100 protein-coding genes and 4 pseudogenes (1 of these 104 cut by a window edge) are annotated in these 113575 nt (G+C 65.0%); 60 read left to right on the top strand and 44 right to left on the bottom strand.

All coding sequences use genetic code 11. The annotated features are described in order from the left end of the window. Nucleotides 1-368: the 5' portion of an FMN reductase gene (gene msuE, locus B2790_RS18370; RefSeq protein WP_025338724.1), read on the bottom strand. The gene continues 193 nt to the left of window position 1, outside the view; 368 of the gene's 561 nt are visible here — the first part of the coding sequence; the start codon lies at nucleotides 366-368; its stop codon lies off the left edge, out of view. 398 nt (nucleotides 369-766) lie between these two features. Continuing rightward, a complete protein-coding gene (mrdA, locus tag B2790_RS18365; RefSeq protein ID WP_085599199.1) occupies nucleotides 767-2662 on the bottom strand; it encodes a penicillin-binding protein 2 in 1896 nt (631 codons plus the stop codon). A 346-nt stretch (nucleotides 2663-3008) separates the two neighbouring features. On the opposite strand from mrdA, the gene B2790_RS18360 reads away from it, so the two are divergent. The 3 genes from B2790_RS18360 to B2790_RS18350 are packed head-to-tail and all read left to right on the top strand — an operon-like array spanning nucleotide 3009 to nucleotide 7181. Then, nucleotides 3009-3677: an ABC transporter ATP-binding protein gene (locus tag B2790_RS18360; RefSeq protein WP_286919422.1), complete on the top strand. Its 669-nt coding sequence runs from the start codon at nucleotides 3009-3011 to the stop codon at nucleotides 3675-3677. After that, nucleotides 3674-6136, top strand: coding sequence for an ABC transporter permease (locus B2790_RS18355; RefSeq protein WP_286919421.1), 2463 nt, complete (start codon nucleotides 3674-3676; stop codon nucleotides 6134-6136). The genes B2790_RS18360 and B2790_RS18355 overlap by 4 nt, the downstream gene beginning before the upstream one ends. Beyond that, nucleotides 6126-7181 (top strand): lipocalin-like domain-containing protein, encoded by a 1056-nt coding sequence (locus tag B2790_RS18350; RefSeq protein WP_286919420.1) that lies wholly within the window; start codon nucleotides 6126-6128, stop codon nucleotides 7179-7181. The genes B2790_RS18355 and B2790_RS18350 overlap by 11 nt, the downstream gene beginning before the upstream one ends. A gap of 185 nt (nucleotides 7182-7366) precedes the next feature. Here B2790_RS18350 and B2790_RS18345 read toward each other — a convergent pair whose 3' ends face one another. After that, the gene (locus tag B2790_RS18345; RefSeq protein ID WP_286919419.1) at nucleotides 7367-8113 is read right to left on the bottom strand and encodes an enoyl-CoA hydratase; all 747 of its coding nucleotides are present in this window, start codon (nucleotides 8111-8113) and stop codon (nucleotides 7367-7369) included. Between the two features lie 102 nt (nucleotides 8114-8215). Between B2790_RS18345 and B2790_RS18340 the strand changes: the two genes are divergently transcribed. From B2790_RS18340 to B2790_RS18265, 16 genes are all read left to right on the top strand, one after another. After that, complete coding sequence (locus tag B2790_RS18340) at nucleotides 8216-8860, top strand: TetR family transcriptional regulator C-terminal domain-containing protein (protein ID WP_015270774.1); 645 nt, start codon at nucleotides 8216-8218, stop codon at nucleotides 8858-8860. 74 nt (nucleotides 8861-8934) lie between these two features. Beyond that, nucleotides 8935-9651, top strand: a complete 717-nt coding sequence (locus B2790_RS18335; protein ID WP_012271826.1) for a response regulator — start codon at nucleotides 8935-8937, stop codon at nucleotides 9649-9651. Further along, nucleotides 9648-10424 (top strand): substrate-binding periplasmic protein, encoded by a 777-nt coding sequence (locus tag B2790_RS18330; protein WP_137163662.1) that lies wholly within the window; start codon nucleotides 9648-9650, stop codon nucleotides 10422-10424. Before B2790_RS18335 ends, B2790_RS18330 begins: the two co-directional genes overlap by 4 nt. Then, nucleotides 10421-12673, top strand: coding sequence for an ATP-binding protein (locus B2790_RS18325; RefSeq protein ID WP_286919418.1), 2253 nt, complete (start codon nucleotides 10421-10423; stop codon nucleotides 12671-12673). The genes B2790_RS18330 and B2790_RS18325 overlap by 4 nt, the downstream gene beginning before the upstream one ends. A gap of 217 nt (nucleotides 12674-12890) precedes the next feature. Next, the gene (locus tag B2790_RS18320; RefSeq protein WP_286919417.1) at nucleotides 12891-14297 is read left to right on the top strand and encodes an amino acid permease; all 1407 of its coding nucleotides are present in this window, start codon (nucleotides 12891-12893) and stop codon (nucleotides 14295-14297) included. A gap of 340 nt (nucleotides 14298-14637) precedes the next feature. Further along, nucleotides 14638-15432 carry an enoyl-CoA hydratase/isomerase family protein gene (locus B2790_RS18315; protein WP_286919416.1) on the top strand — a complete coding sequence of 265 codons (795 nt, stop codon included), beginning with the start codon at nucleotides 14638-14640 and terminating at the stop codon, nucleotides 15430-15432. Between the two features lie 33 nt (nucleotides 15433-15465). Continuing rightward, the gene (locus B2790_RS18310; RefSeq protein WP_015270769.1) at nucleotides 15466-16626 is read left to right on the top strand and encodes an acyl-CoA dehydrogenase family protein; all 1161 of its coding nucleotides are present in this window, start codon (nucleotides 15466-15468) and stop codon (nucleotides 16624-16626) included. 17 nt (nucleotides 16627-16643) lie between these two features. Beyond that, nucleotides 16644-18761 carry an acetate--CoA ligase family protein gene (locus B2790_RS18305; protein WP_286919415.1) on the top strand — a complete coding sequence of 706 codons (2118 nt, stop codon included), beginning with the start codon at nucleotides 16644-16646 and terminating at the stop codon, nucleotides 18759-18761. Then, entirely contained in the window at nucleotides 18754-20361 is a 1608-nt protein-coding gene (locus tag B2790_RS18300) for a 5-guanidino-2-oxopentanoate decarboxylase (RefSeq protein WP_274120768.1), read from the top strand. The genes B2790_RS18305 and B2790_RS18300 overlap by 8 nt, the downstream gene beginning before the upstream one ends. Nucleotides 20362-20395: 34 nt before the next feature. Then, nucleotides 20396-21625, top strand: a complete 1230-nt coding sequence (alr, locus tag B2790_RS18295) for an alanine racemase (protein ID WP_238066490.1) — start codon at nucleotides 20396-20398, stop codon at nucleotides 21623-21625. Between the two features lie 24 nt (nucleotides 21626-21649). After that, a complete protein-coding gene (locus B2790_RS18290) occupies nucleotides 21650-22840 on the top strand; it encodes a pyridoxal phosphate-dependent aminotransferase (protein ID WP_286919414.1) in 1191 nt (396 codons plus the stop codon). Further along, complete coding sequence (locus B2790_RS18285) at nucleotides 22833-24248, top strand: aldehyde dehydrogenase family protein (protein ID WP_286919413.1); 1416 nt, start codon at nucleotides 22833-22835, stop codon at nucleotides 24246-24248. The genes B2790_RS18290 and B2790_RS18285 overlap by 8 nt, the downstream gene beginning before the upstream one ends. Nucleotides 24249-24291: 43 nt before the next feature. Continuing rightward, complete coding sequence (locus tag B2790_RS18280; protein WP_025338748.1) at nucleotides 24292-24993, top strand: NAD(P)H-dependent oxidoreductase; 702 nt, start codon at nucleotides 24292-24294, stop codon at nucleotides 24991-24993. Nucleotides 24994-25229: 236 nt separating this feature from the next. Beyond that, on the top strand, nucleotides 25230-26333 hold the full coding sequence (locus B2790_RS18275; protein WP_286919412.1) for a polyamine ABC transporter substrate-binding protein: 1104 nt from the start codon (nucleotides 25230-25232) through the stop codon (nucleotides 26331-26333). Between the two features lie 34 nt (nucleotides 26334-26367). After that, nucleotides 26368-27780, top strand: coding sequence for an aminotransferase (locus B2790_RS18270; RefSeq protein WP_286919411.1), 1413 nt, complete (start codon nucleotides 26368-26370; stop codon nucleotides 27778-27780). Nucleotides 27781-27833: 53 nt separating this feature from the next. After that, nucleotides 27834-28667, top strand: a complete 834-nt coding sequence (locus B2790_RS18265; RefSeq protein ID WP_286919410.1) for a LuxR C-terminal-related transcriptional regulator — start codon at nucleotides 27834-27836, stop codon at nucleotides 28665-28667. Nucleotides 28668-28822: 155 nt separating this feature from the next. Here B2790_RS18265 and B2790_RS18260 read toward each other — a convergent pair whose 3' ends face one another. Continuing rightward, nucleotides 28823-30157 (bottom strand): D-serine ammonia-lyase, encoded by a 1335-nt coding sequence (locus tag B2790_RS18260; protein WP_286919409.1) that lies wholly within the window; start codon nucleotides 30155-30157, stop codon nucleotides 28823-28825. A gap of 202 nt (nucleotides 30158-30359) precedes the next feature. Next, nucleotides 30360-31232 carry an HTH-type transcriptional regulator CatR gene (catR, locus tag B2790_RS18255; RefSeq protein WP_085593094.1) on the bottom strand — a complete coding sequence of 291 codons (873 nt, stop codon included), beginning with the start codon at nucleotides 31230-31232 and terminating at the stop codon, nucleotides 30360-30362. A 135-nt stretch (nucleotides 31233-31367) separates the two neighbouring features. Here catR and B2790_RS18250 point away from each other — a divergent pair, with 135 nt between their 5' ends. The 5 genes from B2790_RS18250 to B2790_RS18230 all read left to right on the top strand — a co-directional run bounded on the left by B2790_RS18250 (nucleotide 31368) and on the right by B2790_RS18230 (nucleotide 36850). Beyond that, nucleotides 31368-32489 (top strand): muconate cycloisomerase family protein, encoded by a 1122-nt coding sequence (locus B2790_RS18250; RefSeq protein ID WP_286919408.1) that lies wholly within the window; start codon nucleotides 31368-31370, stop codon nucleotides 32487-32489. A 150-nt stretch (nucleotides 32490-32639) separates the two neighbouring features. Continuing rightward, the gene (gene catC, locus B2790_RS18245) at nucleotides 32640-32930 is read left to right on the top strand and encodes a muconolactone Delta-isomerase (RefSeq protein WP_013973066.1); all 291 of its coding nucleotides are present in this window, start codon (nucleotides 32640-32642) and stop codon (nucleotides 32928-32930) included. A 43-nt stretch (nucleotides 32931-32973) separates the two neighbouring features. Then, on the top strand, nucleotides 32974-33909 hold the full coding sequence (gene catA / locus B2790_RS18240) for a catechol 1,2-dioxygenase (protein ID WP_286919407.1): 936 nt from the start codon (nucleotides 32974-32976) through the stop codon (nucleotides 33907-33909). Between the two features lie 222 nt (nucleotides 33910-34131). Further along, nucleotides 34132-34626, top strand: coding sequence for a GNAT family N-acetyltransferase (locus B2790_RS18235; protein ID WP_286919406.1), 495 nt, complete (start codon nucleotides 34132-34134; stop codon nucleotides 34624-34626). Between the two features lie 127 nt (nucleotides 34627-34753). Next, on the top strand, nucleotides 34754-36850 hold the full coding sequence (locus B2790_RS18230; protein WP_286919405.1) for a putative bifunctional diguanylate cyclase/phosphodiesterase: 2097 nt from the start codon (nucleotides 34754-34756) through the stop codon (nucleotides 36848-36850). A 169-nt stretch (nucleotides 36851-37019) separates the two neighbouring features. On the opposite strand, the gene B2790_RS18225 is transcribed toward B2790_RS18230, so the two are convergent. Next, a complete protein-coding gene (locus B2790_RS18225; protein WP_286919403.1) occupies nucleotides 37020-37844 on the bottom strand; it encodes an aldo/keto reductase in 825 nt (274 codons plus the stop codon). A gap of 247 nt (nucleotides 37845-38091) precedes the next feature. Between B2790_RS18225 and B2790_RS18220 the strand changes: the two genes are divergently transcribed. Further along, nucleotides 38092-38970, top strand: a complete 879-nt coding sequence (locus B2790_RS18220; RefSeq protein WP_015270753.1) for a DMT family transporter — start codon at nucleotides 38092-38094, stop codon at nucleotides 38968-38970. 44 nt (nucleotides 38971-39014) lie between these two features. Here the strand turns inward: B2790_RS18220 and B2790_RS18215 are convergent, their stop codons facing one another. Both B2790_RS18215 and B2790_RS18210 read right to left on the bottom strand, forming a co-directional pair. Beyond that, entirely contained in the window at nucleotides 39015-39611 is a 597-nt protein-coding gene (locus B2790_RS18215; protein ID WP_286919401.1) for an ATPase, read from the bottom strand. 99 nt (nucleotides 39612-39710) lie between these two features. After that, nucleotides 39711-40616 (bottom strand): LysR family transcriptional regulator, encoded by a 906-nt coding sequence (locus B2790_RS18210; protein ID WP_025338767.1) that lies wholly within the window; start codon nucleotides 40614-40616, stop codon nucleotides 39711-39713. Between the two features lie 451 nt (nucleotides 40617-41067). On the opposite strand from B2790_RS18210, the gene katG reads away from it, so the two are divergent. Both katG and pssA read left to right on the top strand, forming a co-directional pair. Then, nucleotides 41068-43326, top strand: coding sequence for a catalase/peroxidase HPI (gene katG, locus B2790_RS18205; protein ID WP_286919400.1), 2259 nt, complete (start codon nucleotides 41068-41070; stop codon nucleotides 43324-43326). 213 nt (nucleotides 43327-43539) lie between these two features. After that, a complete protein-coding gene (gene pssA / locus B2790_RS18200) occupies nucleotides 43540-44868 on the top strand; it encodes a CDP-diacylglycerol--serine O-phosphatidyltransferase (RefSeq protein ID WP_286919399.1) in 1329 nt (442 codons plus the stop codon). Nucleotides 44869-45202: 334 nt separating this feature from the next. Here the strand turns inward: pssA and B2790_RS18195 are convergent, their stop codons facing one another. Together B2790_RS18195 and B2790_RS18190 are read right to left on the bottom strand one after the other, a co-directional pair. Continuing rightward, nucleotides 45203-45358, bottom strand: a complete 156-nt coding sequence (locus B2790_RS18195) for a hypothetical protein (RefSeq protein WP_237140985.1) — start codon at nucleotides 45356-45358, stop codon at nucleotides 45203-45205. Nucleotides 45359-45382: 24 nt separating this feature from the next. Next, complete coding sequence (locus B2790_RS18190; protein ID WP_286919398.1) at nucleotides 45383-45730, bottom strand: hypothetical protein; 348 nt, start codon at nucleotides 45728-45730, stop codon at nucleotides 45383-45385. On the opposite strand from B2790_RS18190, the gene B2790_RS18185 reads away from it, so the two are divergent. Together B2790_RS18185 and B2790_RS18180 are read left to right on the top strand one after the other, a co-directional pair. Further along, nucleotides 45729-45872 (top strand): hypothetical protein, encoded by a 144-nt coding sequence (locus B2790_RS18185; protein ID WP_157896955.1) that lies wholly within the window; start codon nucleotides 45729-45731, stop codon nucleotides 45870-45872. The genes B2790_RS18190 and B2790_RS18185 overlap by 2 nt on opposite strands. Before the next feature lie 165 nt (nucleotides 45873-46037). Further along, nucleotides 46038-47183, top strand: coding sequence for a GGDEF domain-containing protein (locus B2790_RS18180; RefSeq protein WP_286919397.1), 1146 nt, complete (start codon nucleotides 46038-46040; stop codon nucleotides 47181-47183). Between the two features lie 85 nt (nucleotides 47184-47268). Here the strand turns inward: B2790_RS18180 and ppnN are convergent, their stop codons facing one another. After that, nucleotides 47269-48642 carry a nucleotide 5'-monophosphate nucleosidase PpnN gene (gene ppnN / locus B2790_RS18175; protein WP_025338773.1) on the bottom strand — a complete coding sequence of 458 codons (1374 nt, stop codon included), beginning with the start codon at nucleotides 48640-48642 and terminating at the stop codon, nucleotides 47269-47271. Nucleotides 48643-48867: 225 nt separating this feature from the next. Next, nucleotides 48868-49929, bottom strand: a complete 1062-nt coding sequence (locus tag B2790_RS18170; RefSeq protein WP_286919396.1) for a YeiH family protein — start codon at nucleotides 49927-49929, stop codon at nucleotides 48868-48870. Between the two features lie 111 nt (nucleotides 49930-50040). Between B2790_RS18170 and B2790_RS18165 the strand changes: the two genes are divergently transcribed. Further along, nucleotides 50041-50928: a LysR family transcriptional regulator gene (locus tag B2790_RS18165; RefSeq protein ID WP_286919395.1), complete on the top strand. Its 888-nt coding sequence runs from the start codon at nucleotides 50041-50043 to the stop codon at nucleotides 50926-50928. Between the two features lie 114 nt (nucleotides 50929-51042). Here the strand turns inward: B2790_RS18165 and pncB are convergent, their stop codons facing one another. Both pncB and B2790_RS18155 read right to left on the bottom strand, forming a co-directional pair. Then, on the bottom strand, nucleotides 51043-52242 hold the full coding sequence (pncB, locus tag B2790_RS18160) for a nicotinate phosphoribosyltransferase (RefSeq protein WP_286919394.1): 1200 nt from the start codon (nucleotides 52240-52242) through the stop codon (nucleotides 51043-51045). After that, nucleotides 52239-52889 carry an isochorismatase family protein gene (locus tag B2790_RS18155; RefSeq protein ID WP_286919393.1) on the bottom strand — a complete coding sequence of 217 codons (651 nt, stop codon included), beginning with the start codon at nucleotides 52887-52889 and terminating at the stop codon, nucleotides 52239-52241. The genes pncB and B2790_RS18155 overlap by 4 nt, the downstream gene beginning before the upstream one ends. A 138-nt stretch (nucleotides 52890-53027) precedes the next feature. Here B2790_RS18155 and B2790_RS18150 point away from each other — a divergent pair, with 138 nt between their 5' ends. Continuing rightward, nucleotides 53028-53732 carry an NUDIX hydrolase gene (locus B2790_RS18150; RefSeq protein ID WP_137163685.1) on the top strand — a complete coding sequence of 235 codons (705 nt, stop codon included), beginning with the start codon at nucleotides 53028-53030 and terminating at the stop codon, nucleotides 53730-53732. A 63-nt stretch (nucleotides 53733-53795) separates the two neighbouring features. On the opposite strand, the gene B2790_RS18145 is transcribed toward B2790_RS18150, so the two are convergent. Next, nucleotides 53796-54389 (bottom strand): helix-turn-helix domain-containing protein, encoded by a 594-nt coding sequence (locus tag B2790_RS18145; RefSeq protein WP_025338781.1) that lies wholly within the window; start codon nucleotides 54387-54389, stop codon nucleotides 53796-53798. 314 nt (nucleotides 54390-54703) lie between these two features. Between B2790_RS18145 and glnT the strand changes: the two genes are divergently transcribed. The 5 genes from glnT to B2790_RS18120 all read left to right on the top strand — a co-directional run bounded on the left by glnT (nucleotide 54704) and on the right by B2790_RS18120 (nucleotide 60511). Beyond that, nucleotides 54704-56038 (top strand): type III glutamate--ammonia ligase, encoded by a 1335-nt coding sequence (gene glnT, locus B2790_RS18140; RefSeq protein ID WP_286919392.1) that lies wholly within the window; start codon nucleotides 54704-54706, stop codon nucleotides 56036-56038. A 66-nt stretch (nucleotides 56039-56104) separates the two neighbouring features. Further along, the gene (locus B2790_RS18135) at nucleotides 56105-57010 is read left to right on the top strand and encodes a class II glutamine amidotransferase (protein ID WP_025338782.1); all 906 of its coding nucleotides are present in this window, start codon (nucleotides 56105-56107) and stop codon (nucleotides 57008-57010) included. A gap of 27 nt (nucleotides 57011-57037) precedes the next feature. After that, nucleotides 57038-57712: a protein glxC gene (locus B2790_RS18130; protein WP_025338783.1), complete on the top strand. Its 675-nt coding sequence runs from the start codon at nucleotides 57038-57040 to the stop codon at nucleotides 57710-57712. Between the two features lie 15 nt (nucleotides 57713-57727). Next, the gene (locus tag B2790_RS18125) at nucleotides 57728-59053 is read left to right on the top strand and encodes an FMN-binding glutamate synthase family protein (RefSeq protein WP_013973039.1); all 1326 of its coding nucleotides are present in this window, start codon (nucleotides 57728-57730) and stop codon (nucleotides 59051-59053) included. Between the two features lie 153 nt (nucleotides 59054-59206). Beyond that, the gene (locus B2790_RS18120; protein WP_274079129.1) at nucleotides 59207-60511 is read left to right on the top strand and encodes an ammonium transporter; all 1305 of its coding nucleotides are present in this window, start codon (nucleotides 59207-59209) and stop codon (nucleotides 60509-60511) included. Nucleotides 60512-60637: 126 nt separating this feature from the next. Here B2790_RS18120 and B2790_RS18115 read toward each other — a convergent pair. Next, nucleotides 60638-62050: pseudogene (locus B2790_RS18115) on the bottom strand (purine-cytosine permease family protein). A gap of 394 nt (nucleotides 62051-62444) precedes the next feature. After that, nucleotides 62445-62897, bottom strand: coding sequence for an Lrp/AsnC family transcriptional regulator (locus tag B2790_RS18110; RefSeq protein ID WP_015270735.1), 453 nt, complete (start codon nucleotides 62895-62897; stop codon nucleotides 62445-62447). Nucleotides 62898-63009: 112 nt separating this feature from the next. Here B2790_RS18110 and B2790_RS18105 point away from each other — a divergent pair, with 112 nt between their 5' ends. Both B2790_RS18105 and B2790_RS18100 read left to right on the top strand, forming a co-directional pair. Beyond that, the gene (locus tag B2790_RS18105) at nucleotides 63010-63624 is read left to right on the top strand and encodes a LysE family translocator (protein ID WP_015270734.1); all 615 of its coding nucleotides are present in this window, start codon (nucleotides 63010-63012) and stop codon (nucleotides 63622-63624) included. A gap of 168 nt (nucleotides 63625-63792) precedes the next feature. Continuing rightward, nucleotides 63793-64425, top strand: a complete 633-nt coding sequence (locus B2790_RS18100; protein ID WP_023660833.1) for a LysE family translocator — start codon at nucleotides 63793-63795, stop codon at nucleotides 64423-64425. 3 nt (nucleotides 64426-64428) lie between these two features. Here the strand turns inward: B2790_RS18100 and B2790_RS18095 are convergent. The 10 genes and pseudogenes from B2790_RS18095 to B2790_RS18050 form a co-directional block, all read right to left on the bottom strand. After that, a pseudogene (locus tag B2790_RS18095) lies at nucleotides 64429-66210 on the bottom strand (ATP-binding protein). Nucleotides 66211-66392: 182 nt separating this feature from the next. Further along, nucleotides 66393-66956, bottom strand: coding sequence for an NUDIX hydrolase (locus B2790_RS18090; protein ID WP_274120790.1), 564 nt, complete (start codon nucleotides 66954-66956; stop codon nucleotides 66393-66395). Nucleotides 66957-66977: 21 nt separating this feature from the next. Continuing rightward, on the bottom strand, nucleotides 66978-67724 hold the full coding sequence (locus B2790_RS18085; RefSeq protein WP_013973031.1) for a GntR family transcriptional regulator: 747 nt from the start codon (nucleotides 67722-67724) through the stop codon (nucleotides 66978-66980). Between the two features lie 90 nt (nucleotides 67725-67814). After that, on the bottom strand, nucleotides 67815-68204 hold the full coding sequence (locus B2790_RS18080) for a carboxymuconolactone decarboxylase family protein (protein WP_008100863.1): 390 nt from the start codon (nucleotides 68202-68204) through the stop codon (nucleotides 67815-67817). A gap of 142 nt (nucleotides 68205-68346) precedes the next feature. Next, nucleotides 68347-68832, bottom strand: a complete 486-nt coding sequence (locus B2790_RS18075; protein WP_003258675.1) for a flavin reductase family protein — start codon at nucleotides 68830-68832, stop codon at nucleotides 68347-68349. Between the two features lie 13 nt (nucleotides 68833-68845). Continuing rightward, nucleotides 68846-70327, bottom strand: a complete 1482-nt coding sequence (locus tag B2790_RS18070) for an aldehyde dehydrogenase (protein ID WP_085617093.1) — start codon at nucleotides 70325-70327, stop codon at nucleotides 68846-68848. Further along, nucleotides 70324-71157: an alpha/beta fold hydrolase gene (locus B2790_RS18065; protein WP_013973028.1), complete on the bottom strand. Its 834-nt coding sequence runs from the start codon at nucleotides 71155-71157 to the stop codon at nucleotides 70324-70326. The genes B2790_RS18070 and B2790_RS18065 overlap by 4 nt, the downstream gene beginning before the upstream one ends. 68 nt (nucleotides 71158-71225) lie before the next feature. Then, entirely contained in the window at nucleotides 71226-71822 is a 597-nt protein-coding gene (locus B2790_RS18060) for an amino acid synthesis family protein (protein ID WP_003258678.1), read from the bottom strand. 283 nt (nucleotides 71823-72105) lie between these two features. Next, entirely contained in the window at nucleotides 72106-73146 is a 1041-nt protein-coding gene (locus B2790_RS18055; protein ID WP_025338791.1) for an LLM class flavin-dependent oxidoreductase, read from the bottom strand. Nucleotides 73147-73221: 75 nt separating this feature from the next. Next, on the bottom strand, nucleotides 73222-73707 hold the full coding sequence (locus B2790_RS18050) for a flavin reductase family protein (RefSeq protein WP_003259250.1): 486 nt from the start codon (nucleotides 73705-73707) through the stop codon (nucleotides 73222-73224). A gap of 317 nt (nucleotides 73708-74024) precedes the next feature. Here B2790_RS18050 and B2790_RS18045 point away from each other — a divergent pair, with 317 nt between their 5' ends. Next, nucleotides 74025-75431, top strand: a complete 1407-nt coding sequence (locus B2790_RS18045; RefSeq protein ID WP_025338792.1) for a purine-cytosine permease family protein — start codon at nucleotides 74025-74027, stop codon at nucleotides 75429-75431. Nucleotides 75432-75565: 134 nt separating this feature from the next. Here the strand turns inward: B2790_RS18045 and B2790_RS18040 are convergent, their stop codons facing one another. Both B2790_RS18040 and B2790_RS18035 read right to left on the bottom strand, forming a co-directional pair. After that, nucleotides 75566-77191 (bottom strand): methyl-accepting chemotaxis protein, encoded by a 1626-nt coding sequence (locus tag B2790_RS18040; RefSeq protein ID WP_286919390.1) that lies wholly within the window; start codon nucleotides 77189-77191, stop codon nucleotides 75566-75568. A gap of 234 nt (nucleotides 77192-77425) precedes the next feature. Then, on the bottom strand, nucleotides 77426-78628 hold the full coding sequence (locus tag B2790_RS18035; protein ID WP_286919389.1) for an NAD(P)/FAD-dependent oxidoreductase: 1203 nt from the start codon (nucleotides 78626-78628) through the stop codon (nucleotides 77426-77428). Nucleotides 78629-78886: 258 nt separating this feature from the next. Between B2790_RS18035 and B2790_RS18030 the strand changes: the two genes are divergently transcribed. Next, on the top strand, nucleotides 78887-79426 hold the full coding sequence (locus B2790_RS18030; protein ID WP_003259245.1) for an RrF2 family transcriptional regulator: 540 nt from the start codon (nucleotides 78887-78889) through the stop codon (nucleotides 79424-79426). A 128-nt stretch (nucleotides 79427-79554) separates the two neighbouring features. Here the strand turns inward: B2790_RS18030 and B2790_RS18025 are convergent, their stop codons facing one another. After that, complete coding sequence (locus B2790_RS18025; protein ID WP_286919388.1) at nucleotides 79555-80466, bottom strand: AraC family transcriptional regulator; 912 nt, start codon at nucleotides 80464-80466, stop codon at nucleotides 79555-79557. Nucleotides 80467-80568: 102 nt separating this feature from the next. Here B2790_RS18025 and B2790_RS18020 point away from each other — a divergent pair, with 102 nt between their 5' ends. The 5 genes from B2790_RS18020 (at nucleotide 80569) to B2790_RS18000 (ending at nucleotide 85058) form a co-directional block, all read left to right on the top strand. Further along, nucleotides 80569-81129 (top strand): carboxymuconolactone decarboxylase family protein, encoded by a 561-nt coding sequence (locus B2790_RS18020; protein WP_003259243.1) that lies wholly within the window; start codon nucleotides 80569-80571, stop codon nucleotides 81127-81129. A 99-nt stretch (nucleotides 81130-81228) separates the two neighbouring features. Continuing rightward, the gene (locus tag B2790_RS18015; protein WP_286919387.1) at nucleotides 81229-82293 is read left to right on the top strand and encodes an acyl-CoA dehydrogenase family protein; all 1065 of its coding nucleotides are present in this window, start codon (nucleotides 81229-81231) and stop codon (nucleotides 82291-82293) included. Further along, nucleotides 82290-83111 carry an ABC transporter ATP-binding protein gene (locus tag B2790_RS18010; RefSeq protein WP_025338798.1) on the top strand — a complete coding sequence of 274 codons (822 nt, stop codon included), beginning with the start codon at nucleotides 82290-82292 and terminating at the stop codon, nucleotides 83109-83111. Before B2790_RS18015 ends, B2790_RS18010 begins: the two co-directional genes overlap by 4 nt. Next, the gene (locus B2790_RS18005; protein WP_085591593.1) at nucleotides 83098-84303 is read left to right on the top strand and encodes an ABC transporter substrate-binding protein; all 1206 of its coding nucleotides are present in this window, start codon (nucleotides 83098-83100) and stop codon (nucleotides 84301-84303) included. Before B2790_RS18010 ends, B2790_RS18005 begins: the two co-directional genes overlap by 14 nt. After that, nucleotides 84303-85058 (top strand): ABC transporter permease, encoded by a 756-nt coding sequence (locus B2790_RS18000; protein WP_286919386.1) that lies wholly within the window; start codon nucleotides 84303-84305, stop codon nucleotides 85056-85058. Before B2790_RS18005 ends, B2790_RS18000 begins: the two co-directional genes overlap by 1 nt. A 111-nt stretch (nucleotides 85059-85169) precedes the next feature. On the opposite strand, the gene B2790_RS17995 is transcribed toward B2790_RS18000, so the two are convergent. Further along, a complete protein-coding gene (locus B2790_RS17995) occupies nucleotides 85170-85856 on the bottom strand; it encodes a GNAT family N-acetyltransferase (RefSeq protein WP_025338801.1) in 687 nt (228 codons plus the stop codon). Between the two features lie 79 nt (nucleotides 85857-85935). Next, nucleotides 85936-86877 carry an N-acetyl-gamma-glutamyl-phosphate reductase gene (gene argC, locus B2790_RS17990; protein ID WP_286919385.1) on the bottom strand — a complete coding sequence of 314 codons (942 nt, stop codon included), beginning with the start codon at nucleotides 86875-86877 and terminating at the stop codon, nucleotides 85936-85938. 108 nt (nucleotides 86878-86985) lie between these two features. Here argC and B2790_RS17985 point away from each other — a divergent pair. Beyond that, nucleotides 86986-87849, top strand: a pseudogene (locus B2790_RS17985) (LysR family transcriptional regulator); the annotation flags it as partial. Nucleotides 87850-87872: 23 nt separating this feature from the next. Here B2790_RS17985 and B2790_RS17980 read toward each other — a convergent pair. Continuing rightward, on the bottom strand, nucleotides 87873-88079 hold the full coding sequence (locus tag B2790_RS17980; protein WP_025338803.1) for a tautomerase family protein: 207 nt from the start codon (nucleotides 88077-88079) through the stop codon (nucleotides 87873-87875). Nucleotides 88080-88095: 16 nt separating this feature from the next. Next, nucleotides 88096-88830, bottom strand: coding sequence for an SDR family NAD(P)-dependent oxidoreductase (locus B2790_RS17975; RefSeq protein ID WP_025338804.1), 735 nt, complete (start codon nucleotides 88828-88830; stop codon nucleotides 88096-88098). 124 nt (nucleotides 88831-88954) lie between these two features. On the opposite strand from B2790_RS17975, the gene B2790_RS17970 reads away from it, so the two are divergent. After that, a complete protein-coding gene (locus B2790_RS17970) occupies nucleotides 88955-89863 on the top strand; it encodes a LysR family transcriptional regulator (protein ID WP_003259239.1) in 909 nt (302 codons plus the stop codon). Nucleotides 89864-89969: 106 nt separating this feature from the next. Further along, nucleotides 89970-90242 (top strand): hypothetical protein, encoded by a 273-nt coding sequence (locus B2790_RS17965; RefSeq protein WP_046615461.1) that lies wholly within the window; start codon nucleotides 89970-89972, stop codon nucleotides 90240-90242. A gap of 120 nt (nucleotides 90243-90362) precedes the next feature. Here the strand turns inward: B2790_RS17965 and B2790_RS17960 are convergent, their stop codons facing one another. Then, nucleotides 90363-91013, bottom strand: a complete 651-nt coding sequence (locus B2790_RS17960) for a TIGR04211 family SH3 domain-containing protein (protein WP_085692793.1) — start codon at nucleotides 91011-91013, stop codon at nucleotides 90363-90365. Between the two features lie 271 nt (nucleotides 91014-91284). On the opposite strand from B2790_RS17960, the gene B2790_RS17955 reads away from it, so the two are divergent. Both B2790_RS17955 and B2790_RS17950 read left to right on the top strand, forming a co-directional pair. After that, nucleotides 91285-91764, top strand: a complete 480-nt coding sequence (locus tag B2790_RS17955) for a VOC family protein (RefSeq protein WP_085591580.1) — start codon at nucleotides 91285-91287, stop codon at nucleotides 91762-91764. A gap of 80 nt (nucleotides 91765-91844) precedes the next feature. Beyond that, nucleotides 91845-91985: a hypothetical protein gene (locus B2790_RS17950; RefSeq protein WP_286919384.1), complete on the top strand. Its 141-nt coding sequence runs from the start codon at nucleotides 91845-91847 to the stop codon at nucleotides 91983-91985. Between the two features lie 92 nt (nucleotides 91986-92077). Here B2790_RS17950 and B2790_RS17945 read toward each other — a convergent pair whose 3' ends face one another. Next, nucleotides 92078-93826, bottom strand: coding sequence for a BCCT family transporter (locus B2790_RS17945; protein WP_286919383.1), 1749 nt, complete (start codon nucleotides 93824-93826; stop codon nucleotides 92078-92080). Nucleotides 93827-94143: 317 nt separating this feature from the next. Between B2790_RS17945 and B2790_RS17940 the strand changes: the two genes are divergently transcribed. From B2790_RS17940 to B2790_RS17925, 4 genes are all read left to right on the top strand, one after another. Continuing rightward, nucleotides 94144-94461, top strand: coding sequence for a hypothetical protein (locus B2790_RS17940; protein WP_286101737.1), 318 nt, complete (start codon nucleotides 94144-94146; stop codon nucleotides 94459-94461). 8 nt (nucleotides 94462-94469) lie between these two features. After that, nucleotides 94470-94670, top strand: coding sequence for a DUF1289 domain-containing protein (locus tag B2790_RS17935; protein WP_012271937.1), 201 nt, complete (start codon nucleotides 94470-94472; stop codon nucleotides 94668-94670). Nucleotides 94671-94720: 50 nt separating this feature from the next. Next, nucleotides 94721-95362, top strand: a complete 642-nt coding sequence (locus B2790_RS17930) for a LysE family translocator (RefSeq protein WP_025338811.1) — start codon at nucleotides 94721-94723, stop codon at nucleotides 95360-95362. Nucleotides 95363-95528: 166 nt separating this feature from the next. Then, nucleotides 95529-96317 carry a substrate-binding periplasmic protein gene (locus B2790_RS17925; RefSeq protein ID WP_085665657.1) on the top strand — a complete coding sequence of 263 codons (789 nt, stop codon included), beginning with the start codon at nucleotides 95529-95531 and terminating at the stop codon, nucleotides 96315-96317. 21 nt (nucleotides 96318-96338) lie between these two features. On the opposite strand, the gene B2790_RS17920 is transcribed toward B2790_RS17925, so the two are convergent. The 4 genes from B2790_RS17920 to B2790_RS17905 form a co-directional block, all read right to left on the bottom strand. Continuing rightward, nucleotides 96339-97358 (bottom strand): XdhC family protein, encoded by a 1020-nt coding sequence (locus B2790_RS17920; protein WP_286919381.1) that lies wholly within the window; start codon nucleotides 97356-97358, stop codon nucleotides 96339-96341. A 146-nt stretch (nucleotides 97359-97504) separates the two neighbouring features. After that, nucleotides 97505-98848: a c-type cytochrome gene (locus tag B2790_RS17915; protein ID WP_286919380.1), complete on the bottom strand. Its 1344-nt coding sequence runs from the start codon at nucleotides 98846-98848 to the stop codon at nucleotides 97505-97507. 17 nt (nucleotides 98849-98865) lie between these two features. Beyond that, nucleotides 98866-101115, bottom strand: coding sequence for a xanthine dehydrogenase family protein molybdopterin-binding subunit (locus B2790_RS17910; protein ID WP_286919379.1), 2250 nt, complete (start codon nucleotides 101113-101115; stop codon nucleotides 98866-98868). Further along, nucleotides 101115-101570, bottom strand: a complete 456-nt coding sequence (locus B2790_RS17905) for a (2Fe-2S)-binding protein (RefSeq protein ID WP_003259224.1) — start codon at nucleotides 101568-101570, stop codon at nucleotides 101115-101117. Before B2790_RS17905 ends, B2790_RS17910 begins: the two co-directional genes overlap by 1 nt. Nucleotides 101571-101917: 347 nt before the next feature. On the opposite strand from B2790_RS17905, the gene B2790_RS17900 reads away from it, so the two are divergent. Further along, a complete protein-coding gene (locus B2790_RS17900; protein ID WP_286919378.1) occupies nucleotides 101918-104104 on the top strand; it encodes an OsmC domain/YcaO domain-containing protein in 2187 nt (728 codons plus the stop codon). Nucleotides 104105-104455: 351 nt separating this feature from the next. Further along, nucleotides 104456-105267: pseudogene (locus B2790_RS17895) on the top strand (class I SAM-dependent methyltransferase). A 17-nt stretch (nucleotides 105268-105284) separates the two neighbouring features. Here B2790_RS17895 and B2790_RS17890 read toward each other — a convergent pair. Further along, entirely contained in the window at nucleotides 105285-105584 is a 300-nt protein-coding gene (locus B2790_RS17890) for a hypothetical protein (RefSeq protein WP_286919377.1), read from the bottom strand. A 387-nt stretch (nucleotides 105585-105971) separates the two neighbouring features. Continuing rightward, nucleotides 105972-108104 (bottom strand): TonB-dependent receptor, encoded by a 2133-nt coding sequence (locus tag B2790_RS17885; protein WP_178080890.1) that lies wholly within the window; start codon nucleotides 108102-108104, stop codon nucleotides 105972-105974. 225 nt (nucleotides 108105-108329) lie between these two features. On the opposite strand from B2790_RS17885, the gene B2790_RS17880 reads away from it, so the two are divergent. Continuing rightward, nucleotides 108330-108911: a hypothetical protein gene (locus B2790_RS17880; protein ID WP_286919376.1), complete on the top strand. Its 582-nt coding sequence runs from the start codon at nucleotides 108330-108332 to the stop codon at nucleotides 108909-108911. A gap of 4 nt (nucleotides 108912-108915) precedes the next feature. Here the strand turns inward: B2790_RS17880 and B2790_RS17875 are convergent, their stop codons facing one another. Continuing rightward, nucleotides 108916-109680 carry a hypothetical protein gene (locus B2790_RS17875; protein WP_286919375.1) on the bottom strand — a complete coding sequence of 255 codons (765 nt, stop codon included), beginning with the start codon at nucleotides 109678-109680 and terminating at the stop codon, nucleotides 108916-108918. A gap of 202 nt (nucleotides 109681-109882) precedes the next feature. On the opposite strand from B2790_RS17875, the gene B2790_RS17870 reads away from it, so the two are divergent. After that, nucleotides 109883-110401: a DMT family transporter gene (locus B2790_RS17870; protein ID WP_286919374.1), complete on the top strand. Its 519-nt coding sequence runs from the start codon at nucleotides 109883-109885 to the stop codon at nucleotides 110399-110401. Here the strand turns inward: B2790_RS17870 and B2790_RS17865 are convergent, their stop codons facing one another. Continuing rightward, nucleotides 110402-111310, bottom strand: coding sequence for a LysR family transcriptional regulator (locus B2790_RS17865; RefSeq protein WP_286919373.1), 909 nt, complete (start codon nucleotides 111308-111310; stop codon nucleotides 110402-110404). Nucleotides 111311-111596: 286 nt separating this feature from the next. Between B2790_RS17865 and B2790_RS17860 the strand changes: the two genes are divergently transcribed. Continuing rightward, nucleotides 111597-112571 carry a quinone oxidoreductase family protein gene (locus tag B2790_RS17860; protein WP_286919372.1) on the top strand — a complete coding sequence of 325 codons (975 nt, stop codon included), beginning with the start codon at nucleotides 111597-111599 and terminating at the stop codon, nucleotides 112569-112571. Between the two features lie 41 nt (nucleotides 112572-112612). Further along, a complete protein-coding gene (locus tag B2790_RS17855) occupies nucleotides 112613-113533 on the top strand; it encodes a LysR family transcriptional regulator (RefSeq protein ID WP_286919371.1) in 921 nt (306 codons plus the stop codon). Nucleotides 113534-113575: the final 42 nt, after the last annotated feature.

The following is a 113575-nucleotide window of genomic DNA, read 5'->3' as shown; positions in this document are numbered from 1 at the left end:
ACCAGCGCGTGGCGCTCGCTGCCGCCGGTGGCGGCGAGCAGCACCGGGGTGTCGACCAGGGCGTCCTGGCCGATCAGGTCGAACAGGTGCTTGAAGTGGCCGGTGAAGCTGCCGCGGTACACCGGCGTGGTCACCACCAGCAGGTCGGCTTTTTCCACCAGGCGCAGTTGCTGTTCAACGGCCTCGGGCAGTTCGCTGCGCCACAGGGCGCTGCCCAGCGGGCGGGCGATCTCGCCCAGTTCGATCAGGTGCGGCTTGATGTGCAGGTGCTGGGCCAGTTCGGCGAGGATCGCCTCGGTCAGGGCCAGGGTGCGCGAAGGGCGGGCAGTGCCGCCGGACAGGGCTACGACGTTCAGTGGGGTGCTCATGGGCAGGTCTCCGGTTCGGGTTGAGCGGGGGACTTTGCTTGAGCAATCGTCGTGCCGAGTTTGAATATTCTTTTATTTCAACTGGTTAGCGCTTTTCTGATGGTTGCGGCGCTGTTGCCGTGCGGGCGTTGCCTGTTGATCGTGTGTTGCGCTGCAGACAGTTGGCCAAGTGTTGGCGGCTGTGCAGTTGGGGGATTTATAGAGGATTAGGGAATGATGAAAAAGGAATAAGATTTTATATTCTTATTCCTTATTTTGATTTTCATGTGCTGGGGCCGCTTCGCGCCCCATCGCGACACAAGGCCGCTCCCACAGGATTTGCGCTGCCTGTGACGCAACACTGAACTTGTGGGAGCGGCCTTGCGTCGCGAAAGGGCTGCGATGCGGCCCCAGAAGTCTCAAGTGTGCGGCACGCTGCGAGGCACTACCCCACCCGCATACTGCGGCTTCAGATGCCCCTGCTCATCCAGCAGATAGGCATCCATCACCTCCCGCACCACCGGCCCTGCCACCCGCCCGCCGGCTTCACCGTTCTCGATCATCACCGCCACCACCACACTCGGGTGATCAGCCGGGGCAAAGCCGACGAACAGGGCATTGTCGCGGTGCCGCTCCAGGGTCTTGTCGCGGTTGTAGCGTTCGCCCTGCTTGATCGCCACCACCTGCGCGGTGCCGCTCTTGCCGGCAATCCGGTATTGCGCACCGGCCGCGGCAGCGCGGGCGATGCCGCGCGGGTCGTGCATGACCATCTGCATGCCCTGGCTGACCTGGTCCCAGGCGTGCCTGTCGTGCAGCACGATATTGGGCATCGGGTTGGGGTCTACCGGCGCATCGCCACCCACGGTCATGGCCAGGTGCGGGCGGTGCCACACACCCTTGCTCGCCAGCAGGCTGGTGGCCTGGGCCAGCTGCAGCGGGGTGACCTGCATGTAGCCCTGGCCGATGCCCAGGATCAGCGTCTCGCCCGGGAACCAGGCCTGGCGCCGGGTGGCGCGCTTCCACTCGGCCGACGGCATCAGCCCGGACGCCTCCTCGAACATGTCCAGCGAGACCTTCTGGCCCAGGCCGAACTCGGCCATGTAGTCGTGCAGGCGGTCGATGCCCAGCTTGTGCGCCAGGTCGTAGAAGTAGGTGTCGTTGGAACGCATGATGGCGGTGTACATATCCACCCAGCCATCACCGCTGCGGTTCCAGTTGCGGTACTTGTGGTCGTAGTTGGGCAGCTCGTAGTAGCCCGGGTCGAACACCCGGCTGCCCGGGGTGATCACGCCGCTGTCGAGGCCGGCGATGGCCACCTCCGGCTTCACCGTCGAACCGGGCGCATACAGGCCGCGCAGCACGCGGTTGAACAGCGGGCGGTCGATGGAATCGCGCAGGGCGGCGTACTGTTTGAAGCTGATGCCCTTGACGAACAGGTTGGGGTCGAAGCTGGGGTTGCTGACCATCGCCAGCACGTCGCCATTGGCCGGGTCGAGCACCACCACCGAGCCACGGCGGTCGCCCAGGGCCTTTTCCGCGGCCAGTTGCAGGTGGGCGTCCAGGGTCAGGACGATGTCCTGGCCCGGGGTCGGGGCCTTGTGGTTGAGCACACGCATCACCCGGCCCTGGGCGTTGGTCTCGACCTCCTCGTAGCCCACGTGGCCATGCAGCTGGCTTTCGTAGAAGTGCTCGATGCCCGTCTTGCCGATCGACTGGGTGCCCCGGTATTCGGTGCTGTCGAGGGTCTTGGCCTCTTTCTCGTTGATGCGCCCCACATAGCCCACCGAGTGGGCGAAATGCTCGGCCAGCGGGTACTCGCGGATGAACTGTGGTTCCACCTCCAGGCCTGGCAGGCGGAACTGGTTCACCGCCACCAGGGCGATCTGCTCTTCGCTCAGGCCGACCATCAGGGTCACCGGCTCGAACGGCTTGCGGCCACGGCGCAGGTCCTTGTCGAACTGCTTGCGGTCGTCGTCGGTCAGGCTCAGCACCTGGGCCAGGGTATCGAGGACCTTGGCCGTGTCACCGCCGGCCCGCTCGCGGGTCATGGTGAGGTCGAAGCTGGGCTTGTTGTCGGCCAGCACCACGCCGTTGCGGTCGTAGATCAGCCCGCGCTCGGGGGCGATGGGCAGCACGTGCACGCGGTTGTTTTCCGATACGGCGGTCTGCTGGTCGTGCTGCAGCACCTGCAGCACATAGAGCCGGCCCACCAGGACGGCGACCAGGCTGAAGACCAGGGCGGCGCAGGCCAGAAGCCGGCGGTTGACCAGGTGCTTTTCCTTTTCGTGGTCCTTGAGGGGTATGGGTTGCGGCATCGGGGTTCTGTCTGCTGATGGTGTGGCTGGGTGAGATGTGAGCGCTTTGGGCACGCGCCTGTGGGAGCGGGCGTGCCCGCGAATGGGCCGCGCAGCGGCCCCGGGGGGCGGTGATGCTACGCAAGGTAGTGAGCCCCCTCAAGGTGAAGGCCTGCGGCTGCAGGCGCGAAGATGGCTGTCATGTCCGCAATCAGGGGCTTGCCGACAAAATGAAGATTTGTTCATTGGCGACGGTACGGTGATCGAATTTGCCAATGGCACCATGCACGTCTTGTCCAGGAGCACACCCACGCCGCGATGAACCTGCTATTCCTAAGAAGACCCCTGAACCCACCAAGGCCCGTCGATGCTGGTCATCGAGCAACTGCACAAATCATTCCCCACCCCCCAGGGCCCGCTCCCCGTGCTGCAGGGCGTCGACCTGCGCCTGGCGCGCGGCAGCAGCCTGGCGCTGATGGGCGAGTCGGGCAGCGGCAAGAGTACCTTGCTGCACCTGGTGGCCGGCCTGGACCGTGCCGACAGTGGCCGCATCCTGATCGACGACACCCCGCTCGACAGCCGTTCCGAGGCGTCGCTGGCGTTGTGGCGGCGGGAGGGCATAGGCCTGGTGTTCCAGCAGTACAACCTGATCAGCAGCCTGGACGTGGGGGCCAATCTTGCGTTCCAGGCCCGGCTGGCCGGTCGGCATGATCCCGATTGGCTGGCCTACCTGGCGCAGCGCCTGGGTTTGGCGGATTTGCTGGCGCGTTACCCGGAGCAATTGTCTGGCGGCCAGCAACAGCGGGTTGCCATCGGCCGCGCCCTGGCCGGGCGCCCGGCCTGGTTGCTGGCCGACGAACCCACCGGCAGCCTCGATGAAACCAGCAGCGATGAGGTGTTGAGCCTGCTGTTGCAACTGGTCTCCGAGGCTGGCAGTGGGGTGCTGATGGTGACCCACAGCCCGCGGCTGGCGGCGCGCTTGCAGCAGCGTTGTTACCTGCAGGCCGGCCGCGTGCGGCCCGAGCAGGGCGGATGAGGCTTCTATCGCTGGCCCTGCTGGCGCTGCTCAGCCACTGGCGGCGCCATCGCGTGCAGTTTTTCAGCATCTTCACCGGCCTGTGGCTGGCCACGGCGCTGTGGACCGGCGTGCAGGCGCTGAACAGCCAGGCACGCAGCGACTATGCCCGGGCCAGCGCGGTGCTGGCCGTGCCGTTGCAGGCGCAACTGGTGCCGCGCCGTGGCGAGCGCTTTGACCAGGCACTGTACGTGCAGTTGCGCAGGCTGGGCTGGGCGGTGACGCCGGTACTGGAAGGGCGCTTGCGCTTTGCTGGTGAGCCGGCGCGTAGCGTGCGGTTGATCGGCATCGAGCCGTTGAGCCTGCCGCCGGCCAGTAGCATCGCCGGTGTGCAGCCCGGAACGTTCGATCTGCAGGCCTTTGTCGGCAAGCCCGGGCGAGCCTGGGTCGGGCCGGACACCTTGCGCCAGCTGCATGCAGATCCCGGTGCTTCAGTACGCGATAGCGAAGGGCAGCTGCTGCCGCCGTTGGTTCTACAGCCAGCGCTGGCCCCAGGGGTGATCGTGGTCGATATCGGCCACGCCCAGGCGTTGCTGCATGCACCCGGGCAGTTGTCGCGCTTGCTGGTGGCTGCCTCGCCGGGGCCGTTGCCGGCGGATATCGCGCCTTACCTTGAGCTGCAACCCCGGCAGGACGATGGCGGCTTGCAGCGGCTGACCGACAGCTTCCACCTCAACCTGACCGCCCTTGGCCTGCTGGCGTTCGTCGTCGGCCTGTTCATTGCCCATGCCGCAATCGGTTTGGCACTGGAACAGCGGCGCGGCCTGGTTCGCAACCTGCGCGCCTGTGGCATCAGCCTGCAAACCTTGCTGTGCGCCTTGGTGCTGGAGCTGGGGCTGTTCGCGGTGCTGGGCGGTCTGGCCGGCGTGGCCAGTGGTTACGGGCTGGCCGCGTGGTTGCTGCCCGATGTGGCCGCCAGCTTGCGCGGCCTGTATGGCGCCCAGGTCGCCGGGGCGCTGAGCCTGCCCGCCGGGTGGTGGCTGATGGGCGTGCTGGTGAGCGTGCTGGGGGCGCTGCTGGCGGGTTTGGGCAGTGTACTGCGTGCGGCGCAGTTGCCGTTGCTGACGCTGGCCCAACCTCAGGCATGGCGGTTGGCCCAGGGGCCTTGGTTGCGGCGCCAGGCCCTGGTGGCGGGCCTGTTGCTTTTGCTGGCCCTGGGCTGTGGCGTGCTGGGCGACAGCCTGCCCAGCGCGTTCGGCCTGCTGGCAGGCTTGCTGCTGGCGGCGGCGCTGCTGCTGCCGGCCTTGCTCGACCGGGTGCTGGCCTGGCTGGCGCGCCATTGCCGGCGGCCTTTGGCGCAATGGTTCGTCGCGGACAGCCGCCAGCAATTGCCGGCCTTGAGCCTGGCATTGATGGCACTGTTGCTGGCGCTGGCGGCCAGTGTCGGGGTGGGCAGCATGACCGAGGGCTTTCGCAAGACCTTTGTCGGCTGGCTTGACCTGCGCCTGTCCGCCGACTTGTATGTCACCCCAAGGGACACCGCCCAGGGCTTGCAGATAGCTGAGTGGCTAGGGCAGCAGCCTTCGGTGGAGGTGGTATTGCCCGGCTGGCGTGTGGAAACGCAGCTGCAGGGCTGGCCGGTGCAGGTCCAGGGCATCGTCGATCATCCCGTCTATCGCACACGCTGGCCATTGCTGGCGCAGCAAAAGCAGGCCTGGCAACAACTGGCCGCCGGGCAGGCCGTGATGCTCAGTGAACAGCTGGCCAGGCGACTGAAGCTGCAGCTGGGTGATCGCCTGAGGCTGCCCGCAGACACTTCGCCAGCCCTGAGCGTTGTGGGCATCTATGCCGATTACGGCAACCCCAAAGGGCATATGCTGGTCAATGCCGGCTGGCTGCGCGGGCACTGGCCACAGGCAACCCTGACCGGGTTGAGTGTCGATCTGGTGGGCGATCAGGTGTCGGCATTCGAGACCGAATTGCAACAGCGCTTCGCCCTGGACGACAGCCGCGTGGTCGAGCAGAGGCGGCTCAAACGCTGGTCGACCGACGTATTCAACCGCACCTTCGCTGCCACCGCCGCGCTCAACAGCCTTACCCTTGGCGTGGCAGGCGTGGCGCTGTTCATCAACCTGCTGACCCTGGGCCAAACCCGCCTGGGCCAGCTTGCGCCGCTGTGGGCACTGGGCGTGCGGCGCACGCACCTGGTGTGGCTGAGCCTCGGGCAGACACTGTTGCTGAGCAGCCTTACCGTGCTGCTGGCGATTCCGCTGGGCATCCTGCTGGCCTGGTGCCTGGTCGCGGTGGTGAACGTGCAGGCATTCGGCTGGCGTTTGCCGCTCTACGTGTTCCCTGCGCAACTTCTGCATCTGGCCGTGCTGGGCATGCTTACCAGCCTGTTGGCCAGCGCCTGGCCACTGTGGCAGCTGGCGCGTCGCCAGCCGCGCGAACTGTTGAGGCTGTTTGCCGATGAAACGTAGCGCCTGGCTGTTGCTGTGTGGGTTGCTGGGCGGCTGTGACCAGCCCGCCGAGCAGAGCTATGCCGGGCTCGGGCAGCAGGCGGGTGAATTCAGCCAGGTAAGCCGCGGCCATCGCCTGGAATTTCCGCGTGACCACGGGGCACATGATGGCTTCCGCATCGAATGGTGGTATGTCACCGCCAACCTCCAGGACTTCCAGGGGCGGGACTGGGGTGCGCAGTGGACGCTGTTTCGCTCGGCCCTGCGCCCAGGCCCCGAGACTGCTGGCTGGAACAGCCCGAACCTGTGGATGGGGCACGCGGCGTTGACCGGTCCCGGTGGTCATCAGTCTGGCGAAACCTTGGCGCGTGGGGGTATCGGCCAGGCTGGCGTGCAGGCCCAGCCGTTCCGGGCGTGGATCAATGACTGGTCGTTGCAGGGCAGCAGTGGCATCGAAAATCTGCAAATGGTCGCCGGTGGTGACGGCTTTCGCTACGACCTGCAACTGCATAGCGATCGGCCCTTGGTGCTGCACGGGGACCAGGGCTACAGCGAGAAGTCCGGCAAGGGGCAGGCTTCGTACTATTACAGTCAGCCGTTCTACCGGGTGAGTGGGGAAGTGCAGCGTGACGGCCAGTGCATTGCAGTTACCGGCCAGGCCTGGCTGGACCGGGAATGGAGCAGCCAGCCGCTGGCTGCCGGGCAGACGGGGTGGGACTGGTTTTCCCTGCACCTGGACAGTGGCGCCAGGCTGATGCTGTTCCAGGTGCGCGAGGTGCAAGGGGAGGCGTATCGCGCCGGGACCTGGGTCGGCCCGCAGGGTGAGGTGGTGGTGCTGCAGGGTGCGCAGATCCAGCTGCAGGTGCTGGCCTGGGCTCGGCAGAAGAACGGCAAGCAGGTGCCGACGCGATGGCGGGTGCAGGTGCCGGGGCATGGCGTGGATGTGCAGGTCGAGGCTGTGGAGTCGCAGGCCTGGATGGAGACACGGTTCCCGTATTGGGAGGGGCCAGTGCGCTTGACCGGGAGTGCGGGTGGGCGAGGGTATCTGGAGATGACCGGCTACTAGCACCTCATATCCCGGCCATGAGCCCAGCCCTTTGGGCTGCGCTGTCGCGCAGAGAACTCAGTGCGCAAGCGTTCCGCGTACCGTGTGGGAGNNGCGCGCCCGCTCCCACAGAGCCACGCTAAATCAATGAGTTATGTGTTGTTCTATGAGAGCGGGCGTGCCCGCCGCAACGCGGCCCCTGGGTTTCAATCTTTGATCAACCCTCGCAACACCGCTCGCGCTTCTTCAGTGCGCAAGCACTCGATGAACAACCGGCTTTCCCGCGCCACTGTCGCCTCAAGCTCGGCTCGTTGGCCGTCCTTGAGCAGCCGCTTGCTGATGCGCAGCGCCGCCTGCGGGTAGCCTTGCAGCTGCCGCGCCAGGCGCCGGGCAGCTGCAAGGCACTGCTCACCGTCTTCATGCAGTTCATTGGCCAACCCCCAGGCCACCATCCGTTCGCCATCAAGCAACTCGTTTGCCAGCAGCAGGCGAGCCGCCCGGGCATGGCCAAGCAAGCGCGGCAGCAGCAGGCTGGAACCAAACTCCGGGCACACGCCCAACGGCGCGAAAGGGATGCGCAGCTTGGTCGTACGGCTGACCAGCACCTGGTCGCAATGCAACAGCAAGGTGGCACCAATACCGATCGCCGCACCACTGACCGCGGCAATCAGCGGTTTGTCCAGGCCCATCACCACCCGCATCAGGCGGAACACCGGGCTGTCCAGGTCGCCGGGCGGGTTGTCGAGGAAGTCGCGCAAGTCATTGCCGGCGGTAAAGCAGTGCGGCCCACCGGTGATGATGATGGTTTCGACATCAGGGTCTTCACCTGCCGCCAGCAGCAGGTCGCCCAGCTGTTGGTACATGGCGGTGTTCAAGGCATTGAGCTTGTCGGGGCGGTTGAAGGCCAGGGTCAGCAGGCCCTGGTTCAGGTCACGTGTGATCAGGTCGTTCATGGCAGCCGCTTTTGTTGTTGTGGGCATCGGTGCCAAGGGTTTATCACGCAGTCCGGCTTGTTGTACAGTCGTTCAGTCCAGCCCCTAGCCCGAGAGCCGCCGATGAACCAGGAAGCCCGCTACCACCGCATGCTGCCGGAATTGCGCAAAGCCAACCTGGTCGAGGCGACCTTGGTATGCCTCAAGCGACATGGCTTCCAGGGCGCGTCGATCCGCAAGATTTCGGCCGAGGCCGGGGTCTCGGTCGGGTTGATCAGCCATCACTACGCCGGCAAGGATGAGCTGGTGGCCGAAGCCTACATGGCGGTCACCGGCCGGGTGATGGGCCTGCTGCGCGAGGCCATGGCCCAGGCCGCGCCCAATGCCCGCGAGCGGTTGTCGGCGTTCTTCCGCGCCTCGTTCTGCGCCGAGCTGCTCGACCCGCAATTGCTCGACGCCTGGCTGGCGTTCTGGGGCGCGGTGAAGACCGCCGATGCGATCAACCAGGTGCATGACCATTCCTATGGCGAATACCGCAATGAACTGAGCGGGCTGCTGGCCACGCTGGCCGGGGAGGAGGGCTGGCAGGGCTTCGATGCCGACCTGGCGGCCATCAGCCTGAGCGCCTTGCTCGATGGCCTGTGGCTGGAGTCGGGGCTCAATCCCGGTACCTTCACCCCCGAGCAGGGCGTGCTGATCTGTGAGGCCTGGGTCGATGGCCTGCAGGCCGGTGGCCGACGCCGCTTCAGCCTGCCGGAGGGCTGTTGATCGCCTGTTCAGTAACGAGTACGCTGCTGTCGCGAGTGTGTAGAACAAACCAATAAAAAAAGAGACGACACGCAATGACGCCTCGGGTATTGATCGTCGATGACGATCCGCTTATTCGTGACTTGCTGCAGGCCTATCTGTCCCAGGAAGGCTATGACGTGCACTGCGCCGACACCGCGGAAAAGGCCGAAGCCCTGCTTGGCAGCCAGGATGTCGACCTGGTGCTGCTGGACATCCGCCTGCCCGGCAAGGACGGCCTCACCCTGACCCGCGAGCTGCGGGTACGCTCGGAGGTCGGCATCATCCTCATCACCGGCCGCAACGACGACATCGACCGTATCGTCGGCCTGGAATGCGGCGCCGACGACTACGTGATCAAGCCGCTCAACCCCCGCGAACTGGTATCCCGCGCCAAGAACCTGATCCGCCGCGTGCGCCATGCCCGCGAGGTGCACCCGGCGCCGGCCTGCGCGCAATCGCTGAAACAGTTCGCCGACTGGGCGCTGGACACCGACCGCCGGCGCCTGATCGACGCCCGTGGCGGGCAAACCCTGCTGACCCATGGCGAATTCCAGTTGCTCAGCGTGTTCCTGCGCAACAGCGGCCACACCCTCAGCCGTGACCAGTTGATGGACCAGATCCGCAACCGCGAGTGGGTGCCCAACGACCGCTCCATCGACGTGCTGGTCGGCCGCCTGCGGCGCAAGCTGCACGACGACCCGGCCGAGCCCCAGCTGATCATCACCATCCACGGCACCGGCTACCTGTTCACCGCCAGCGTGGCGGCATGACCCGCAGCGCCTGGGTGCTGGCCTTGGCATTGTTCGCCGTGCAGGCCAGTGCAAGGCAGCCGGTGCGCTATTGCGACTACCCGGTGTACCCGCCGATTTCCTGGAGTGACGGCCACCAGGTGCGTGGCCTGGCCCCCACCGTGGTGCGAGAGCTGTTCGCGCGCATGGGCTACGAAGTGCAGACCGTGGTGCTGGGCAACTGGAAGCGCTGCCTGATGGACGCTGCCGCCGGGCGGGTGGACGTGGTGCTGGCCTACAACAGCGACCAGCGTGACCAACGCATGCGCTTTTCCACGGTGCCGGTGGTGCGTGAGGAAGTGGCGGTGTTCTACAACCGCCTGCGGCCAGTGCAGTTCCAGCGCCTGGAGGACTTGGCCAGCTACCGTGGCGGCCTGCTGTACGGCGAAAGCTACGGCGCCGATTTCGACCGCTTCGTCGCCCGCCACCAGAACATCGAACGGGTGTCGTCCAGCCAGCAGAACTTCGGCAAGCTGATCCGTGGGCGCATCGACTATGTGATCCAGGAGCGGCGCACCGGCCAGCTGTTCATCGAGAACCTGCCTGGGGCGCAGGACATCCGCGTATTGCCCACGGCCCTGAGCGTGGACTACCTGCGCGTTGCGATATCACGGCAATCGCCCTTGAGCCAGCATATGGACGAAATCGACGCGCAGTTGCAGCGCATGAACCAGGCCGGCGAGATCGAGCGCTGGCTGGAGCAGAGCGAAGTGACCTACCGCGACATGGTCAACCTGCCGGCGGACTCCCGATGATCCGCCTGCGCACCGATGGCTTGCTGCGCCGCCTGCTGCTGTTCATCCTGCTGTTCAGCCTGTGCTTCACCGTGCTGGCCAGCTCGGTGCAGCTGTATTTCGAGTACCGCCGCGAGATGCGCGATATCGAGGCGCGCATGGCGTTGATCCGCGCCGGTTACCTGGCCAGCGTGGAGCGCAGCCTGTGGGACCTGGACGAGGCACAGCTGGACACACAACTGCGCGGCCTGGTGGACTTTTCCGATGTCGCCCGGGTGCGCCTGGTCAGCGACGATTTCCAGCTGTTGCGTGGCGCCGCCGAGCCCAAGGGACCGCTGCGTATCGAACGCTTCCCCCTCGATTACCAGCCGCCCTCGGGGCCGGCCAGGCACCTGGGCGAGCTGGAAGTGAGCATCGACCTGGGCGCGGTGCACAGTCGGCTGTATGCCACTGGCCTTGCCAGCCTGCTGTGGATGGGCGTGTTCCTGTGTGGCCTGGCGGTGGCGCTGTCGGGGCTGTTCTACCGCCTGGTCACCCGCCACCTGCAAGTGATGGCCGAGTTCGCCCGGCGTATTGGCGCCGGCCAGTGGCAGGAACCGTTGCGCCTGGGGCGCCGGCCGTCGACGCGCCCGGACGAGATCGACACCGTGGCCAATGCCCTGGATGACATGCGCCGCGCCATCCTCAGTGACATCGAGCGCCGCGAACGCGACCGCCTGGCGTTGCAGGACAAGCGCGACGAACTGCAGGCCATGGTCGAGCGGCGCACCGCCAGCCTGGCCCGGGCCAAGGACGAGGCCGAAGCCGCCAACCTGGCCAAGTCACGCTTCCTGGCGACCATGAGCCATGAACTGCGCACACCGCTCAACGGCATTCTCGGCATGGCCGAGCTGCTGCGCGGCGGCCGGCTGGAGGCGGCCGACCGCCAGCGCGTCGAGGCCTTGTACAAGGCTGGCGAGGGGCTGCTGGCGATTCTCAACGAGGTGCTGTATTTCGCCCGCCTCGAGGAGGGCGAAAGCCGCGCCGAGCTGGTCGGTTTTTCGCTACGCCAGTTGTGCCAGGAAGTGCTGGCGCTGCTCGAACCCATGGCCCGGGACAATGGCGACGCCCTGCAACTGGACATCGACGAGCAATTGGCCGAGTACCAGCACGGTGCCGAACAGTACCTGCGCCAGGTGCTCAGCAACCTGCTGGCCAACGCCATCAAGTTCACCGAACACGGCCAGGTGCAGCTTGCGGTGCAGGTACTGGCCAGTGACCAGGGCTCGCAGCGCGTGCGGGTGTCGGTCAGCGACAATGGCATCGGCATCGAGCCGGCTGTGCAGGCCAGGGTCTTCGACCGCTTCGTCCAGGCCAGCGAGGCGGTGGCCCGGCGCTACGGCGGCACCGGCCTGGGCCTGGCGATCTGCAAGCACCTGGTGGAAAAACTGGGGGGCTGCATTGGCCTGGACAGCGTGCAAGGGCAGGGCAGTCGCTTCTGGTTCGAACTCGACATGGCCCGCGGGCAGCCAGTGCAGGCCAGTTCACCAGCCCCTTCGCCCCTGGCCAGCCTGGATATCCTGGTAGTCGAGGATGTGGCATTGAACCGCGAGGTGGCCGGTGGGTTGCTGCTGCGCGATGGCCACCGGGTGAGCTTTGCCGAGGACGCCGGGCAAGCCCTGCAGGCCTGCGCACAGCGGCGCTTCGACCTGATCCTGCTCGACGTGCACCTGCCCGGCATGAGCGGGGTGGAGCTGTGCCGGCAACTGCGTGCCACGCCCGGGCCGAACCGCCACAGCCGGATCCTGGCACTGACGGCTGGCGTGCAACCGGGGCAAGTGCCAGGGTACCTGGATGCCGGCATGCAGGGAGTGCTGGCCAAGCCCCTGCGGCTGGACAACCTGCGCCGGGCGCTGGCCGAAGCGGCGCCCGCTGAAGTGGCCGACGTCGACGCGACAATGGACTGGTCATTGCTGGACACCCACCGCTCGCTGCTGGGTGAACAGAAGCTGCAAGGCCTGTTGAAGGTGCTGCGCCAGTCGCTGGAACATCACGCCACGGCGTTGGCCGAGGCGCTGCCTGCCGAGGACTTTACCGAAGTGCTGCACCTGGCCCACCGCCTGGCCGGCAGTTGCGACTCCCTGGGTTTTTCTGGCCTGGCCGCGCTGTTGCGACGCCTTGAGGACGCTGCCCGGCAGCATGACGAACAGGCATTGAAAGCGCTCGGCGCGCCGCTGGCCACCGAGCTTGCCCAGGCCCGCGCCACCCTGGAACAGCTGATCCAGAGCTGACGTACAAAAAACTTACGACTTTTTACATCTTCGATCCGTTCGTACAACGGCACCTTACATCCGTTTCCAATAATCCATGGCAACCGTGTTGCACGCGGTCCATGAGGCTTATTGGAGACAAGAATAATGACATGCCGTAGCGCTCAGCCCCTCCTTCCTACCACTCCGCGCGGCACCCCCGCGCGGCCTGGCACCAGCCGCAAAGGCGAGGTGCGCCATGACTGACAACCGCGAAAAGATCCAGCTCACCCGCGCGCTGAAAAGCCGGCACATCTTCATGCTGTCGCTGGGCGGGGTGATCGGCACCGGGCTGTTCATGGGCTCGGGCGTGACCATCAACCAGGGCGGCCCGATAGGCGCGATCCTGGCCTACCTGGTCGCGGGTTTGCTGATGTACCTGGTGATGGTCTGCCTGGGCGAGCTGTCGGTGCAGATGCCGGTGTCCGGTTCGTTCCAGGCCCACGCCACCAAGTTCATCGGCCCGGCCACCGGCTTCATGATCGGCTGGGTGTACTGGATGAGCTGGGCCACCACCGTGGGCCTGGAGTTCACCGCCGCCGGCATGCTGATGACCCGCTGGTTCCCCGAGGTACCGATCTGGTATTGGTCGGCGCTGTTCGTGGTCGTGCTGTTCGGCCTCAACGCCCTGGCCACCCGTGCCTTCGGCGAGGCGGAGTACTGGTTCTCGGGGATCAAGGTGGCGACCATCCTCGGCTTCATCATCATCGGCCTGCTGGTGATCTTCGGCGCCATCCCGCTGAGCAGCGGGGCGCCGGCACCGATGCTGGACAACCTGGTGGGCGAGTCGCTGTTCCCCCATGGCCTGTCGGCGGTGTTCGCGGTGATGGTGACCGTGGTCTATGCCTTCCAGGGCTGTGAAATCATGGGGGTGGCGGCCGGCGAGACCGAGCACCCGGAAAAGAGCATCCCACGGGCCGTGCGCAACGTGGTGTTCCGCGTGCTGATCTTCTACGTGCTGGCGATTGCCGTGCTCTCGGCCATCGTGCCGTTCGAGCAGGCCGGGCTGATGGAAAGCCCGTTCGTGCAGGTGTTCGACATGGTCGGCATCCCCTTTGCCGCCGACCTGATGAACTTCGTCATCCTCACCGCCATCCTTTCGGTGGGCAACTCCGGGTTGTATGCCTCCACGCGCATCCTCTGGGCTATGTCGAAGAGCGGCATGGCGCCGAAAAGCCTGTCGCCGCTGAGCAAGCGTGGCGTGCCGTTGCGGGCGCTGAGCATCACCCTGTGCTTTGCGCTGATCTCGCTGATGACCAGTTTCGTTGCCGCCGACACCCTGTTCATGGTGTTGATGGCGGTGAGTGGCATGTCCGGCACCGTGACCTGGATCGTCATCGCCCTGGCGCAGTACCGCTTCCGCAAGGTCTACCTGCGTGACGGTGGGCAACTGCAGGACCTGAAGTACAAGGCGCCGCTGTACCCGCTGGTGCCGCTGCTGTGCATCACCCTGTGCAGCTCGCTGTTCGTGTTCCTGGCGCTGGATGAAACCCAGCGGCCGTCGTTGTACTGGGGCTTTGGCTTCATTGCCCTGTGCTATGCGGCGTATTTCTTCGTCAACCGCCGTCGGCAGGGGGCTTTCGAGCCGAGCGTGCCGGGGGTCTGAGGTTTCAATCTCGGGGGCTGCTACGCAGCCCATCGCGACGCAAGGCCGCTCCCACAGGTACCGCGCAGACCTGAAGTCTGCGAATGACTTGTGGGAGCGGCCTTGTGTCGCGAAAGGGGCGCAAAGCGCCCCCAGCAATCCGTCAGTTGTACAAAGTTGTAACAACCACCTCCTATCTCAACCTTGATCCAACAAATAAAACTAATAAAAACAACGATATACATCGTTTTCAAGCGTTGTTACAGCCCAATCCCCGCGCAATTGCCGCCTTGTTGAACACTCGTTTAGTATCTCCCTCATCAAGCCCTCTCAAACCATCACAACAACACCGAGGCCCCCCATGACCACCCCGTCGTCGTCACTGTTGAGCAAGGTCGAAGCCGGCGTTGCCTGGATCACCCTCAACCGCCCCGAGCAGCGCAACGCGCTGGACATCCCCACCCTCAAGCAACTGCACGCCCTGCTGGAAACCTGCAACAGCGACCCGGTCGTGCGCGTGGTGGTGCTGACCGGCAGCGGGCGCAGCTTCTGCGCCGGTGCCGACCTGGCCGAATGGGCCGCGGCCGAGGCCCAGGGCACCCTGGAAAGCTACGGCTGGACCGAAACCGCCCACGCCCTGATGTTGCGCCTGCACAGCCTCGACAAGCCCACCATCGCTGCCATCAACGGCACTGCCGTGGGCGGTGGCATGGACCTCAGCCTGTGCTGCGACCTGCGCATCGCCGCGGCCTCGGCGCGCTTCAAGGCCGGCTACACCAGCATGGGCTACAGCCCCGATGCCGGGGCCAGCTGGCACCTGCCACGGCTGATCGGCAGCGAGCAGGCCAAGCGCCTGTTGTTCCTCGATGAGCTGTGGGGTGCCGAACGTGCCCTGGCGGCCGGGCTGGTCAGCGAAGTCTGTGCCGACGAGCAACTGCCCGCCGTGGCCGCCGAGCTGGCCGGGCGCCTGGCAAACGGCCCTACCTTCGCCTACGCGCAGACCAAGCGGCTGATCCGCGACGGCGCGCGACGCACCCTGGCCGAGCAGCTGGAGGCCGAGCGCCAGGCCGGCCTGCTGTGCGGCCGCAGCCAGGACGGTGCCGAGGCGCTGCAAGCCTCGGTGGAACGCCGCGCCCCCCGTTTCACCGGCCAGTAACCCGATAACCGACCCTCACCAGGACCTTCGCAGATGAATTTCCAACTGACCCAAGAACAAGAAATGTTGGTGGAAGCGGTACGCAGCTTTGTCGCCAAGGAGCTGCTGCCCCATGAGGAGGCAGTGGACCGCGCCGATGCCGTGTCGCCCGAGCTGGCTGCGCAGATCCGCGGCAAGGCCATCGCCGCCGGGTTCTATGCCTTCAACATGCCCGAGGAGGTCGGCGGCGGTGGCCTGGACTATCTGTCCCAGGCGCTGATCGAGCGCGAACTGTCCAAGGTGTCCTGGGCCCTGCACGTGTTCGTCGCGCGGCCATCGAAAATCCTCATGGCCTGCAAGGACGAGCAGATCAACGACTACCTGTTGCCCTGCGTGCAGGGCGAGAAGATCGACTGCTTCGCTCTCACCGAGCCGGGCGCCGGCTCCGATGCCAACGCCATCAAGACCCGTGCCGTGCGCCAGGGTGACGACTTCGTCATCAACGGCAGCAAGCACTTCATCAGCCATGCCGGCCACGCCGATTTCGCCATCGTCTTCGCCGTCACCGACACCTACGAGCACAACGGGCGCAAGCGCAACGCGGTAACGGCCTTCCTGGTCGACCGGGGCACGCCGGGCATGACCATCCGCCGTGGCCCCAAGTGCGTGAGCAACCGTGGCTACCACACCTACGAGCTGTTCTTCGACGACTGCCGGGTCCCGGCCAGCAAGGTGCTGGGCGAGGTCGGCAAGGGCTGGGAGGTGGCCAACGCCTGGCTCACCGCCGGCCGGGTGATGGTCGCCGCCAACTGCGTGGGCCAGGCCCAGCGTGCCCTCGACCTGTCGCTGCAATGGGCCGCCGACCGCAAGCAGTTCGGCCAGGCCATCGGCAGCTACCAGGGCGTGTCGTTCAAGCTGGCCGACATGGCCACGCAGATTCGCGCTGCGGAAATGCTCACCCTGCACACCGCCTGGAAGATGGACCAGGGCAGCATGACCGACGGCGAGGCCGGCATGGCCAAGCTGTTCGCCAGCGAGGTGCTGGGCAAGGTTGCCGACGAAGCCGTGCAGATCTTCGGCGGCATGGGCCTGATGGATGAAGGGCCGGTCGAGCGCATCTGGCGCAACGCACGCATCGAGCGCATCTGGGAAGGCACCTCGGAAATCCAGCGGCACATCATCGCCCGCGAACTGCTGCGCCCGCTGCTGCGCTGAACGCCAGGAGAACACCCATGTCGCATTCGATTCGTGACAACCTCAAGCGCCTGCTGGCACCCCGGCACCTGGCCTTCGTCGGCGGGCGCAGCATGGCGCGGGCGCTCAAGCGCTGCGCCGAAGGTGGCTTTGGCGGCGAGTTGTGGCTGGTCAACCCGCAGCATGACAGCCTTGAAGGTATCCCCTGTGTGGCGCGGGTGGCCGACTTGCCCCATGCCCCGGACGCGGTGTTCATCGCCACCAACCGCGAACTGACCCTGCAGTGCGTTGCCGAGCTGGCCGCACGCGGCGCCGGTGGCGCCATCTGCTATGCCTCGGGTTTTGCCGAAAGTGGCGAAGAGGGCCGCCAGCTGCAGCAGCGCCTGCTCGCCGCCGCCGGCAACATGGCCTTGCTCGGCCCCAACTGCTACGGCCTGCTCGACTACCTGCACGGCGCTGCCCTGTGGCCGGTGGCCCATGGTGGCCAGCAGGTGGAGAAGGGCGTGGCGATCCTCACCCAGAGCGGCAACTTCGCCTACAACCTGTCGATGAGCGACCGTTCGCTGCCGGTGGCCTACATGGCCTCGGTCGGCAACCAGGCACAACTGGGGGTGGCCGAGCTGATGGACGTGCTGCTCGACGACCCACGGGTAACCGCCATCGGCCTGCACCTGGAAGGTCTGAAGAACGTGCCGGGCTTCGCCCGTGCTGCGTGCAAGGCATTGCAACAGGGCACGCCGATCATTGCGTTGAAGACCGGCGTGTCGCAGATCGGCGCCGAACTGGCGCTCAGCCACACCAGCTCGCTGTCCGGCTCCGATGCCTTGTACGACAGCCTGTTCCATCGCCTGGGCGTGATCCGCGTCAGTGGCCCGGTGAGCTTCGTTGAAACGCTCAAGGCCGCCGCCTGTGGCCGCCTGCCGGTGAATGGCGAGCTGATCGCCCTGGCTTGTTCCGGTGGCGATGCCGGCTTGATCGCCGACTATGCCGAGCGCAACCAGCTGCTCCTGCCGAAGCTCGCACAAGGGCAGGTGGCGCAGTTGGCCGAGGTGCTGCCGGCCTATGCCAACCTGGTCAACCCGCTGGATTTCACCACTGCCATCTGGGGTGATGCAGCGGCCCTGCAACGCATGCTCGACAGCACCCTGAGCGGCGCAGCCGACGCGGCCATGCTGGTGCTGGACTACCCGGCGGCGTTCACCGGCGAACGCAAGGAATGCGACCTGCTGCTGGCGCTGTACTGCGATGCATTGGAACGCCACGGCAAGATCGGCTTCGTCACCTCGGCATTCCCGGAGCTGTTGCCCGCCTGCGCGCGCGAGCGTTTGCACGCGCGTGGCATCGCCGCCCTGCAGGGCGTGGAGGATGGCCTGGCAGCCTGGGGCCGCATCGTCGTCTACCAGCGCAACCGCCAGCGGCTGCTGGAACAGGGTGAGGCCACGCGGGTGCCGCTGTGCCCGCAGGCCATCGCGGGCGAGGGCCAGCTGCTGGACGAATGGCAATCCAAGCAAGCCCTGCGTGCCTTCGGCCTGCCGGTACCGGCAGGGGTGCTGAGCACACCCGAGCGCGCTGTGGCAGATGCCGCCCGCGTCGGTTACCCGCTGGTATTGAAGGCGGTCAGCGCGCAACTGCCGCACAAGACCGAGGCCGGTGCAGTGGCGCTGAACCTGCGCGATGCCGCCGCCCTCGAGGTTGCGCTGGTGCAGATGCGCCAGCGCATCGCCGCCTACGCCCCGCAGGTAGCGTTCGACCAGGTGCTGCTAGAACCGATGGCCGAGCCGCCGCTGGCCGAACTGATCGTCGGCATCAAGCGCGAGCACGACTTCGCCCTGGCCCTGGTGATCGGTGCCGGTGGCGTGCTGGTCGAGTTGCTCAAGGACAGCGTCAGCCTGTTGCTGCCGACCACCGACGATGCCATCCGCAGCGCGCTGCTCGGCCTGCGCAGCGCCAGCCTGCTGCAAGGCTTCCGTGGCCGCCCGGCCGCCGACCTCGACGCACTGGTTGCGGCTATCCGCGCGGTGGCCGACTACGCCTGCGAAAACGCCGGGCAACTGCTGGAGCTGGATGTGAACCCATTGATGGTCGGTGCCCACGGCACCACCGCGGTCGACGCGCTGATCCGCCTCGGCCAGGCGCAAGGAGAACGACATGAATAAGCACACCCCGACCGCCGGCCAGGCGTTGGTGCGCCTGCTGGCCAACTACGGCGTAGAGACGGTATTCGGCATCCCCGGCGTGCACACCCTGGAGCTGTACCGCGGCCTGCCGGGCAGCGGAATCCGCCACGTGCTGACCCGCCACGAGCAGGGCGCCGGCTTCATGGCCGACGGCTATGCACGGGTAAGCGGCAAACCGGGGGTGTGCTTCGTCATCACCGGCCCGGGCGTGACCAATGCCGCCACCGCCATCGGCCAGGCCTACGCCGACTCCATCCCGATGCTGGTGATTTCCAGCGTCAATCACACTGCCAGCCTGGGCAAGGGCTGGGGCTGCCTGCACGAAACCCAGGACCAGCGCGCCATGACCGCGCCGATTACCGCGTTCTCTGCCGTGGCCCTGCGCGGCGACGACCTGCCCGAGCTGATCGCTCGTGCCTGGGCCGTGTTCGACAGCGAACGGCCGCGCCCGGTGCACATCTCGGTGCCGCTGGACGTACTGGCCGCGCCGGTCAGCCGTGACTGGAGCGCTGAGGTGGTGCGCCGCCCCGGGCGTGGCCAGCCGTGCCGCGACATCCTCGACCAGGCCGCCGTGAAGCTGGCCGCCGCCAAGCGGCCGATGATCATTGCCGGTGGTGGGGCATTGCACGCGGCCGAGCAGCTGCAGCAGCTGAGCACCCGGCTGGCAGCGCCATTGTTCACCAGCGTGGCCGGCAAGGGCCTGCTGCCTGCGGACGCACCACTGAATGCCGGCGCCAGCCTGTGCGTCGAGCCCGGCTGGCAGCTGATCAGCCAGGCCGATGTGGTGCTGGCAGTGGGTACCGAAATGGCCGACACCGACTTCTGGCGCGAGCGCCTGCCGATCAGCGGTGAGCTGCTGCGCGTGGACATCGACCCGCGCAAGTTCAACGACTTCTACCCCTGTGCCATCGCCCTGCACGGTGATGCCCGGCTAACCCTGGCCGGCCTGCTCGAGCACCTGCCAGCGCTGGACCGTGACCCGGCCCAGGCCAGCGAAGCAGTGGCCAACCTGCGCCAGGCCATTCGCAGCGGGCATGCGCCGCTGCAGGCCGTGCATCAGGCAATCCTCGACCGCATTGCCGCCGTGCTGCCCGACGATGCCTTCATCAGCAGCGACATGACCCAGCTGGCCTACACCGGCAACTACGCCCTCGCCAGCCGGGCGCCGCGCAGCTGGCTGCACCCCACCGGCTACGGCACCCTCGGCTACGGCCTGCCGGCCGGCATCGGCGGCATGTTCGCCAGCGACCACCGCCCAGGCCTGGTGCTGGTGGGCGACGGCGGCTTCCTCTACACCGCCCAGGAACTGGCCACGGCAGTCGAGGAGCTGGACCGACCGTTGGTCGTGCTGTTGTGGAACAATGACGCCCTTGGCCAGATCCGTGACGACATGCTCGACCTGGACATCGAGCCGGTCGGCGTACTGCCGCGCAATCCGGACTTCATCGGCCTGGCCCGTGCCTTTGGTTGCACGGTGCGCCAGCCGCGTGATCTGGATGCGCTGCAGGCCGATCTGGCCAGCGGTTTCGCCACCCCCGGCGTCACCTTCATCGAACTCAAGCACACCTGCGTCTGCTAAGCGGCAGACACCACGAACAACAAGAGAAACCACCATGCCATTTCGCCGTACCCTCCTGGCTGCATCCCTCGCTCTGCTGATCACCGGCCAGGCCCCGCTGTACGCCGCACCACCCCTGTCGATGGACAACGGCACCGCCGCCCTGACCGCGCAAAACAGCAACGCCTGGGTCGAAATCAGTGCCGGCGCGCTGCAACACAACATCCGTACCTTGCAGGCCGAGCTGGGCGGCAAGTCCAAGCTGTGCGCCGTGCTCAAGGCCGACGCCTATGGCCACGGTATCGGCCTGGTGATGCCGTCGATCATCGCCCAGGGCGTGCCTTGCGTGGCGGTGGCCAGCAACGAGGAGGCCCGCGTGGTCCGCGCCAGCGGCTTCACCGGGCAACTGGTGCGGGTGCGCCTGGCCAGCCTCAGCGAAGTGGAAGATGCCTTGCAGTACGACATGGAAGAACTGGTCGGCAGCGCCGAGTTCGCCCGCCAGCTCGATGCCCTCGCCGAACGCCACGGCAAGACCCTGCGCATTCATCTGGCGCTCAATTCCAGTGGCATGAGCCGCAACGGCGTGGAAATGACCACCTGGTCCGGCCGGGGTGAAGCGCTGCAGATCACCGACCAGAAGCACCTCGAGCTGGTCGCGCTGATGACCCACTTCGCCGTGGAAGACAAGGACGATGTGCGCAAAGGCCTGGCAGCGTTCAACGAGCAGACCGACTGGCTGATCAAGCACGCGAAACTTGATCGCAGCAAGCTCACCCTGCACGCCGCCAACTCCTTCGCTACGCTGGAAGTGCCGGAAGCGCGCCTGGACATGGTGCGCACCGGTGGCGCGCTGTTCGGCGACACCGTGCCGACGCACACCGAATACCAACGTGCCATGCAGTTCAAGTCGCACGTGGCGGCGGTGCACAGCTACCCGGCAGGCAACACCGTCGGCTATGACCGCACCTTCACCCTGGCGCGTGATTCGCGCCTGGCCAACATCACCGTGGGTTACTCCGATGGCTACCGCCGGGTGTTCACCAACAAGGGCCATGTGCTGATCAACGGCCACCGAGTGCCAGTGGTGGGCAAGGTGTCGATGAACACCTTGATGGTCGATGTCACCGACTTCCCCGATGTGAAAGGTGGCAACGAAGTGGTGCTGTTCGGCAAACAGGCCGGGGGTGAAATCACCCAGGCCGAAATGGAAGAAATCAACGGCGCGCTGCTCGCCGACCTGTACACCGTATGGGGCAGTTCCAACCCGAAGATTCTCGTCGACTGAAACCGCCAATGAAGGGAGATTGCCATGCGCTACGCCAAGCTCACTCAACGCATCGCCGGCGACGGGGCCGCGGCCTGGGACATCCACTACCGCGCCCTGGCGCTGCAGGCCGAGGGCAAGGATATCCTGCTGCTGTCGGTGGGTGACCCGGACTTCGACACCCCCGCGCCGATCGTCGAGGCGGCCATCGACAGCCTGCGTGCGGGCCACACCCATTACGCCGATGTGCGCGGCAAGCTGGCGCTGCGCCAGGCCATCGCCAACCGTCACCGCCAGCGCAGCGGCCAGGCCGTCGATGCCGACCAGGTGACGGTGCTGGCGGGGGCCCAATGTGCGCTGTACTGCGTGGTCCAGTGCGTGCTCGACCCGGGTGACGAGGTGATTGTCGCCGAGCCCATGTACGTGACCTACGAGGCGGTGTTCGGGGCCTGTGGCGCCAAGGTGGTGCCGGTGCCGGTCAAGCCGGAGAACGGTTTTCGCGTGTGCCCGCGTGACGTGGCCGCGCGCATCACCCCGCGCACCCGCGCCCTGGCCCTGAACAGCCCGCACAACCCTTCGGGGGCGAGCCTGCCGCGCGCCACCTGGGAAGCGCTGGCCGAGCTGTGCATCGCCCACGACCTGTGGCTGATTTCCGATGAGGTGTACAGCGAGCTGTTGTACGACGGCGAGCATGTCAGCCCTGGCAGCCTGCCGGGCATGGCCGAGCGCACCGCCACCCTCAACAGCCTGTCGAAGTCGCATGCCATGACCGGTTGGCGGATGGGCTGGGTGGTCGGTTCGACCGAGCTTGCCACCCACCTGGAAAACCTCGCCCTGTGCATGCTGTACGGCTCGCCGGACTTCATCCAGGACGCCGCCGTGGTGGCGCTGGAGCAACAACTCCCGGAACTGGATGTCATGCGCGAAGCCTATCGCCAGCGTCGCGACCTAGTGTGCGAGCACTTGGCCGACTGCCCGGGCATCAAGGTGCTCAAGCCCGATGGCGGTATGTTCGTGATGGTCGACATCCGTGAGACCGGCCTCAGCGCCCAGGCCTTCGCCGATCGCCTGCTCGACAGCCAGGGTGTGTCGGTGCTCGCCGGCGAAGCCTTCGGCCCCAGCGCTGCCGGGCATATCCGCCTGGGCCTGGTATTGGGTAACGAGGCCTTGGCCGACGCTTGCCGGCGCATCGCCCGCTGCGCCGCCGCACTGATGCAGGGGCAGGCCCATGCGTGAGTATGCGCGGCTGTACATCGACGGCGCCTGGCAGGTACCGAGCGGGCAGGGCATGGCCGAGGTGATCGACCCGGCCACCGAACAGGCCATCGGCCGCGTGCCGCTGGGCGCCGAGGCCGATGTCGAACGGGCGGTGATGGCTGCGCGGCGGGCCTTCGATGGCTGGTCGCGCACACCGTCCAGCGTACGCGCCGGGTACATAACGGCGCTGGCCTCACAGCTGAAAAGCCGCGCGGCGGAAATGGCCTCGCTCATCACCGACGAGCTGGGCATGCCGGTGCAGTGGTGCCAGGCGGTACAGGTCGAGGGCCCGATTGCCGGGCTGGAGCAGTACGCCGAACTGGCCGGGCTGATGGATGAGGTGCGCGAAGTCGGCAACTCGCTGGTGTACCGCGAGGCCGTTGGCGTGTGCGCGTTCATCAACCCGTGGAACTACCCGCTGCACCAGATGATCGGCAAGCTGGCGCCGGCCCTGGCCGCCGGCTGCACGGTGGTGGTCAAGCCCAGCCAGGAAACACCGCTGCATGCGTTCCTGCTGGCCGAGATGATCGATGCCATCGGTCTGCCGGCCGGGGTGTTCAACCTGGTCAGCGGGCCGGGGGCCAAGGTTGGCGAGGCCCTGGCCCGGCACCCGCAGGTGGACATGGTGTCGTTCACCGGCTCCACCGGCGCCGGGGTGCGCGTGGCCCAGGCGGCCGCGCCGACGGTGAAGCGGGTGTGCCTGGAGCTGGGTGGCAAGTCGCCGCTGCTGATCACCGCCGACGCCGACCTGCACGCGGCGGTGCGCCATGGCGTGCAGGACGTGATGATCAACTCGGGGCAGACCTGCACGGCCCTGACCCGCATGCTGCTGCCGGCCAGCCGCTACGCCGAGGCGCTGGAGATTGCCGAGGCCGAGACCCGTGCGCTGGTCATGGGCGACCCGCGTGACCCGGCCAGCTTCCTCGGGCCGATGTGTTCGGCAGGCCAGCGGCGCACCGTGCTCGACTACATTCGCCTGGGGCAGGAGGAGGGCGCGCGCCTGCTGTGCGGCGGTGATACGCCGGCCGGCTTCGAGCGCGGCTTCTACGTGGCGCCGACGTTGTTCGCCGATGTCGACAACCGCATGCGCATCGCCCAGGAGGAAATCTTCGGCCCGGTGCTGTGCCTGATCCCCTATGCCGACGAGGCCCAGGCGCTGGCCCTGGCCAACGATTCGCCGTTCGGCCTGTCCAGCGCGGTGTGGGCCGGTAGCTGCGAGCACGGCCTGGCCCTGGCGCGGCAGATACGCGCCGGGCAGTGCTTCATCAACGGTGGCGGGTTCAACTACCAGGCACCGTTTGGTGGCTACAAGCAGTCGGGCAACGGGCGCGAGTGGGGCGAGGAGGGCCTGGCGGAGTTCGTCGAGGTGAAAGCGGTGCAGTGTTGAGCCACAGCTGGAAGACAACCTGTTTTGTGTGAGGAGAATGTTTGTGAATGTACTGATCGTCCACGCTCACCCCGAGCCGCAATCGTTCACTGCTGCCCTGCGTGACCAGGCCGTGGAAACCTTCCGCGCCCAGGGCCACCAGGTGCAGGTCAGCGACCTGTACGCCATGGGCTGGAACCCGGTGGCCAGTGCCGATGACTTCAGCCAGCGCGAAAACCCCGAGTACTTGGTGTATGCCCTGGAGCAGCGCCAGGGGGTGAAGCGTGGTGCCATTGCCGCGGATATCCAGCAGGAGCTGGACAAGCTGCTGTGGGCCGACTTGCTGGTGCTGAACTTCCCGATCTTCTGGTTCTCGGCGCCGGCCATGCTCAAGGGCTGGATCGACCGGGTGCTGGTGTCGGGGGTGTGCTATGGCGGCAAGCGCTTCTACGACCAGGGCGGGTTGGCGGGCAAGAAAGCGCTGGTGACCGTGACCCTGGGCGGGCGCGAGCACATGTTTGGCGACGGGGCGATTCATGGGCCGCTGGAAGACATGCTGCGGCCGATCTTGCGCGGCACGCTGGCCTACGTGGGGTTCGAGGTGCTGCCGCCGTTCGTGGCCTGGCATGTGCCGTACATCAGTGACGAGGCGCGGCAGGCGTTTTTGCAGCAGTACCGGCAGCGCCTGGAGCAGCTCTCGGACGACCAGCCACTGGTTTTCCCGCGCCTGGAGCAGTTTGATGAGGCGCTTTACCCGCTGGCGTGATTGACTGTTCTGGCCCAATCGCCGGCAAGCCAGCTCCCACAGGGAAATCACAGGGCTTCAGGACTGTGGAGACCTGTGGGAGCTGGCTTGCCGGCGATTGGGCCTGTGGCCTTCATACAAAATTCACCTGCCAAAAAAAACGACCACCCACACATTCGGGGTATGTCCCCCTTCGGCAAATCCCTCGATAGTGCCCCCATCGGCTCGATCCCGAGCACTCACACGATGGAGTTGCCATGCGCAAGGTACTGAAGGTGATTGGCGGTCTGCTGCTGGCGTCTGGCGCCAGCCTGGCCCAGGCGGCAGAGGTGGATAGCGGTAACACGTTGCGGTTGTACAACTGGACCGACTATATCGGCGAAACCACCCTGGCCGACTTCGAGAAGGCCACCGGCATCAAGGTCATCTACGACACCTTCGACGGCTACGAAACGGTACAGACAAAACTGCTCACCGGCCGCTCCGGCTACGACCTGGTCATGCTCAACGCTTCCCTGGTCCCCCCGCTGATCAGCGCCGGGGTGTTCCAGGCACTGGACAAGCAGCAACTGCCCAGCTGGCACAACCTCGACCCGCAGGTGGTGAACAACCTGCAAGGCTACGACCCCGGCCTGAAATACTCGGCGCCCTACACCTGGGGCAGCTCGGGGGTAACCTACAACGTCGACAAGATCAGCGCGCGCATGCCCGATGCCCCCATCGGCTCGCTGGCCATGCTGTTCGACCCCAGGATCGTCTCGCGCTTCGCCGACTGTGGCGTCACCCTGATGGACGCGCCGACCGAAGTCATCCCGCTTGCCCTGCAGTACCTGGGCAAGGACCCACGCAGCGCATCGCCGGCCGACCTCAAGGCGGCCGAACAACTGCTGCTGGGCATTCGCCCGTACATTCGCAAGTTCGACTCGGTCAATTACCTCACCAGCCTGCCCAACGGCGATGTCTGCCTGGCCCTGACCTGGTCCGGCGACTACGCCACCGCCCAGGCCCGCGCGGTGGAAGCGAAGAAGGACATCAAGCTGTCGTTCTTCATTCCCCAGGAAGGCTCGCTGATCTGGTTCGACAACCTGTACATCCCCAAGGATGCGCCGCACGCGGCCAATGCCCACCGCTTCATCGAGTTCCTGCTGCAGCCGCAGACCATGGCCAAGGTCACCGACTACATCCACTACGCCAACAGCAACGCCGCTGCCACCGCGCTGGTGCGCGACGAGATCCGCCAGGACCCGGCCATCTACCCCGACGCGCAAACCCGCGAGCGCCTGTTCGCGCAGAAAACCCAGAGCCCGAAGGACATGCGCGCCATCACCCGGGTCTGGAGCACGGTCAAGACCGGTTTCTGAACACTGCCCAACGATCACTGCCAAGGAGCTGCCCATGGCCACCCCAAGCAAAGCATTCGCCATTGCCCACGACCCGCTGGTGGAAGCCGACAAGGCCCACTACATGCACGGCTACCACGTGTTCGACGAGCACCGCGAGCAAGGCGCGCTGAACATCGTTGCCGGCGAGGGCGCCTACATCCGCGATACCCACGGCAACCGCTTCCTCGATGCCGTCGGCGGCATGTGGTGCACCAACATTGGCCTGGGCCGCGAGGAAATGGCCCTGGCCATCGCCGACCAGGTACGCCAGCTGGCCTATTCCAACCCGTTCTCCGACATGGCCAACGATGTGGCCATCGAGCTATGCCAGAAGCTTGCGCAGCTGGCACCGGGTGACCTGAACCATGTATTCCTCACCACCGGCGGCTCGACCGCGGTCGACACTGCCTACCGGCTGATCCAGTACTACCAGAACTGCCGTGGCAAGCCGCACAAGAAGCACATCATCGCCCGCTACAACGCCTACCACGGCTCCACCACGCTGACCATGTCGATCGGCAACAAGGCCGCTGACCGGGTGCCGGAGTTCGATTATCACCACGACCTGATCCACCACGTGTCCAACCCCAACCCGTACCGCGCCCCGCACGACATGGACGAGGCCGAGTTCCTCGACTTCCTGGTGGCCGAGTTCGAGGACAAGATCCTCTCGCTGGGGGTCGACAACGTGGCGGCGTTCTTCGCCGAGCCGATCATGGGCTCGGGCGGGGTGATCATTCCGCCCAAGGGCTACTTCCAGCGCATGTGGCAGCTGTGCCAGGCCTACGACATCCTGTTCGTCGCCGACGAAGTGGTGACCTCGTTCGGGCGCCTGGGCACCTTCTTCGCCAGCGAGGAACTGTTCGGCGTCACCCCCGACATCATCACTACCGCCAAGGGCCTGACCTCGGCCTACCTGCCGCTGGGGGCGTGCATCTTCTCCGAGCGCATCTGGCAGGTGATCGCCGAGCCGGGCAAGGGCCGCTGCTTCACCCACGGCTTCACCTACAGCGGCCACCCGGTGTGCTGCACTGCGGCGCTGAAAAACATCGAGATCATCGAGCGCGAGCATTTGCTGGCGCACGTCAAGGACGTTGGCGGCTACCTGGAACAGCGCCTGCAAAGCCTGCGCGAGCTGCCGCTGGTGGGGGATGTGCGCTGCATGAAGCTGATGGCCTGTGTCGAGTTCGTTGCCGACAAGGCCAGCAAGGCGCTGTTCGCCGACGAGGTGAACATCGGCGAACGCATCCATAGCAAGGCCCAGGCCAAAGGGCTGCTGGTGCGGCCGATCATGCACCTGAACGTGATGTCGCCGCCGTTGATCGTCACCCATGCGCAGGTGGACGAGATCGTCGAAACCCTGCGCCAGTGCATCATCGAAACCGCGCGCGAACTCACGGCGCTTGGCCTGTACCAGGGCCGATGAACCTGGCGCAAAGGGCTGTGCGCGGGCGTGCCTGGCAGGCTAGACTGCCTGGCATGACCCAGGCCTCTCCCGACACCCCGCTTACCCTTTCACTGGGCGCGCTGCAGCAATGGCATGCGGCGCTGCAGCGTGCACTGGCCCACAGCGAAACGCCCGAGGCGCTGGCGCATGTGGCGGCCGCCATCGGCCAGCTGGTGCAGGTGGAGTCGATGATGATCAGCCTCGAGTGCCAGGGGCGGGCACCGCAACTGCTGTACCAGCAAGGCATCCCCGACCTGCACCGCGCCGCCGTGCTGGAGCGCTACTTCACTGCCGGCTACCTGCTCGACCCGTTCTGCCTGGCCGTGCAGAGCGGCCTGGCCGAGGGCTTTTACCACCTGCAGGAAATCGCCCCGGACAACTTCTTCGACAGCGACTACTACAAGGCCTATTACCTGGGTACCGGTTGCAGTGAAGACAGCTACTACATCGTCGACCTCAGCGCTGGCCGCAAGTTGTCGCTGAGCCTGTTCCAGGGCTGCAGCGGCACTCGGCTGAGCGCGGGGCAGATCGACCTGCTGCGTGCGCTGGAACCGATGGTACGCGAGCTGCTGGGGCGCTACGCCCGGCACCAACTGGAGCCCGGCCCCGCATCGGTGGAGCGTGGCAGCCTGCAGGCGGCGTTCGACAGTTTCGGCTGCCAGGTGCTGACCGACCGTGAGCGGGAGGTGGCGCACATGATTCTGCGTGGGCATTCGGTGAAGTCCACCGCGCTGGAGCTGGGCATCTCGCCGGAAACCGTGCGCATGCACCGCAAGAATCTGTACCTGAAGCTGGAGATCAACTCGCAGTCGGAGTTGTTTGCGCGGTTTATCGACTGGCTGCGCGGCGATCACCTGGAAATCTAGAGGCTAACGCGGTCCTCTGTGGGAGCGGGCGTGCCCGCGAACACGGGCGAAGCCCGTGCCATCCCCCGCGTCGCCTGCTTCGCGGGCATGCCCGCTCCCACAGGTAAAGTGTGAACTGAAGGCCAGCGCAGTACCTATGGGAGCTCCAGAAATCCTCAGCCCCTCCCTTTGGCCAGATAGGCCGCGAACTCTGCCTCCGGCACCATGCTGCCACCGGTCCCCCACACCAGGTGCGTGGCCCGCTCCATGCGCCCAGCCGACAGGCCCATGCGCGCCAGGTATTCAGGCGATTCAAGCACCTTGACCATGCCCGGCATCCCCGCCAGCGCCGAAGGCTCCAGCCGCGCGTTCTCCTGGTCATGGGCCAGCACCAACAGCCGGTACAGCGCCTCGTCGCTGACCGTGTAATAGCCATCGAGCAAACGCTGCATCGCCTTGCCGACAAAGCCGGAAGGGCGGCCCACCGCCAGGCCGTCGGCGGCGGTCAGGTTGTCGATGCCGAAATCCTGCACGCTGGTGGCGTCATGCAAACCGCTATACACCCCCAGGAACATGCAGGGCGAGTGGGTGGGCTCGGCGAAGATACAGTGCACATGGTCGCCCCAGATCAGCTTCAGGCCGAACGCCACGCCACCCGGGCCGCCGCCGACCCCGCAGGGTAGGTAGACGAACAATGGGTGCTCGGCATCTACCTTGATACCTGCGGCCTCGAACTGGACGGCCAGCCGCTCGGCCGCCACGGCATAGCCGAGGAACAGGTGTGGCGAGTTCTCGTCGTCGACGAAGTAGCAGCTCGGGTCCGCCGCCGCCTGCTGGCGCCCTTGTTCCACTGCCACGCTGTAGTCGCTTTCGTACTCGACCACCTTCACGCCATGGGCGCGCAGCTTGTCCTTCTTCCACTGGCGGGCATCGGCCGACATGTGCACGGTCGCCTGAAAGCCCAGCCTGGCGCTCATGATGCCGATCGACAGGCCGAGGTTGCCGGTCGAGCCGACCGCAACCTTGTACCGGCTGAAGAATTGCCGGGCCTGGTCGCTGGCCAGTTCCCGGTAATCGCTGTCGAGGCTGATCAAGCCGGCCTCCAGGGCCAGGTCTTCGGCGTGCTTGAGCACTTCATGAATACCGCCGCGGGCCTTGATCGAACCGGAGATCGGCAGCTCGCTGTCGGCCTTGAGCCAGAGTGAGCCGCTGGCTGGCAGGCCCGCTGCCTGCAGCAAGGTGTCGTGCAGGGTGGGCAGCGGGCGCAGTGGCGACTCGATGATGCCGCCGGTGGCGGCGGTATCCGGGAACACGCTGGCCAGGTAGGGGGCAAAGCGTGCCAGGCGGGCACTGGCGGCACTGACATCGGCGGCGCTCAGGCCGACATCGGCCAGGACCTGGGCGGCAGGGGCAATGTGCGGGTTGAACCAGCGGGTTTCGCGCAGGGCCACCAGGTCTTCGATCAGGGGGTGGGAGCTGCACCATGCTTGCAGTGTCTTGCCGTGAATCATGCTGGTTTTTCCTGTTGGTTGATGATGACCGGGGGGCGATATCAGGCCGTTCCTGCGGATTGGCGGGGACCCTGTGGGAGCGGGCGTGCCCGCGAAACAGGCGATACGGTGGCTGGCACGGGCTTCGCCCGTGTTCGCGGGCACGCCCGCTCCCACAGGGTCCGCGCAAGCTTCAGACTGTTGATCCTGCAGGAGCGCGCGCTCATTCGGCCTGTTGTGCAATCAATGCCAGGCAGCGCTGCACGATCGGGCTCACATCGCCCTTGCGCCGGCTGAGGATGATCGGGCTGACGGCGCCGCTGTCGAGCAGGCTTACATATTCGATATCGGTGCGGTGCTGCTGTTGCACCGACGCCGGCACCAGGGTGACGCCTACGCCGACGGCCACCAGGCCGATGGCGGTCTGCAGTTCGTTGGCCCACTGGCTGACGCGGATGCTCATGCCGTGGTGGGCGAACAGTGCCAGCACATGGTCGGCATAGCTGGGCCGCGGGTTGGCCGGGTAGAGGATGAACGCCTCGCCAGCCAGCTGGGCAAGGGTAAGCGGGCTGCTCGCCAGCGGGTGGCCCTTGGGCAGTACAGCCACCAGCGGGTCCTCGCACAGCACTTGCTGGTGAATGGCCGGGTCATCGATGCGAATGCGCCCGAAGGCGATGTCGATGCGCCCGCTTTTCAGCGCCTCCACCTGCTGCAACGTAGTCATCTCGTTCAGGCCCAGCTCCAGCTCGCTGTCCTGGCGCAGCTCGCGGATCAGCTCCGGCAGCACCTTGTACAGGGTCGAGGGGGCAAAGCCGATCCCCAGCCACTGGCGCTGGCCCTGGCCGATGCGGCGGGTGTTGTCGCTGATGTTCTCCAACTGCTGCAGCACGGTGCAGCTCTGCTCGTAGAAGAAGCGGCCCGCCTCGGTCAGCCGCAGCGGGCGCTCACGCACCACCAGCAAGGTACCGAGCTGGTCCTCGAGTTGGCTGATCTGCCGGCTCAGCGGTGGCTGGGCAATGTGCAGCAGCTCGGCGGCGCGAGTGAAGTTCAGGGTTTCGGCCAGGACCTTGAAGTAACGCAGGTGGCGCAGCTCCATCAGACCTCCAGGGTATGGTGGGAGATTCATTCGATATTGGACGGCTATCAGGGTCTCGCGCAATCCTTGAACAAGCAAGTAAATGCACCACTCGGGCCTGCGGCTGGCAGCCCGAAACAACGGGACCTGGCAACAATGACAAGCGCGCTGATTGAACGTATAGAGGCAATTATCGTCGACCTGCCGACCATTCGCCCGCACAAGCTGGCGATGCACACCATGCAGCAGCAGACCCTGGTGGTATTGCGTGTTCGCTGCAGTGATGGCGTGGAAGGCATCGGCGAGGCCACCACCATCGGCGGCCTGGCCTATGGCTACGAAAGCCCCGAGGGCATCAAGGCCAACATCGATGCGCACCTGGCGCCGGCGCTGATCGGCCTGCCGGCAGACAACATCAACGCCGCCATGCTCAAGCTGGACAAGCTGGCCAAGGGCAACACCTTTGCCAAGTCGGGTATCGAGAGCGCCTTGCTCGATGCCCAGGGCAAGCGCCTGGGCCTGCCGGTCAGCGAACTGCTGGGTGGCCGCGTGCGCGACAGCTTGGAAGTGGCCTGGACCCTGGCCAGCGGCGACACCGCCCGTGACATCGCCGAAGCCCTGCACATGCTGGAGATTCGCCGGCATCGGGTGTTCAAGCTGAAGATCGGCGCCAACCCGTTGGCCCAGGACCTCAAGCACGTGGTGGCGATCAAGCGCGAGCTGGGCGACAGTGCCAGTGTGCGGGTCGACGTCAACCAGTACTGGGACGAATCCCAGGCCAGCCGTGCCTGCCAGGTGCTTGGCGATAACGGCATCGACCTGATCGAACAACCGATTTCGCGCATCAACCGCAGCGGCCAGGTGCGCCTGAACCAGCGCAGCCCGGCGCCGATCATGGCCGACGAGTCGATCGAAAGCGTCGAGGACGCCTTCAGCCTGGCCGCCATTGGCGCGGCCAGCATCTTCGCCCTGAAAATCGCCAAGAACGGTGGCCCGCGCGCCGTGCTGCGCACCGCGCAAATCGCCGAAGCTGCCGGCATCGCCCTGTATGGCGGGACCATGCTCGAAGGCTCGATCGGCACCCTGGCTTCGGCTCATGCCTTCCTGACCCTGCGCCAGCTCACCTGGGGCACCGAGCTGTTCGGGCCGCTGCTGCTGACCGAAGAAATCGTCAACGAGCCGCCGCAGTACCACGACTTCCAGCTGCACATTCCACGTTCCCCGGGCCTGGGCCTGACCCTGGACGAACAGCGCCTGGCGCGCTTCGCCCGCCGCTGAGTCACGCTGGCTGAAAGAACACACAACCCCTGTGGGAGCGGCTTTGGCCGCGAAGCAGGCGACGCGGTGGATGGCACGGGCTTCGCCCGTGTTCGCGGGCTCGCCCGCTCCCACAGTGTTCGCGCCAAATCAGAGAAAGGAGATACCAGCATGCTGTTCCACGTGAAGATGACCGTGAAACTGCCGGTCGACATGGACCCGGCCAAGGCCGCCCGGCTCAAGGCCGACGAAAAGGAACTGGCCCAGCGCCTGCAGCGCGAGGGCACCTGGCGCCACCTGTGGCGCATTGCCGGGCACTACGCCAACTACAGCGTGTTCGACGTGCCCAGTGTCGAGGCGCTGCACGACACCCTGATGCAGCTGCCGCTGTTCCCGTACATGGACATCGAGGTCGACGGCCTGTGCCGGCACCCCTCGTCGATTCACAGCGACGACCGCTGAGTCGCACCTGTCTACCTGACAAGAACAAGATGAGGCAAGCACGATGACCGTGAAAATTTCCCACACTGCCGATGTTCAGGCGTTCTTCAAGGAAGTGGCCGGCCTGGGCCATGCCGAAGGCAACCCACGCTTCAAGCAGATCATCCTGCGTGTGCTGCAGGACACTGCACGCCTGGTCGAAGACCTGGAAGTCACCGAAGACGAGTTCTGGCATGCCGTCGACTACCTCAACCGCCTGGGTGGCCGTAACGAAGCCGGCCTGCTGGCGGCGGGGCTGGGCATCGAACATTTCCTCGACCTGCTGCAGGATGCCAAGGACGCCGAGGCCGGCCTGACTGGCGGCACCCCGCGCACCATCGAAGGCCCACTGTATGTGGCGGGGGCGCCGCTGGCGCAGGGCGAAGCGCGCATGGACGACGGCAGCGACCCGGGCGTGGTGATGTTCCTCCAGGGCCAGGTGTTCGATGCCGAAGGCAAGCCGTTGGCCGGCGCCACCGTTGACCTGTGGCACGCCAACACCCAGGGCACCTATTCGTACTTCGACTCCACCCAGTCCGAGTACAACCTGCGCCGGCGCATCATCACCGATGCCGAAGGGCGCTACCGTGCGCGCTCCATCGTGCCGTCGGGGTACGGCTGCGACCCGCAGGGGCCAACCCAGGAATGCCTGGACCTGCTTGGCCGTCACGGCCAGCGCCCGGCGCACGTGCACTTCTTCATCTCGGCGCCGGGGCACCGCCACCTGACCACGCAGATAAACCTGGCCGGCGACAAGTACCTGTGGGATGACTTTGCCTATGCCACCCGTGACGGGCTGGTCGGCGAGCTGCGCTTTGTCGAGGATGCTGCGGCGGCGCGTGATCGCGGTGTAGAGGGCGAATGCTTTGCCGAGCTGGCGTTCGACTTCCACCTGCAGGCGGCCAAGGCGCCGGACGCCGAGGCGCGCAGCCACCGCCCGCGTGCGTTGCAAAACAGTTGAGCCCTGAAGGGATCCCTGTGGGAGCGGGCGTGCCCGCGAAGCAGGCACCGCGGTGTATGGCACCGGCTTTGCCGGTGTTCGCGGGCATGCCCGCTCCCGCAGGGGCGCCTAGCAATCGATGACTGGTTTTGGCCTGGGCCTTTCCGTGCGGGGAGGGCCTGGGCTTTTTGCTGCCAGGGGCTGTTGATCTAGAATCCGCCTTTTTACCCGAGCCCTCGCACCATGCTGTCCATCGAACTGCTGGCAACCACTGCCGACCAGGCCCCGCTGATTCGCAACCTCTACCAGTTCTACGCCTACGAGTCCTCGGACTGGGAGCAGGAAGACGTCGAAGTGGACGGCCGCTTCTATATCCATGACGAGCACCTGCAACGTTACTGGCAGGCCGATGGCTGGGGCGCGTACCTGGTGCTGGCAGATGGTTTCATCGCCGGTTTCGTGTTGGTCGAACGTAGCGAGCTGCCGGGCATCGACGCGTTCGAACTGGCCGACCTGTTCATCCTGAAAAAGTACCGCCGACAGGGCATCGGCCGGGCGGTGGCATTGCAACTGCTGGGCGGCGAGGGCGACTGGCTGATGCGCTGTTACGCACAGGACATGCCCGCCGTGGCCTTCTGCAATGCCGTGCTGGCCGAGCTGTCGCGCCCGGCGCAGCCCATAGCCCTGAATGATGAACCGGGCTTGCTCAACTTCCTGGTGACGGGCGCCCGCCATTGAGGGGTTGCCAGCCTTCGTTCGCAAATTGAAGGGATCGTGGCTTTTTGTGAGCTACTTCACAAAATCGTCATCGGAGGCATAATGCCACCAATCCTTTTCACGCCTTTCGAAGGCCCAGGTAAAGTTCATGTCGCTAGTCGCAAGCCCCGACATCATGTACCGGCTGTTGATCCAGAGTGTGGTGGACTATGCCTTCTACCTGCTCACCCCCGAAGGAATCGTCGCCAACTGGAACCCCGGCGCCCAGCGCGCCAAGGGCTACCTGGCCGAGGAAATCGTCGGCCAGCACTACTCGTTGTTCTACACCGATGCCGAGCGCGCCGCCGGGCTGCCCGCGCTCAACCTTGAGCAGGCGCGCAGCACCGGGCGCTTCGAAGAGACCGGTTCGCGCCTGCGCAAGGACGGCACGACCTTCCATGCCCATGTGGTGATCGACGCGGTGTACGACGATGCCGGGCAACTGGTGGGCTTCGCCAAGGTCACCCGCGACATTTCCGAGCACCACCGGCAAGAGCTGGAACTGCTGCAGGCCAAGGAACTGGCCGAGCAGTACAGCCAGGAAATGACCAAACTGTCGCAGTTCCTTGATTCGGTGATTGCCAACATCCCCGCCAGCGTCATTGTCCAGGACCTGGAAAGCCAGCGCATCCTGCTGGCCAACCAGCAGGCCGAACGCCTGTTCGGCAGGCCGCAGCACAGCATGATCGGGCAGTTGCCCGGCGAATGCCTGGCACCGGGTGTTGCCGGCTACCTGGAACAGCAACTGGCCCGTGGCGCCCGCAGCACCAAGGGCCATGCCGCCGAAACCCGGGTCGACACGGCCTGCGGCCCACGCACCCTGCGCAGCCGCACCTTGCTCAGCCAGAACCGTGAAGGCCAGGCCGACTACGTGCTGTTCGTTGCCGAAGACGCCACCGAAGAGCTGGCCGCCCACGCGCAGATCCACCACATGGCGCACCACGATGCGCTGACCGGGCTGCCCAACCGCACCCTGTTCAACGAACGCCTGCGCCAGGCGCTGGTGCGTGACAGCGAGCACGCCAAGCTGACCGCCGCCCTGTGCCTGGACCTGGACAACTTCAAGAACATCAACGATTCGCTGGGCCACGCCTTTGGCGACAAGCTGCTGCGCGCGCTGGGCAAGCGCCTGCGCCGCGAGCTGCGCGAACACGACACCCTGGCCCGCCTGGGCGGCGACGAGTTTGCCGTGGTGCTGACCGGCCTGGAGGGCCGGGAGGCCGCATGCAACACGGCGCAGCGCCTGATCAACGCGATCTGCCCACCGTTCCAGATCGAGGGGCACCAGTTCACGGTGGGGGTGAGCATCGGTATTGCCATTGCGCCTGATGACAGCGACCAGGCCGAGCAACTGTTGGGCTACGCCGACATGGCGCTGTACGAGGCCAAGCGCAACGGCCGCAACCGCTACGAGTGCTTCAACGTCGAACTGGACGTCGCCGCCCGCCAGCGCCGCCTGGTGGAAACCGACCTGCGCACCGCACTGCACCTGGGCCAGTTGCAGCTGCACTACCAGCCGGTGGTCGACCAGCAGACCAGCAGCGTTACCGGCTATGAGGCGTTGCTGCGCTGGGAGCACCCGACCCGTGGCATGGTCATGCCCATGGACTTCATCCCCATCGCCGAGGAAACCGGGCTGATCCACGAACTGGGCAACCGGGCGCTGAACCTGGCCTGCCAGGAGGCGGCCAGCTGGGACAGTGAGCAGACGGTGTCGGTCAACCTGTCGGCGGTGCAGTTCAAGAACGCCAACCTGGTGCACACCGTGGCCCTGGCGCTGGCCGACTCAGGCCTGCCGCCGCAGCGGCTGGAGCTGGAGGTCACCGAGTCGGTGCTGTTGGGCAACAGCGAGGAGAACGTGCGCACCTTGCGTGCACTGAAGGAGCTGGGCGTGTCCATTTCGCTGGACGATTTCGGCACCGGGTATTCCTCGCTGGGCTACCTGCGTTCGTTCCCGTTCGACCGGATCAAGATCGACAAGTCGTTCGTGCATGACATGTGCGACAGCCGCGAGGCGATGTCGATCATCCGCGCCATTACCGACCTGTCCAACAGCCTGATGATCAAGACCACGGCCGAGGGGGTTGAGTCGGAGGAGCAGATGCGCCGGTTGGCGGCGGAGGGTTGCTCGCACTTCCAGGGTTACCTGTACGGGCGACCGGCACCGGCGAACGAGCGGTTGAAGCAGGTCATGACGCCGGCATGACGGTTTGCGCGGCCCATTGTGGGAGCGGCCTTGTGTCGCGATTGGGGCGCGCAGCGCCCCCAACATTTTCAGCTTCGCCGCAAAAATTGCCGGGGCCGCTTTGCGGCCCTTTCGCGACACAAGGCCGCTCCCACAGAGATCGTGTCAGCTTTCAGATATTGAGCAGCAATCAGCTGTCCCAGTCCGGCGCAAACGCCGGGCTTACCACCCGCTGGTCCTTCGGCAACCCGGCGATCGCCGCGCGGTCCTCGTCATCCAGTTGCACGTTCGACGCCGCCAGGTTGGCCAGCTGGTTCTCGCGGCTGCCGGCCTTGGGGATCACCGCCACGCCGTCCTGGTCCAGCAACCACTTCAGCGCCACCTGGCTGGGCAGTACGCCATGCTTGCGGGCGATCGCCTGGATCACCGGCTGCGCCGCCGCCTGCCCACGGGCCAGCGGGGTGTAGGCGGTGAGCAGCAGGTCGTGGCGGCGGGCGTAGTCCAGCAGCGGTTGCTGGCCGAGCAGCACGTGGTATTCCACCTGGATCGCCGACAATGGTGCGCCCAGGGTTTCCACCACCTGGCGCAGCAGCCCCAGCGGGAAGTTGGCCACGCCGATGCTGCGCGCCTTGCCCTCGTCACGCAGGGCCACCAGGGTTTCGATGCTGCGGGCCAGGTCCCAGTCCTGGCCGGGCCAGTGGATGTGGAACAGGTCGACCTGCTCGGTACCCAGCGCGCGCAGGCTGTCCTCCAGCGACTGGCGCATGGCCTTGGGCGCCAGGCGATCCCACCATACCTTGGTGGTCAGGTGAATCTGCTCGCGCGGTACATCGCTGTCGCGCAGGGCCTGGCCGACGGCGGCTTCGTTGTCATAGGCAGTGGCGGTGTCGATGTGCCGGTAACCCACTTCAAGCGCCTGGCGCACGGCCTGGGTGCACTCGCTGCCGGTCATTGGCCAGGTGCCCAGGCCGATCGCGGGCAGGTCCAGGCCGTTTCGGGTGGTGAGCCTTTGCATGTAAATTCCTTGTAGGGTGGGCAGGGTTCGCATTCGATGGTCGGCGATCAGCACGCCACGGGCCATGCGCGCGAGGCGGAAAGTGGTCGATCAGCGAACAGAAATTGCAGTCGGCCTTGGCTGGCGGCAATTGAACTTCCTTATTCTTCGGCATCTCTTCTAAAATTCGAGCTGTTGCATCCGCCAGGCTATGCCTGCGCGGCCTTCCCTGGGCGCTGCATCCAGCCGCGCCGTCATCGAGAGTGCCATGAGTTCCAGCACACCGCTGTCCGGAGTCAACCAACCCCTGCGCGGCATCGCCCTGGTGGTGGTGGCGACGTTCCTGTTCGCCAGTCACGATGCCCTGTCCAAGTTCCTCGGCGGCCTGTACCCGATCATCATGGTGGTGTGGGCGCGGTATGTGGTGCACACGCTGCTGATGGCCGGCATCTTCCTGCCCAAGGCCGGCCTCAACGTGCTGCGCACCCGCCGCCCGCTGTTGCAGACGTTACGTGCCCTGAGCCTGTTGAGTACCAGCCTGCTGTTCACCACCGGCCTGCAGTACCTGCCGCTGGCCGAGGCCACGGCGGTCAACTTTCTGGCCCCGGTGCTGGTCACCGCGCTGTCGGCGCCGTTGCTGAAGGAGCGGGTGACGGTGGGGCAGTGGGTGGCGGTGGTGATGGGCTTCATCGGTGTGCTGGTGGTGGTGCACCCGGGCGGGGCGATGTTCACCCCGGCCATCCTGTATCCGTTCGGTTCGGCGCTGGGCTTCTGCTTCTATCAGTTGCTGACGCGCATCCTGGCCGCGCATGACAGCCCGACCACCAGCAACTTCTATGCGGGGTTGTGCAACACCCTGGCGATGAGTGCGCTGGTGCCGTTCTTCTGGGAGATGCCGCGTTGGGACCATGCGCTGCTGATGCTGGCGTTGGGTGGCTTTGGCATGACTGCGCACCTGCTGCTGACCCAGGCCTTCCGCCATGCAGCACCGGCCTTGCTGGCGCCGTTCAGTTATTGCCAGATCGTGTTTGCCGGGTTGCTTGGGTTGGTTGTCTATAGCCAGGTGCCGGATACCTTGAGCCTGGTGGGCATCTCGGTGATCTGCCTCAGTGGGCTGGGGGCGGCGTGGATGCAGCGGGGTAAGTGACAACCTGTAGTGGCCTCTTCGCGGGTTTACCCGCGAAAGGGCCCTCAAACGCGACCCTTCAACAACGCCTGCAACGAATCGTCAAAGTCGCGCAAGGCATCCGCCTGCACCGCCCGTTCATCCTCGGCCACCCGCGCCACATCGTCCAGGCGCTTGCTGGCCCGCCCTTCAGCGCGGCCGATGTAGGTCAGCTGGTCATCGAAAAAGCGCGCTACCACCCGGCTTTCGATATCCGCGCTGGCCAAACGGCTTTCGGTGTCCAGCAGCACGATCACATCCGGGTGGTCACCCAGCAGCGTGTCCAGGTCGTCATAGAAAGTCACTTCGGCAAACTGCTGCGCCAGTGACCGCGCCAACCAGTCATACGCCTGGCTCTCGCTGCCAAGGGCCGCAACAGGAGCACGCTGGCCCTGGGCCTGCTCGGCTGCCTGGGTGCGATGGCTGCCGAGGTATTCGAGGGTTGCTTCGGCGTCACGCCCCAGCAGCACCGCCACCCGTTGGCCGGGGGCCAGGGCGACACTGGAAATGGCCGTGGCCGAATAGAAGTGCCCGTAAGGCTGCGCGTCGGTAGCGGCAGGGCTGGCACAACCGCCAAGGGCGGCCAGCAAGGCGAGCAGGGCAGCGATCATGCCGGTTTTCATGGGATGCCTCATCAATCAGTGAATGCCGCCATCTTCCGCCCGGGCTGGCCACAGCGGAACTTGATGGCATTCATGGTGGCTATCGATGAGGTCGATGCATCACTGCGTGGCCATGAACTGCAGGATGCGCTCGCGCAGCCAGCGCTCGGCCGGGTCATTGTCCTGGGCGCCGCTCCAGACCATCGACAGTTCGGCCTCGGTAATGTCGAACGGCGCCGGGTCGGCGCGCAGGCTGCCGTCGTCGGCCAGGGCGCAGGCGGCATAGTCCGGCACCGTGGCGATCAGCTCGGTGTTGCGCAGCAGGGCGCGCAGGCTGCCGAACTGCGGCACCGCCAGCACTACCTTGCGGCAGCGGCCGATGCGCGCCAGGTCGAGGTCGATATTGCCGCTCATGTCGCCCGAGAACGACACCATCACATGCGGGCGGGCGCAGTATTCGTCGAGGGTCAGCGGGCCCGGGCGGTCATCGGCGCGCAGCACCCGCACGCCAATGTTGCGCAGCTTGCGGCGCTTGGCGGTGGCTGGCAGGTCCGTGGTGTAACTCACGCCCACCGAGATCTCGCCGCTGGCCAGCAGCCCCGGCATCAGCAGGAAGTTGGCCCGGCGCACCACCACGCTGATGTTCGGGGCCTCTTCGCGCAGGGCCTGCAGCAGGGCCGGGAACAGGCCGAACTCGGCATCGTCCGACAGGCCCAGGCGGAACACGTTGCAGCTGTTGACCGGGTCGAACTCGCGCGCGCGGCTGATGGCGGCGGAAATCACATCCATGGCCGGCCCCAGCTCGGCGAAGATCTGCATGGCCCGTGGCGTGGGCTCCATGGCCCGGCCGTTGCGGATCAGCAGCGGGTCGTCGAACAGCTCGCGCAGGCGGGCGAGGGCGGCGCTGACGGTGGGCTGGGTGATGAACAGTTTTTCGCCGACCCGGGTCAGGTTGCGTTCGATCATCAGGGCTTCGAACAGTACCAGCAGGTTCATGTCGACGCGGCGCAGGTCGTTGCGGTTCATGAGGGGGCGGGTTCCGGAGTAGAAGGGGTGGCGGTGTATTGAAGCATGTGGCCAGCCTGATTGCCTTGTATGGATGTGCCGGCCTCTTCGCGGGCATGCCCGCTCCCACAGGTATTGCACAGTTCTCGAGACCTGCGCAGGGTCCTGTGGGAGCGGGCGCGCCCGCGAAGAGGCCAGTACAGGCATGACCCTGACAGAGCCAACCTATCACCCCTCAATAGCCACTCTATTAGAACTCTATCCAAGCTCGGCTAGTCTTTCCCCTGGCCCCGCGAGTTCCGCGAGCGGGCGGCGTGTCAGCACTTGCGTGCAAGACCGCAACAACCCCGTCGTGACAGCTTCGCAAGCCCCGTGTAGACCTGATGAGGGGTAGCACGAGCCCACGCGCTCGGCTGAAAGAACACCTGGCAAAGACCGGAAATCTGGATAACCGACCCAAAGGTACCCGCAGATGTCGAACGAATCGAAATGCCCGTTCCATCAAACCGCAGGTGGCGGCACCACCAACCGTGACTGGTGGCCTGACCAGCTCAACCTGAGAATTCTTCACCAACATTCCTCCAAGTCCGACCCGATGGACCCGGGTTTCGACTATGCCAAGGCGTTCAAGAGCCTCGACTTCCAGGCCCTGAAGAAAGACCTGACCGCCTTGATGACCGACTCCCAGGACTGGTGGCCCGCCGACTTCGGCCACTACGGCCCGCTGTTCATCCGCATGGCCTGGCACAGCGCCGGTACCTACCGCATCGGCGATGGCCGGGGTGGTGCAGGCTCTGGCCAGCAGCGCTTCGCCCCGCTCAACAGCTGGCCGGACAACGTCAGCCTGGACAAGGCCCGGCGCCTGCTGTGGCCGATCAAGCAGAAGTACGGCAACAAGATTTCCTGGGCCGACCTGATCGTGCTCACCGGCAACGTCGCCCTCGAATCCATGGGCTTCAAGACCTTCGGCTTCTCCGGCGGGCGTGCCGACGTGTGGGAGCCGGACGAAGATGTGTACTGGGGCTCGGAAAAGGTCTGGCTGGGCGGTGACATCCGTTATCGCAATGAGCAGGTCAAGGCCCAGCCGCCAGGCCAGGGTGACCTGGTAGCAGAGCCAGCCAAGCACCCAGAGGAGCAAAGCAGGGACCTGTCCGGCGAGCGTAACCTGGAAAACCCGCTGGCTGCCGTGCAGATGGGCCTGATCTACGTGAACCCGGAAGGCCCGGACGGCAACCCCGACCCGGTGGCCTCGGGCAGGGACATCCGTGACACCTTCGGCCGCATGGCCATGAACGATGAAGAAACCGTGGCGCTGATCGCCGGTGGCCACGCCTTCGGCAAGACCCACGGTGCCGGCCCTGCCGACAACGTTGGCCCGGAGCCGGAAGCTGCAGCCCTGGAGCTGCAGGGGTTGGGTTGGGCCAACAAGTTCGGCAGCGGCAAGGGTGGCGATACCATCACCAGCGGCCTGGAAGTGACATGGACTTCGACCCCCACCCGATGGAGCAACGAATACCTCAACAACCTGTTCAACTTCGACTGGGAACTGACCAAGAGCCCGGCCGGTGCCCACCAGTGGCGGCCGAAGGAGGGCAAGGGGGCAGGCACCGTGCCGGATGCCCATGACCCGGCCAAGCGCCACGCGCCTTCCATGCTCACCTCCGACCTGGCGCTGCGTTTCGACCCGATCTACGAGCCGATCGCCCGCCGCTTCAAGGACAACCCTGAGCAGCTGGCAGACGCCTTCGCCCGAGCCTGGTACAAGCTGATCCACCGCGACATGGGCCCATTGGCGCGCTACCTGGGCCCGGAAATGCCCAACGAAGAGCTGCTGTGGCAAGACCCGCTGCCAAAAGTCGACCACCCGCTGGTGGGTGAGCAGGACATTGCCGCGCTCAAGGCCAAGGTGCTGGCGGCGGGCCTGAGCGTTGGCGAACTGGTGGCCACTGCCTGGGCAGCGGCGTCGACCTTCCGCGGTTCGGACAAGCGTGGCGGGGCCAATGGTGGCCGCCTGCGCCTGGCGCCGCAGAAGGACTGGCCGGCGAACCAGGGCACAGGCAAGGTGCTGGCGGCGCTGGAGAAGATCCAGGCCGAGTTCAATGCCGGTGGCAAGAAAATCTCCCTGGCTGACCTGATCGTTCTGGCTGGCGCCGCCGCAGTGGAAAAGGCTGCCAAGGACGCCGGGCACAACGTCAGCGTGGCGTTCCGCCCGGGGCGTACCGATGCCTCCCAGGCGCAGACCGACGTCGAGTCGTTCGCCGTGCTGGAGCCGCTGGCCGATGGCTTCCGCAACTTCACCAAGGCCCGCTACAGCGTCAAGGCCGAGAAGCTGTTGCTGGACAAGGCCCAGTTGTTGACCCTGACCGCGCCGGAAATGACCGTGCTGATCGGCGGCCTGCGCGTGCTCGGCGCCAACCATGGCGGCAGCCAGCAGGGCGTGTTCACCGACAAGGTCGGTACCCTGAGCAACGAGTTCTTCCGCAACCTGCTGGACATGGGCGTTGAGTGGAAGCCGACCTCGGCGGATAACGAAGCCTTCGAAGGGCGCGACCGCAAGACCGGGCAGGTTAAATGGACAGGTAGCCGGGTTGACCTGGTGTTCGGTTCCCATGCCCAGTTGCGGGCGTTGAGCGAGGTGTACGGCAGCAGTGATGGCCAGGACAAGTTCGTGCGGGACTTTGTCGCGGCCTGGGAGAAAGTGATGGAGCTGGATCGCTTTGACCTGAAATAGCTTCGTCAGAAAGGGGGGGCGCTTTGCGCCCCTGTCGCGACACAAGGCCGCTCAAGCCACCGCCGAATCCACATGCGGCGCCGAACCTGTAAGAGCGGCCTTGTGTCGCGACAGGGCTGCAAAACAGCCCCATGCTCTCCGGGGGCTGGACCATTTCAATCTTCCTGTGCAAGCTGATGCACGACAGTGATTGCACACAGAAGGTGATCGTTCGTGAACCCCGAAACCATGCTGGCGGCATTGCCAGGCTACGCCATGTCGGCCGAGTCGATACAGGTGCTGTCCGATGCCAAGGCCTACCGCGCCTGCCTGCTCGAGCGCATCCGCGCCGCAACCCGGCGTATCGTCATCGTTGCGCTGTACCTGCAGGAAGACGAGGCCGGCCAGGAAGTGCTGGATGCCTTGTACCAGGCCAAGGCCGCGCGGCCGGGGCTGGAAATCACCATCGTGGTCGACTGGTTCCGTGCCCGCCGCGGCCTGCTGGGCGCCGGGCGCCAGCCGGGTAACGCCGCCTGGTACCAGGCCCAGCGCCAGCACCATGGGCTGGACATCGTCATCCATGGCGTACCGGTGCAGACCCGCGAGCTGTTTGGCGTGTTGCACCTGAAGGGCAGCATCATCGACGACTGCGTGATCTACACCGGCGCCAGCCTTAACAACGTGTACCTGCACCGTTTCGACCGTTACCGCCTGGACCGCTACCACCTGTTCCAGTCACCAGAGCTGGCCGACGCGATGGTCGGGCTGGTGCGGCGCCTGCTGCACCACACCGCCACGCCGCGCCTCGACCTGCCGGCGCCACCCTCCACCCGCAGCCTGCGCGGCGACATCCGGCGCTTGCGCGCGCGGCTGCGGCGCATGGCCTATGAGGCACCGGCCAGCGCAGCGGGGCAGGGCCTGCGGGTTATCCCGCTGTTGGGTGTGGGCCGTGGCAACCCGCTGAACAGGGCACTGTGCGCCTTGCTGGCGGCGGCGCGCACACAGGTCATCATCAGCACGCCGTATTTCAACCCGCCCCGGGTGCTGATGCGCGAGCTCGACCATGCCCTGGCGCGTGGCGTGCGGGTGGAGCTGATCGTTGGTGACCGCACGGCCAACGACTTCTATATCGCCCCCGGCGAGCCGTTCAGTGCCAGCGGCGCGTTGCCCTACCTGTACGAAGACAACCTGCGCGCCTTCACCCGACGTCGCCACGCTGCGATTGCCAGCGGCCAGCTGCAGGTGCGGATCTGGAATGACCCCGGGCATACCTTTCATGCCAAGGGCGTGTGGGTAGACCAGCGCTATTCGTTGCTGACCGGTAACAACCTGAACCCGCGCGGCTTCAACCTGGACCTGGAGAACGGCCTGCTGATCGATGACCCGCAAGGGCAATGGCTGGGGCCACGGGAGGCAGAGTTGATCGAGTTGCGCCGGCATGCGCCGAAGATCGGCTCGGCAGAGGAGTTGGGGGTCAAGGCCGAGCACCCCAAGGAAGTGCGCAAGTTCCTGCGACGGCTGCGCTATAGCCGGTTGGAGCCGCTGATCAAGCGGGTGCTCTGAGGGAATTCAAGCGTTTTTGTGGGAGCGGCCTTGTGTCGCGAAAGGGCCGCAAAGCGGCCCCAGACGTTGGTGTCACTACCAAAATTGCCGGGGCTGCTCTGCAGCCCTCTCGCGACGCAAGGCCGCTCTCATAGAACTGCACATAACTCATTGAATTAGCAGGGACCCTGTGGGAGCGGCTTTAGCCGCGAACACCGGCGCAGCCGGTGCCATACCGCGTTGGATTCTTCGCGGCTAAAGCCGCTCCCACAGGGTACGAGGATCGCTTGCGAATACAATTATCTGTGCGACAGCGCAGCCCAAAGGGCTGGGCAATCTCCCACAGTGACCGCAGTCAGGCTGCTGCACCTTTGGCCTCAGCCACCTTTGTTTCCTGTTTGCCCCGCGGCTTGAGCCGCGACACCGCAAACAGCACCACCGCCAACCCGACGACCTGATACAGCGAAATCTCCTCGCTCAGGATCGCCCACGATGCCAGCACCGTCAGCACCGGCCCCAGGTTGAGCGGTGCGCTTTACTGCGCCGGGGCCAGGCGAATACCACTCACCTGCACCTGATCACCGGGCTTGAAGCGGGCATTGGGCGAGCGATAGCGCTGGGTACTGCCGTCGTCATGGCGTACCACGTAGGCCGCGTCGCTGTGCCCGCTGCTTTGTTGCACGGCGGCGCCGCCAAATGCACCTAGGGCTGCACCGGCGATGGCGCCGAACGGGCCACCGAGCGCGGCGCCGACCATCAGGCCGCTGACGCCGCCGGCGCCATAGCCCACCGTGTTGTCGGGGCTTTCCGAGAGCACCTCGTCGGCGCAGGCGGGCAGGGCGATGGACAGGGACATCGCCAGAGGGAGGAGGATATTTTTCATGATGTTTATTTCCGCAAGGCAGGTAGTGGCGAAAGAGAATGGTTCAGCTTTCGTGCCAGCTGGGCAGCCCTTGCAGATGGGCGTGTTGCGCTGGTGTGTTGTCATAACGACAGCGGTTTTTGTGGTGCAAATGACAGGCTGATGTCAATATGACATTCACTCGCACGGGTATCGGCCAGGGCTGGGCTATCATTTGCAGGCTGGTGGTGTAAGGCTCCTCTGAAAAATCATCACGAGCGCATACAATCGGGCCTTTTCCTCGTCAACCAGATAGGCCAAACCGTTCATGGCGCTTGATCCACCCACGATGCTGACTATCTCGATCGCCCTGGCTGCCGCGGCTGCGTTGTACCTGGCGATCGAGTGGCGCAGCGTACGCGAGCCGTCGCTGCTGTTCTGGAGCGCAGGCTTTGCCACCATCACGATTGGTTCCACCCTGGCCTTGCTGCGCGGCATCGGTTTGTTGCTGATCGGTATCTGGTTCGCCAACGGCTTGCTGGTGGTGGCGCACTGGTTCTTCCTGGTGGGGGTGTTGCGCTTCACCCAGGTGCGGCTGTCGCGTATCTGGTTATCGGTCGTGCTGGTGTGGTTCGCCTTGCTGCTGATGCCTGTTGGGCCGCAGTGGTCGAAGGTGATGCTGATGGTCAACTCGTTGCTGGTGGCGCTGCTGACGCTCAAGGCCAGCTGGCTGTTGCGGCCGCATGGCAAGTCGCTGAGTGTTGGCGCGGTGCAATTGCGCTATGTGTTGCTGGCGCATGGGTTGTTCTATGTGGCCAAGGCGATCATTGCGATCACACCGGGTACGCTGATTGACCTGGCCACCTTCGGCGGGCTGATCATTCAGGTTTCGTTGGTCGAAGGTGCGATGGCGATCATGCTGATAGCCTTGTCGATGACCGGCACCGTGCGTTACCGGCGCGAGGAGCGGATTGCCCGCCTGGCAGCCCGTGACCCGTTGACGGCGCTGTACAACCGACGCGCACTGGAGGTGCGGGCGGGGCCTTTCTTCAAGGCAGTGGATTCGGCGCAGCCCGGGGCCTTGCTACTGATAGACATCGACAACTTCAAGCTGGTCAACGACCTGCACGGGCATGTTGCAGGGGACCGCTTGCTGATTGCCCTGAGCGAGATGATTCGTACGGTGTTGCCCGAGCGTTCGCTGGCGGCGCGGCTGGGCGGTGATGAGTTCGTCATTCTGCTGTGTGGTGCGAGCAGCGAGCGGGTCATGGAGCTGGGTGGACTGCTGCGCGAGCAGTTCCAGCAGTATGCCAGCAAGACGGTACCTACGCCGCAGCCGGTCACCTTGAGCATCGGCGCCAACCTGTTCGACCAACCGCCGACGAGCCTTGCGGCCTTGATCGAGCAGGGGGATGTCGCCTTGTACCAGTCCAAGCGCGGTGGGCGCGACAGCATCCGCTTCGTCGAACGGCCGATGGCCGACCTCAGTCAGTAGCAGTTTTGCCTTTGCTTTTGCTTCTAAGCGCCTGAACTATCGCGCGCTTAGAAGCAAAGGCCGAAGCAACAGCAAGAATGGCGAATCAGGTCACCACCTGGTAGCACGGTACATACGCCGCGCCGCCAGGCAACTTCATCCGATGCTGGTCGACGAACGCCTGCAACAGCCGGCCCAGTGGGTCCAGCACGGCGCTGTCGCCACGGATCTGATACGGCCCGTGTTCCTCGATCAGGCGGATGCCCTTGTCCTTCACGTTGCCGGCGACGATACCGGAAAACGCCCGGCGCAGGTTGGCAGCCAGTTCGTGCGCCGGCAGCTCGCGCCGCAGGTCGAGGTCGGCCATGGCCTGGTGGGTCGGGTCGAACGGCCGCTGGAAGCTCTCCTCGATCTTCAGCAGCCAGTTGAAGTGGAAGGCATCGTTGCGCTCCCGGCGGAACTGCTTGACCGCCTTGAGCCCTTCGACCATGTGCCGGGCAACTTCCGCCGGGTCATCGATGATGATCTCGTACAAGCGATGCGCCGCTTCACCCAAGGTGGCGCCGACGAACGCGTGCAACTGTTGCAGGTACGGCTCGGCACTGCGCGGGCCGGTGAGTACCACCGGGAACGGCAGGTTCTGGTTGTCCGGGTGCATGAGGATGCCCAGCAGGTAAAGGAACTCCTCGGCCGTGCCGGCACCGCCCGGGAAGATGATGATGCCGTGGCCGACACGGACGAAGGCTTCCAGGCGCTTCTCGATGTCCGGCAGGATCACCAGCTCGTTGACGATCGGGTTGGGCGCTTCGGCGGCGATGATGCCCGGCTCGGTCAGGCCCAGGTAGCGGCTGCCGTGCATGCGTTGCTTGGCGTGGGCAATGGTGGCGCCCTTCATCGGGCCCTTCATCACACCCGGGCCGCAGCCGGTGCACACATCCAGCTTGCGCAGGCCCAGCTCGTGGCCGACCTTCTTGGTGTACTGGTACTCCTCGCTGCTGATCGAATGGCCACCCCAGCACACCACCATCTTCGGCTCCACGCCCGGGCGCAGGGTGCGAGCGTTGCGCAGCAGGTGGAAGACATAGTCAGTGATGCCCTGGGAGCTTTCCAGGTCGATGCGCTGGCTGGCCAGCTCGCTTTCGGTGTAGACGATGTCGCGCAGGGCGCTGAACAGCATTTCACGGGTGCTGGCGATCATTTCGCCATCGACGAAGGCGTCGGCCGGGGCATTCAGCAGCTCCAGGCGCACGCCGCGGTCCTGTTGATGAATACGCACCTCGAAGTCCTGATAGGCCTCGAGGATGGTCTTGGCATTGTCGACATGGGCGCCGGTGTTGAGGATGGCCAGGGCGCACTGGCGGAACAGGGTGTAAAGGCTACCGGTACCGACTTCACTCAGTTGCTGCACTTCACGTTGTGACAGCGTCTCCAGGCTGCCTTTGGGGCTGACGGATGCATTGATGACATTGCGTTGAGGCATCTAAGTCTTTCCTGTGCGGGTAAAACATCCTTCTTTGACAACACCATACCGAGAAATGTGGACGGCAACGAGGGGGGAGTGGAAAAAGCTTGAGACCAGGCTGGCTTCTTCGCGGGCTTGCCCGCTCCCACAGGGGCCGCGCTGCTTTCAGGCTTGCGCTGGACCTGTGGGAGCGGGCAAGCCCGCGAAGCAGGCGACTCGGTCTCAAGGCGACTCGGTCTCAAGTCATCCCAACAGCTTCTGCACGCCAAGGGTAATCGCCACGCCACCAAACACCAGCCAGAGGCTGAGAAGCGCCCCGGTGGCCAGCGCCCGCGGCCCGGCCTGGCGAATCTGGCTGAGGCGCGTCTCCATCCCCAGCGCGGTCATGGCCATGGTCAGGGCGAAGGTATCCAGGCTGTTAACCGCTTGCGTCACGCTGCCCGGCAACACCTGCAGCGAATTCACCAGCACCAGCGCGAGGAAGCCGAAGGCGAACCAGGGCATGGCGATGCGCCCGTTGCCCTGTGCCTGGCCCGGCTGGCGCGCGCGGCTGATCCAAAGGCCCACCACCAGCAGCACCGGTACCAGCAGCATCACCCGGGTCATCTTGACGATGGTGGCGATATGCGTGGCCTCGGGGCTGACGTTGCTGGCCGCACCGACCACCTGGGCCACTTCGTGAATGGTGCCACCCAGAAACAGCCCGGCGCCCATGGTGTCCAGGTGCAGCCAGCCGGCATTGATCGCCAATGGGTAGAGGAACATCGACAGGGTGCCGAACAGCACCACGCTACCAACCGCCATGGCGCTTTTGTGCGGGGCACTGCGCAGCGCCGACTCGAAGGCCAGAACCGCGGCGGCGCCGCAGATGGCGCTGCCGGCCGCGGTCAGCAAGGCGGTATCGCGGTCCAGCTTGAACAGCTTCATGCCGCACCACAGGCCGATCAGCAGGGTGCTGGACACCACCAGCAACGACACGATGAGCCCGGACCAGCCGACTTCGGCAATTTCCTGCAGGCTTACCCGCAGGCCGAAGAAGGCCACGGCAATGCGCAGCAGGCCGCGGGCGGAAAAGTTGATACCCGCCGCCCAACTTGCCGGTACACCGTCACGCAGTGCATTGCCGTAAAGCGCACCGGCGACGATACCGACGATCAGCGGGCTGATACCCAGGTTGGCGATGGCGGGCAGGGCGGCCAACTGGGTGACCGCAAGCGCGAACAGCGCGACGAACAGGATGCCATTGAGCCGCCCTCGGGTAGAGAGGGTAGGTGCAAAGGCGGGGTTGGACGGAGCCGTGGCCATGTGAGTCCTCCGGAAAGGTGTTTCGACATGGCTTACGTTAATGTGGTTATAAGCTTATAAAAAATCGTAATTTAGGATGGCAAATATCCGTTTAGCTGATATTTTTCATTCATGACCCCAGAACAACTGATAACTTTTGCCACCGTCGCCGAGTACGGCAACATCAGCCATGCGGCCCAGGCCTTGCATTTGTCGCAGCCGGCGGTGTCTGGCCAGCTCAAGCTGCTGCAGGAGGCCTTTGGCGAGCCGCTGTATCAGCGCGCCGGCCGGGGTGTGCGGCTGACAGCAGCCGGCGAGCAATTGCTGGCCCATGCCGAGCGCCTGCGCGAAACCTTCCGTCAGGCCCAGGCATTGCGCGAGGCCATGCGCGGGTTGGAGCGCGGTACCTTGCGCATCGGCGCCAGTACCACGCCGGCCAGCTACCTGCTGCCTTACCTGATTGCCGATTTCCATGCCCGCTACCCGGAGGTGCTGGTGAGCACTTCCAACGGCAATACGGCAGAAATCGTCGCTGCGCTGGACAGCGTCGATATCGCCCTGATCGAAGGGCCGCCTGGGCAGGAACTGCCATTGGGCACGGCGGTGACGGCGTGGCGGGAGGACGAGATCGTGGCCATCGTGCCGCGTGGTCATCCGCTGGCTGGCAGTGACCGACAGACGCTGGCGTCGCTGGGGGCTTACCCGTTGGTATTACGCGAGAGCGGCTCGGGTGTGCGGCAGATCGTCGAGCGGGCATTTGCCCGCAGTGGCGTGGCGATGCGCGTGGCGCTGGAGATTGCCGGCGTGGAAGGGGTGAAGGAGGCAGTGCGGGCCGGGATGGGGATTGGTTTTGTGTCGGCGATGTCGATCCGGCATGAGGATGGGGCGTTGCAGCGGTTGCAGGTTGTGCCGCAGGCGTTGGTGCGGCGGTTTTCCATTCTGGTGCCGCATGCAGCCACCCCGTCGCGGGCTGCAGCGCGGTTTCTGGAGTTGTGTGTTGGCCTGCAAGAGGTGAGGTGACTGTGCTGGCCTCTTCGCGGGCTTGCCCGCTGCCACAGGTTTCTCACGGTTCTTGAATGCGGTGCAGTACCTGTGGGAGCGGGCGAGCCCGCGAAGAGGCCGGCACAGGCAACCTCAATCCACCCGAAACACATGCTTCAGATAGGCTACGAAGTTCTCATCCCGGCACTGTGTCTTGCCCGGGCTGTCGGAAATCTTGGCCACCGGTGCCCCATTGCAGGCCGTCATCTTGATCACGATGTTCATCGGCTCCACCCCCGGTATATCGCAGGTCAGCCTGGTACCAATGCCAAAGCTCACATTGATCCGCTCATGCAGCGCCCGGTACAGCCCCAGCGCCTTGGCAAGGTCCAGCCCGTCGGAAAAGATCAGGGTCTTGCTCTTCGGGTCGATCCCCAGCCGCTCATAGTGGGCAATGGCCTTTTCCGCCCAGGCCAGCGGGTTGCCCGAATCATGCCGCAGGCCATCGAACAGCTTGGCGAAGTACAGGTCGAAGTCGCCCAGGAACGCGTCCATGGTGATGCAGTCGGTCAGGGCGATGCCCAGCAGCCCCCGGTATTCCCGTACCCAGCATTCCAGCGCGGCAGCCTGGCTGTCGACCAGGCGCGGGCCGAGTTGCTGGTGGGCCATGAACCACTCGTGCGCCATGGTGCCGATCGGCTTGAGCTGGTATTCGCGGGCCAGGTGCACGTTGCTGGTACCGACAAAGCGGCCCGGGAAGTCACGCTTCAGAATGTGCACCACCTCTTCCTGCACCCGGTAGGAGAAGCGCCGCCGGGTGCCGAAGTCGGCCAGTTGGAAACCGGCCAGTTCTTCGGCGCTGGCCTCGGCCTTCAGCCAGTCGAGGTTCTGATACAGGCGCTCGCGGACCTGTTCGATCACCACCTCGCGATAACGGTAGCGGTTGCGTACCTCGCTGATGATCGCCAGCAGCGGGATCTCGTAGAGAATCACGTGCAACCACGGCCCGCGCACGCGAATCGCCAGTTGCCCGGCATCATCCAGGCCTACCTGTACATAGCGCAGGTTGAAGCGGAACAGGCTGAGAAAGCGGATGAAGTCCGGTTTGATGAACGGGATCTTCTCCAGGTAGGCGAGCTGGTCATGCGTGATGCTGACATCGGCCAGTTGCTCGACCTGGTAACGGATTTCCGCCAGGTAAGGTGCGAGGTTCTCGCCGTTACGGCAGCGGAATTCCCACTCCACCTCGGCGTTGGGGTAGTTGTGCAGCACCGCCTGCATCATGGTGATCTTGTAGAAGTCGGTGTCCAGCAGGTTCTGGATGATGCGTGGGCCGAAAATGCTGTCGCTCATGGGCGGTCTTCCTTGATCAGAGTGAGCTGGTGGTCGAGCGCGGCTTCGTCGCCGCAGAGGATCACGCCGTCGGCGGCCAGGGCGCCACACGCCTCGATGCCGCCTGCCTGGGTGAGGGCGCGGCAGGCCGGCAGGTACAACAGCACCTGGAAGCCGGCCTGGCGCAATTGGCGGGCGGTGGTCCTGACGCAATAGTCCAGGGCCAGGCCACCGACGATCACCGCGCCCACCTGCTGCACCTTGAGGTATTCGATCACCCCGGTGGAGCGGCGTTCGGCCAGGTCGTGGTAGCAGGCGCCGTAGGGGTGCAGGTCGGGCTCGACGCCTTTCCACACGAAATAGTCGTAGTCGATGGGGGCCGGCAGGCCGGGCAGCAACTCGAAGCCGGGTGTGCCGGGGACGCAGTGGCTGACCCAGGTCAGGTCGGCGTTGGCCAGTTGCAGGGGCTGCAGCATGTGCGCGGGGTCGGCGACTACCCAGGCGGCGTTGGCCGGGTGGGCGTCCTTGCTGCCCAGGCGCAGATCGGCGCGCAAGGCCATGGTATTAAGATCTACCGCGATTTCATTGCCTTCGGGAACCGGCAGCTCTTGCGGCACGTTGCTGGTGAAGCCGTTCTGGGCGTCGACATCGAAACTGGCGATCTTCATGGCGGTTCTCCTCGCTGGAATGGATACATAATTCACTTGGTGTATTAAGTGTGTCAAGCAACTTTTGAAACGGGCTTTCTGCTTGCCTTACTTAGATGCTCTGGTGGATTATGGTGAGCTTGAACAAGGAGTCGCCCGGTGAATGCAGTCGAAGTCCTGGCCAGCGTCGATATCGTCGCCCTGCGCATGGCCCCCGAAGCTCAGCATCTGCAGGTGCTGTTGCACCGTCGTGAGCGTGAACCGCATGCCGGCCAGTGGGCCTTGCCCGGGGTGATCGTCAATGGCCGCACCCCCGACACCAGCCTGGAAGCTGCTGCCGAACGCGCGCTGCGCGAGAAAACCCAGGTCGTACCGTGCTACATGGAACAGGTGGGCACCGAGGGCAATGCTTTCCGCGACCCGCGTGGATGGTCACTCAGCACCTATTACCTGGCATTGCTCGAACCCGGGCAGGTCGTCGAGGGCGAGCAACTGGCGTTTTTCGACTTGGACAGCGTATTGGCGCGCAAGGTGCTGTTGCCCTTTGATCACAACCTGTTGGTGGAGCGCGCCCGTGAGCGGCTGGCGGCGAAGACGGTGTACAGCAGCCTGCCGCTGTACCTGCTGGCGGAGAAGTTCACTGTGCTGGATGCGCTAGGTGCGGTGCAGGCGTGCCTGGGGCAGGCGGTGAACAACACCTCGCTGCGCAAACGCCTGGAGCGCTTGCGCGAGCAGGGGTGGGTGAGGGACACCGGGGAGAAGAACCAGCCCAGGCTGGGCCGGCCGCAGCAGTTGTATCAGTACACACCACAGGGGGAGCGGGCGTTCATGTTTGACCGCAGTCTGCTGCCTGAGGGCGCTTAGTCGCCTGCATCAGTGTGCGCAGCGGTTGGCATCCTGTTCTCCGCGGGTGCCTGGCGCGCCGCGTCACTCGTCGCCGTAGTTCATGATCGACAACAGGCGGATGGGTACCTGCACCAGCTGCTCGGGGCCGTGCGGGGTCTCGCCGTCGAAGGTCAGGCTGTCGCCGGCCTGCATGTGATAGAGCTGGTTGCCGTGGCGGTACACCAGTTCACCCTCCAGCAAGTGGAGGAACTCGGTGCCGGGGTGGGCGAAGGTCGGGAACTCTTCGCTGGCGTCGTCCATGGTCACCATGTACGCCTCGAAGTTCTTCTTCGGCCCCCTGGCGTGATTGAGCAAATGGTAGGTGTGGCCTTTCTCGGTACCGCGGCGCACCACCTCCAGCCCTTCACCGGCTTTCACCAGCAAGGCATTGCCGTCGGGCTGGTCATATTGGCTGAACAGCTTGGCCATCGGCATGCCCAGCACATCGCACAGGCGGCTGAGGGTGTCGAGGCTGGTGGACACCTGGGCGTTCTCGATCTTGCTCAGCATGCCTTGGCTGATGCCGGCGATGCGCGCCACGTCGGCGAGCTTGAGGGACTGGGCCTGGCGCTGGCGCTTGATCTGCAGGCCCAGGTACTGCTCCAGGCGAAGGCGCGGTTCGGTTTCGGTTGGCATCGAATGTCCTGCACGGTTTCAGTTCAAGAATAAATTTTTCGCACTGGGAAAGTGCGAAATGCAGCTGCGGTGGCTGCATCTTTCCTCGGGTGAAAACAAGTTTCCCATAAATGGAGCATGGAAATCTGCTTGGGTTTTGTGCTGGCCGTACCGGCCTCTTCGCGGGCACGCCCGCTCCCACAGGCCCGCGAAGAGGCCCGAACAGGCAACACAAGGTTGCACCCTGAACAAAGTTGGCAAGCACATTGCATTCCTGTGAGGAAAGTAAGTTTCCTATACGGAATCATTGCCCCTTGCCCAGGAGTGTTCAACCCATGTTGCCAGCAGAAACCCAGCGCACCCTCGATCAGCACGGCATCAAGTACGTGCTGGCGCAGTTCGTCGATATCCATGGCTCGGCGAAGACCAAATCGGTGCCGGTCTCGGGCCTGAAGATGGTGGCCGAGGAGGGCGCCGGTTTTGCCGGGTTCGCCATCTGCGGCATGGGCATGGAACCGCACGGCCCCGACTTCATGGCCCGCGGCGACCTTTCCACCTTGATCCCGGTACCGTGGCAGCCGGGTTACGGCCGGGTGGTGTGTGTAGGCCACGTAAACGGCCAACCGTGGCCCTACGACAGCCGCTACGTGTTGCAGCAGCAGGTGCAGCGCCTGGCCGACAAAGGCTGGACCCTGAATACCGGCCTTGAGCCCGAGTTCAGCCTGTTCCGCCGCGACGAGGATGGCAAGCTGCAACTGGTGGACGCCTCCGACAACCTCGACAAGCCGTGCTACGACTACAAGGGCCTGTCGCGTTCGCGGTTGTTCCTCGAACGCCTGACCGAGGCGTTGCAGCCGGTGGGCTTCGACATCTACCAGATCGACCACGAGGACGCCAACGGCCAGTTCGAGATCAACTACACCTACAGCGACGCCATGGAGTCGGCCGACCGCTTCACCTTCTTCCGCATGGCCGCTGGCGAGATCGCCAACGACCTGGGGATGATCTGCTCGTTCATGCCCAAGCCCGACCCCAAGCGCGCTGGCAATGGCATGCACTTCCACCTGTCGCTGGCCAGCAGCACCAACAAGAACCTGTTCCATGACCCGTCCGACAGCAGCGGCATGGGCCTGTCGAAGTTGGCCTACCACTTTGCCGCAGGCCTGTTGGCCCATGGCCCGGCGCTGTGCGCCTTCGCCGCGCCCACGGTCAACTCGTACAAGCGCCTGGTGGTCGGCCGCTCGCTTTCCGGCGCCACCTGGGCCCCGGCGTTTGTCGCCTACGGCGCCAACAACCGCTCGGCGATGGTGCGCATCCCCTATGGCCGCCTGGAGTTCCGCCTGCCGGACGCTGGCTGCAACCCATACCTGGTCACCGCCGCGATCATCGCTGCCGGCCTCGATGGCATCGACCGTCAGCTGGAGCCGGGCGAGATGTGCAACGAGAACCTCTACAACCTGAGCCTGGAAGAGATTGCCGCACGCGGCATCAAGACCTTGCCGCAGTCGTTGAAGGAAGCCGCCGACGCCCTGGAGGCCGACCCGCTGTTCCGCGAAGTGCTGGGCGCCGAGATCGTCGACGAGTTCATCAAGCTCAAGCGCATGGAGTGGGTGGAGTACTCCCGCCACGTCTCCGACTGGGAAATCCAGCGTTACACCGAATTCTTCTGACCGCCCCCAATCCCTTGGGCGGCCAGCACGAACGCGGTCGCCCACTGCCTAGTAAGGAGCATCACCATGTGTGGAATCGTAGGTCTGTACCTGAAAAAACCCGAGCTGGAAGCCCAGCTCGGCAAGCTCTTCGAACCCATGCTCGAAGCCATGACCGACCGTGGCCCGGACAGCGCCGGCTTTGCCATCTACGGCGACGAAGTGGCCGATGGCTGGGTCAAGCTGACCCTGCAGGCCACTGACATCAACTACCCCTGGGCGGCGCTGATGGGCCAGCTGGAAGGGCGCCTGGGCTGCTCGCTGGACTGGTTCCAGAACGCCAGCGCCGCCGTGCTCAAGGTGCACACCAACGAGGCATCGGCCCGCCAGGCTTTGAGCGAACTGGCCCCTGACGTGCGCATCATGAGCGCCGGGCAGAGCATCGAGATCCTCAAGGGCATGGGCCTGCCGGCGGAAATCTCCAGCCGCTTCGGCCTGGCCGGCATGAAAGGCAGCCACATCATCGGCCATACCCGCATGGCCACCGAAAGCGCCGTGACCATGGAAGGCAGCCACCCGTTCTCCACCGGCGCCGACCTGTGCCTGGTGCACAACGGCTCGCTGTCTAACCACTTCCGCCTGCGCCAGGAGCTCAAGCGCGAAGGCATCAGTTTCGAGACCGACAACGACACCGAAGTGGCCGCCGGCTACCTGACCTGGCGCCTGCAGCAGGGCGACAGCCTGGCCCAGGCCCTGGATGGCGCCCTGGAAGACCTGGACGGCTTCTTCACCTTCGCCATCGGCACCCGCAACGGCTTTGCCGTGATCCGCGACCCGATCGCCTGCAAGCCCGCCGTGCTGGCCGAGACCGACGACTACGTGGCCATGGCCTCGGAGTATCAGGCGCTGGCCAGCCTGCCGGGCATCGAGAACGCCAAGGTCTGGGAACCGGCCCCGGCCACCCTGTACGTCTGGGAACGCGAAAGCGCCTGACCTGCCACCGAACCACTGGAGAACCACATGAAGACGATCGACCTTTCCAGCACCTCGGTGCGTGTCCTCAACCAGTCCTTGCACGGTGAGGTGCAGGACCACGAATGGCGGGTGACCCACCCCGACGGCAAGCACAACCTGGCCGTGGGCATCAACGCCGCCGTGGCCGTGGATATCGAAGGCCACGCCGGCTACTACTGCGCCGGCATGAACCAGCAGGCCAGTGTCACCGTGCATGGCAACGTCGGTGTCGGCGTGGCCGAGAACATGATGTCCGGCTCGGTGCGGGTCAAGGGCAGCGCCTCCCAGGCCGCCGGCGCCACCGCCCATGGCGGGCTGCTGGTGATCGAGGGCGACGCCGGCGCGCGTTGCGGTATTTCCATGAAGGGCGTGGATATCGTCGTCGGCGGCAGCATCGGCCACATGAGCTGCTTCATGGGCCAGGCCGGGCGTTTGGTGGTGTGTGGCGATGCCGGCGATGCGCTGGGCGATTCGCTGTACGAGGTGCGCATCTACGTCAAGGGTGCGGTGCAGTCGCTGGGCTCGGACTGCATCGAGAAAGAGATGCGCGCCGAGCACCTGCAAGAGCTGCAGGAACTGCTGAACAAGGCCGGCCTGGACCACAAGGCTGCCGATTTCAAACGCTACGGCTCGGCTCGCCAGCTGTACAACTTCAAAGTCGACAACGCCAGCGCGTACTGATCCAGGAGCATTCCCATGAGCGAGCAATTCCCACCAGTACTGCGTGAGTCGGCCACCTTCGACCGCCTGACCATCCAGGAAATCCAGCGTGCCGCCGAAACCGGCATCTACGACATCCGCGGCGGCGGCACCAAGCGCCGCGTGCCGCACTTCGACGACCTGCTGCTGCTGGGTGCCAGCGTGTCGCGCTACCCGCTGGAAGGCTACCGCGAAAAATGCGGCACCGATGTGCTGCTGGGCACCCGCTTCGCCAAGAAGCCGATCCACCTGAAAATTCCGGTGACCATCGCCGGCATGAGTTTCGGCGCGTTGTCGGCCAACGCCAAAGAGGCGCTGGGCCGTGGTGCGACCATCGCCGGCACCAGCACCACCACGGGCGACGGCGGCATGACCCCGGAGGAACGCGGCCAGTCGCAGCACCTGGTGTACCAGTACCTGCCGTCGCGCTACGGCATGAACCCCGACGACCTGCGCAAGGCCGATGCCATCGAGATCGTCCTCGGCCAGGGTGCCAAGCCGGGCGGTGGCGGCATGCTGCTGGGCATGAAGGTGACCGAGCGCGTGGCCGGCATGCGCACCTTGCCGATCGGCGTCGACCAGCGCAGCGCCTGCCGCCACCCGGACTGGACCGGCCCGGATGACCTGGCGATCAAGATTGCCGAGATCCGCGAGATCACCGACTGGGAAAAACCCATCTACGTGAAGATCGGCGCCAGCCGCCCGTACTACGACGTAAAGCTGGCGGTGAAGGCAGGTGCCGATGTGATCGTGCTCGACGGCATGCAGGGCGGTACTGCCGCGACTCAGGAAGTGTTCATCGAACACGTCGGCATCCCGATCCTGCCGGCCATTCCGCAGGCAGTGCAGGCGCTGCAGGAAATGGGCATGCACCGCAAGGTGCAGCTGATCGTTTCCGGTGGTATTCGCAACGGTGCCGACGTGGCCAAGGCCATGGCCCTCGGGGCTGATGCGGTGGCCATTGGCACTGCGGCGCTGATCGCGCTGGGTGACAACCACCCGCGGCTGGATGCCGAACTGAAGAAGATCGGCTCGGCGGCCGGTTTCTATGACGACTGGCAGAACGGCCGCGACCCGGCCGGCATTACCACCCAGGACCCGGAACTGGCCAGGCGCCTGAACCCGGAGGAGGCCGGGCGCCGCCTGGCCAACTACCTGCGGGTGCTGGTGCTGGAGGCGCAGACCATGGCGCGGGCGTGTGGCAAGTCGCACTTGCACAACCTCGACCCGGAGGACCTGGTGGCGTTGACCGTGGAGGCAGCGGCGATGGCGCGAGTGCCGTTGGCGGGGACCGCCTGGGTGCCGGGGCAGGCGCAGTATTGAGTTGACCGTCGGGGGCCGCTTTGCGGCCCTTTCGCGACACAAGGCCGCTCCTACCGGTGACCGCGTATCGCCCCCGTGTAGGAGCGGCCTTGTGTCGCGATGGGCTGCAAGGCAGCCCCAGGGCACCCCCACCATTCACACAGGAGTGACTCCATGAAGCACCTCACCCTCGCTGTAATGTTGTTAGCCCTGACCACCCGGGCCCACGCCGCCGACCCCACCCTGGACACCGGCAACACCGCCTGGATGATCTGCGCCGCGATGTTCGTGCTGATGATGTGCATCCCGGGCCTGGCACTGTTCTACGGTGGCATGGTGCGGGCCAAGAACTTCCTCTCGGTCTTCACCCAGCTGTTCGCCGTTGCCGGGGTGATCGGCATTCTCTGGGTGCTGTTCGGCTACAGCCTGGTGGTAGACACCACCGGCATGGTCGAGGGGCAGTTGACCGTCAACAGCTTCATCGGCGGGCTGGACAAGGCGCTGATGCTGGACATCGGCCATGACAGCCTGGTCGGTAGCATCCCCGAAGGCGTGTTCGCGGTGTTCCAGCTGACCTTCGCCATCATCACCCCGGCGCTGATTGCCGGTGGTTTTGCCGAGCGCATGAAGTTCAGTGCTTCGTTGCTGTTCATGGCCGCCTGGTTCGTGCTGGTGTACGCGCCGATCGCGCATATGGTCTGGGGCGGGCCGGGGGCGTTGATGGTCAACTGGGGCGTGCTGGACTTTGCCGGTGGTACCGCCGTGCATATCAACTCCGGTGTGGCAGCGCTGGTTGCGGCGTTGATGCTGGGCAAGCGCAAGGGCTATCCGCAGGTGGCCATGCCGCCGCACAACCTCGGTTTCACCCTGGTGGGCGCCGGGTTGCTGTGGGTGGGCTGGTTCGGCTTCAACGTCGGCTCGGGGCTGGCGGCCAACCAGGCGGCGGGGGTGGTGATGCTGGCGACCATGGTGGCGGCCTGTGCGGGGATTGTCGGCTGGTTGCTGACCGAGAAGGTGGCGCATGGTCGGCCGACGGCCTTGGGTGCGGCTTCAGGGGCTTTGGCAGGGTTGGTCGGGATTACCCCGGCCTGTGCATTTGTCGGGCCGCTGGGCGCGCTGGTGATCGGGCTGTTGACCGGGGCCATCTGTTTCTTTGCCGTGACCCGGTTGAAGCAGGCGCTGGGCTACGACGACAGCCTGGATGTGTTCGGCCTGCATGGCGTGGGCGGAATGGTCGGCGCGATCCTTACCGGGGTATTTGCCTCGCCTTCGTTGGGCGGCTATGTGGAGGGTGCGTCACCGGTCGGGCAGGCATTGGTGCAGGTGAAGGGGGTGGCGTTCACCTTCGTGTATTGCTTTGTGGTGAGTTGGGCGATTCTGGGGGTGATCAAGCTGACCATCGGGCTGCGGGCCAGCCGGGAGGAGGAAGAACAGGGGCTGGACCTGGCGGAGCACAATGAGCGGGCCTACAACCTCTGATTGATGTGTTGCCTGTACCGGCCTATTCGCGGGCTTGCCCGCTCCCACAGGAATGTCACCGGCCTCGAAGGCTGTGGTGTCGCTGTGGGAGCGGGCAAGCCCGCGAAGAGGCCGGCACTGGTTGAATCAGTGCCCCATGGCCACCTTGGCACTCATCTGCCGGCGACGGTAGGCGCTGTCACGGCTGGCCAGCCACCAGTACAGCGGCGAAGTAACTGCCAGCCCCACCAGCCACGACAGGTCCGCTCCGTTGATATGCTCGGAAATCGGCCCGACATACAGTGGCGTGTTCATGAACGGGATCTGCACCACGATGCCCACGGCATAGGCGATCAGCGCCTGCGGGTTTTAGCGCCCGTAGATGCCGCCATCGACCTGGAAGATCGACTGGATATCGTAGTCACCCTTGTGGATGGCATAGAAGTCGATCAGGTTGATCGCTGTCCACGGCACCAGCACCACCAGCAGCACCAGCACCATGTCGACGAAGTGGCCGATGAAGTCCGCCGAGGCGAACACCGCCACCACGCAGCAGGCCGTCAGCACTACCAGCGACAGCACGGCGCGGCTCTTGGCGGTGGGGATCCAGCGGTGGGCGAAGGTTTGCACCAGGGTGATGATCGACAGCACTGCGCCATACAGGTTGAGGGCGTTGTGGCTGATCACGCTAAGCAGGAACAGCACCAGCATGATCGGGCCGAGGGTGCCGGTGGCCAGCTTGACCGCGTCCATGGTGTCCATGCCGGCCGGGATCGCCAGCACCGCGACGGCGCCGAAGATGAACGACAGGCTCGAACCCAGGGCCGAGCCCAGGTAGGTAGTCCAGAACGTCGAGCTGACCTTCACGTCCGCCGGCAGGTAGCGCGAGTAGTCCGACACGTAGGGTGCAAAGGCGATCTGCCACAGCGCCGCCAGCGACACGGTGGCCAGCCAGCCGGCCAGGTTGAAGCCGCCGCGGGTGAGGAAGTCGTCGCTCTGCACGTGGCTGAAGATGTAGCCGAAGCCGACCACGATGCCGATACCCAGCACCCAGGTGCCGATGCGGTTGAGCACGTGGATGAAGCGGTAGCCGATGATGCCGATGATGCCCGAGCCCAGCGCACCGATGACGATGCCCACCGGTACCGGCACGGCATCGACCACGCCGTGCAGCGACGTGCCGGCGAGGACGATGTTGGAGGCGAAGAAGCCGATGTACATGACCCCGGCGATCACCACCACCAGCAGCGCGCCGAGCGAGCCGAACTGGGCGCGGCTCTGGATCATCTGCGGGATGCCCATCTGTGGGCCCTGGGCCGAGTGCAGCGCCATCAGTACGCCACCGACCAGGTGGCCGACCAGGATGGCGACGATGCCCCAGACCAGGTTCAGGTGGAACAGTTGCACGCCCAGCGCGCCTGTGACGATGGGCAGCGGCGCGATGTTGCCGCCGAACCACAGTGTGAACAGATCCCTTACCTTTCCATGGCGGTCTTGCGGGGGCACGTAGCCGATCGTGTGTTTTTCTATGAGGGGTGCCGAATTGGCTGCACTGGTCATGACTGACTCCAAGGCAAGGTAGGGCATCGGGAGCTGCCCGGGGGCGTGCCGGCGAAGGGCGACGCGTTCTTGTTGGAGCGATGATGCGGGGCGCGGGGATAACGAGAAATTAGTAAATATGTGCCCATAAACCTTAAAAAACCTAAGGCTGACAAAAGGTTAAGCGGGGGACGGTAGCAAGGAGGGTGCCAGGGGGCGGGAGGGCTTGGGCTAGAGGGGCTGGCGGGGAGACAGGTAGATTGTGGTGGGCGGTGGTGGTGCGGTGTGCGCATTTTCAGGGCAGTTGAATGGTTGCCTGTGCCGGCCCTTTCGCGGGCTTGCCCGCTCCCACAGGTTCTGTGGTGCACCTGTGGGAGCGGGCGAGCCCGCGAAAGGGCCGGCACAGGCAACAACGCTACATCGGCAACAACCGATCCTGTATCACCTCTTTCATCACCAGGGTCGAACTCAACCGCTTCACATTGGGAATGCTGGTCAGCTGCTCGTCATACAGCTTCTGGAACGCCGGCAAATCCTTGGCCACCACATGCAGCAGGTAATCCGGGTCGCCAAACAGCCGCTGCGCCTCGACGATCTGCGGGATTTCGGCCAGCGCCGCTTCAAAGTCCGCTACCGGCTGGCGAGTGACTTCGCGCAGGGTCACGAACACCAGCGCGGCAAAGTTCAGCCCCAGGGCGCTTGGCGCCAGGCGGGCGTGATAGCCAAGAATCGCCCCTGATTCCTCCAGCGCCTTCAAGCGCCGATGGCAGGGCGACAGGCTCAGCCCCACACGGTCTGCCAGCTCGGTCACCGATAGCCGACCGTCTTTTTGCAGTTCGGCAAGGATTTTTCGATCAGTCCTGTCCATCGAGAAGGATCTTCCAGTAATTGAGGTCTGTTGGGGAATATACGAAAGAAAATCCCTCGACGGAATCCGTAATCTTTCGTCATCCCAAAGCAGTGGACAAAGGAAGATTCAAGTGGCTCTCAGTGTTCTGACGGCGTTCTGGGCCGTGTCGATGCTGTTCGTGATTACCCCGGGCGCGGACTGGGCCTACGCCATTTCGGCCGGCATGCGCGGGCGCTGGGTGATGCCCGCGGTGGCGGGGATGTTGTCGGGGCATTTCCTTGCGACCCTGGTGGTGGCGGCCGGGGTCGGCAGCCTGCTGGCCGGCCACCCGCTGGCGCTGACCTTGCTGACCCTGGCGGGGTGCAGCTACCTGCTGTGGCTGGGTGGCAACCTGCTGCTGAGCCCGGCATTGCCGGCGGCCGGGCAGGATGGTGCGGGGGAGTCGGGGTCCCGCTGGGCATTGAAAGGGTTTTGCGTCAGTGGCCTGAACCCGAAAGTGTTCCTGCTGTTCCTGGCGCTGTTGCCGCAGTTCACCGACCCGCAGTCGAGCTGGCCGGTGCCGTTGCAGATCTTGCTGCTGGGCCTGGTGCACCTGTGCAGCTCGCTGGTGATCTACTCGCTGGTCGGTTATGGCGCCAAAGCCGTGCTGAGCACCCGGCCGGGGGCGGCGAAGCTGGTCGGGCGGGTGTCGGGGGTGGCGATGATCACGGTGGCCCTGGGCTTGATAGCGGGTCAAATAAGTTGAATTCACTGGCCTCATCGCCGGCAAGCCAGCTCCCACCGGTTCAATGCCGGGCCTGAGCCATGCGGGGTACTTGTGGGAGCTGGCTTGCCGGCGATGAGGCCAGTACAGACGATAGACAAAGCCTCGGATAAACTCGCAGCACTCCAACGCACAACCAGGATGTGCCCCATGCCCGAAACCACGCAACTGCTCACCTTCGCCCTGATCTGCCTCGGCATGGTCCTGACCCCAGGGCCGAACATGATCTACCTGATCTCCCGCTCGATCTGCCAGGGCCGCAAGGCCGGGCTGATTTCGTTGGGTGGTGTGGCCCTGGGCTTCGTCATCTACATGTTCTGCGCCGCGCTGGGTATCACCGCCTTGGTGATGGCCGTGCCTTTTGCCTACGACGCGCTGCGCATCGGTGGCGCGCTGTACCTGTTGTACCTGGCCTGGCAGGCGCTGCGCCCTGGTGGTCGTTCGCCGTTCCAGGTTCGCGACCTGCCTGCCGACAGCCCGCGGCGGCTGTTCACCATGGGCTTTGCCACCAGCCTGCTCAACCCCAAGATCGCCGTCATGTACCTGTCGTTGATGCCGCAGTTCATCGAGCCTGGGCATGGCAGCGTGCTGCTGCAGTCGCTGGTGCTGGGGTCGACGCAGATCGCCATCAGCGTTTCGGTCAATGCACTGATCGCGATCATGGCAGGGTCCATCGCCGTATTCCTCGCCGGTCGCCCGCTGTGGCAGCAGGTTCAGCGCTGGCTGATGGGTACGGTGCTGGCGGGCCTGGCCGTGCGCATGCTGGCCGAAGGGCGGCGCTGACCGCTAGGCCTCAGGCGGCGGCTCCTGGGGCAGGTACAAGGTAAAGGTGGTGCCCTGGCCCGGGACACTGTTCACCTGCACATCACCCCCGGACTGCTTGGCAAAACCGAACACCTGCGACAGCCCGAGCCCGGTGCCTTCACCCGGTGCCTTGGTGGTGAAGAACGGGTCGAAGATGCGCTCCAGCAGTTCGGCGGCAATGCCGACACCGCTGTCGCTCACCGAAATCGCCGCGAACTGGCCCGGCTGTGGCGCCTGGCCGCGCAGGGCGGGCAGGCGCTGGTCGGCCTGCAGGCGCAGCTGCAAGGTGCCTTCGCCGGCCATGGCATCGCGGCCGTTGAGCATCAGGTTGATTACCGCGGTTTCCAGCTGGTTGAGGTCGGCGCGGATATGGCAAGGCGCCTGCGGTAACTGCAGCTCGACCTGGATCCGCGCACCGGTGGCCGTGTCGAGCATGTCGGCCATGGCTTCCAGCCGTGGCCCGGCCTCGAACACTTGCGGGCTCAGGGCCTGGCGGCGGGCGAAGGCCAGCAACTGGCCGGTCAGCCTGGTACCGCGGTCGACAGTGTCGGACATGGTCTTGAGGTAGCGCTCGCGGCGCTGTGCATCGAGGTTGGGGCGCTGCAGAAAATGCAGCGACGAGCGAATGATGGTCAGCAGGTTGTTGAAGTCATGGGCCACGCCGCCGGTCAGCTGGCCGATGGCTTCGAGCTTCTGGGCCTGGCGCAGCACGGCTTCGGTATGCAGCAGCTGGGTGGTGCGTTCGTCGACGCGCTGTTCGAGGGTGGCATTCAGCGCCTCCAGTGCCGCCATGGCCTCGCGCACTTCGGTGTGGGCCTGCACCCGCTGGACATGCGCCCAGGAGCGCTCGGTGACTTCGCTGATCAGCGCCTGTTCATAGTGGGTCCACTCCCGTGGCGCCTTGTCGTGGATGGCCATCAGCGCGGTCAGCCGGCCGCCTTTGATCAGGGGCATGCAAATGGTCGCGGTAATGCCGATGGCCTGGAAGGTGGCAGCTTCCTCCGGGGACAGCTCGCTCAGGTTGTCCTGGATGACCAACGGCAGGCCACTGCGCAGGCGGCCGAGCGCCAGCTCGCCGAAATCCTGCAAGCGATAGCGGCCCAACAGATGCGGCGAGCCGGGCGCCACGGCGTCACCGCAGATGGTGAAACCGTCTTCGTCGGGCTCCATCACCGCATAGGCGCAACTCGACAGTTGCAGGTGCTCGACCAGCATGCGCGTGGTAGTGGCAAGGATCTGGTCCGGGTCGGTGGCGTCGGCCACGGCACGGCCCAGGTCGTCGAGGAATTTCAGGCGCTGGTTGGCGAGCACGCTGGCGGTGGTTTCGGTGACTGTATCGAGCATGCCCAGCACCTTGCCGTCATGGTCGCGGATGGGGCTGTAGCAGAAGGTGAAATAGGCCCGTTCGGGGCTGCCGTTGCGGTCGATGACGAGCGGGAAGTCTTCGATGAACACCGCCTCGCCGGCCAGAGCGCGGTTGGCCATGTGGCCGATGTCGGCCCAGGCTTCCTGTCACACGGCGCGGAAGGGGATGCCCAGGGCCGAGGGCTTTTGCCCGAGTATCTGCGAGAAAGCGTCGTTGTGCAGGGTGAGCAGGTCAGGGCCCCAGAGCACAGCTTGTGGGAAGCGCGAGGCCAGGCACAGGGCCAGGCTGGTTTTCAGCGGGTCGGGCCAGTGCTGCAGCGGGCCCAGTGTGGTGGCGGCCCAATCGTGGTTGCGGATGCGCTCGGCCATCAGCCCGCCGCCGTCTAGCCATTTTGCCATGTGCTCTGCCGGTCCTTTTGCGTAAGGCCTTAAGGGTGCATCCAGAATAGACGTTTGGCGAGAATTTTTGGTGGCTGTACCGGCCCTATCGCCGGCAAGCCAGCTCCCACAGGACTGCGCATGACTTGAAGTCGATGCGGTCCAGGTGGGAGCTGGCTTGCCGGCGATAGGGCCGGTACAGGCTAGCGAATGAAGTGCACCTTGCCTGTGTCGTCATTGCCCATGTAGATGCCATAAACCCCGGCCTGCCGCTCGAGGATATAGCGCTCGAGAATCTGCCGGATTGCCGGGTAGTAGATCTCGTCCCACGGGATCTCGTCCGGTTCGAAGAACCTGTACTCCAGCGTTTCCACCCCGTACTGCCCGGTTTCCTCGGTGGCGATGGCGCGGAAGATGATGTAGACCTCGCTGATCTTCGGGACGCTGAAGATCGAGTACGGCGAGACGATTTCGGCACGTACGCCGCTTTCTTCCCAGACCTCGCGCAGGGCCGCCTGCTCGGTGGTTTCGCCGGCCTCCATGAACCCGGCCGGCAAGGTCCAGGTGCCGGGGCGCGGCGGGATGGCGCGCTGGCACAGCAGGTACTTGCCATCACGCTCGATGATGCAGCCGGCGATGATCTTCGGGTTGATGTAGTGGATGTAGCCGCAGCCGGTGCAGTGCAGGCGTTCGTGGGTGTCGCCAGTGGGAACGCCCCGGGCCAGTTCCGTGGTGCAGTGCGGGCAGTAGCGCGGGGCGTTGGGCATGATCGGTGGCCTGTGGGTGGCTTATATGCGTGGGTCCTTCAAGGCCAGGGGCTCGACCATCTCGCGCACCTTGACGTTGTCATCCTGCTTCTGGCGCAGGTAGTCCAGGGCCACCTTGGCGGCGGCGCGGACGTGGTCGACCGAGGCCTGGTGGGCAACCAGCGGGTCGCCGCTCTTGATCGCCTCGACGATCTTTTCCATTTCGCGGTTGCTGGCGCCGCGGCGGTTCTCCTGCGACACCGAGGTGGCGCGCAGGTAGCTGATGCGCGCCTGCAACTGGCGCAGCTGCTGGGCCGCCACCTGGTTGCCGGAGCCTTCCAGCAGCACATCGTAGAAGCCTTGTACCGAGTCCAGCACCTGTTGCAGTTCGCCTTCCTCGAGGGCTTCGCGGTTGACCTCCAGCGCGCGTTCCAGGGCGCGGATGTCCTTGGCCTTGGCGTTGAGGGTGAACAGCTGCACGATCAGGCCTTCGAGCACGCAGCGCAGCTCGTAGATGTCGCGGGCGTCTTCCAGGGTGATGATGGCCACGCGCGGGCCCTTGGCGTCGGCGAATTCCACCAGGCCTTCGGATTCGAGGTGGCGCAGGGCTTCACGCACCGAGGTGCGGCTGACGCCGAGGCGGTCGCAGAGGTCGCGCTCGACCAGGCGGTCGCCTGGCAGCAGGTGGAAGTTCATGATCGCGGCGCGCAGCTTGTCGAGCACGATTTCGCGCAGGGTAACGGGGTTGCGGTTGACCTTGAAGCTGTCGTCGAGTGGCTGGCGTTTCATCAAGTGCGCTCTTAAAGAGGCTGCCCGGCCGCAACCGCAACAGCACCACGAACCTTGGGTGCTCCTTGCGTGGGTTCGAACAGCCCGGTGTTAACGGGTTGACTCCGCATCGGCTTCAGCGAACGCTTCGCGGGCCAGGCGGAAACTGTCCACCGCCGCGGGCACGCCGCAATAAATGCCGACCTGGAGCAGGATCTCGCGAATCTGTTCACGGCTCAGGCCATTACGCAAGGCGCCGCGAATGTGCAGCTTGAGCTCGTGGGGCCGGTTGAGCGCGGAAATCATGGCCAAGTTTATCATGCTGCGCTCTTTGAGCGACAAGCCTTCGCGGCCCCAGACGTGGCCCCAGCAGTATTCGGTGACCAGCTCCTGCAACGGCTTGGTGAAGTCGTCGGCGTTCTGGATCGAGCGGTTGACGTAGTCCTCGCCCAGTACCTGGGTGCGGATCTGCAGGCCTTTTTCGTACTTTTCATTGCTCATGTGCAGTACTCCGGATCAAAACAGGGTCATCGGTGTTGGCTTCTTCGCGGGCTTGCCCGCTCCCACAGGGATTGCACAGGTGCTGAAACCTGCGCAGTACCTGTGGGAGCGGGCGAGCCCGCGAAGAAGCCAAAGCGGTCTATCAGCCCAGGGGCGGCAGGGCGCCCAGCTTGCCCTTGTGGTAGACCATCGGGGTTACCGGCTCGGCCGGCAGCACCAGGTTCTTCACCGCGCCGACGATGATCGCGTGGTCACCGCCGTCGTACTCGCGCCACAGTTCGCACTCGATGATCGCCGTGGCCTTGGCCAGCAGCGGGTTGCCCAGCTCGCTCAGGTGCCAGTCGATGCCTTTGGCCTTGTCCTTGCCCTTGCCGGCGAAGGCATAGGCCTCGGCGGTCTGGTCGGCGGACAGCAGGTGAATCGCGAACTGCTTGCTGTCACGCAGGATGGGGTAGGTGTCGGATGCGTAGTTGGGGCAGAACAGCACCAGCGCCGGGTCGATCGACAGCGCGCTGAACGCGCTGGCGGTGATGCCGACGATGCCACCGTCGGCGTCGAGGGTGGTGACCACCGTGACGCCGGACGGGAAGGAGCCCATCACGTCTTTGTAGATGCCTGGTTCGATCATCTCGTGCTACCTCTTAGCGCATCACAAACGGGTCGGGCATCGGCGCGGTGGACAGGTTGATCCACACGGTCTTCAGCTCGGTATAGGCCAGCACCGAATCGATGCCGCTCTCACGGCCGTAGCCGCTGTTCTTGAACCCACCGATCGGCGCCATGGCCGACACGGCACGGTAGGTGTTGACCCAGATGATCCCCGAACGCACGTCGCGGGCCAGGCGGTGGGCACGGCCCAGGTCGCGGGTCCAGATGCCGGCGGCCAGGCCGAACTGCGAGTCGTTGGCGATGGCCAGGGCCTCTTCCTCGGTCTTGAAGCGGATTACCGCGGCAACCGGGCCGAACACCTCCTCCTGCATGATGGTCATCGAGTTGCTGTCGCACTCGAACAGGGTCGGCTCGTAGAACCAGCCGTCACCCTCGACTTCGGCACGCTTGCCGCCCATGTGCAGCTTGGCGCCTTCTGCCTTGGCCGCGGCCACCAGGCCTTCGACCACGGCCAGCTGTTGCGCGGTGGCCATGGGGCCCATTTCGCTGGCATCGTCCTGCGGGTTGCCGATGCGGATGCGCTTGGCGCGAGCGATCAGGCGTTCGACGAACTCGTCGAAGATCTCGTCCTGCACCAGCAGGCGCGAGCCGGCCACGCAGCTTTGCCCGGAGGCGGCATAGATGCCGGCCACGGCGCCGTTGATGGCGCTGTCCAGGTCGGCATCGGCGAAGATGATGTTCGGCGACTTGCCGCCCAGCTCCAGCGACAGCTTGGCGAAGTTCTCGGCGCTGCTGCGCACCACGTGGCGGGCGGTGGCGGCGCCGCCGGTGAAGGCGATCTTGCGCACCAGCGGGTGGCGGGTCAGCGCCGCGCCGGTGCTGGGGCCGTAGCCGGTGACCACGTTGACCACACCAGCCGGGAAGCCGGCCTCGAGGGCCAGGCGGGCCAGCTCGAGGATGGTCGCCGAGGCGTGCTCGGACGGCTTGAGCACGATGGTGTTGCCGGCGGCCAGGGCCGGGGCCAGCTTGATTGCGGTGAGGTATAGCGGGCTGTTCCACGGGATGATCCCGGCCACCACGCCGATCGGCTCGTGCACGGTGTAGGCGAACAGGTCGGGCTTGTCCAGCGGCAGGGTGCCGCCTTCAAGCTTGTCGGCAAGGCCTGCGGTGTAGTGGAAGAACTCCGGCAGGTAGCCGACCTGGCCGCGGGTTTCGCGGATCAGCTTGCCGTTGTCACGGCTTTCCAGCTGGGCCAGGTGTTCCTTGTTTTCGGCAATCAGGTCACCCAGGCGACGCAGCAGCTTGCCGCGCGCGGTGGCGGTGATGCTGCGCCACTCCTTGCTGTCGAAGGCACGCTGGGCGGCCTGCACGGCCAGTTCCACATCGGCCTCGTCGGCGTCGGGCAGTTGCGCCCAGGGCTGGGCGGTGGCCGGGTTGAGGCTGTCGAAGGTCTTGCCGCTCTGGGCATCGCGCCATTGGCCGTCGATGCACATCTGGAAACGAACGAGGGTCATGCAACAATCCCCTTGGCGGATTCGGTGAGGGTGCGGGCTTGCGCGAGGAAGTCCAGCAGCATCTTGTTGACTTCACGCGGTGCTTCCACCGGCATCATATGCCGTTGCTCGGCGAGGACCACGCTGTGCGCGCCAGGAATGCTGGCGGCGAGCTGGCGGGTCATGGCCGGGGTGGAGCCCGAGTCGAGTTCGCCGGTGGCGATCAGCGTCGGCACCTGGATACTGGCCAGGTCGGCGGCGCGGTACATGTCCTGGGTGGCGAACAGCGAATAAGTGGTGTGGTAGCCCTGCGGGTCGTTGCTCGCCAGCACCTGGCGAATGGCGGCGACCTGCGCCGGGTTGGCAGCCTTGTATTCACGGCTGAACCAGCGGTCGAGCGCGGCGTCGACGTTGGCGTCGGGGCCCAGCTGCGCAGCCTGGGCGGCGCGGGCGATAACGCCGGCACTCTGCTCGGGGGTGCGGTTGAACACGCTGTTGAGCACTACCAGTGCAGCCAGGCGCTGTGGGTATTCGAGGGCGAACGCCCGGGCGACCAGGCCGCCCATGGAGAAGCCGATCACGGTGGCTTGCGCGATCTGCAGGTGGTCGAGCAGTTCGGCGAGCTGGGCGGCATAGCCTTCCAGGCCGATGTCGGCGGCCGGCAGTGCGCTCTGGCCGTGGCCGAGCATGTCGTAGGCGATGACGCGGTAGTCGTTGGCCAGGCCAACGAACTGACCGCCCCACATTTCCTTGTTCAGGCCCACGCCGTGGATCAGTACCACGGGTTGGCCCTGGCCGACGGACAGGTAGCTGGTGCCGGCGGGTGTGCGTTCAGCGACAGGCTGAATCATGGAGGGCGCTCCTTGAAGGTCGGGCGCGGCGGGTAAGCACGCCACGCCCCGGCCCGTCTTGGTTGTTGTTATTGAGCGTTGGCTTTTTCGGCAGCCAGTTCTTCCAGGTCGATGTAGCGGTTGCCGATGCGCGGGTGCAGGCGGCCGCCGTCGGAGGCGCCCAGGACCACGACGATTTCATCGGCGCGCGGGGCATCTTCGATCTGCATTTCCAGGGTGATGTAGTGCGAGCGCAGGCCTTCGTCGTCCTTCTGCATCATCGGGATCTGGATCGAGGTGCCCGGGCCGCCGCGCTTGTTGGTGAAGCTCAGGTAGCTCTTGGCCTGTACCGCTTCGCGGTAGTGGTTGCCGAAGCGCAGGGTGTGGATCACCGCCGAGGCGTGTTCGATTTCGCCGTCGGCACCGACGACTGCGGCCTTGCCGTAGGCTTCGATCTTGTCGGCGCCGCCGATGGCTGCAGTCAGGCGCTCGACCATCAGGGCACCCAGGTCCGAGCAGTTGGCACGGATTTCCGGCTTCAGATCTTCAACGAAACCGCGACCGGCCCATGGGTTCTTGATCACGACGGCCAGGCCGACCATGGTCACCGGCTTGTCGGTGGCCTTGCCGCCTTCGATGCGGGTCTCTTCGGAGTAGGTGACGATCTTGCGGATTTCGAAACTCATGGGTGGCTCCTGGTGAGGGTTATCAGCTCTTGTTGTCTGATGGTATACCATAATATTTGTTGTGCAAGAGGTGGCTGGAAATTTCTCTTGCGAGGGGACGAAAGGTGGCCTGATGCCTTGATTCCTGTGGTTTCTGTGCTGGCCTTTTCGCGGGCTCGCCCGCTCCCACAGGGATCGCACGGCATTCATGGCCTGTGCTGTCCCTGAAAAAAAAAGCCCGCTCACGCGGGCCACAGGGCCCACGGGAGCGGGCGCGTCCCGCAATGTTTCAGGTAATGGGAAATCAGGCGAACGCCGGCACCACTTCCTTGATGAACAGCTCCAGCGATTTCTTCTTCTCGGCGTGGGGCAGGCTGTTGTCGCACCAGAAGCTGAACTCGTCGACGCCAAGCTCCTGGTAGTACTTGATACGCGCGATGATCTCTTCCGGCGTGCCGATCATGGTGTTCTTGCGGATGTTCTCCAGCTCGAACGCCGGCACTTCGGCGAACTTCGATTCCGGGCTCGGCTCGAGGAAGCCGTTGACCGGGGTGGTCTTGTTGCCGAACCAGGCATCGAAGGTGCGGTAGAAGCGCGAGATGGCCTGGGCGCCGACCTTCCAGCCTTCCGGCTCGGCCGGGCTGTGCACGTGGGTGTGGCGCAGCACCATCAGTTGCGGGCGTGGCACGCCCGGGTTGTTGTCCAGGGCAGCCTGGAACTTGTTCTTCAGGTCCAGCACTTCCTCGTCACCCTTCATCAGCGGGGTGACCATGACGTTGCAGCCATTGGCCACGGCGAAGTTGTGCGAGTCCGGGTCGCGGGCGGCGATCCACATCGGTGGGGTGGCGTTGAACGGCTTCGGCACGCTGGTGGAGGTGGGGAACTTGTAGACTTCGCCGTCATGGGCGTAGTCGCCTTCCCACAGCTTGCGCACCACCGGCACCATTTCGCGCAGGGCCTTGCCGCCGTCGGTGGCCGGCATGCCGCCTGCCATGCGGTCGAATTCGAACTGGTAGGCGCCACGCGCCAGGCCCACTTCCATGCGGCCATTGCTGATCACATCGAGCAGGGCGCATTCGCCCGCCACGCGGATCGGGTTCCAGAACGGCGCGATGATGGTGCCGGCGCCCAGGCGGATCTTGTCGGTGCGCGCAGCCAGGTAGGCCAGCAGCGGCATCGGGCTTGGCGAAATGGTGTATTCCATGGCGTGGTGTTCGCCGATCCACACGGTGCTGAAACCGCCGTTCTCGGCCATCAGGGTCAGTTCGGTCAGGTCTTCGAACAGCTGGCGGTGGCTGACCTGTTCATCCCAACGTTCCATGTGCACGAACAACGAAAATTTCATGGGGCTTTCCTCAACGCTTGAAAGGGGCTGGCGCCTGGCAGGGTTGGCACCAGCGGTCTCGATTCAGAATAGGCTTCAGGCAAAGGCCGGCAGGCTGGCCATCTTGCCGCGGCAGTACACCATCGGCCGTGGCGCCTCTTCAGGGACGATCAGGTTGTGCACCTTGCCGACCATGATGGCGTGGTCGCCACCTTCGTATTCGCGCCACAGTTCGCATTCGATGACCGCGGTGGCACCGGCCAGGATCGGGTTGCCCAGTTCGCTCAGGGACCACTCGATGCCACTGGCCTTGTCCTTGCCCTTCTTGGCGAACGCATAGGCTTCGGCCTGCTGTTCACCGGACAACAGATGAATGGCGAAGCGCTTCTGCCTGATCAGCACGGGGTAGGAGTCGGAGGTGTAGTTGGGGCAGAACAGCACCAGCGGCGGGTCCATCGACAGGGAGGAGAAGGCGCTGGCGGTCAGGCCGACGACCGAACCATCGTCGTCCAGGGTGGTGATGACGGTAACGCCGGACGGGAAGGAGCCCAGGACATGCTTGTAGACGGTTGCGTCGATCATCTGGTGTACCTCTATAGGGCTGCGGTGGTCCGCGGTTTTTATCGTTGATGTGTCTGATGGTATACCGTAATACCTATTTTGCAAGCGGAATTTTCAAGCGAGGGTATTGCGCGATGAACGGCTCAAGCCCTTGTATAACGTGGCTTTGAGCGGTGAGGCGGTTTGCCGCAGGGGTTGCGCGAGCGGATCAGTGGGCGTTTTTTCCTACGGATCAGTGTTGTCAAAAGCTTGGAATACCATAATATGGTCCGCAGCTGAGAGGCCGCCTAGATGCGGTTTCCTTACAAAGATAAAAACGACCTTTCGAGCTGAATCCTATGTCCCAACCGTCGTCGCAACACCAGTTTGTCGAGAATCACACGGTCGATTACGTTCCACCTGCCGAGCGCCACGGGAAGGCGCGCGACCTGTTCACCCTCTGGTTCAGTACCAACATCGCGCCACTGCCCATCGTCACCGGCGCCATGGTGGTCCAGGTGTTCCACCTGAACCTGTTGTGGGGCCTGGTCGCCATCGTGCTGGGCCATCTGGTCGGGGGCGTGGTCATTGCCCTTGCTTCTGCGCAGGGACCGCAGCTGGGCATTCCGCAAATGGTGCAGAGCCGTGGCCAGTTCGGCCGCTACGGCGCCTTGCTGATCGTGTTCTTCACCGCGCTGATCTATGTCGGCTTCTTCATTTCCAACATCGTCCTGGCGGGCAAGACCATCCACGGCATCACCCCGAGCGTGCCGATGCCGGGCGCGATCGTGATCGGTGCGCTGAGTGCCACCGCCATTGGCGTGATCGGCTACCGCTTCATCCACATCCTCAACCGCATCGGTACCTGGGTGATGGGTTCGGCGTTGCTGGCCGGTTTCATCATGATGTTCGCCCAGGAACTGCCGGCCGACTTCTTCAGCCGTGGCGCGTTCAACCTGTCGGGCTTCATCGCCACCGTGTCGCTGGGCACCATCTGGCAGATCAGCTTCTCGCCGTATACCTCCGACTACTCGCGCTACCTGCCGCGTGAAGTGGGCATTGCCAAGCCGTTCTGGGCCACCTACTTCGGCGCTACCCTGGGCACCATCCTGTGCTTCAGCTTTGGTGCGGTGGCGGTGCTGTGCGTGCCGGAAGGCACCGATGCGATGGACGCGGTCAAGCAGGCCACCGGCTGGCTGGGCCCGATCCTGATGGTGCTGTTCCTGCTCAACATCATCAGCCACAACGCCCTCAACCTGTATGGCGCGGTGCTGTCGATCGTGACCGCGATCCAGACCTTCATCGCCGAGTGGACGCCGAGCATCAAGGTGCGGGTGGTGCTGGCTGCGGTGATTCTGGTGGGCTGCGGCATGGTCGCGCTGAATGCCTCGGCGGACTTCATCGGCCAGTTCATCGGCCTGATCCTGGCACTGCTGCTGGTGCTGGTGCCGTGGGCGTCGATCAACCTGATCGACTTCTACCTGATCAAGAAGGGCCAGTACGACATCGCCTCGATCTTCAGTGCCGACGGCGGCATCTATGGCCGCTTCAACCACCACGCGATCATTGCCTATGCCTGCGGCATCCTGGTGCAGCTGCCGTTTGCCAATACGTCGCTGTATGTGGGGCCGTATTCCAATATTGTCGAAGGGGCTGACCTGTCGTGGCTGTTCGGCTTGCTGGTGACGGTGCCGCTGTATTACTGCCTGGCGACCCGGGGCAAGGCTGCCGAGAAGGCGGGGCGGGTTGTGAGTGTCAATGACTGATAGAGAGTAGTTGCAGGTATTGGGGTCGCGTTGCGCCCCTTCGCGGGCACGCCCGCTCCCACAGGAGTAGTGCAGCTCCCTGTGGGAGCGGGCATGCCCGCGAAGGGCCACGATGTGGCCCCGGCTATTTCAGCTCAAACCTTGAACTGCGCCACCAGGCCATTCAGGTCCACCGCCAACCGCGACAGATCCTGCGCCGCCGCACTGGTCTGGTTGGCCCCCGCCGATGTCTGCATCGCCAGGTCGCGAATGTTCACCAGGTTGCGGTCCACCTCCCGCGCCACCTGCGCCTGTTCCTCCGAGGCGCTTGCAATCACCAGGTTGCGCTGGTTGATCGAGGCAATCGCCTCGGCAATCACCTCCAGCGCCTGACCGGCGCCTTGCGCCACCTCCAGCGTGCCGCTGGCGCGGCCTTGGCTGCTGTGCATCGCCGTCACCGCCCGCTCGGTACCGTTCTGGATCCCGGCAATCATCTGCTCGATCTCGGCGGTCGACTGCTGGGTACGGTGGGCGAGGGCGCGTACCTCATCGGCCACCACGGCAAAGCCACGGCCCGCCTCGCCGGCGCGGGCCGCTTCGATGGCGGCATTCAGCGCCAGCAAGTTGGTCTGCCCGGCAATCGCGCCAATCACGTCCAGCACGCGGCTGATCTCGTTGGCATTGTTGGCCAGCTGTTCGATCTCGGTCGAGGTACCGGTCACGTCAGCCACCAGATGGTGGATGGACGCCAGTGCCTGGTTGACCCGGTCGCGGCCATCCCGGGTGGTCTGGTCGGCGCCCTTCGAGGCGTCGGCGGTGCTGACGGCATTGTTCGCCACTTCCTCGACCGCCGCAGTCATCTGGTTGACGGCGGTGGCCGCCTGGTCGATCTCCGCGCTTTGCTGGTGCAGGCCGCGGCTGGTGTCTTCGGTGACGGTGTGCAGTTCCTCCGAAGCCGAGGCCAACTGGTCGGACGAGGCGGCGATCTTGCGGATGGTGTCGCGCAGGCTGCCCTGCATGCGGCCCAGGGCACGCAGCAGCAAGGCTGGTTCGTCGCGGCCGATTACACGGATGTCCTGGGTCAGGTCGCCGGTCGCCACGCGTTCGGCCACGCTCACCGCATCGGCCAGCGGCACGACGATACTGCGAGTGAGCATGGTGGCAATGGCGACCAGGGCCAGCATGATCACCAGCAGCGAGACAATGATCGCGGTGAACGCTTCGTCAGCCACGTCGCTGCTGCGCTGCGAGGCCTGTTCGGCACCTTTGCCGTTGTAGGCGATCAGCGCCGCCATGGCCTGCATCATGCTGTCGGCGCGCTGGGTCAGGGGGCCGTTGATCTGCTGCCTGGCGGCTTCCATGCGGCCAGCAACAATGTCCTTCAGTACGCGTGCTTGCAGCTCGAGGTATTGCTGGTGCGCGTTATTGAAGGTGTCGAACAGGGCGCGGTCATCGGCGGCGGTGATGGTACCTTCGTATGCCTTCAGGCCATCCTTCATCTCGGCATTGGTGTCGTCGAGCAACTGCAGGTTGCGGCTGCGTTCGCTGGGGTTGTCGTCCAGTGCGGTACGCAGGGTGAGGGCGCGGGCACGGCCAAGGTTGCTGCTGATTTCGCTCAGGGCCACCACGGCGGGCATCCAGTTGACCCGGATTTCGTCCGTGGCCTTGTCCATCTGCCGGGTTTCATAAAGTGCGGCAAGGCCCATGAACAGGACCAGGATACCCAACAGGGCGAACACGCAGGCAGCGCGAATGCCGATCTTCAAATTCCTTAATTGCATGACATCCTCCTTGACGGTGGCGTGCAGGCCCTCAGGAGCTTGGGCGGATGGCCGGGTCACCGGGTGTGGCGCCAGGCTCTGGAAGCGCTGCGGATTAAGTTGTGTGCTTCACCCTCTTGAATTCTTTTTGATTTGAATGATGCCATATGGCCATCATTTTCGGACAGTCATTTCATGTCATGACATCAAAAGACAAAACCGCCAACAGGTGGCGGTTTTGTCAGTTTGCTGCGGTCAGACGATCGCGATCAGCGGGTCGGCAGCGGCCAGTGCCAAGGCGCGATCAGCCGCTGGCGGGTAGATCCACACCGAGTTGATCTGGCGCTTGAGGTCTTTGCCTTCCTGGCCGTGCAGCTTCAGTTCGCGCTCCCAACCCTCGCTGAACGTCGCGCCCCATTCGCCCAGGTCCAGGCAGGTGACGTACTTGGGCTGGCGGTACACCACCGGCTGCAGGCCGAGCAGGTCGGCCGCGGCGTTGTTGCCGGAGTGGCGGCCCATGGGGATGGCGTGCTGGCAGGTCATCAGGGCGTGGTTGCCCAGTTCGTCCACAGCGGCCCAGGCGGTGTCGCCCGTGGCGTACACATGGTCCTGGCCCAGCACCTTCAGGTGGCCGTCCACTTTCAGCCGGCCGAAGTTGTCGCGCTCGCCGGCAACCTGTGCGGTCAACGGGCTGGCCTTCACGCCAACGGTCCAGATCACGGTGTTGCTGGCGATATGCTCGCCATTGTCCAGGGTAACGCCGCCGGCATCGACAGCCACCACCGAAGCCCCCGCCTTCCACTCGACCCCGGCCTGTTCGCAGGCGGCGATGATCGACGGCGTGATACCGGCGCCCAGCGCCGCACCAACTTGCGCACCACGGTCGACCACCACCACCCGCACCGCTGCACTGGCGCCGAGGATGGCACGCAGGCGGGCAGGCATTTCCGTAGCGGTTTCGATACCCGTGAAGCCACCACCGCAGACCACCACGGTGTTGCGTGCAGGCGAAGCGGGCAGGGTGGCCAGGCCGACCAGGTGCTGTTCCAGGCGCATGGCCGATTCCATCTGGTCGACATCGAATGCATGTTCGGCCAGGCCAGGCACTGCCGGGCGTGCGACCTGGCTGCCGGCGGCAAGGATCAGGCGGTCGTAGGCGATCTGTTGCCGGTGCCCCTGGGCGTCGGTGTAGCTGACGCTGCGCCCTTCGGTATCGATGCTGTCGGCGTTGCCCGGGATGAAGTGAATGCCCACGGCTTCGAACAGCTCGCCCAGCGGGGCCTTCATGCCGTGCACGTCAGCCTCGTAGAAGCGCGGGCGGATGCGCAGTTCAGGCTGTGGAGCGAGGACGCTGATGTTGATGTCGGCACGCTGGGCCTGATCGAGCAGGCGCGCAGCGCTCAAGGCGCTCCATACACCGGCAAAGCCGGCACCGATGATGAGGATGTTCGATTTCATGAAGGTGCTCCGCAAGGTTCGAAAGGGGCTTCGAGGGCGGGTTGTGTGCCTCTCGAATAACTACGACTGTATTGATCGTAGTTTGTGCGTGCAAGTCTTTTTTTCCACATGCCGACACTCCGCATCACCATTTCGCGGCTCGAATAGCTGTATTTACTGGGCTTAAGGGAAAAACAAGGCCGACCGGCGGCAGCTTTGCGCTTTGCGGTGCGGATGCTATCGGCGTATTATTTGCGACAAGATTGGTCGGAGATAGATATGTCGCTCTACAGTGCTGGCGTCGAATACGGTATCCATTGCCTGCTGTTCCTGGTGGACGAGCGGGGCGACTCGCGCGAGTCCAGCGTGCGCGACCTGGCGGAGTTGCAGGGTGTACCGCAGGAGTACCTGGCCAAGGTCTTTACCAAGCTGGCTCGTGCCGGGCTGGTGGCCGCCACCGAGGGCGTGCGTGGCGGCTTCCGACTGGCGCGGCCGTCGGATGAAATCACCGTGCTGGATATCGTCAATGCCATCGATGGGCCAAAGAAGATCTTCGACTGCCGCGAAGTTCGCGAGCGTTGCAGCCTGTTCGAGGGTTCGCCGCCGGGTTGGGCGACCGAGGGCACCTGCGCGATCCATGCGGTGATGCTGGGTGCGCAGAAGCGCATGGAAGAGGCCTTGGCGCAGCAGACCATCCTTGATCTGGCGCGGCGGTTCGGGCGCAAGGCGCCGGCCGAGTTCGGGCAGAAGGTCAATGCCTGGATGGGTGAGCGGCGGGAGGGCAAAGGGGCAGGGGATATTCCGGTCAGTCAGGTCTGAATCTGCTGCCAGTGCCGGCCTCTTCGCGGGCTTGCCCGCTCCCACAGGAATCGCACAATTGCTGAAATCTGTGGGGTACCTGTGGGAGCGGGCGAGCCCGCGAAGAGGCCGGTACAGAAATAACGCGTTCAGCGCCCCTCATGCTGCCGCCGATACGCCCCCGGCTGCACCCCCACCGCCTTGGCGAACGCCCGGGTAAATGCCGCCACCGACTGATACCCCACCTGTGCCCCCACCTGCTCCACGGTATGCCCCGCCCGCAGCAACTGGCTGGCATGGCGCATGCGCAACGCCAGCAGTACTTGCCCCGGCGACTGTCCCGCCAGTTCATTGAAACGCTTGAAAAACGCCGACCGCGACAACCCGGTGCAGGTGGCCATGCTTTCCAGCGTCCACGCTTGCCCCGGTTGCTCGATCAACTGCTCCAGCAACCCGGCAAACGCCGGTTGCCGGGCGAGGGCGACCAGCCCGCCCAGCGATTGCCCGGCATGCACCTGCTGGCGCAGCACATACAGGAACAACAAGTGCGTCAGCCGCTCCAGCAACGCCTGTGACGGCCCGGTGGCGCGCCGGCATTCCTCCAGGATCAGCTCGAACAACGCCCGCGCCGCATGCCCGGACGGTTCATCGGCGCGCAGCAATATCCAGTCGGCCAGGCCGTCGACAATCAGCGCCGACAAGCCCGGCCTGAAGTGGAAGAAACCACATACCAGCCCCACGCCATCGACCGCATCGGCGTCCATGGGCTGCATGTGCTGGCGTGGCTGGGCGCAGGCACTGGCCGGGTCCTGGTCGCTGGCCAGGCGATAGCCGAGGTCGCGCAGCAGGAACACCGCATCGCCGGCCTCCAGGCGCAGTGCCTCGGGCTGGCCGTCGATGTGCAGCCAGCAATGCCCTTGCACCACCAGGTGGAAACTGGCCCGGCCCATGCCTTCGGTGCTGGCGTGCCAGCCGCCGCAGTAGCGGCCCACATGAAACAGGCTGGCATCGAGCTCCAGGCCCTCTAATAACCAATCGACAAGGTGGCTGGACGAAATCATCTAATGCAAAGACTCAAGAGCAAGGAAAGGCGACTGATGAATATGGAGGGTAATTCTTATAACCAACAGACTGTAGTGACACCCATCAAAGGAGACCACTCCATGTCCTCGCGCATTACTTTACACACGCTGCAGAGCGCCCCGGAAGCGGCCCGTCCGTTCCTCGAGAACGCCCAGAAGAATTCCGGCTTCATCCCCAACCTGCTGGGCGTGCTGGCCAATGCCCCGGCGGCGCTGGAAACCTACGTGACCGTTTCGGCACTCAACGGCAAAGCCGAACTTAGCCTGGCCGAGCGTGAAGTGGTGCAGCTGATTGCCGCCACCCAGCATGGCTGTGACTTCTGCGTGGCCGGCCACACGGCCGTGGCCCTGAACAAGGCCAAGCTGCCGCAGGAGGTGGTCGATGCCCTGCGTGCCCGTGGCGAGCTGCCCGATGCCCGGTATGAAACCCTGGCCGCGTTCGCCCGCGAAGTCATCGCCACCCGTGGCAATGTCAGCGAGGCCACTTACCAGGCCTTCCGCGCAGCCGGTTTCAGCGAAGGCAACGCCTTGGAGGTGATTCTGGGCGTGAGCCTCGCAACCCTGTGCAACTTTGCTAATGTGTTCGCCCAGACGCCGCTCAATGACGAGCTCGGCAAGTACCGCTGGCAACCTTCTGCATGATCCGCGCGTGACACCGGTCGTACCGCGATCGTTGTAGGAGCGGCCTTGTGCCGCGAATGGGCCGCCAAGCGGCCCCGGCGTTTTCAAAGGAGCAAGACCATGCAAGATTGTGCATTTCGACACTGGCTGGATGCCAATGCCGAGGCCATTGACCGGGGCCAGTGCGAGCCGCAGCTGGTGCTGGCGCAAATCGCCGAATCGCAGCTGCTGCGGGTAGGTGTCGACCCGGCCCTGGGCGGCACGGGCGGGCAGGTGACCGACGCGGTCGAGGCCATTGCCGCAATCGCCAGCCGCTCGCTGGCAGCGGCGTTCGTCTGCTGGGGCCAGCGCGCCTTCATCGAATACCTGTTGCACAGCCCCAACCAGCCACTGCGCGAGCGCCTGTTGCCGCGCCTGCTGACTGGCGAACTGGCCGGCGCCACTGGGCTGTCCAACGCCATGAAGTTCCTGTCCGGCATCGAAGCGCTGCAGGTGCGCGGGCGCCCGCAAGCTGATGGCTGGCAGCTGGAAGGGCGCCTGCACTGGGTGACCAACCTGCGCAAAAGCGGCTTCGTGGTGGCGGCGGCTATCGAAGACGAAGCCGGCGGTGCACCGTTCGTGCTGGCCATTCCGTCCGACGCGCAGGGCCTGGAGCGCTCCGACGACCTGCAACTGATGGGCCTGCAGTCGAGCAACACCGCGGCACTGGCCTTCCACCAGGTGCAATTGCAGCGTGGCTGGTTGCTGCACGAAAATGCCCGTGAGTTCCTGCCCCGGGTACGCCCGGCGTTCCTGGCGCTGCAGTGCGGCATGGCCATTGGCCTGGCGCGGCGGGCGCTGGCGGAAGTGCAGGCACACCTGCATGGCCGTGCCTCGTTCCTCGACGAAGCACGTCAGGTGCTCGGCGAGCGCCTGGAAAACACCGTGAGCGAGCTCAAGCAGGGCCTGCTCGATGGCCGCTTCCAGGAGCAGCCGGCAGCCTTGTTCAAGCTGCGCATCACCCTGGCCGAAAGCGCTGCCGACGCCGTGCAACTGGAGTTGCAGGCCAGTGGTGGCAAGGCCTACCTCAGCGAGTATGGCGAAGGCTTTGCCCGCCGCTGGCGCGAGTCGGCCTTCGTGCCGATCGTCACGCCCAGCCTGGTGCAACTGCGCGCCGAACTGCAACGCCAGGCGGGCGCGGTATGAGCCAAGTGTTGCTCGAAGCCCGCGACATCAGCCTGGGCTACCCGCGCGAGGGTGGCTGGCAGGCGGTGCTGGCGCAGTTCGACCTGCAGCTGGCACCCGGCGAAGTGGTGACCATCCTCGGCCCCAGCGGGGTCGGCAAGTCCAGCCTGCTGCGGGTACTGGCCGGCCTGCAGCAGCCCCGCGGTGGTAGCGTGACCCTGCACGGCCAGCCGCTGCAGGGCCCGCACCCACGCCTGGCGGTGGCCTTCCAGGACCCGAGCCTGTTGCCCTGGCTGAGCCTGGAGAAGAACGTCGCCTTCGGCCTGGACTTCGCCCGCCAGCCAAAACTCGCCGCCGCCGAACGCCGCGCACGCATCGACCATGCGATTGCTGCCGTGGGCCTGGCCCATGCTCGCGGCCAGTACCCGGCGCAGTTGTCCGGCGGCATGGCCCAGCGCACCGCGCTGGCCCGCTGCCTGGCCCGCCAGCCCGAAGTGCTGTTGCTCGACGAGCCGTTCGGCGCGTTGGATGAAGTGACCCGGGCCGACATGCAGCAACTGCTGCTGCAACTGATCGCCACCCACAACACGGCGGCGGTGCTGATCACCCACGATATCGACGAAGCCCTGCTGCTGTCCGACCGGGTTTTGCTACTGGGCAACCACCCAGCGCATACCCTCGGCCAGTGGCGCATCGACCTGCCGCAACCACGGACGCAGCGGGTCGAGGAACTGGGCGCCTTGCGCATCGAAATCCTCAAAACCCTTCGGCGGGCAAGCCGCACAGTCGAACCAACCCCAACCCCGTTGCCCTCGGAGGCTGTCCATGTGCATGGATGACTGCTGTTCCTCTTCTTCGCGTCGCGATTTCCTCAAGCTCGGCGCCATGCTCACGGCCGCCGGAGCACTGCCGTTGTTGTCGAGCCTGCAGGCCCGTGCCGCCGCCGAACCGGACGCGCCAGTGCGTATCGGCTACCTGCCGATCACTGACGCCACGCCACTGCTGGTGGCGCACAACAACGGCCTGTTCGAGGCCGAAGGCATCAAGGCCGAGCGCCCAGTGCTGCTGCGCAGCTGGGCGCAGGTGATCGAGGCGTTCATCTCCGGCCAGGTCAACGTCATCCACCTGCTGTCGCCGATGACCGTATGGGCCCGCTACGGCAGCAAGGTGCCGGCCAAGGTGGTGGCCTGGAACCACGTGGGCGGTTCAGGCCTGACCGTGGCCCCGGACATCAGCGACATGAAACAGCTGGGCGGCAAGACCGTGGCCATCCCGTTCTGGTACTCGATCCACAACGTGGTGCTGCAACAGATGCTCAACGACAACGGCCTGACCCCGGTGTCGAAGCCGGCCAATGCGCCGCTGGCCGGCAACGAAGTCAACCTGCTGGTATTGCCGCCGTCCGACATGCCGCCGGCGCTGGCCAGCAAACGCATCGCTGGCTATATCGTCGCCGAGCCATTCAACGCCCTGGCCGAGAACCTCAAGGTTGGCCGCGTGCAGCGCTTTACCGGCGATGTGTGGCGCAACCACGCCTGCTGCGTGGTGTTCATGCACGAGCACGACCTGAACAACCGCCCGGAGTGGTCGCAGAAGGTGGTCAACGCCATCGTCAAGGCCCAGCACTGGACCCGTGACCACCGCGCCGAGGCCGCCGCATTGTTGTCCAAGGCCGGCCCCAACAAGTACACCCCGCATGAACCTGCGGTGCTCGGCAAAGTGCTGGCCCCGGCCGCCGAGGACCGTGCCGGTTACATTGCCAGTGGCGCCATTCGCCACCAGCAGTGGGACGAAAAGCGCATCGATTTCCAGCCTTACCCGTTCCCCAGCTACACCGAAGAGCTGGTCAAGCGCTTGAAAACCACCCTGATCGAGGGCGACAGCGCGTTCCTGGCCGGCCTGGACCCGGCACAGACCGCCCGCGACCTGGTCGACGACCGCTTCGTGCGCAACGCCATCGCCAGCGTTGGCGGGCCGTCGGTGTTCGGCATTGCCGATAACTTCGAGCGTAGCGAGGAGTTCGCGGTCTGATGCGCACGCATGTCGTTCATGCCGGCCTGGGGCTGGCCGGGTTGCTGGGTTTGTTGCTGTTGTGGTGGGCCGGTGTCGCGCTGTTCGGCCAGGCCGATGGCCTGTCGGCGCGCTTTTCGCCGGCAGCGACCCTGGCCAGCCTGATCGAGTTGCTGGGCCAGGGCGAGGTGTACGGGCATATCTGGGTCAGCCTCAAGCGTATCCTGATCGGGCTGCTGCTGGCGCTGCTGATTGGCGTGCCGCTGGGTTTGCTGGTGGGCAGCTACCGGCACCTGGAGGCCGCAACCACGCCGGCGTTCCAGTTCCTGCGCATGATCTCGCCGCTGTCGTGGATGCCGGTGGTGGTGATGCTGATGGGCGTGGGGGACCAGCCTATCTACTTCCTGCTGGCGTTTGCCGCGTTGTGGCCGATCTTGCTGAACACGGCGGCCGGGGTAAGGCAGCTGGACCCGCGCTGGTTGCAGTTGAGCCGCAGTTTGAGTGCCACGCGCCGGGAGACCTTGTGCAAGGTGATCGTGCCCGGGGTGATCGGCCATGTGCTGACCGGCGTGCGCCTGGCCATCGGCATCCTGTGGATCGTGCTGGTGCCGTGCGAAATGCTCGGGGTGAGTGCGGGGCTGGGTTACTTCATTCTCGATACCCGCGACCGGCTGGCGTATTCCGAGCTGATGGCGATGGTGCTGCTGATCGGGGTGCTGGGGTTTGTGCTGGATGCCCTGGCGCGTGGGCTGCATCGGCGTTGGGTGCATGGCTGAGGGGCCAGTGGGGCTTCTTCGCGGGCTTGCCCGCTCCCACAGGTATCCCACCGCCCTTTGGCCTTGTGATATCCCTGTGGGAGCGGGCGAGCCCGCGAACAGGCCCTTGGGTCAATGCACGGTCTTGCGCTGCCGTACACACTCCTGGGCCTGAGCGGTCAGTTCGTCCAGCCGCTCATCCCGCATCTGTTCCGCTTCGATCATCGCATCCTCACCCTGCTGGTTGAGCAGGTAGGTATGGATCTGCATCACTTCCGCCGTCTGGTAGATCGGCGCAATATCCAGCCGTCCTATCAGCGCGCCGCTAGCCCGCCCGGTACTGCTCATCAGTACCTGCGGCCCGTTGGCGGCCACCACCTGCATGCCCATCGCCTCGAACCACGGTACCTGGCTGGCAAAGGCATTCAGCTCGACGCAGGCATGGCGTGCCTGCAGGTCGCCCAGCAGGGCGCGGGCGATGCCCTGGCGACGATGGCTGGCGCGCACGGCCAGGAACGCCAGGGCGCACGCCTGTTCGTCGTCCTCGGCCGGCAGCGACAGGGCAAACCCCAGCAATTGGTCCGGTGCCTCTGCATCCAGCGCCAGGGTTAGCGTCACGGCCAGGCCGCGGGTGCCGTCCAGTGCTTGCAGGTACTGGTGCACCTCCATGCCGACGCCGTACTGGTACAGCGGGTACAGCGGGTTGTCGGCACTGATGGCGACACTGCTCAGTTCGCCGACGTGGTGGATCACCAGTTCGCGGATCTGGTTCTGGAAAGATTCAGGCGGCACGCTGTCGAGGCGGCTCAGGATGAACATCGGGGGGCAGGCTCCGGCGGGTAGATGGACGGCCCGCGCCATGCGGGCGCGGGCTGTACAGTCTAACCGGTTTTGCCGATCAGCCTTGTATCTGCAATGCACCGAGCATCAGGTCGAGGTTCTGCACCGCCGCACCGGAGGCACCTTTGCCGAGGTTGTCGAACACTGCGGTCAGCAGCACCTGGCCATGCTCAGGGTTGGCGTAAAGCGCCAGGCGCAGGTCGTTGCTGTCGTTCAACGCCTCGGGGTCGAGGTTCGGCGCTGCGCCGTGCTGGTGCAGGGGCATCAGCTGGACGTGGCAGGCACCCTGGTAGTGCTGCTGCAGGCAGGCCTGCAGCTGTTCAGCACTGACCTGGCCGGGCAGCAGGCGCAACTGCAGTGGGATGCTCAGCACGATGCCTTGGCGGTAGGCACCGTAGCCGGGCATGAACATCGGCCGCGCCGACAGCCCGGCGTGCTGCTGGATTTCCGGCACGTGCTTGTGCGCCAGTTCCAGGCCGTACAGTTGCAGGGCCGGGGTTTTGCCGGCGGCGGGCTGTTCATGCCGTTCGACTGCGGCGCGACCACCACCGGAATAGCCGGAGATGGCGTGGATGTTCAGCGGGTAATCCGCTGGCAGCAGGCCGGCCTTGACCAGTGGGCGCAACAGGGCAATGGCGCCGGTGGGGTAGCAGCCGGGGTTGCTGACGCGCTTGCTGTGCGCGATGCGCTCGGCTTGCTGCTCGTCGAGCTCCGGCAGGCCATAGACCCAGCCTGGGCTGGTGCGGTGCGCGGAGCTTGCGTCGATCACCCGCACTTGCGGGTTGTTGATCGCCGCCACGGCCTCGCGGGCGGCATCGTCGGGCAGGCACAGCAGGGCGATGTCGGCGCTGTTGATTGCCTCGCGGCGCCGTTGCGGGTCTTTGCGCTCGGCTTCGGGCAGGGTCAGCAGGCGCAGATCGCTGCGGCCTTGCAGGCGGGCATGGATCTGCAGGCCGGTGGTGCCTTGGTCACCGTCGATGAAGACAACAGGGGTGTGCATGGTCGAAGTCCGGTCGGGGAGGGATGGCCTATGCTCGCTTGTGGCTCTGGTAAAGAAAATTTGAATATGATGATCGATATATTCATCTTTTCTGAATGAGTTTGGCCCATGCGCGAAATCAGCCTCGATCGCCTCCGCACCCTGGTGGTCATCTCCGACCTGGGCTCCTTTGCCGAAGCCGCTCGCCAGCTCAACCTGGCACCGCCCACCATCAGCCTGCACGTGGCCGAGCTGGAGGCGCGCATCGGCGCCCCGTTGCTTACCCGCACACGCGGTCAGGTGCGGCCCACGGTCATCGGCGAAACCCTGCTGGCCCGTGCCCGTCGCCTGCTGGCCGACGCCGACCTTGCGCTGGATGAAGTGCGCCGACAGGTCGAGGGCCTGACCGGCCGGGTGCGCCTGGGCGCTTCCACCGGCGCTATCGCCCACCTGCTGCCGCAGGCGCTGGAGCACCTGCGTACGGTGCACCCGGGGATCGATGTGCAGGTACAGGTGCTGACCTCCCAGGCCTCGTTGGCGCGCTTGCGCGAGGGCACGCTGGATATCGGCCTGGTGGCCTTGCCACAGGTGGCCGGCAAAGGGCTTGCGGTTACGCCCTGGCGGCGCGACCCGATCCTGGCCTACGTGCCGGCCGACTGGCAGCCACCGGCCAAGGTCACGCCGGCCTGGCTGGCGCAGCGGGCGTTGATCCTCAACGACAGCAGCACCCAGCTTTCGCGGGTGACCGGCGAGTGGTTCGCGGCAGCGGGGTTGTACCCCGAGCCGCGAATCGAGCTGAACTACAACGATGCGATCAAGAGCCTGGTCGGGGCTGGGTATGGGGCGACGCTGCTGCCGCAGGAGGGGGAGTCGGCCGAGCTGGACCGGCGCATTGCCCGCCGGCCGCTGCGGCCGGGGTTGTGGCGGCAACTGGGCATTGCCTGCCGGGAAGGGCAGGTGGAGCGGGCCACGGGGTATGTGTTGCCGGCGATTGGGCCGCGGGGCGGCCCCTGGGGTCACCCCCGCTCTCGGGCCCGCAGCGCGGTCACTGTCTCCCCGCCAACCCCCCAGTTATCGGTCGGCACCTCCTCGATCACCACAAAGGTACTGGCCGGCGGCTTGCCCAGCACCTGCTGCAGCATGCGGGTCGTCTGTTCGATCAGCTGGCGCTTGTGCTCAGCGCTCACGCCTTCATCGGTCACGCGAATATGGACATAGGGCATGGTTCTCGCTCCTCTGTCAGTGCCAGGTGCCAGCGGTGCTACCGCCATCCACCGGCAGGATCACGCCGCTGACGAAGCGTGAGTCGGCCAGGTACAACACTGCATCCACGACATCCTGTGGCAAGCCGGTGCGGCCACTGGGTGACAGCGCGCCCATGCCTTGTGTGTTGCCGCCATGCAGCGGTGTTTCGATGATCCCCGGCGCCACCGCGTTCACCTGCACGCCGCTTGCCGCCAGTTCCAGTGCCAGGCCTTTCACCGCCTGGTTCAGGCCACCCTTGACCAGTACCGGCAGCAGGGCCGGCACACGGGTGTCCGGTTGCAAGGCGATGGAGGCGGTGATGGCGATGATCTGCCCATGCCCTTGCCTGGTCATGATCCGCGCGGCTTCCTGGGCCGGGTAGAAGAACCCCTTGAGGTTGGTACCGACCAGGGCGTCGACATCCGCTTCGCTGTACTCGGCAAATGGCTTGGCAATGAAGATGCCGGCGTTGTTGATCAGCAGGTCGACCCCGCCAAAGGCTTGCTCGGCGCTGGCGAACAGGCGCTGCGCCGTGCCCGGCTCGGCGATGTCGCCAGCCACGCCGATGAAGCGCGATGGGTTGCCGAGGCGGGCGGCGGCTTGCTCAAGGCGGGCTTGGCTGCGGGCGTTGCCGACCACGTTGTCGCCGCGTTCGAGGAAGGCCTCGGCCAGGGCGAAACCCAGGCCGCTCGAGGCCCCGGTAATGATGACGGTGCGTGGCGTGTTCATGTGCATGATCTCCAGTGAAGTGAGCCATGGGCTCGGTGTGAAGCCACTGTAGGTTGCAATCAGCACTTGAAAAATGAGGCGCGGGGCATTTCAATCGATACATCATGTAATCAATCGAGCTTTCATGACCCGCCATTTCGACGATCTGCAACTGGGTAGCCTGGAACTGTTCTGCCTGGCCGCCGACAGCGGCAGCTTCACTGCTGCGGCCACGGAGGCCGGCGTTACACCGGCGGCGGTCAGCCGCAGCGTGGCACGCCTCGAAGAGCGCCTGGGCGTGCGCCTGTTCGTCCGCACCACCCGGCAGATGCGCCTGTCCGCAGCCGGCCAGGCCTATTACCAGCAATGTCGGCAGGCACTGGGACAACTGGTCGAGGCCGAGCGCCAGGTCACGGGCGGGCAGGTCGAGCCGAGCGGCCGCCTGCGTATCAGTGCACCCACGCCCTATGCTCATCATCGGCTGTTGCCGCTGCTGCCGCGGTTTCGCCAGCGTTACCCAAAGGTGCAGGTGGATGTGCATGTCAGCAACCGCAACGTCGACTTTGCCGAGGAGCCGTTCGACCTGGCCATTCGTGGTCGCGAGCCGGCCGATTCGCGGCTGGTGGCGCGTCGCCTGGAAGATGCCGAACTGGTGGTGGTGGCCACGCCGGGCTACCTGGCCCGTGCCGGCACGCCACGAACACCGCACGACTTGCTGCAACATGAGTGCATCCAGTTCGAACTGCCCAGCAGTGGTCGCCGCCCGCCGTGGAGCTTCCTTCAGGATGGCCAGCAGGTGGAGATCGAAACCCAGGGTGGGTTCACCTGCCTGGGCGACTTCCTCGCCACCGCCACGCTGGTGCGCCACGGCGGCGGGCTGATGCAGGCTTATCGCTTTACCGTGCAGGACGCACTGGCCAGTGGCGAACTGGTGGAAGTGCTCGCCGAGTTCGGCGGCACTTCGCGGCCGTTCATGCTGATCTACCCCCAGGCCCGGCACATGCCGCTGCGGGTGCGGGTGTTCATCGATTTCCTGTTTGCCGAGGGGGCATAGCCCCCGGGCTGAGGCGAGGCGTCGGGGCGTATGGCCGACTATGCTGTTTGCTGCGTCGAGCCAATGTCATCTCGACGACCCTTCAGGTTTTCCAGGAGAACGCTCCATGAAATCCACGAAATGCATACCCTTGCTGGTGATTGCCTCGGTCCTCAGTTTTGCCGCACACGCAGACCCGGCGAGCAACTGTGCGGCCAAGATCAAGGAACTTGAGGATTTCGACAAGGCCAGTGGCCAGGCAATGCATGGCGGCATGGCCCATGACTTCAAAGTCCACCTGCAAAATGCCAAGGATGCTCAGAGCAAGGGTGATATGACTCAGTGTCAAGCCTCGGCCGACCTGGCCAAGACTATCTACAACAAGGCACGTAGCAGGTAAGCGCTTCCTGGCCCTTTCGCGGGTAAACCCGCTCCCACAGCATCTCCAACAGGCTCAAGGCCAGCGCGGTACCTGTGGGAGCGGGTTTACCCGCGAAGAGGCCAGTGCAGGAAAGCCCAGTCAGAACCAGCGATCGTTCTTCCTGCGCCCACGGGTCAGCGCCGGCAAGATCAGCCCCGCCAGCAAGCCCGCGCCGGCAATGCTGCCGCCATACACCATGTAGCGCATCATAACCTGCTTGTTCTCGTCCCCCAGGCGGGCCTGGGTATCGCGCAGCTGCGACTGGCTCTGGTCGAGCTGTTCATTCAGCGCCTTGTTGCGCGCCTCCAGTTCGTCGATCAGCTTCTTGCGTGAATCCAGGGTTTCCTGCATGCCCTGCACGCGGCTCTTCCAGCTGTCGTCGATGTTCTTCAACTGCCCGGTCAGGTCCGCGACCTGGGCATCGAGCTGCGGCAGGCGCTCGCTCTGGCCTGGCACCGACTGCAGGTCGTTGCTGAGGATCCACACCACATCGCCGTTCTGCCCGCGCACCTGGCTGTAGTTGCCCTGGCTGCCAATCAGGGTCAGTTTCTGCCCGGACTTGAGCGTACCGACAATGCGGTGGCCATCGGTGGGGCCGCTGCGCACATAGGTGCTCAGGCTGTCGCTGACCCAGCGTGCGTCGCTGGCAGGCTCTTCGGCGTGCACCGGTGCGGCAAGGGCCACCAAGGTGGCGATCAGGCCGCCGCGCAGGGCAGTGAGGGCGGAAGCAGTTGGGCGGGAATCGGGCATGTTGGGTCTTCGCTGAAACAGGACAAAAGTAGGCCCGGTGACTGGGCCGATGAACCGGTCGGTGAGTTGACCGTCAGCGAAAGACCGTTTTTTTGTAGGCGGGTTCACTACCTGACGTCGGAAATGTCTGCAGGATGTTGCAGGGCCCGGCTTGGCTTTGCTGCATTGCCAATGAGGAAAATGTCGTGGAGTACCCCTTGTCGATCCTGTGAATTCACCCTGCTTGCCGGGGCTAGACTCAGGAGCTCACATTCATTCATGGAGCAAGGCCATGACTGCCAGGAACACCATCTGCCTCTGGTACGACAATGATGCCGAAGAGGCAGCGAACTTCTACGCCAGTGTCTTCCCCGACAGCAAGGTAATCGCGCTGCACAAGGCGCCGAGTGATTACCCGTCGGGCAAGGAGGGCGACGTGATCACGGTCGAATTCACCGTCATGGGCATTCCCTGCGTGGGGCTCAATGGAGGCAAGGCCTTCACGCACTGCGAGGCGTTTTCATTTCAGGTCAGCACCGAGGATCAGGCCGAGACCGACCGCTTTTGGGATGCCATTGTCGGCAATGGCGGCGAGGCCAGCGTCTGCGGCTGGTGCAAGGACAAATGGGGGATTTCGTGGCAGATCACCCCGCGCATCCTCATCGAAGCCATCGGGCACCCCGACCGGGCAGCGGCCAAGCGGGCGTTCGAGGCCATGATGCAGATGGGCAAGATCGATGTGGCCAGGATAGAGGCGGCGTTGAAGGGCTGATTACGGCAGTAAAGTACCCGAGCATTCGTTACCCGGAAGACCTCGAGTCCTATGACTACGAAGGCGAACTGCAGCCGGGCATGGCCTTGTGCGTGGAGGCCTATGTGGGCGAAGTGGGCGGCCGTGACGGGATCAAGCTGGAGAACCAGTTGCTGGTGACCGAGGACGGGTATGAGCTGTTGACCCATTACCCGTTCGAGGAAAGCTTCCTGCGCGATTGATTGGGCAACCCGGGACCGCTTCGCGGTCCCTGTGGGAGCGGGCATGCCCGCGAAGGGCTGCAAGGCAGCCCCGGTTCCAAAGGCTTGCCCGATCAGTTGCCGGTCACTTCGGCCTCTGCCGACGCCGGCTTGGCCGAAGTCTTCTTCTCCTGCACCACGATGTAGAACTCTTTGCCATGCTTCACCGCGCCATACAGCACGGCCTTCTCGATCAGTTCGTTGCCGCGCAGGTGGCGCAGCATCATCGGGTCCTTGCGCAGGTCGCGGTACAGCGCCAGGCACAGCAGCACCATCACCACCACGAACGGCAGGGCCACGACGATGGTCAGGTTCTGCAGGCCGGTCAGCGCCTCGCCGGGGTCGCGCGGGTCGCCGATTGCCAGCATGATCGCCGCAACAGTACCGGTCAGCGCACCCCAGAAGATCACCGTACGTCGCGATGGAGTGGTGGTGCCGTGTTCCGACAGTGTGCCCATCACCAGCGAGGCCGCATCGGCACCGGAAACGAAGAAGATACCCACCAGAACCATCACCAGCACCGATGTCGCCGAGGCCAGCGGGTAGCTGTCCAGCAACTGGTACAGCGCGTGGTTGCTGTTGACCGCACCATTGGCCAGCTGGAAGGCGCCTTCGCGCAGGGCGTCGATACTCGCGCCGCCAAAGATGGTGAACCACACCAGGCTGACCAGGCTCGGTACCAGCAGCACCCCGGTAACGAACTGGCGGATGGTGCGGCCGCGGCTGATGCGAGCAATGAACATGCCCACGAACGGCGTCCAGGAAATCCACCAGGCCCAGTAGAACACGGTCCAGCCGGCCAGCCAGCTGTTCATCTGCTCACCGCCGCTGGCGTTGGTGCGGGCCATCATTTCCGGCAGCATCTTGACGTAGATGCCGATCGAGGTTGGCAGCAGGTTGAGCATCAGCAGGGTCGGGCCGACCATGAACACGAACAGCGCCAGCACCAGTGCCAGCACCATGTTGGTGTTGGACAGCCACTGGATGCCCTTGCCGATGCCCGACACCGCCGAGGTGACGAAGGCGATGGTCAGCAGGGTGATGATCGAGATGTAGAACAGCTTGCCGGGGCTTTCGATCCAGCCGTTGTATTCCAGGCCTCCGGCGATCTGCAGCGCGCCCAGGCCCAGCGAGGCCGCCGAGCCGAACAGCGTGGCGAAGATCGCCATCATGTCGATCAGGCGGCCGAGCGGGCCGTTGGCATGCTTGCCGATCAACGGCCGGAAGGCGGCGGAAATCAGCTGCGAGCGGCCGCGGCGGAAGGTGCCATAGGCAATCACCAGGCCGACGATGGCGTACATGGCCCAGGGGTGCAGGGTCCAGTGGAACAGCGTGGTGGCCATGGCCACCTGCATCGCTTCGCTGGACTGCCCGGTGGCCGTCCCGGGCGGTGGCGACACATAGTGCGACAGCGGTTCGGCAACGCCGAAGAACATCAGGCCGATGCCCATGCCAGCGCTGAACATCATCGCCACCCACGACACCGTACGGAATTCTGGCTGTTCGCCATCACGGCCCAGCGGGACCCGGCCGTAACGGCTGGCCGCCAGCCACAGCACGAACACCACGAACAGGGTGGAGGTGAGCACGAAGAACCAGCCGAAGTTGAGAATGACCCAGGATTGCGCGCCGGAGGCGCTGCTGGCGAGGCTGGCCTGGTTGAGGAAGCCCCAGAGGACGAAAGCGATTGCCAGGAGGCTGGTGAAACCAAAGACGATCCAGTCGAGCTTGCCCTCGAAACGCCGGTCCTGGCGTGCTTCTGCGGTTTTCGAGGGGTCCGTCACGCCAAGGTCGAGCGTTTCGGTGATGTGTTCCTTTGCCATGAATGATGAGGCCCCTTTCTGGCTTACCGGCTGGTGCAGGCTTGTAGTTTTGTGTGGGCTACCGAGTTCGATGACTGCCTCGGCGAGGAGATTGCTGGCGGGATTATCCTGCGCACGAAACGGCAGCTCCTGTCCCGATAACGCCCCGGGGCGTCCATTACGCGACCTGCCAAATACTTTTAGTTCTGGGGGCGATGGCCCTTTCTGCTTCGCGTTCTGGTAACCTGATGGGCATTCCCCGGGCCTGCACATCCGAGCACCGTAGAAGCGCTGCTGCTTGTGGGCCTGGCCGTACCAGGAAACGGAGATTCGTCCAAATGGCCACTGACCGTGTGAGCCTGATTCATTTCGATAAATTGAGCATGAGCCCTGCCGCTGCCGATCGGTTCCAGAAAGCCCTCGACGCGCTGGAAGCGCTCAAGCTGCAGGACCGTTACGTGTATCTCATCGCTCCTTATCTGGGTGATGTCGCTGACGCCTCCGACCGCGAGCAACTGGCCACCGCCCTGGAACAGGGCTTGCGCGTGGTCGACGAGCTGCTGGCTGCCAGGTCGGTCAGCAAGGTCAAGGCCGAGGAAGTGCGCCAGGTGTTCCACGGCGCCGCCGAGCGTGCGCGGGCAGAAATGCCCGGCTGAGTGGCGGCATGGCCAAAGACATCGACAACCCTTGCGTCTCGCTGTGCCAGCTCAATAGCGAGCTGTGCGTGAGCTGTGGCCGCACCCGTGACGAAATCCGTAAATGGCGGGGCATGAAGCGCCCCGAGAAGATGGCCACCGTACAGCGGGCGGCAACGCGGATGAAGGCTATCGCCAAGAAGGCGGCCAAGCGGCAGAATGCCGACTGAACCTGCGCACCCTGTGCGCGGCCTTTCCTGATTGTTTGACGAGCCTGAAAATGGATTCTCACTCGCTGTTTGCCTTTACCCTGGTCGCTGCCATCGCGATCGCCAGCCCCGGCCCTGCCACCCTGATGGCCATCAACAACAGCCTGGCCCATGGCCAGCGCAGCGCGATCTGGTCGTCGCTGGGCAATGGTTCGGGCCTGTTCTGCCTTTCTGCTGCGGCCATGCTGGGCTTGGGCGCGCTGCTGGCCAGTTCCGAAATGCTGTTCAACGCCGTGAAGATCCTGGGGGCGGGCTACCTGTTCTACCTGGGGGCGCGGCAATTGCTGAAAAAGAGCCCGATGCTGGCGCAGGGCGCCGCAGAGGGTGTGGCCAAGGTCCGGCCCACGCCGCTGAAGCTCTACAAGTCAGCCTTCCTCACGGCAGTGACCAACCCCAAGGCGACCATGTTCTTCACCGCACTGTTCCCGCAGTTCATCGACCAGGGGGCGGCGCTGCTGCCGCAGTTCCTGATCCTGACCGGGATATTCGTGGCGTTGTCGCTGGTTTCGCTGAGCCTGTATGCCGCGCTGGCAGCGCGGGCCAAGGGCGTGCTGACCCGGCCGTCGCTGTCGCGCTGGGTCAGCCGGGTGGTGGGCACTACCTTCATCGGTTTTGGCGCGGCGATCCTGGCGATGCGCCGGCAGGGGGCCTGAAGTACGAGGGCCGCTCCTTCTGGCCGATAAAAGGCTAACCTGATGGCCATACATGGTCCAGACTGTCTACAGCACGCACAGATGGGTGCTGCAGTCGACCACAGGATGTGGCAGCCTTTGGCCACCGCTCCGGGTCTGCGGATGTCACATGTGCCGAGGGTTGTCGATGATCGAGCGCTGCTTTCGCCACGCCTTGTTGCTGCTGCCGTGCCTGCTGCTGCCGCTGGCGGCGGTAGCGCATGAGGAATGCCGGCGGCTGACTGCCACCGGCAACCCGGAATACCCCCCCTACCTGTGGCGCGACCCGCAGAACCCCCAGCAACTGATCGGTGCCAATGCCGACCTGCTCAAGTACCTGGGCAAGCAGCTGGGGCTGGAAATCGAGGTGGTCTACGGCGGGCCGTGGTCGCGCGCCCAGGAAGAAGTGCGCACGGGCCGGATCGATTTGATGGCTGGGTATTTCCTGACCGAGGCCCGCCGGCAACAGATGGACTTCATTGCCCCGGCATTCCTGCATACTCCAAGTGTTGTCTGGGTGCGCCAGGACAATACCTTTGCCTACCGGCAATGGGCCGACCTGAAGGGGCGCAAAGGCGGCACGCTGGTCAACAACAGCCACGGCCAGCAGTTCGACGACTACGCCAGGACCAACCTCACCCTCGAAGCGGTACCCGGTGCCAGGCAGGCATTCGAGAAGTTGATGCACAAGCGCAGCGATTATGTGGTGTACGAGCAGTATCCCGGCTTGGCGCTGGCGCGCACATTGGGGATTGCCGACACTTTGCAGGTGCTGGAGCCACCGATATCCAGCGAAGGGCTGTACCTGGCGCTGTCGCATGACTCGCCCTGCAACCAGCCGAAGCTGCGTGAGGCGCTGGCGAGGGAGATGGAAAAGATCGTTGCCGGGGCGTTGCCGGAGCAGCTGTTGCAGCAAAACCTGGAGCGTTGGCAATAAATAGCAGCCTGGTATGCGCTCCTACAGGGACCGGGCCAGTTGCTCGGCTTCCTTGGCCCGGGTCACGCTGACTGCGCCGGGCAGGGTGACATCGTTCTTTGCTGCGAGGATCTCGGCCATGACGCTGACGGCAATTTCGGCCGGGGTCTTGCTACCGATATAAATGCCGATAGGGCCGTGCAGGCGCTGCAACGACACTTCGCTTTCGCCAAAGTGTTCGATCAGCCGCTCGCGGCGCAGCTGGCTGTTGCGCCGTGAGCCGATGGCACCGATATAGAACGCCGGGCTGTGCAGGGCTTCGAGCAGGGCCAGGTCGTCCAGCTTGGGGTCGTGGCTGACGGCGACGATGGCGCTGCGCAGGTCTGGGGCGAAGGCGCGGACCACGTCGTCCGGCATGCCGGCCAGGTGGTTGACGCCGGCAACGTTCCAGCCTGCCGTGTACTCGGGGCGCGGGTCGCACAGTGAAACGCTGAAGCCATTGAACAGGGCCATGGTCGCCAGGTATTCGGCCAGCGCGCCGGCACCGATCAGCAGCAGGCGGTAGCCGGGGCCGAGGGTGCTGAGCATGTGCTGGCCATCGAAGCTGAACAGTTCGGGCGTGGTGGTGGCGGTGAGGCTGGCCTCGCCGCTGCACAGGTCAAGCCCACGGCGTACCAGATTGCCGCCGTCGAGGCCGGCGAGCAGTTGCTCGAGGTGCGGCAGCGACGGGGCGAATTCCAGCACCAGTTCGAGGGTGCCGCCACAGGGCAGGCCGAAGCGGTGGGCCTCGTCGGCGCTGACGCCATAGCGCACCACCTGGGGCAGGCCGCCGGGCATGCCGGGGCCGCCGTAGGCACTGGTGTAGCGGTGAATGAGGTCGTCCTCGATGCAGCCGCCAGAGACACTGCCAACCACACGGCCGTCGCTGCGCAGGGCCATCATCGAGCCCACCGGGCGGGGGGAGGAGCCCCAGGTGCGGGCGACCGTGGCGAGCAGGGTGCGGTGGCCGGCGGCGAGCCAGTCTCGGGTGGTGCGCAGGACCAGCAGGTCGATGCTTTCCATGGGTACTCCATTGAATCTGATGTTGGCTGTGCCGGCCTCTTCGCGGGCTTGCCCGCTCCCACAGGGACCCCACAGTCCTGAAGGGCGGCGCCATACCTGTGGGAGCGGGCGTGCCCGCGAAGAGGCCGGTACAAGCACTACCCATTTCAGCGCATGTGCAAAATGATCGGGCTACTGCTGGCCGGGTCGGTATCCCCACGCAACTTGCCCACCGCCTGCGCATTCACCGCGCCACCATTGTTCCCCCAGGCACTGCGCACGAAACCCAGCACATCAGCAATTTCCTGGTCACTCAACTGCTCACGGAAGGCCGGCATGCGATAGGCATCGGGCAACCCGGCCGTCACCACCCGCTGCGAACCATTGAGGGTGATATTGATCGCCGAGGCGTCTTCCTTGGCCAGTGCCGAAGTAGCGCCGGCCAAAGGCGGCATCCATTCGGCCTGGCCCTTGCCGTCCAGGCCGTGGCACGACGCACAGCGGGTTACATAGGTATGCGCCCCAGGGCTGTCGAGCCGCGCCGCCGTCGTTTCGGCCTGGTACTGCCACGGCTCACCGTCGCGTTGCGGGTCGCCGGGCAGCGACTTCAGGTAGCGGGCGATGGCGGCCAGGTCGTCGTCACTCATGAACTGCGTGGAGTTGTTGAATGCCTCGGTCATCGAGCCGAATACCACCGCATGCCGGTTGCGCCCGGTCTTGAGGAACTGCGCGATCTCGGCCTCGCTCCAGCGCCCCAGCCCGGTGTTAGGGTCGGCACGCAGGCTCGGTGCATACCAGCCATCGAGCAGGGCACCAGCGAGGAACGGCTTGCCGCTGTCATCCAGGGCCTTTTCGTTGAAGGCCAGGCCGCGTGGCGTATGGCAGCTGCCACAGTGGCCAGGGCCCTGGACGATGTAGGCGCCGCGGTTCCACTGGGCATCCTGCCCGGCCTGGTCGGCGTATGGCGTGGTGGCGGCGAACAGGCCGTTCCACATGGCAATGGGCCAACGCCAGTTCAGCGGCCAGGGAATGTCGCTGGCAAGGTTGGCTTGCTGCACGGGTTGCACGCGGTGCATGAAGAAGGCGTACAACGCCTTTACATCGTCATCGCTGAGCTTGGCGTAGGACGGGTAGGGCATGGCCGGGTACAGCCGCCGGCCACCGGGCGCGACGCCCTGGCGCAGGGCACGGTCGAAGTCGGCCAGGCTGTAGCCACCGATGCCGGTGTCGCGGTCGGGGGTGATGTTGGTGGCGTGGATCGCCCCCAGCGGGGTGGCCATTTCCAGCCCGCCGGCGAACGGTTTGCCGTCCGGCAGGCTGTGGCAGGCCACGCAGTCGCTGAGTCGGGCCACGTACTCGCCACGGCTGACCAGCGCCGGGTCGGCAGTGGTGGCCTGCGCATCGGCAAATGGCGAGGCGGGCTCGCGGGTGACGTACCAGGCCAGCAGGCCTGCCGCGACCAGGCACGGCAGCGCCAGCCAGCCAGCGGTTCTTGCGAAACGGTGGGTCATGGGGCGTCCTTGTGTGCTCAGCTGAAGGTATGGCGGCTCAATGGCAGGCTGCGCACGCGCTGGCCGGTCAACTGTGCGACTGCGTTGGCCACCGCCGGTGCCACCGCGGGCAACGGTGGCTCGCCGATGCCGCCCATCTTCGCCCCGCTTTCGACAATGCGTACATGCACCCTGGCCATGCGCGACGGCGGCAGGATCGGGTACAGGTCGTAGTTGCGCGCGCGCGGCTTGCCATCCACGTATACCGCTTCTTCCAGCAGTGTCTGCGACAGGCCTAGGGCGACGGCGCCGTTGACCTGGTGCTCGATGATCGCCGGGTTGACGATGCTGCCCGGGTCGATGGCCTGCCAGATGTCGTGCACCTTGACCTGGCCGTTCTCGATCGACACCTCGGCAATGACCGCTGCCTCCGAGCCGAACGGCGAGGCCATGGCCACGCCGCGCGCTCGCTTGCTGCCATCCTCGGCAGTGAACGGCCCACGTTTCCAGCCGCCGGACAGTTCGGCGACGGCCTGCAACAGGTTGGTCAGGCGCTGGTTGTCGCGCAGCAGGTGCAGGCGCAGTTCGAACGGGTCCTTGCCGCCTTTGTCGGCCAACTCGTCTAGGAACGATTCATAGAAGAAGTCGTTCAGCGAGTTGCCCACCGAGCGCCAGTAGCCGAGCATGGCCGGGCCTTTCACGTAGATCTGCGCGATGCGCTTGTTGGCGATGGCGTAGGACTTGCCCGACAACCCTTCGAGCGCGGTCGGGTCGATTTTTTCGCCTTGCTTGCCGGCGATGGCTTCGGTCGGGCCTTCGGTGGCGCTCACGGCTTCGAGGGCCACCGGCAGGCCGTCGGCATCCAGCCCGGCGCGGAACTTCACCACGGCGACCGGGCGCAGCACATCGCGGAGGAACTCCTCTTCGCGGCTCCAGATGAGTTTCACCGGCCGGCCGACCGCCTTGGCCAAGGCAATGGCCTGTGGGTAGGGGTTGGCCGAGTCGTACAGGAAGTGGCGGCCAAAGAAACCGCCCAGCAACGGTGAATGCAGGGTAATCTGCGCCGGGGCCAGGCCGGTGCGCTTGGCAATGTCGTCACGGAACATGTCCGGCGCCTGGTTGGGCAGCCACACCTCCAGGGTGCCGTCCGGGTTGAAGCGCGCCAGTGCCGACGGCGGCTCCAGCTGGGCGTGGTTGAGGTACTGGTTGTGGTAGGTTGCCTCGATCCGGGTCTTGGCACTGGCCAGCATGCCGGCCACATCGCCCTGGTTTTCGTCGTCGCGCGCCGGGCCCGTGACCGTGGCCAGGTGCTCGCGCCAGCCATCGCTGGAGAAGTCGGCCGGCATTGGCCGTACCGGGCTGTCGGCCGCGGGCTCCTTCCAGTCCACCTGAATGGCTTCGACCGCGCGCTTGGCGTGCCACCAGCGTTCGGCAACCACGGCCACGGCACCCGGCAGCTGATGCACCGAATGCACGCCCTTCATGGCCTTGACCTGGTCTTCATTGCGCAGGCTGCCGACGGTCATGCCCAGGCGCGGCGCGTGCTGCACGGCAGCGTGGAGCATGCCGTCGACCTTGATATCGATGCTGTACACAGCCTTGCCGGTGGACTTGTCGTAGGCATCCAGGCGACGTACCGGCTTGCCGATCCAGCGAAACTGGCTGGGGTCGCGCAGCTTGACGCTGGCCGGGTCCGGCACCGGCAGGTCCATGGCCCGCCCGGCCAGTTCACCGTAGGGGATGGAGCGGCCAGTCGTGGTATGTACCACGTGGCCCGGCGTGGTGGAGAGCTCTTCGACCGGCACGCCCAGCTGCTCGGCGCCCGCCTGCAGCAGCATGGCCCGGGCGAGGGCGCCCAGGCGGCGCATGGTCGGGTAGCTCATGCGCACCGACATGCTGCCGCCGGTGATGCGCATGCCATTTTCCATCACTACATAGGCTTCGCCGGGCGGCGCGCTGTCGACCACAAAATTGGCCGGGTCGACGTCCAGCTCTTCACCAACGATCTGCGCCATGGCGGTGAAGGGGCCTTGGCCACCTTCCATGAACGGGCTGAGCAGGCGCACTTTGCCGTCCGGGCGGATCTCCAGAAACGCCGGCACCTGGGTGCCGCGCTCCGGGGTTGCTGCGGCGGCTGCCTGCACGCGGGCCGACCCCATGGGCAGGCCGAAACCCAGCACCAGGGCACCGACAGCCGTGCCGGCAAGAAAGCGCCGACGCGACAGGTTGACTGTTTCGCCCAGTTGCAGCTTGAGCAGTTCGGCGGGGGTATCGACAGGTGTGTTCATCAGGCCTTCTCCCCTTGGGCCAGCTCATGCACGGCGGCATGGATGGCGTTGTAGGTGCCGCAGCGGCACAGGTTGACCATGGCTGCCTCGATCTGCGCGTCACTGGGTTTGGGCGTGTGCTTGAGCAGCGCCGTGGCCGCCATTACCTGGCCGGATTGGCAGTAGCCGCACTGGGCCACCTGGTGCTCGACCCAGGCCGCGACCACCCGTTTGCCGACGGCATCGGCCTCGATCGCCTCGATGGTGGTCACCTCGCGCCCGACCACGCCGGCCACCGGGGTGACGCAGGCGCGCACCACGTTGCCGTCCACCAGCACCGAACAGGCGCCGCACTGGGCCAGGCCGCAGCCATACTTGGTGCCGGTCAGCCCCAGGTCATCGCGGATCACCCACAGCAGGGGCGTGTCGGCGTCTGCCTCGACCTGGTAGGTCTTCTGGTTGATGCGTAGTTCCATGGTTCACCTGCCCGTCAACGGTTGCTGTCGCTTGGTTTCTTCTGATCGGGGAATACGGTGCTCCCCAGTGCAGAAACGCTAGCACAGCGGGGTGACCGCTGGTCTGCTGGCGGGGGCAGGTTCAGAGGATCAGGCAAGCAATTCGGTGAAATGCGCAAGCTTGTACCGGCCCTATCGCCGGCAAGCCGGCTCCCACCTCGGCCGTATCGACCGCAAGTCATGTGCAGTTCCTGTGGGAGCTGGCTTGCCGGCGATAAGGCCGGTACAGGCAAACAGGACTTCCGGCAGAAAAACCCGGATAATGCCGGCCAATTTCGTTTTGCACGCTTAAATCACGGTAATCCCGCATGGAAATCAAGGTCAATTTTCTCGACAATCTCCGTCTCGAAGCCAAGTTCGACGACTTCACGGTGATCGCCGACCAACCGATCCGCTACAAGGGTGATGGCTCGGCCCCGGGGCCGTTCGACTATTTCCTGGCGTCTTCGGCCTTGTGCGCGGCTTACTTCGTCAAGTTGTATTGCCAGACCCGCGACATTCCTACCGAAAACATTCGCCTGTCGCAGAACAACATCGTCGACCCGGAAAACCGCTACAACCAGGTCTTCAAGATCCAGGTCGAACTGCCCGAGGACATTTCCGAGAAGGACCGCCAAGGCATCCTGCGCTCCATCGACCGCTGCACGGTGAAGAAGGTGGTGCAGACCGGCCCCGAGTTCGTGATCGAAGTGGTCGACAACCTCGATGCCGATGCCCAGGGCTTGCTGATGCCGGTGGCGGACACCAGCACCTACATCCCCGGCAAGGACCTGCCGCTGGAGCAGACCATCGCCAACATGTCGGGCATCCTCGCCGGGCTGGGGATGAAGATCGAGATCGCCTCGTGGCGCAACATCGTGCCCAACGTGTGGTCGCTGCATGTGCGCGACGCCCAGTCGCCGATGTGCTTCACCAACGGCAAGGGCGCGACCAAGGAGGCCGCACTGGCCTCGGCGCTGGGCGAGTTCATCGAGCGGCTGAACTGCAACTTCTTCTATAACGACCAGTTTTGGGGCGAGGACCTGGCCAACGCGCCGTTCGTGCACTACCCGAACGAGCAGTGGTTCAAACCCGGCCCGCGCGATGCGCTGCCGGCCGAGATCCTCGATGAGCACTGCCTGGCAATCTACAACCCGGACGGCGAGCTGCGTGGCTCGCACCTGTACGACACCAACTCGGGCAACACCGCGCGCGGCATCTGTTCGTTGCCGTTCGTGCGTCAGTCCGACCAGCAGGTGGTGTACTTCCCGTCCAACCTGATCGAGAACCTGTTCCTCAGCAACGGCATGAGCGCCGGCAACACCCTCGCCGAGGCGCAGGTGCAGTGCCTGTCGGAAATCTTCGAGCGTGCCGTGAAGCGCGAAATCCTCGAAGGCGAGCTGTGCCTGCCGGATGTGCCGCAGGAGGTACTGGCCAAGTACCCGGCCATCGTCGCCGGCATCCAGGGCCTGGAAGAGCAGGGCTTCCCGGTGCTGGTCAAGGATGCGTCGCTGGGTGGCGAGTTCCCGGTGATGTGCGTGACCTTGATGAATCCGCGCACTGGCGGCGTGTTCGCTTCGTTCGGCGCCCACCCAAGCCTGGAAGTGGCGCTGGAGCGCAGCCTCACCGAACTGCTGCAGGGCCGCAGCTTCGAAGGCTTGAACGACCTGCCGCAACCGACCTTCGAAAGCCACGCGCTGACCGAGCCGAACAACTTCGTCGAGCACTTCATCGACTCCAGTGGCGTGGTGTCGTGGCGCTTCTTCAGTGCCAAGGCCGACTTCGAGTTCGTCGAGTGGGACTTCTCCGGCCACGGCGAGGACTCCAATGTGCAGGAAGCCGCGACCCTGTTCGGCATCCTCGAGGACCTGGGCAAGGAAGTGTACATGGCGGTGTACGACAACCTTGGCGCCACCGCCTGCCGCATCCTGGTGCCGGGTTATTCGGAGATCTACCCGGTCGAGGACCTGATCTGGGACAACACCAACCGCGCCTTGTCGTTCCGCGCCGACATCCTCAACCTGCACAGCCTGGACAACCGTTCCCTCAAGCTGCTGCTCAAGCGCCTGGACAACTGCGATGTGGATGACTACACCACCATCACCACGCTGATCGGCGTGGAGTTCGACGAGAACACGGTGTGGGGCCAGCTGACGATTCTCGAGTTGAAGCTGCTGATCTGCCTGGCGGTACAGCGCTTCGAGGACGCCAAGGAACTGGTCGAGGCGTTCCTGCAGTTCAACGACAACACTGTCGAGCGCGGCCTGTTCTACCAGGCGCTGAACGTGGTGCTGGAGGTGCAGCTGGATGAAGAACTGGAAATGGACGACTACGAAGCCAACTTCCGCCGCATGTTCGGTAACCCGCGCATGGACGCGGTGCTGGGTTCGGTGGACGGCAGCGTGCGCTTCCATGGCCTGACCCCGACCAGCATGAAGCTCGAAGGCCTCGATCGCCATCTGCGCCTGATCGAAAGCTACAAGAAGCTGCACGCGGCCCGGGCCAAGTTCGCCTGATATCTGACAGGTATTCTTTCCCCCGCAGAACGCACGGCCTTGTGGGAGCGGCCTTGTGTCGCGAAAGGGCTGCGTAGCAGCCCCAGGATTTCTGCGGTAACGCGAATATTGCTGGGGGCCGCTGTGCGGCCCTTTCGCGACACAAGGCCGCTCCCACAGGGGTAGCATGAGCCAATAGAGCTCATATGCCTTTTATCTCTGGTGTTTACACCAAATCGATCTTGTTTCACCGCTTATTATTTCTTGCCGCTTCGCCTGCCAGGCGCGTAGCGTTTTGCTCCCATCCCCTCGATCCATGGCGCGTTGACCGCCAGAAGGACCTCGGCCGCGCACAACAAGAAGGCGCAGACCATGAGCACCCCTTTGGATACCAATGCCCTCAAAGCCCGTCAGCAAGCCGCGTGGGCCAGTGGCGACTACGCGGTAATCGGCACCACCCTGCAACTGGTTGGCGAGCGCCTGGCCGAAGCCTGTGACCTGCGCTGGGACGAGCAGGTGCTGGATGTCGCCGCCGGCAACGGCAATGCCACCCTGGCTGCTGCCCGGCGCGGCTGCCGTGTCACCTCCACCGACTATGTGCCCGAGCTGCTCAAGCGCGGTGAAGAACGTGCGCGGGCCGAGCACCTCAATGTGGTGTTCCAGACTGCCGATGCCGAAGCGCTGCCATTTGCCGATGGCACCTTCGATGCGGTGCTGTCCACCTTCGGCGTGATGTTCGCGCCCGACCAGGCCCAGGCCGCGCGTGAACTGGGCCGGGTGTGCCGGCCCGGTGGTCGGATCGGCCTGGCCAACTGGACCCCGCAAGGGTTCGTCGGGCAGATGTTCAAGACCCTCGGGCGGCATGTACCGCCACCAGCCGGGGCTCTGCCGCCTTCACGCTGGGGTGATGAAGAACAGTTGCGCGTGATGTTCAAGGGGCGCTGGGCGAATTGAAGGTCAGCCGCCAGCACTTCAACTTCCGCTATCGCTCGGCGGCGCATTTCATCGAGGTGTTCCGCACCTGGTATGGGCCGGTGCACAAAGCGTTTGCCTCGCTGGAGCCGGAGGCGGCCGGGGCGCTGGAGCGGGATCTGGCGCAACTGTTGAATGAAAGCAATGTGGGCGGCGCGTCGTCGTTGGTGGTGCCGAGTGAGTACCTTGAAGTGGTGATCATTCGAGGTTGAGCCCACGGGCCAAACGCTCAGTTCTTGCACTTGGCCATCACCACCTGGCAAGTCTTCGGTGTGCCCCCTGACCGGCTTGCATAACGCACGCAGTTGTTCAGCGATTTCTGCCGGGCAATGCTCAGCGTATTGCCCCACGCGAGGCCGCCTTCGCCGGTGGTGGGGACGGCTTTGGCGAAGCAGTTGGAGCCCGTTGCGGGCGTCGCGTACCTGGCCTTGCTGGCTTTGCTGGAGCAGCCGGCGGTGAATGCCAGGCTGAAGGCGAGCAGGGTGGTCAGCGCCCAGGACGTGTAGGGGCGAATCGGTTTACTGCTCATATGCTCTCCTTACCGAGGGGCAGGACTTTGCAAACGTAAGCAAGGTGCTGCCCCTGTGGAGCGGGCTAACCCTAATGCCGGTCAGTTAAGCAAATTGGGGCCGCTTTGCGGCCCTTCGCGGGCTTGCCCGCTCCCACAGGAACTGCGCATTTTCTGAGCCTTGCACCAAACCTGTGGGAGCGGGCAAGCCCGCGAAGGGCTGCAAAGCAGCCCCAATCAAGCCGGCAAACCTTAACTGACCGGAATGAGGGTAAACCCGCGAACACTGGCAAAGCCGGTGCCATACACTGCGCAGGATATTGCATTCAAGCGAAGCGATGAACTCTTGCGTTGCACCAGATGCAGCGGGGGGCTTGCGCCAAGGCAAGGCCCCCGCGGGCGTAGCGATCAGAAGCGGTAGTTGAAGCTGGCTTCCAGCGTACGCGGTGCACCCGGGGTGATCAGGTCCACCGAACCGTGCGCGGAGGCATAGTAGTCACGGTCGAACACGTTCTTCAGGCGCAGCGCGGCATCCCACTGCGGCACGCTGTACAGCAGCGCGGCGTCGAAGGTGGTGTAGCCCGGCATCACCACCACGTTGTCGAGTGCGGTGTAGCGCTCGTCGACGTAGTTGGCGCCGGCGGCCACGCGCCATTCCGGGGTCAGGGTACGCACCAGCCAGACGTTGGCGCTGTTACGCGGCGTCAGGGTAGGGGTCTGGCCTTCGTTGGCAACGCCGTTGGTCTTGCTGTTGGACTTGGTGATCTCGGCATCCAGGTAGGCGTAGCCGGCGTAGATCTGCCACTTGTCCGTGAGCTGCCCGCTGACGGTGGCCTCGAAGCCGTCGGTACGCTGCTCGCCGGCCAGCACGGTCAGGTTGGGGTTGGCCGGGTCGGCGGTCTTCATGTTGGTGCGCTCGAGGCGGAATACCGCTGCGGTCAGCGACAGGCGGCTGTCGAGCAGGTCCCACTTGGCGCCGATTTCGTAGTTGGTGGTTTCTTCCGGCTCCAGGTGCTGGTTGGTCGGGCTGACCGCGAATACTTCGCCCGAAGGCTGGTAGCTGCGGCTGACCGACACATAGTAGGACTGGATGTTGTCCGGCTGGTAGACCAGGCCGGCACGTGGGCTCCAGGTCTTGTCGGTACGGTCGAGGTCTACGTTCTGCGCGCGGTCGTCGTCGTACTCCTGGCCAAAGATGTCATAACGCACGCCGACCAGGGCCTTCCAGTGCTCGTTCAACTCGATCATGTCCTGCACATACAGGCCGGTGGTCTGCTGGAAGTTGGTGCCCTTGGACGACAGGTTGGCGGCGTGCTCCGGCACCGGCACCAGGGCGTCGCGATACACCGGCACCTGGGCCACGTTGTTCTGGCTCAGCACCCGCTGGTGCTTGTCCTGGAAGCCCACTTCCACGCCATACAGCAGGTTGTGCTGCATGCCGGCAAGCTGCGCCTGCTGCTTGAGTTCGGTCTGGTTGAACATGCCGTACTCGTCGCGGGCGACGTTGCCACGGTTGAGCTTGACCAGCAGTTCGCCGTCAGGCGCGGTGACGAAGCGCGTCGGGCTGCTGTCGGCCAAGGTGTTGTTGCGGTCCAGGTCGTAGCGGTAGTACCGGCTGGTGTTGGTCAGGGTGAAGTCGTCGTTGATGCGGTAGTCCAGGCTGGCAGTCAGCGAGAACACCTCGCTGCGGGCGTAGTCCTGGTCGGCATCGCCGGAGCCGAAGCGTTTGTCGCGGTCCACATCTACCGGGCGGTTGCCCAGCGCCGGGATGCCGAAGTCGATCAGGCGCTTGTCGTACAGATAGGTGGCGCCCAGGTTCAGTTCCAGGTCGTCGGATAGGCGGAAGTAGGCCGACGGCGCGATGGCCTTGCGGTCGATGTAGCCATCGTCGCGGAAGGTGTCGCTGTCTTCGAAGGCGCCGGTCACGCGGTAGGCCTGGTTGCTTTGCGGGTCGGCCCAGCCGGTGTCGAACTGGGTGCGGCGCTTGCCTTCGCTGTCGAAGCTCATGCCGACTTCGCGCTTGGGCGTGAAGCTCGGCTTCTTGCTGATGCTGTTGATCAGGCCGCCCGAAGAGCCACGGCCATACAGCACGGCGGCAGGGCCCTTGATCACCTCGACCCGCTCGATGTTGGACAGGTCACGGAAGTACAGGGCGTCGTCGCGCACGCCGTCGATGTACATGTCGCCAATGGCGCTGAAGCCACGAATGGTCACCTGGTCACGCTGGCCGTCGCCGTTGGACAGGCCGACGCCGGGCACGTTCTTCAGCACATCTTCCATGGACTGCGCACCCTGGTCCTTGATCACGCTTTCGGGCACGACGTTGACGGTTTGCGGGATATCGCGCAGCGGGGCGTCGATCTTCATGGCGCTGCGGCTTTCGCTGGCCTTGTAGCTTTGCTGCTCGTAGGCGCTGGTGACGGCAGTGGCGGGCAAGGCGAGGGAACCCTGCGATTCAGGTTGGACAGCCGCGTGAACAGCAGGCACAACCAGCAGGCCCAGCATGGAAATGGATGCCGGGGCAACAGACTTTTTTGCCATTACAGGTGACTCTTTGTTGTATTTGGAGGTCACGAATAGTAATGATTTGTAAATGTAAAGCAAGTGTAAAGAGTTCGCATTTGCTGTTGCAAGGGCGCTCGTGGCAAAAAACGACAAAACGCGTCGCAAGGGGGAGGGCCGGCAATGTGCCAGGCAAGGGCTATGCTTGTTGTCGCGTGAGCATTTCACGCCCCCATCCGGTCTTGATCACATGGAAGCAGGCCTATGAATCCGATTCGTTCTCTCGCTCGTGCTGTTGCCCTTGTCACCCTGGCGTCCGCCGCCAGCTTCACGGTGCAGGCTGCCGGTATTCCCATTGGTAGCGAGGCGCTGGAAAGCCACGTCACCACGCAGGTCACGGCCATCGACCTGGCCAGCCGCCAGGTCACGGTGAAAGGCCCCGACGACAGAAAGGATGTGACCTTCCAGCTCACGGAAAAGGCCAAGGCGCTGCCCAACCTCAAAGTGGGGGACCAGGTCGACATCTACGTGACCCGTGCTGTGGCCTATGTGCTCAATCCCGAAGTGGGCGGTGCACCGAAGGCGACTGAAGAGTCCGGTACCATTCGCGCCACGGCGGACAACCCCAACCCGGGCGGCGAGGCGTTCCGTCAGGTCAAGGTGACCTCGCAGATCAAGAAGATCGACCTCAAGACGCATGAGGTGAGCCTGTTGCCGCCGGAGGGCAAGCTGCAGGTGGTCAAGGTCGAGAACCCTGACCTGCAGGCACGCATGAAGAACCTCAAGGTCGGCCAGACGGTCGACGCGATCTACACCGAAGTGCTGCGCGTCGAAACCTCGCGCTGACCATTCATTGGGGCAGGCTACGGGTTGCCCGCGCATGGATCCGCCGTGATGCCTTGCATGACGGCGGATGTCGTTCGAACAGCTGCATCACCCAATCGGGCCGAGTCTTGCTGGCATCGTTGAGCCAATTGGCAACCGAGTCCTGGGCATACTTGTTTGCTTCGGCCAGGCGCGGCACCAATAGTGGCTCGGCCACTTCGGGCGCTTGCTTGAGTGCGGCGATGTGCTCGCACCAGACGCCACGTGGGCGCAGCACCTCGATACAGAAGCGTCGTACCAGTGGGTTGCTGTCGCCGGCATGCCGGGCAAGCAGGGCCAGGGCATCATCCAGCGCTTGAGCCAGGCGCGGGCGCAGGGCTATCCAGGCCCATTCGCGCACACCAAAATGTTCATCGCGAGCAAAACGCAGCTGGGCCAGCAATGCGGCTTCGAGATCGAGCGTGCGCGACAGGTGCGCCTGGGCGAAGGCCGCCCAGCTGCGCACCGTATCGGAGCTGTGTGCGCTGCACTGCTCCATCACCTGCTGGCGCTGGGGCGCAGGTGCGGGTTCCAGCCACTGCCCAAGGGCAAGGCCGATCCCCGTGATTTTTTTTGACAGGCCCTGCGAGCATGTTTCTTCGGCGCAGGTAGCCAGTTGTTCGATCAGCGTGTCGGGCAACTGGCCTGCCAGTGCACTGACCAAGGTCCTTTGATCCACTGCCAGGCACTCGGCCAGGTTGCGGGTGGGCAACTGCCCATGGTCGATCAGGGTTGTACGTTCATCTGTCATCGAATGTGCTCCATCACATACGGTTTGGTCTGGTCTAAGCCGTGAACCCGCCGGCTCAGGCCTCGGGCCGAGGCTGCGCAGCATCCTAGCCCAATTGGCTGGTATCCATGCGGCGAATAGCATGCGTGCACACTTTCGATTTCCATGGATAAAGGGAATTTTCCGATCATCGCCTGAACATCTGTCACGAATGAGGACAGCCATGTTCAGCAAGACCTTGTGCCTTCTGGTGCTTCCCTTTGCCCTGGCGTTGCTTGCCGGTGCCGTGCTGCCGTTCCAGGCTGCGGGTAATGCCGCCGTCGGCCGGGCGCTGGGGCACTGGTTGTGGGGTGCGTTCACGTCATTGACGGTAAGTTCGCTGGTAGTGATCGCCGCGCTGCTGATCCTCAGGGTGCCGGCGCCGGACATGGGCAAGGCCTTGCAGGGGCCCTGGTGGCTGTGGGTTGGCGGTGTGCTCGGGGCGTTGTACGTGGCCGGTGCCGCGGCGCTCACCCCCAGGCTGGGCGCAGCGGGTTTCCTGGTGCTGGTGGTGGCGGGGCAGATCATCACGGCGGTGGTCGCAGACCACTTCGGGGTGATGGGGTTGGGGGGCAAGCCGCTCAACCTGGCCAGGTTGGCGGGTGTGGTGCTGATCCTCTGCGGCGTGCTGCTGGTGCAGGGCACCTGGGCAGCAGGCACGCCGGCCAGTGCCACTACTGTGGTGAAACAGCCGGAAGGCTGATCAGCGCCCCGGCTGGCTGCACGACCACACGGTTTCCCGCAGCCAGCGATGCCCGGGGTCGTCGTCCTTGCGACTGTGCCAGGCTTGCTGGTAATCGAACGAAGGAATCGCCAGTGGCGGCTCGAACTGGCGCAATGTCCTGTGCTGGTGCAGCGAGCCCACCGCGCGGCTGGCCACGGTCAGGATCAGGTCGGTGCCGGCCAGCACCTCGACCGCCGCACTCCAGTGCGGCAAGGCCAGGGCAATCCGCCGACGCAGGCCTTGCGCGGCCAGGGCGCGTTCGATTTCATCGAAGGCATCCGGGTGCATGGCCATCAGCACATGCGGACGGGCCAGCCAGTCGGCCAGGGCCAGGCCGCCGCTGGCCGGCAGCACCTGGCGGTCGGCAACGCTGATGAAGCTGTCGGTGAACAGCGGCTGCGCAGTAATGGCCTGGGGCAGGTCCGGGAAGATGCCCAGGGCCAGGTCCAGTTCACCATCGAGCAACTGGGCCAGCATGGTTTCGCGGCTGGCCTGGCTGATGGCCAGGTCCACCCCGGGCGCGACCTGGCGCAGGTGGCGCAGCAGGGGTGGCAGGATGATCCGCGAGGAATAGTCGGACAGCGAGAGCCTGAAGCGACGCTGGGCCTTGGCCGGTTCGAACTGTGGGGCGGCCAGCAGGCCGTTGAGGTTGCCCAGGGCGTCGTGCAGTGGTTTGGCCAGCGATTGGGCGCGGGCGGTCAAGGCCATGCGGCCGTTCTGGCGCACCAGCAAGGGGTCGTCGAAGTGCTTGCGCAACTGCGCCAGGGCATGGCTTACCGCCGGTTGGCTGCGGTGCAGGCGCAGGGCGGCGCGGGTCACGTGCTTTTCGCTCAGCAGGGCGTGCAGGGCGAGCAGCAGGTTGAGGTCGATCTTGCGTAGTTCATCCATGGTGCGAATGGTCTTGGTTGTGTCTGGCAGTTTTCATCAGCTTAACAAATGCCCAAGACCGCTTTTATAGAACGACACATGACGTATTGGTTTAGTGAGGTTCTGTAGGAGCAGCCTTGTGCTGCGAAGAGGCCGGGACAGGCCGTAGGCCTGTAGCGCTGACCGGGTGCTGAGGCACTGAGCGAATTGCTGCAAGGGGTGCAGAAATCATCTGCATCCCGCCTGATTGTTCAACTTTCCCCGCCTGATTAGCCTGACTCGAACACCCATCCAACAGGATTCGATCATGGCTACCCGCATCGTTCTCAACAGCACCGGCACCGCCGATGTCATGCAGCTTGAACACTTGCAAGCACAAGCCCCAGGGCCCGGCCAGGTCTGGCTGGAACAGACGGCCATGGGTGTCAACCCGCTCGACCTGTTGCAGCGCAGGGGCGGTGCCCCACTGGACTTGCCTTCCGGGCTGGGGCTGGAAGGGGCTGGGCGGGTTGCTGCCGTCGGCGAAGGGGTACATGACGTGCAGGTTGGCGACCGGGTCGCCTATGCCATGGGCCCGGTTGGCGGTTATGCCAGCGGCCGCCTGTACCCGGCCGAGCGCCTGGTCAAGCTGCCGCCGCAGCTGGATGACCAGGCCGCTGCCGCCGTGCTGTTCAAGGGCATCACGGCGCAGTACCTGCTGAAGACCACCTATGCCGTGGGCCCGGGTAGCCAAATGTTGTTGTACGGTGCCGCCGGTGCCTTGGGCCAGCTGATGGCGCCCTGGGCGCGGCACCTGGGGGCGACGGTGATCGGCGTGGTATCACGCCCGCAGAGTGTGGCAAGGGCGCAGGCAGCGGGTTGCCACCATGTGCTGGTGTTCGACGCGGCAACCTTGGCCGGCCAGGTCCGCGAGCTGACCCAGGGCCAGGGCGTGGACGTGGCCTATGACTGTGTCGGCAAGGTATCGCTGCAAGCCTCGTTGGACAGCCTGCGGGTGCGTGGCTTGCTGGTGTCGTTTGGCGGCACCTCCGGCGCGCCGGCGGCCATCGAGGTTGCCACGCTCAACGCCAAGGGCTCGCTGTACCTGACCCGGCCCTCGCTGGCAGCACACACCCGCACGGTCGAAGAGTATCAGCAGCGCGCCGTCGATGTGCTGGCGGCGGTCGCCGAGGGTATCATCCAGCCTCGGGTCTGGCGTGCCTACCCGCTGGCCGACGCGGCCCGGGCCCACGGGGACCTGGAGCAAGGGCAGTCGGAGGGCGCGCTGGTCCTTACTGCCTGATAGCCGACTACCACCTCTACTGCCTTGTGCCGAGCCTTGCCATGGATGCCTTCGACAGCCGCCGCGCCGATGAACTTGCCACCTTGCTGGCGCTGCACGAGCAGGGCTCGTTTGCCGCTGCCGGGCGGCAGCTGGAGCGCCACCCCACGGTGCTGTCGAAGCGCCTGAGTGCACTGGAGGTGCGCCTGGGCATTCGCCTGGTGGAGCGCAGCACGCGGCAACTGCGCTTTACCGATGAAGGCGAGCGGCTGGTGGCCAAGGTGCGCGAGGCCAACCGGCTGATCGCCGAAGCCGAACAGGAAGCGGCCGAAGGGGCGGCGACAGTGCGTGGGCGCCTGCGCCTGGCATTGCCGGCAGCCATGGGCCGGCGCTGGTTGAGCGGGATGCTGGCCGATTTCGTGCTGGCCTACCCGCAGGTGATGGTGGAGGCCGAGTATGCCGATCGTTTCGTCGACCTGATCGGCGAGGGTTTCGACGCCGCCATCCGCATTGGCGAGCTGGCTGACAACCGCCTGGTGGCCAGGAAGCTTTGTGATCACCTGCGCATCCTGTGTGCGTCGCCCGAGTACCTGGCCCAGCATGGCGCACCTGGGCAACCGGAGGATCTTGCTGGGCACAATTGCTTGGGTTTCAGTGGCTTGCGAAGCTTTCCTGAATGGCGGCTGATGAGTGGTGGGCGACAGGTGAGTGTCAAGGTTGCCGGCAACCTGCGCAGCAACGACAACGAAGCCCTGCTGGAGGCGGCGCGGCGTGGCGTTGGCATCCTGGCGGGAGGGGACTGGCTGATGGGCGAGGACCTCGCCGCCGGGCGCTTGGTGCGGGTGCTGCCGCAATGGCAACTGGATGTGGCGGCGGGCATTTACCTGGTAAGGCCGACCGCGCGCCTCAACACTGCCGCCCTGGTGGCTTTCAAGGCGTGGCTGGAAGCACGCTTCGAGGCCGGCGCACCATGGCGGCTATAGAATTGCACATAACTAATTGAATTAGCAGGGACCCTGTGGGAG

The sequence above is a fragment of the Pseudomonas sp. UBA6753 genome (genome assembly GCF_002453565.1).
Lineage (GTDB): Bacteria > Pseudomonadota > Gammaproteobacteria > Pseudomonadales > Pseudomonadaceae > Aquipseudomonas > Aquipseudomonas putida_Z.
The sequence above is the reverse complement of the archived record's forward strand: the minus strand, read 5'-3'. Positions and strand labels throughout refer to the sequence as shown.

Bases quoted from the DNA above. Each gene is read 5' to 3' on its own strand.
- B2790_RS18055 (WP_025338791.1), bottom strand. From the start codon at position 73,146: ATGAAATTTTCGTTGTTCGTGCACATGGAACGTTGGGATGAACAGGTC.
- B2790_RS18185 (WP_157896955.1), top strand. From the start codon at position 45,729: ATGATGTTTATTTCCGCAAGGCAGGTAGTGGCGAAAGAGAATGGTTCA.
- B2790_RS18030 (WP_003259245.1), top strand. From the start codon at position 78,887: ATGTCGCTCTACAGTGCTGGCGTCGAATACGGTATCCATTGCCTGCTG.
- B2790_RS18070 (WP_085617093.1), bottom strand. From the start codon at position 70,327: ATGACCCTCGTTCGTTTCCAGATGTGCATCGACGGCCAATGGCGCGAT.
- B2790_RS17950 (WP_286919384.1), top strand. From the start codon at position 91,845: ATGGCCTTGTGCGTGGAGGCCTATGTGGGCGAAGTGGGCGGCCGTGAC.
- B2790_RS18165 (WP_286919395.1), top strand. From the start codon at position 50,041: ATGACCCCAGAACAACTGATAACTTTTGCCACCGTCGCCGAGTACGGC.
- B2790_RS17980 (WP_025338803.1), bottom strand. From the start codon at position 88,079: ATGCCCTATGTCCATATTCGCGTGACCGATGAAGGCGTGAGCGCTGAG.
- B2790_RS18025 (WP_286919388.1), bottom strand. From the start codon at position 80,466: ATGATTTCGTCCAGCCACCTTGTCGATTGGTTATTAGAGGGCCTGGAG.
- argC (WP_286919385.1), bottom strand. From the start codon at position 86,877: ATGCACACCCCTGTTGTCTTCATCGACGGTGACCAAGGCACCACCGGC.
- B2790_RS18340 (WP_015270774.1), top strand. From the start codon at position 8,216: ATGAACCAGGAAGCCCGCTACCACCGCATGCTGCCGGAATTGCGCAAA.
- B2790_RS18350 (WP_286919420.1), top strand. From the start codon at position 6,126: ATGAAACGTAGCGCCTGGCTGTTGCTGTGTGGGTTGCTGGGCGGCTGT.
- B2790_RS17970 (WP_003259239.1), top strand. From the start codon at position 88,955: ATGACCCGCCATTTCGACGATCTGCAACTGGGTAGCCTGGAACTGTTC.
- B2790_RS18285 (WP_286919413.1), top strand. From the start codon at position 22,833: ATGCGTGAGTATGCGCGGCTGTACATCGACGGCGCCTGGCAGGTACCG.
- B2790_RS18270 (WP_286919411.1), top strand. From the start codon at position 26,368: ATGGCCACCCCAAGCAAAGCATTCGCCATTGCCCACGACCCGCTGGTG.
- ppnN (WP_025338773.1), bottom strand. From the start codon at position 48,642: ATGCCTCAACGCAATGTCATCAATGCATCCGTCAGCCCCAAAGGCAGC.
- B2790_RS18290 (WP_286919414.1), top strand. From the start codon at position 21,650: ATGCGCTACGCCAAGCTCACTCAACGCATCGCCGGCGACGGGGCCGCG.
- B2790_RS17945 (WP_286919383.1), bottom strand. From the start codon at position 93,826: ATGGCAAAGGAACACATCACCGAAACGCTCGACCTTGGCGTGACGGAC.
- B2790_RS18275 (WP_286919412.1), top strand. From the start codon at position 25,230: ATGCGCAAGGTACTGAAGGTGATTGGCGGTCTGCTGCTGGCGTCTGGC.
- B2790_RS18080 (WP_008100863.1), bottom strand. From the start codon at position 68,204: ATGAGCAATGAAAAGTACGAAAAAGGCCTGCAGATCCGCACCCAGGTA.
- B2790_RS18110 (WP_015270735.1), bottom strand. From the start codon at position 62,897: ATGGACAGGACTGATCGAAAAATCCTTGCCGAACTGCAAAAAGACGGT.
- B2790_RS17965 (WP_046615461.1), top strand. From the start codon at position 89,970: ATGAAATCCACGAAATGCATACCCTTGCTGGTGATTGCCTCGGTCCTC.
- B2790_RS18360 (WP_286919422.1), top strand. From the start codon at position 3,009: ATGCTGGTCATCGAGCAACTGCACAAATCATTCCCCACCCCCCAGGGC.
- B2790_RS18085 (WP_013973031.1), bottom strand. From the start codon at position 67,724: ATGAAACGCCAGCCACTCGACGACAGCTTCAAGGTCAACCGCAACCCC.
- B2790_RS18045 (WP_025338792.1), top strand. From the start codon at position 74,025: ATGTCCCAACCGTCGTCGCAACACCAGTTTGTCGAGAATCACACGGTC.
- B2790_RS17890 (WP_286919377.1), bottom strand. From the start codon at position 105,584: ATGAGCAGTAAACCGATTCGCCCCTACACGTCCTGGGCGCTGACCACC.
- B2790_RS18345 (WP_286919419.1), bottom strand. From the start codon at position 8,113: ATGAACGACCTGATCACACGTGACCTGAACCAGGGCCTGCTGACCCTG.
- catR (WP_085593094.1), bottom strand. From the start codon at position 31,232: ATGGAGCTGCGCCACCTGCGTTACTTCAAGGTCCTGGCCGAAACCCTG.
- B2790_RS17955 (WP_085591580.1), top strand. From the start codon at position 91,285: ATGACTGCCAGGAACACCATCTGCCTCTGGTACGACAATGATGCCGAA.
- B2790_RS18190 (WP_286919398.1), bottom strand. From the start codon at position 45,730: ATGAAAAATATCCTCCTCCCTCTGGCGATGTCCCTGTCCATCGCCCTG.
- B2790_RS18040 (WP_286919390.1), bottom strand. From the start codon at position 77,191: ATGCAATTAAGGAATTTGAAGATCGGCATTCGCGCTGCCTGCGTGTTC.
- B2790_RS18050 (WP_003259250.1), bottom strand. From the start codon at position 73,707: ATGATCGACGCAACCGTCTACAAGCATGTCCTGGGCTCCTTCCCGTCC.
- B2790_RS17870 (WP_286919374.1), top strand. From the start codon at position 109,883: ATGTTCAGCAAGACCTTGTGCCTTCTGGTGCTTCCCTTTGCCCTGGCG.
- B2790_RS18250 (WP_286919408.1), top strand. From the start codon at position 31,368: ATGACAAGCGCGCTGATTGAACGTATAGAGGCAATTATCGTCGACCTG.
- B2790_RS18120 (WP_274079129.1), top strand. From the start codon at position 59,207: ATGAAGCACCTCACCCTCGCTGTAATGTTGTTAGCCCTGACCACCCGG.
- B2790_RS17960 (WP_085692793.1), bottom strand. From the start codon at position 91,013: ATGCCCGATTCCCGCCCAACTGCTTCCGCCCTCACTGCCCTGCGCGGC.
- alr (WP_238066490.1), top strand. From the start codon at position 20,396: ATGCCATTTCGCCGTACCCTCCTGGCTGCATCCCTCGCTCTGCTGATC.
- B2790_RS18305 (WP_286919415.1), top strand. From the start codon at position 16,644: ATGTCGCATTCGATTCGTGACAACCTCAAGCGCCTGCTGGCACCCCGG.
- B2790_RS18230 (WP_286919405.1), top strand. From the start codon at position 34,754: ATGTCGCTAGTCGCAAGCCCCGACATCATGTACCGGCTGTTGATCCAG.
- B2790_RS18265 (WP_286919410.1), top strand. From the start codon at position 27,834: ATGACCCAGGCCTCTCCCGACACCCCGCTTACCCTTTCACTGGGCGCG.
- B2790_RS17975 (WP_025338804.1), bottom strand. From the start codon at position 88,830: ATGAACACGCCACGCACCGTCATCATTACCGGGGCCTCGAGCGGCCTG.
- B2790_RS18100 (WP_023660833.1), top strand. From the start codon at position 63,793: ATGCCCGAAACCACGCAACTGCTCACCTTCGCCCTGATCTGCCTCGGC.
- B2790_RS18335 (WP_012271826.1), top strand. From the start codon at position 8,935: ATGACGCCTCGGGTATTGATCGTCGATGACGATCCGCTTATTCGTGAC.
- B2790_RS17875 (WP_286919375.1), bottom strand. From the start codon at position 109,680: ATGACAGATGAACGTACAACCCTGATCGACCATGGGCAGTTGCCCACC.
- B2790_RS18235 (WP_286919406.1), top strand. From the start codon at position 34,132: ATGCTGTCCATCGAACTGCTGGCAACCACTGCCGACCAGGCCCCGCTG.
- B2790_RS18065 (WP_013973028.1), bottom strand. From the start codon at position 71,157: ATGATTCAGCCTGTCGCTGAACGCACACCCGCCGGCACCAGCTACCTG.
- B2790_RS18215 (WP_286919401.1), bottom strand. From the start codon at position 39,611: ATGAAAACCGGCATGATCGCTGCCCTGCTCGCCTTGCTGGCCGCCCTT.
- B2790_RS18135 (WP_025338782.1), top strand. From the start codon at position 56,105: ATGTGTGGAATCGTAGGTCTGTACCTGAAAAAACCCGAGCTGGAAGCC.
- B2790_RS17865 (WP_286919373.1), bottom strand. From the start codon at position 111,310: ATGGATGAACTACGCAAGATCGACCTCAACCTGCTGCTCGCCCTGCAC.
- B2790_RS18355 (WP_286919421.1), top strand. From the start codon at position 3,674: ATGAGGCTTCTATCGCTGGCCCTGCTGGCGCTGCTCAGCCACTGGCGG.
- B2790_RS17935 (WP_012271937.1), top strand. From the start codon at position 94,470: ATGGCCAAAGACATCGACAACCCTTGCGTCTCGCTGTGCCAGCTCAAT.
- B2790_RS18155 (WP_286919393.1), bottom strand. From the start codon at position 52,889: ATGAAGATCGCCAGTTTCGATGTCGACGCCCAGAACGGCTTCACCAGC.
- mrdA (WP_085599199.1), bottom strand. From the start codon at position 2,662: ATGCCGCAACCCATACCCCTCAAGGACCACGAAAAGGAAAAGCACCTG.
- B2790_RS18000 (WP_286919386.1), top strand. From the start codon at position 84,303: ATGCGCACGCATGTCGTTCATGCCGGCCTGGGGCTGGCCGGGTTGCTG.
- pncB (WP_286919394.1), bottom strand. From the start codon at position 52,242: ATGAGCGACAGCATTTTCGGCCCACGCATCATCCAGAACCTGCTGGAC.
- B2790_RS18310 (WP_015270769.1), top strand. From the start codon at position 15,466: ATGAATTTCCAACTGACCCAAGAACAAGAAATGTTGGTGGAAGCGGTA.
- B2790_RS18320 (WP_286919417.1), top strand. From the start codon at position 12,891: ATGACTGACAACCGCGAAAAGATCCAGCTCACCCGCGCGCTGAAAAGC.
- B2790_RS17915 (WP_286919380.1), bottom strand. From the start codon at position 98,848: ATGACCCACCGTTTCGCAAGAACCGCTGGCTGGCTGGCGCTGCCGTGC.
- B2790_RS18015 (WP_286919387.1), top strand. From the start codon at position 81,229: ATGCAAGATTGTGCATTTCGACACTGGCTGGATGCCAATGCCGAGGCC.
- katG (WP_286919400.1), top strand. From the start codon at position 41,068: ATGTCGAACGAATCGAAATGCCCGTTCCATCAAACCGCAGGTGGCGGC.
- B2790_RS17925 (WP_085665657.1), top strand. From the start codon at position 95,529: ATGATCGAGCGCTGCTTTCGCCACGCCTTGTTGCTGCTGCCGTGCCTG.
- B2790_RS17860 (WP_286919372.1), top strand. From the start codon at position 111,597: ATGGCTACCCGCATCGTTCTCAACAGCACCGGCACCGCCGATGTCATG.
- B2790_RS18090 (WP_274120790.1), bottom strand. From the start codon at position 66,956: ATGCCCAACGCCCCGCGCTACTGCCCGCACTGCACCACGGAACTGGCC.
- B2790_RS18125 (WP_013973039.1), top strand. From the start codon at position 57,728: ATGAGCGAGCAATTCCCACCAGTACTGCGTGAGTCGGCCACCTTCGAC.
- B2790_RS18220 (WP_015270753.1), top strand. From the start codon at position 38,092: ATGAGTTCCAGCACACCGCTGTCCGGAGTCAACCAACCCCTGCGCGGC.
- B2790_RS17930 (WP_025338811.1), top strand. From the start codon at position 94,721: ATGGATTCTCACTCGCTGTTTGCCTTTACCCTGGTCGCTGCCATCGCG.
- B2790_RS18210 (WP_025338767.1), bottom strand. From the start codon at position 40,616: ATGAACCGCAACGACCTGCGCCGCGTCGACATGAACCTGCTGGTACTG.
- B2790_RS18060 (WP_003258678.1), bottom strand. From the start codon at position 71,822: ATGAGTTTCGAAATCCGCAAGATCGTCACCTACTCCGAAGAGACCCGC.
- B2790_RS18005 (WP_085591593.1), top strand. From the start codon at position 83,098: ATGTGCATGGATGACTGCTGTTCCTCTTCTTCGCGTCGCGATTTCCTC.
- B2790_RS17920 (WP_286919381.1), bottom strand. From the start codon at position 97,358: ATGGAAAGCATCGACCTGCTGGTCCTGCGCACCACCCGAGACTGGCTC.
- B2790_RS18300 (WP_274120768.1), top strand. From the start codon at position 18,754: ATGAATAAGCACACCCCGACCGCCGGCCAGGCGTTGGTGCGCCTGCTG.
- B2790_RS18170 (WP_286919396.1), bottom strand. From the start codon at position 49,929: ATGGCCACGGCTCCGTCCAACCCCGCCTTTGCACCTACCCTCTCTACC.
- B2790_RS17885 (WP_178080890.1), bottom strand. From the start codon at position 108,104: ATGGCAAAAAAGTCTGTTGCCCCGGCATCCATTTCCATGCTGGGCCTG.
- catC (WP_013973066.1), top strand. From the start codon at position 32,640: ATGCTGTTCCACGTGAAGATGACCGTGAAACTGCCGGTCGACATGGAC.
- B2790_RS18260 (WP_286919409.1), bottom strand. From the start codon at position 30,157: ATGATTCACGGCAAGACACTGCAAGCATGGTGCAGCTCCCACCCCCTG.
- B2790_RS18325 (WP_286919418.1), top strand. From the start codon at position 10,421: ATGATCCGCCTGCGCACCGATGGCTTGCTGCGCCGCCTGCTGCTGTTC.
- B2790_RS17940 (WP_286101737.1), top strand. From the start codon at position 94,144: ATGGCCACTGACCGTGTGAGCCTGATTCATTTCGATAAATTGAGCATG.
- B2790_RS18010 (WP_025338798.1), top strand. From the start codon at position 82,290: ATGAGCCAAGTGTTGCTCGAAGCCCGCGACATCAGCCTGGGCTACCCG.
- B2790_RS17995 (WP_025338801.1), bottom strand. From the start codon at position 85,856: ATGTTCATCCTGAGCCGCCTCGACAGCGTGCCGCCTGAATCTTTCCAG.
- B2790_RS17855 (WP_286919371.1), top strand. From the start codon at position 112,613: ATGGATGCCTTCGACAGCCGCCGCGCCGATGAACTTGCCACCTTGCTG.
- B2790_RS18145 (WP_025338781.1), bottom strand. From the start codon at position 54,389: ATGCCAACCGAAACCGAACCGCGCCTTCGCCTGGAGCAGTACCTGGGC.
- B2790_RS17880 (WP_286919376.1), top strand. From the start codon at position 108,330: ATGAATCCGATTCGTTCTCTCGCTCGTGCTGTTGCCCTTGTCACCCTG.
- B2790_RS18020 (WP_003259243.1), top strand. From the start codon at position 80,569: ATGTCCTCGCGCATTACTTTACACACGCTGCAGAGCGCCCCGGAAGCG.
- B2790_RS18330 (WP_137163662.1), top strand. From the start codon at position 9,648: ATGACCCGCAGCGCCTGGGTGCTGGCCTTGGCATTGTTCGCCGTGCAG.
- B2790_RS17910 (WP_286919379.1), bottom strand. From the start codon at position 101,115: ATGAACACACCTGTCGATACCCCCGCCGAACTGCTCAAGCTGCAACTG.
- glnT (WP_286919392.1), top strand. From the start codon at position 54,704: ATGTTGCCAGCAGAAACCCAGCGCACCCTCGATCAGCACGGCATCAAG.
- B2790_RS18130 (WP_025338783.1), top strand. From the start codon at position 57,038: ATGAAGACGATCGACCTTTCCAGCACCTCGGTGCGTGTCCTCAACCAG.
- B2790_RS18180 (WP_286919397.1), top strand. From the start codon at position 46,038: ATGCTGACTATCTCGATCGCCCTGGCTGCCGCGGCTGCGTTGTACCTG.
- B2790_RS18225 (WP_286919403.1), bottom strand. From the start codon at position 37,844: ATGCAAAGGCTCACCACCCGAAACGGCCTGGACCTGCCCGCGATCGGC.
- B2790_RS18315 (WP_286919416.1), top strand. From the start codon at position 14,638: ATGACCACCCCGTCGTCGTCACTGTTGAGCAAGGTCGAAGCCGGCGTT.
- catA (WP_286919407.1), top strand. From the start codon at position 32,974: ATGACCGTGAAAATTTCCCACACTGCCGATGTTCAGGCGTTCTTCAAG.
- B2790_RS17900 (WP_286919378.1), top strand. From the start codon at position 101,918: ATGGAAATCAAGGTCAATTTTCTCGACAATCTCCGTCTCGAAGCCAAG.
- B2790_RS18035 (WP_286919389.1), bottom strand. From the start codon at position 78,628: ATGAAATCGAACATCCTCATCATCGGTGCCGGCTTTGCCGGTGTATGG.
- B2790_RS18075 (WP_003258675.1), bottom strand. From the start codon at position 68,832: ATGATCGAACCAGGCATCTACAAAGACGTGATGGGCTCCTTCCCGTCC.
- B2790_RS17905 (WP_003259224.1), bottom strand. From the start codon at position 101,570: ATGGAACTACGCATCAACCAGAAGACCTACCAGGTCGAGGCAGACGCC.